The 110,111-nt window shown below is 68.2% G+C and carries 120 protein-coding genes, 1 tRNA gene and 1 pseudogene (2 of these 122 cut by a window edge); 63 read left to right on the top strand and 59 right to left on the bottom strand.

Features of this window, described 5'->3' with window-relative positions; genetic code table 11:
• The 5 genes from BN984_RS02900 to BN984_RS02880 all read right to left on the bottom strand — a co-directional run.
• Positions 1–21, bottom strand: partial view of a YqcI/YcgG family protein gene (locus tag BN984_RS02900; RefSeq protein ID WP_008095721.1) — the 5' portion only. 777 nt of this gene lie to the left of the window's left edge; 21 of the gene's 798 nt are visible here — the first part of the coding sequence; it begins with the start codon at positions 19–21; its stop codon lies off the left edge, out of view.
• Positions 22–137: 116 nt separating this feature from the next.
• Complete coding sequence (locus BN984_RS02895) at positions 138–635, bottom strand: GNAT family N-acetyltransferase (RefSeq protein WP_008095723.1); 498 nt, start codon at positions 633–635, stop codon at positions 138–140.
• A gap of 108 nt (positions 636–743) precedes the next feature.
• Positions 744–1,028, bottom strand: coding sequence for an amphi-Trp domain-containing protein (locus BN984_RS02890; protein WP_004975456.1), 285 nt, complete (start codon positions 1,026–1,028; stop codon positions 744–746).
• A 77-nt stretch (positions 1,029–1,105) separates the two neighbouring features.
• Positions 1,106–2,605: a sodium:solute symporter family protein gene (locus BN984_RS02885; RefSeq protein WP_008095724.1), complete on the bottom strand. Its 1,500-nt coding sequence runs from the start codon at positions 2,603–2,605 to the stop codon at positions 1,106–1,108.
• Positions 2,605–2,820, bottom strand: coding sequence for a DUF3311 domain-containing protein (locus BN984_RS02880; protein WP_004042215.1), 216 nt, complete (start codon positions 2,818–2,820; stop codon positions 2,605–2,607). Before BN984_RS02880 ends, BN984_RS02885 begins: the two co-directional genes overlap by 1 nt.
• Before the next feature lie 227 nt (positions 2,821–3,047).
• Between BN984_RS02880 and BN984_RS02875 the strand changes: the two genes are divergently transcribed.
• Both BN984_RS02875 and dnaG read left to right on the top strand, forming a co-directional pair.
• Positions 3,048–3,797 carry a sugar phosphate isomerase/epimerase family protein gene (locus BN984_RS02875; RefSeq protein ID WP_049967625.1) on the top strand — a complete coding sequence of 250 codons (750 nt, stop codon included), beginning with the start codon at positions 3,048–3,050 and terminating at the stop codon, positions 3,795–3,797.
• Between the two features lie 213 nt (positions 3,798–4,010).
• Complete coding sequence (gene dnaG, locus BN984_RS02870; RefSeq protein ID WP_008095726.1) at positions 4,011–5,414, top strand: DNA primase DnaG; 1,404 nt, start codon at positions 4,011–4,013, stop codon at positions 5,412–5,414.
• A gap of 34 nt (positions 5,415–5,448) precedes the next feature.
• On the opposite strand, the gene BN984_RS02865 is transcribed toward dnaG, so the two are convergent.
• Both BN984_RS02865 and BN984_RS02860 read right to left on the bottom strand, forming a co-directional pair.
• Entirely contained in the window at positions 5,449–5,865 is a 417-nt protein-coding gene (locus BN984_RS02865) for a GNAT family N-acetyltransferase (RefSeq protein ID WP_008095727.1), read from the bottom strand.
• Positions 5,866–5,881: 16 nt separating this feature from the next.
• Positions 5,882–7,195 carry a DUF92 domain-containing protein gene (locus BN984_RS02860; RefSeq protein ID WP_049913612.1) on the bottom strand — a complete coding sequence of 438 codons (1,314 nt, stop codon included), beginning with the start codon at positions 7,193–7,195 and terminating at the stop codon, positions 5,882–5,884.
• 150 nt (positions 7,196–7,345) lie between these two features.
• Here BN984_RS02860 and BN984_RS02855 point away from each other — a divergent pair, with 150 nt between their 5' ends.
• Positions 7,346–7,954, top strand: a complete 609-nt coding sequence (locus tag BN984_RS02855) for an undecaprenyl diphosphate synthase family protein (RefSeq protein ID WP_049967624.1) — start codon at positions 7,346–7,348, stop codon at positions 7,952–7,954.
• Positions 7,955–8,102: 148 nt separating this feature from the next.
• Here BN984_RS02855 and BN984_RS02850 read toward each other — a convergent pair whose 3' ends face one another.
• Both BN984_RS02850 and BN984_RS02845 read right to left on the bottom strand, forming a co-directional pair.
• Positions 8,103–8,834, bottom strand: a complete 732-nt coding sequence (locus BN984_RS02850; protein ID WP_233514220.1) for a hypothetical protein — start codon at positions 8,832–8,834, stop codon at positions 8,103–8,105.
• Positions 8,831–9,172 carry a hypothetical protein gene (locus BN984_RS02845; protein ID WP_008095734.1) on the bottom strand — a complete coding sequence of 114 codons (342 nt, stop codon included), beginning with the start codon at positions 9,170–9,172 and terminating at the stop codon, positions 8,831–8,833. The genes BN984_RS02850 and BN984_RS02845 overlap by 4 nt, the downstream gene beginning before the upstream one ends.
• Before the next feature lie 144 nt (positions 9,173–9,316).
• Here BN984_RS02845 and BN984_RS02840 point away from each other — a divergent pair, with 144 nt between their 5' ends.
• Both BN984_RS02840 and BN984_RS02835 read left to right on the top strand, forming a co-directional pair.
• Complete coding sequence (locus BN984_RS02840) at positions 9,317–9,679, top strand: hypothetical protein (protein WP_049967623.1); 363 nt, start codon at positions 9,317–9,319, stop codon at positions 9,677–9,679.
• 76 nt (positions 9,680–9,755) lie between these two features.
• Positions 9,756–11,117 carry a serpin family protein gene (locus BN984_RS02835; protein ID WP_049967622.1) on the top strand — a complete coding sequence of 454 codons (1,362 nt, stop codon included), beginning with the start codon at positions 9,756–9,758 and terminating at the stop codon, positions 11,115–11,117.
• A gap of 26 nt (positions 11,118–11,143) precedes the next feature.
• Here BN984_RS02835 and uppS read toward each other — a convergent pair whose 3' ends face one another.
• Positions 11,144–12,073, bottom strand: coding sequence for a polyprenyl diphosphate synthase (gene uppS / locus BN984_RS02830; protein ID WP_049967621.1), 930 nt, complete (start codon positions 12,071–12,073; stop codon positions 11,144–11,146).
• Between the two features lie 148 nt (positions 12,074–12,221).
• Between uppS and BN984_RS02825 the strand changes: the two genes are divergently transcribed.
• The 8 genes from BN984_RS02825 (at position 12,222) to BN984_RS02790 (ending at position 17,891) form a co-directional block, all read left to right on the top strand.
• Positions 12,222–12,620 (top strand): DUF5778 family protein, encoded by a 399-nt coding sequence (locus BN984_RS02825; protein ID WP_004975483.1) that lies wholly within the window; start codon positions 12,222–12,224, stop codon positions 12,618–12,620.
• Between the two features lie 164 nt (positions 12,621–12,784).
• Positions 12,785–13,846 carry a siroheme decarboxylase subunit beta gene (ahbB, locus tag BN984_RS02820; protein WP_049967620.1) on the top strand — a complete coding sequence of 354 codons (1,062 nt, stop codon included), beginning with the start codon at positions 12,785–12,787 and terminating at the stop codon, positions 13,844–13,846.
• A gap of 1 nt (position 13,847) precedes the next feature.
• Positions 13,848–14,495 carry a precorrin-2 dehydrogenase/sirohydrochlorin ferrochelatase family protein gene (locus BN984_RS02815; protein ID WP_004042204.1) on the top strand — a complete coding sequence of 216 codons (648 nt, stop codon included), beginning with the start codon at positions 13,848–13,850 and terminating at the stop codon, positions 14,493–14,495.
• The gene (hemA, locus tag BN984_RS02810; protein WP_049967618.1) at positions 14,492–15,877 is read left to right on the top strand and encodes a glutamyl-tRNA reductase; all 1,386 of its coding nucleotides are present in this window, start codon (positions 14,492–14,494) and stop codon (positions 15,875–15,877) included. The genes BN984_RS02815 and hemA overlap by 4 nt, the downstream gene beginning before the upstream one ends.
• 58 nt (positions 15,878–15,935) lie before the next feature.
• Entirely contained in the window at positions 15,936–16,463 is a 528-nt protein-coding gene (locus tag BN984_RS18980) for a hypothetical protein (RefSeq protein WP_233514221.1), read from the top strand.
• 45 nt (positions 16,464–16,508) lie between these two features.
• A complete protein-coding gene (locus BN984_RS02800) occupies positions 16,509–16,784 on the top strand; it encodes a 4a-hydroxytetrahydrobiopterin dehydratase (protein ID WP_004042202.1) in 276 nt (91 codons plus the stop codon).
• Entirely contained in the window at positions 16,781–17,176 is a 396-nt protein-coding gene (gene lwrS, locus BN984_RS02795) for an LWR-salt protein (RefSeq protein ID WP_049967617.1), read from the top strand. Before BN984_RS02800 ends, lwrS begins: the two co-directional genes overlap by 4 nt.
• A 46-nt stretch (positions 17,177–17,222) precedes the next feature.
• Positions 17,223–17,891 carry an HAD family hydrolase gene (locus BN984_RS02790; protein WP_049967616.1) on the top strand — a complete coding sequence of 223 codons (669 nt, stop codon included), beginning with the start codon at positions 17,223–17,225 and terminating at the stop codon, positions 17,889–17,891.
• A gap of 87 nt (positions 17,892–17,978) precedes the next feature.
• Here BN984_RS02790 and BN984_RS02785 read toward each other — a convergent pair whose 3' ends face one another.
• The 3 genes from BN984_RS02785 to BN984_RS02775 form a co-directional block, all read right to left on the bottom strand.
• Positions 17,979–18,725, bottom strand: a complete 747-nt coding sequence (locus tag BN984_RS02785) for a response regulator (protein ID WP_049967615.1) — start codon at positions 18,723–18,725, stop codon at positions 17,979–17,981.
• Positions 18,726–18,836: 111 nt separating this feature from the next.
• On the bottom strand, positions 18,837–20,729 hold the full coding sequence (locus BN984_RS02780) for a molybdopterin biosynthesis protein (RefSeq protein ID WP_049967614.1): 1,893 nt from the start codon (positions 20,727–20,729) through the stop codon (positions 18,837–18,839).
• Entirely contained in the window at positions 20,726–21,946 is a 1,221-nt protein-coding gene (locus BN984_RS02775; protein WP_008095764.1) for a molybdopterin molybdotransferase MoeA, read from the bottom strand. Before BN984_RS02775 ends, BN984_RS02780 begins: the two co-directional genes overlap by 4 nt.
• Positions 21,947–22,087: 141 nt before the next feature.
• Here BN984_RS02775 and BN984_RS02770 point away from each other — a divergent pair, with 141 nt between their 5' ends.
• The 18 genes from BN984_RS02770 to BN984_RS02685 all read left to right on the top strand — a co-directional run bounded on the left by BN984_RS02770 (position 22,088) and on the right by BN984_RS02685 (position 39,801).
• The gene (locus BN984_RS02770) at positions 22,088–22,456 is read left to right on the top strand and encodes an Hsp20/alpha crystallin family protein (protein ID WP_004975518.1); all 369 of its coding nucleotides are present in this window, start codon (positions 22,088–22,090) and stop codon (positions 22,454–22,456) included.
• 7 nt (positions 22,457–22,463) lie between these two features.
• A complete protein-coding gene (locus BN984_RS02765; protein ID WP_008095767.1) occupies positions 22,464–24,140 on the top strand; it encodes an ABC1 kinase family protein in 1,677 nt (558 codons plus the stop codon).
• Positions 24,141–24,197: 57 nt separating this feature from the next.
• Complete coding sequence (locus BN984_RS02760; RefSeq protein ID WP_004975521.1) at positions 24,198–24,626, top strand: DUF5518 domain-containing protein; 429 nt, start codon at positions 24,198–24,200, stop codon at positions 24,624–24,626.
• A 95-nt stretch (positions 24,627–24,721) separates the two neighbouring features.
• On the top strand, positions 24,722–25,096 hold the full coding sequence (locus tag BN984_RS02755; protein WP_004062652.1) for a translation initiation factor IF-5A: 375 nt from the start codon (positions 24,722–24,724) through the stop codon (positions 25,094–25,096).
• A 15-nt stretch (positions 25,097–25,111) separates the two neighbouring features.
• A complete protein-coding gene (speB, locus tag BN984_RS02750) occupies positions 25,112–25,933 on the top strand; it encodes an agmatinase (RefSeq protein ID WP_008095770.1) in 822 nt (273 codons plus the stop codon).
• A 55-nt stretch (positions 25,934–25,988) separates the two neighbouring features.
• On the top strand, positions 25,989–26,750 hold the full coding sequence (locus BN984_RS02745) for a Nif3-like dinuclear metal center hexameric protein (RefSeq protein WP_008095772.1): 762 nt from the start codon (positions 25,989–25,991) through the stop codon (positions 26,748–26,750).
• 81 nt (positions 26,751–26,831) lie between these two features.
• Positions 26,832–27,857: a deoxyhypusine synthase gene (locus BN984_RS02740; RefSeq protein WP_049967613.1), complete on the top strand. Its 1,026-nt coding sequence runs from the start codon at positions 26,832–26,834 to the stop codon at positions 27,855–27,857.
• A gap of 109 nt (positions 27,858–27,966) precedes the next feature.
• Positions 27,967–28,656: a helix-turn-helix domain-containing protein gene (locus BN984_RS02735; RefSeq protein WP_049967612.1), complete on the top strand. Its 690-nt coding sequence runs from the start codon at positions 27,967–27,969 to the stop codon at positions 28,654–28,656.
• A gap of 102 nt (positions 28,657–28,758) precedes the next feature.
• A complete protein-coding gene (locus BN984_RS02730; protein ID WP_008095785.1) occupies positions 28,759–30,159 on the top strand; it encodes an APC family permease in 1,401 nt (466 codons plus the stop codon).
• Positions 30,152–31,405: a M20 family metallopeptidase gene (locus BN984_RS02725; RefSeq protein ID WP_049967611.1), complete on the top strand. Its 1,254-nt coding sequence runs from the start codon at positions 30,152–30,154 to the stop codon at positions 31,403–31,405. Before BN984_RS02730 ends, BN984_RS02725 begins: the two co-directional genes overlap by 8 nt.
• A gap of 93 nt (positions 31,406–31,498) precedes the next feature.
• On the top strand, positions 31,499–32,599 hold the full coding sequence (locus tag BN984_RS02720) for a hypothetical protein (RefSeq protein ID WP_049967610.1): 1,101 nt from the start codon (positions 31,499–31,501) through the stop codon (positions 32,597–32,599).
• Positions 32,600–32,889: 290 nt separating this feature from the next.
• On the top strand, positions 32,890–34,584 hold the full coding sequence (locus tag BN984_RS02715; RefSeq protein WP_008095797.1) for an L-lactate permease: 1,695 nt from the start codon (positions 32,890–32,892) through the stop codon (positions 34,582–34,584).
• Positions 34,585–34,653: 69 nt separating this feature from the next.
• The gene (gene hpt, locus BN984_RS02710; RefSeq protein ID WP_049967609.1) at positions 34,654–35,199 is read left to right on the top strand and encodes a hypoxanthine/guanine phosphoribosyltransferase; all 546 of its coding nucleotides are present in this window, start codon (positions 34,654–34,656) and stop codon (positions 35,197–35,199) included.
• Between the two features lie 149 nt (positions 35,200–35,348).
• Complete coding sequence (locus BN984_RS02705) at positions 35,349–36,719, top strand: uracil-xanthine permease family protein (protein WP_008095805.1); 1,371 nt, start codon at positions 35,349–35,351, stop codon at positions 36,717–36,719.
• A 130-nt stretch (positions 36,720–36,849) separates the two neighbouring features.
• The gene (locus BN984_RS02700; protein WP_049967608.1) at positions 36,850–37,665 is read left to right on the top strand and encodes a hypothetical protein; all 816 of its coding nucleotides are present in this window, start codon (positions 36,850–36,852) and stop codon (positions 37,663–37,665) included.
• Between the two features lie 76 nt (positions 37,666–37,741).
• The gene (locus BN984_RS02695; protein WP_049967607.1) at positions 37,742–38,584 is read left to right on the top strand and encodes an ion transporter; all 843 of its coding nucleotides are present in this window, start codon (positions 37,742–37,744) and stop codon (positions 38,582–38,584) included.
• 180 nt (positions 38,585–38,764) lie between these two features.
• Positions 38,765–38,989: a hypothetical protein gene (locus tag BN984_RS02690; RefSeq protein ID WP_049967606.1), complete on the top strand. Its 225-nt coding sequence runs from the start codon at positions 38,765–38,767 to the stop codon at positions 38,987–38,989.
• Between the two features lie 92 nt (positions 38,990–39,081).
• A complete protein-coding gene (locus tag BN984_RS02685) occupies positions 39,082–39,801 on the top strand; it encodes a fumarylacetoacetate hydrolase family protein (protein WP_008095811.1) in 720 nt (239 codons plus the stop codon).
• Positions 39,802–39,863: 62 nt separating this feature from the next.
• Here the strand turns inward: BN984_RS02685 and BN984_RS02680 are convergent, their stop codons facing one another.
• Positions 39,864–40,082, bottom strand: coding sequence for a hypothetical protein (locus tag BN984_RS02680; protein WP_008095813.1), 219 nt, complete (start codon positions 40,080–40,082; stop codon positions 39,864–39,866).
• Positions 40,083–40,221: 139 nt separating this feature from the next.
• On the opposite strand from BN984_RS02680, the gene BN984_RS02675 reads away from it, so the two are divergent.
• Positions 40,222–40,830 (top strand): translation initiation factor IF-2 subunit beta, encoded by a 609-nt coding sequence (locus BN984_RS02675; RefSeq protein WP_004062666.1) that lies wholly within the window; start codon positions 40,222–40,224, stop codon positions 40,828–40,830.
• 141 nt (positions 40,831–40,971) lie between these two features.
• Here the strand turns inward: BN984_RS02675 and BN984_RS02670 are convergent, their stop codons facing one another.
• Positions 40,972–41,199, bottom strand: coding sequence for a hypothetical protein (locus BN984_RS02670; protein ID WP_049967605.1), 228 nt, complete (start codon positions 41,197–41,199; stop codon positions 40,972–40,974).
• A gap of 105 nt (positions 41,200–41,304) precedes the next feature.
• Entirely contained in the window at positions 41,305–42,324 is a 1,020-nt protein-coding gene (locus tag BN984_RS02665) for an NAD-dependent epimerase/dehydratase family protein (protein ID WP_049967604.1), read from the bottom strand.
• Between the two features lie 83 nt (positions 42,325–42,407).
• Here BN984_RS02665 and BN984_RS02660 point away from each other — a divergent pair, with 83 nt between their 5' ends.
• Together BN984_RS02660 and BN984_RS02655 are read left to right on the top strand one after the other, a co-directional pair.
• Complete coding sequence (locus BN984_RS02660) at positions 42,408–43,223, top strand: helix-hairpin-helix domain-containing protein (protein WP_049967603.1); 816 nt, start codon at positions 42,408–42,410, stop codon at positions 43,221–43,223.
• Positions 43,224–43,355: 132 nt separating this feature from the next.
• Positions 43,356–43,784 (top strand): universal stress protein, encoded by a 429-nt coding sequence (locus tag BN984_RS02655; RefSeq protein ID WP_008095820.1) that lies wholly within the window; start codon positions 43,356–43,358, stop codon positions 43,782–43,784.
• Between the two features lie 144 nt (positions 43,785–43,928).
• Here the strand turns inward: BN984_RS02655 and BN984_RS02650 are convergent, their stop codons facing one another.
• The 6 genes from BN984_RS02650 to BN984_RS02625 form a co-directional block, all read right to left on the bottom strand.
• Entirely contained in the window at positions 43,929–44,201 is a 273-nt protein-coding gene (locus BN984_RS02650) for a hypothetical protein (RefSeq protein ID WP_008095821.1), read from the bottom strand.
• Positions 44,202–44,534: 333 nt separating this feature from the next.
• Positions 44,535–44,936 carry a peptide-methionine (R)-S-oxide reductase MsrB gene (msrB, locus tag BN984_RS02645; protein ID WP_008095822.1) on the bottom strand — a complete coding sequence of 134 codons (402 nt, stop codon included), beginning with the start codon at positions 44,934–44,936 and terminating at the stop codon, positions 44,535–44,537.
• 62 nt (positions 44,937–44,998) lie between these two features.
• Positions 44,999–45,415, bottom strand: coding sequence for a hypothetical protein (locus BN984_RS02640; protein WP_004975580.1), 417 nt, complete (start codon positions 45,413–45,415; stop codon positions 44,999–45,001).
• A 13-nt stretch (positions 45,416–45,428) separates the two neighbouring features.
• Positions 45,429–46,133 carry an RAD55 family ATPase gene (locus tag BN984_RS02635; RefSeq protein ID WP_004975581.1) on the bottom strand — a complete coding sequence of 235 codons (705 nt, stop codon included), beginning with the start codon at positions 46,131–46,133 and terminating at the stop codon, positions 45,429–45,431.
• A gap of 86 nt (positions 46,134–46,219) precedes the next feature.
• Positions 46,220–46,996: an aldo/keto reductase gene (locus tag BN984_RS02630; protein ID WP_049967602.1), complete on the bottom strand. Its 777-nt coding sequence runs from the start codon at positions 46,994–46,996 to the stop codon at positions 46,220–46,222.
• Positions 46,993–47,742 carry an HAD family hydrolase gene (locus BN984_RS02625; protein ID WP_049967601.1) on the bottom strand — a complete coding sequence of 250 codons (750 nt, stop codon included), beginning with the start codon at positions 47,740–47,742 and terminating at the stop codon, positions 46,993–46,995. The genes BN984_RS02630 and BN984_RS02625 overlap by 4 nt, the downstream gene beginning before the upstream one ends.
• A 156-nt stretch (positions 47,743–47,898) precedes the next feature.
• Here BN984_RS02625 and BN984_RS02620 point away from each other — a divergent pair, with 156 nt between their 5' ends.
• Positions 47,899–48,933 carry an NAD(P)/FAD-dependent oxidoreductase gene (locus BN984_RS02620; RefSeq protein ID WP_049967600.1) on the top strand — a complete coding sequence of 345 codons (1,035 nt, stop codon included), beginning with the start codon at positions 47,899–47,901 and terminating at the stop codon, positions 48,931–48,933.
• Positions 48,934–48,990: 57 nt separating this feature from the next.
• Here BN984_RS02620 and BN984_RS02615 read toward each other — a convergent pair whose 3' ends face one another.
• Positions 48,991–50,736 (bottom strand): Rieske (2Fe-2S) protein, encoded by a 1,746-nt coding sequence (locus BN984_RS02615; RefSeq protein WP_049967599.1) that lies wholly within the window; start codon positions 50,734–50,736, stop codon positions 48,991–48,993.
• A gap of 206 nt (positions 50,737–50,942) precedes the next feature.
• On the opposite strand from BN984_RS02615, the gene BN984_RS02610 reads away from it, so the two are divergent.
• On the top strand, positions 50,943–51,812 hold the full coding sequence (locus BN984_RS02610) for a CehA/McbA family metallohydrolase (protein ID WP_049967598.1): 870 nt from the start codon (positions 50,943–50,945) through the stop codon (positions 51,810–51,812).
• A 56-nt stretch (positions 51,813–51,868) separates the two neighbouring features.
• On the opposite strand, the gene ahbB (BN984_RS02605) is transcribed toward BN984_RS02610, so the two are convergent.
• Positions 51,869–52,912, bottom strand: coding sequence for a siroheme decarboxylase subunit beta (ahbB, locus tag BN984_RS02605; protein ID WP_049967597.1), 1,044 nt, complete (start codon positions 52,910–52,912; stop codon positions 51,869–51,871).
• A 108-nt stretch (positions 52,913–53,020) separates the two neighbouring features.
• On the opposite strand from ahbB (BN984_RS02605), the gene BN984_RS02600 reads away from it, so the two are divergent.
• Positions 53,021–54,103, top strand: coding sequence for an anthranilate phosphoribosyltransferase (locus tag BN984_RS02600; protein WP_049967596.1), 1,083 nt, complete (start codon positions 53,021–53,023; stop codon positions 54,101–54,103).
• A gap of 34 nt (positions 54,104–54,137) precedes the next feature.
• Here BN984_RS02600 and BN984_RS02595 read toward each other — a convergent pair whose 3' ends face one another.
• The 4 genes and pseudogenes from BN984_RS02595 to BN984_RS02580 all read right to left on the bottom strand — a co-directional run bounded on the left by BN984_RS02595 (position 54,138) and on the right by BN984_RS02580 (position 56,949).
• Positions 54,138–54,494 carry a hypothetical protein gene (locus BN984_RS02595; protein ID WP_049967595.1) on the bottom strand — a complete coding sequence of 119 codons (357 nt, stop codon included), beginning with the start codon at positions 54,492–54,494 and terminating at the stop codon, positions 54,138–54,140.
• Positions 54,495–54,534: 40 nt separating this feature from the next.
• On the bottom strand, positions 54,535–55,566 hold the full coding sequence (locus BN984_RS02590; protein ID WP_049967594.1) for a succinylglutamate desuccinylase/aspartoacylase family protein: 1,032 nt from the start codon (positions 55,564–55,566) through the stop codon (positions 54,535–54,537).
• A 75-nt stretch (positions 55,567–55,641) separates the two neighbouring features.
• Positions 55,642–55,881, bottom strand: a complete 240-nt coding sequence (locus BN984_RS02585; protein WP_049967593.1) for a YgaP family membrane protein — start codon at positions 55,879–55,881, stop codon at positions 55,642–55,644.
• Positions 55,882–55,971: 90 nt separating this feature from the next.
• Positions 55,972–56,949: pseudogene (locus tag BN984_RS02580) on the bottom strand (bile acid:sodium symporter family protein).
• Between the two features lie 183 nt (positions 56,950–57,132).
• Here BN984_RS02580 and BN984_RS02575 point away from each other — a divergent pair.
• Positions 57,133–57,651 carry a peptidylprolyl isomerase gene (locus BN984_RS02575; protein WP_004975597.1) on the top strand — a complete coding sequence of 173 codons (519 nt, stop codon included), beginning with the start codon at positions 57,133–57,135 and terminating at the stop codon, positions 57,649–57,651.
• A gap of 50 nt (positions 57,652–57,701) precedes the next feature.
• Here the strand turns inward: BN984_RS02575 and BN984_RS02570 are convergent, their stop codons facing one another.
• The gene (locus BN984_RS02570; RefSeq protein ID WP_049967591.1) at positions 57,702–59,063 is read right to left on the bottom strand and encodes a hypothetical protein; all 1,362 of its coding nucleotides are present in this window, start codon (positions 59,061–59,063) and stop codon (positions 57,702–57,704) included.
• A gap of 116 nt (positions 59,064–59,179) precedes the next feature.
• Here BN984_RS02570 and BN984_RS02565 point away from each other — a divergent pair, with 116 nt between their 5' ends.
• The gene (locus BN984_RS02565) at positions 59,180–59,524 is read left to right on the top strand and encodes a ferredoxin (RefSeq protein ID WP_008095842.1); all 345 of its coding nucleotides are present in this window, start codon (positions 59,180–59,182) and stop codon (positions 59,522–59,524) included.
• A gap of 41 nt (positions 59,525–59,565) precedes the next feature.
• A tRNA-Leu gene (locus BN984_RS02560) sits at positions 59,566–59,650 on the top strand.
• 131 nt (positions 59,651–59,781) lie between these two features.
• On the opposite strand, the gene BN984_RS02555 is transcribed toward BN984_RS02560, so the two are convergent.
• Complete coding sequence (locus tag BN984_RS02555; RefSeq protein ID WP_049967590.1) at positions 59,782–60,222, bottom strand: ester cyclase; 441 nt, start codon at positions 60,220–60,222, stop codon at positions 59,782–59,784.
• A gap of 203 nt (positions 60,223–60,425) precedes the next feature.
• Here BN984_RS02555 and BN984_RS02550 point away from each other — a divergent pair, with 203 nt between their 5' ends.
• The 4 genes from BN984_RS02550 to BN984_RS02540 all read left to right on the top strand — a co-directional run bounded on the left by BN984_RS02550 (position 60,426) and on the right by BN984_RS02540 (position 64,809).
• Positions 60,426–61,226, top strand: coding sequence for a tetratricopeptide repeat protein (locus BN984_RS02550; protein WP_008095846.1), 801 nt, complete (start codon positions 60,426–60,428; stop codon positions 61,224–61,226).
• Between the two features lie 52 nt (positions 61,227–61,278).
• Complete coding sequence (locus BN984_RS19620; protein WP_008095848.1) at positions 61,279–61,455, top strand: hypothetical protein; 177 nt, start codon at positions 61,279–61,281, stop codon at positions 61,453–61,455.
• A 116-nt stretch (positions 61,456–61,571) separates the two neighbouring features.
• The gene (locus BN984_RS02545) at positions 61,572–63,983 is read left to right on the top strand and encodes a methyl-accepting chemotaxis protein (RefSeq protein WP_049967589.1); all 2,412 of its coding nucleotides are present in this window, start codon (positions 61,572–61,574) and stop codon (positions 63,981–63,983) included.
• A 328-nt stretch (positions 63,984–64,311) separates the two neighbouring features.
• A complete protein-coding gene (locus tag BN984_RS02540) occupies positions 64,312–64,809 on the top strand; it encodes a DUF5813 family protein (RefSeq protein ID WP_008095852.1) in 498 nt (165 codons plus the stop codon).
• Positions 64,810–64,876: 67 nt separating this feature from the next.
• Here BN984_RS02540 and BN984_RS02535 read toward each other — a convergent pair whose 3' ends face one another.
• Both BN984_RS02535 and BN984_RS02530 read right to left on the bottom strand, forming a co-directional pair.
• A complete protein-coding gene (locus tag BN984_RS02535; RefSeq protein ID WP_004975606.1) occupies positions 64,877–65,113 on the bottom strand; it encodes an Lrp/AsnC ligand binding domain-containing protein in 237 nt (78 codons plus the stop codon).
• Between the two features lie 2 nt (positions 65,114–65,115).
• Entirely contained in the window at positions 65,116–65,799 is a 684-nt protein-coding gene (locus BN984_RS02530; protein ID WP_008095855.1) for a potassium channel family protein, read from the bottom strand.
• A 108-nt stretch (positions 65,800–65,907) separates the two neighbouring features.
• Between BN984_RS02530 and BN984_RS02525 the strand changes: the two genes are divergently transcribed.
• On the top strand, positions 65,908–66,141 hold the full coding sequence (locus BN984_RS02525) for an Lrp/AsnC ligand binding domain-containing protein (protein ID WP_004975609.1): 234 nt from the start codon (positions 65,908–65,910) through the stop codon (positions 66,139–66,141).
• Between the two features lie 12 nt (positions 66,142–66,153).
• Here the strand turns inward: BN984_RS02525 and BN984_RS02520 are convergent, their stop codons facing one another.
• A complete protein-coding gene (locus BN984_RS02520) occupies positions 66,154–67,200 on the bottom strand; it encodes a thiamine pyrophosphate-dependent dehydrogenase E1 component subunit alpha (protein WP_049967588.1) in 1,047 nt (348 codons plus the stop codon).
• Positions 67,201–67,339: 139 nt separating this feature from the next.
• Between BN984_RS02520 and BN984_RS02515 the strand changes: the two genes are divergently transcribed.
• Positions 67,340–67,660, top strand: coding sequence for a hypothetical protein (locus tag BN984_RS02515; RefSeq protein WP_004975623.1), 321 nt, complete (start codon positions 67,340–67,342; stop codon positions 67,658–67,660).
• 24 nt (positions 67,661–67,684) lie between these two features.
• Here BN984_RS02515 and tmk read toward each other — a convergent pair whose 3' ends face one another.
• Positions 67,685–68,278 (bottom strand): dTMP kinase, encoded by a 594-nt coding sequence (tmk, locus tag BN984_RS02510; RefSeq protein WP_008095862.1) that lies wholly within the window; start codon positions 68,276–68,278, stop codon positions 67,685–67,687.
• 85 nt (positions 68,279–68,363) lie between these two features.
• Between tmk and BN984_RS02505 the strand changes: the two genes are divergently transcribed.
• The 6 genes from BN984_RS02505 to cofG all read left to right on the top strand — a co-directional run bounded on the left by BN984_RS02505 (position 68,364) and on the right by cofG (position 73,944).
• Positions 68,364–68,609, top strand: coding sequence for a hypothetical protein (locus BN984_RS02505; RefSeq protein WP_008095863.1), 246 nt, complete (start codon positions 68,364–68,366; stop codon positions 68,607–68,609).
• 143 nt (positions 68,610–68,752) lie between these two features.
• Positions 68,753–69,658 (top strand): complex I NDUFA9 subunit family protein, encoded by a 906-nt coding sequence (locus BN984_RS02500; RefSeq protein WP_049967587.1) that lies wholly within the window; start codon positions 68,753–68,755, stop codon positions 69,656–69,658.
• Positions 69,659–69,869: 211 nt separating this feature from the next.
• Positions 69,870–71,057, top strand: coding sequence for a tubulin/FtsZ family protein (locus tag BN984_RS02495; protein WP_004975628.1), 1,188 nt, complete (start codon positions 69,870–69,872; stop codon positions 71,055–71,057).
• Positions 71,026–71,820: a hypothetical protein gene (locus BN984_RS02490; RefSeq protein WP_008095864.1), complete on the top strand. Its 795-nt coding sequence runs from the start codon at positions 71,026–71,028 to the stop codon at positions 71,818–71,820. Before BN984_RS02495 ends, BN984_RS02490 begins: the two co-directional genes overlap by 32 nt.
• A 6-nt stretch (positions 71,821–71,826) precedes the next feature.
• Positions 71,827–72,441 carry a 2-phospho-L-lactate guanylyltransferase gene (gene cofC / locus BN984_RS02485; RefSeq protein WP_049967586.1) on the top strand — a complete coding sequence of 205 codons (615 nt, stop codon included), beginning with the start codon at positions 71,827–71,829 and terminating at the stop codon, positions 72,439–72,441.
• A gap of 330 nt (positions 72,442–72,771) precedes the next feature.
• Positions 72,772–73,944 (top strand): 7,8-didemethyl-8-hydroxy-5-deazariboflavin synthase subunit CofG, encoded by a 1,173-nt coding sequence (gene cofG, locus BN984_RS02480; protein ID WP_049967585.1) that lies wholly within the window; start codon positions 72,772–72,774, stop codon positions 73,942–73,944.
• Positions 73,945–73,980: 36 nt separating this feature from the next.
• Here cofG and BN984_RS02475 read toward each other — a convergent pair whose 3' ends face one another.
• The 3 genes from BN984_RS02475 to cofH all read right to left on the bottom strand — a co-directional run bounded on the left by BN984_RS02475 (position 73,981) and on the right by cofH (position 76,639).
• Complete coding sequence (locus BN984_RS02475; protein ID WP_081909172.1) at positions 73,981–74,583, bottom strand: hypothetical protein; 603 nt, start codon at positions 74,581–74,583, stop codon at positions 73,981–73,983.
• Positions 74,584–74,718: 135 nt separating this feature from the next.
• Positions 74,719–75,267: a hypothetical protein gene (locus BN984_RS02470; protein ID WP_049967584.1), complete on the bottom strand. Its 549-nt coding sequence runs from the start codon at positions 75,265–75,267 to the stop codon at positions 74,719–74,721.
• A gap of 1 nt (position 75,268) precedes the next feature.
• On the bottom strand, positions 75,269–76,639 hold the full coding sequence (gene cofH, locus BN984_RS02465) for a 7,8-didemethyl-8-hydroxy-5-deazariboflavin synthase subunit CofH (RefSeq protein ID WP_049967583.1): 1,371 nt from the start codon (positions 76,637–76,639) through the stop codon (positions 75,269–75,271).
• A 109-nt stretch (positions 76,640–76,748) separates the two neighbouring features.
• On the opposite strand from cofH, the gene BN984_RS02460 reads away from it, so the two are divergent.
• Positions 76,749–77,165, top strand: a complete 417-nt coding sequence (locus BN984_RS02460) for a DUF5518 domain-containing protein (protein WP_008095873.1) — start codon at positions 76,749–76,751, stop codon at positions 77,163–77,165.
• A 27-nt stretch (positions 77,166–77,192) separates the two neighbouring features.
• On the opposite strand, the gene BN984_RS02455 is transcribed toward BN984_RS02460, so the two are convergent.
• Positions 77,193–79,187, bottom strand: coding sequence for a hybrid sensor histidine kinase/response regulator (locus BN984_RS02455; protein WP_008095874.1), 1,995 nt, complete (start codon positions 79,185–79,187; stop codon positions 77,193–77,195).
• A gap of 111 nt (positions 79,188–79,298) precedes the next feature.
• On the opposite strand from BN984_RS02455, the gene BN984_RS02450 reads away from it, so the two are divergent.
• Positions 79,299–79,547 (top strand): hypothetical protein, encoded by a 249-nt coding sequence (locus tag BN984_RS02450; protein WP_049967582.1) that lies wholly within the window; start codon positions 79,299–79,301, stop codon positions 79,545–79,547.
• 22 nt (positions 79,548–79,569) lie between these two features.
• Here the strand turns inward: BN984_RS02450 and BN984_RS02445 are convergent, their stop codons facing one another.
• Complete coding sequence (locus BN984_RS02445; protein ID WP_049967581.1) at positions 79,570–80,337, bottom strand: SIR2 family NAD-dependent protein deacylase; 768 nt, start codon at positions 80,335–80,337, stop codon at positions 79,570–79,572.
• 138 nt (positions 80,338–80,475) lie between these two features.
• Between BN984_RS02445 and BN984_RS02440 the strand changes: the two genes are divergently transcribed.
• A complete protein-coding gene (locus BN984_RS02440) occupies positions 80,476–81,495 on the top strand; it encodes a phosphoribosylaminoimidazolesuccinocarboxamide synthase (RefSeq protein ID WP_008095879.1) in 1,020 nt (339 codons plus the stop codon).
• Between the two features lie 42 nt (positions 81,496–81,537).
• Here BN984_RS02440 and BN984_RS02435 read toward each other — a convergent pair whose 3' ends face one another.
• The 3 genes from BN984_RS02435 to BN984_RS02425 all read right to left on the bottom strand — a co-directional run bounded on the left by BN984_RS02435 (position 81,538) and on the right by BN984_RS02425 (position 84,365).
• The gene (locus BN984_RS02435; protein ID WP_049967580.1) at positions 81,538–81,753 is read right to left on the bottom strand and encodes a hypothetical protein; all 216 of its coding nucleotides are present in this window, start codon (positions 81,751–81,753) and stop codon (positions 81,538–81,540) included.
• A gap of 61 nt (positions 81,754–81,814) precedes the next feature.
• Positions 81,815–82,798, bottom strand: a complete 984-nt coding sequence (locus tag BN984_RS02430) for a formyltetrahydrofolate deformylase (protein ID WP_049967579.1) — start codon at positions 82,796–82,798, stop codon at positions 81,815–81,817.
• A gap of 145 nt (positions 82,799–82,943) precedes the next feature.
• Positions 82,944–84,365 (bottom strand): GntP family permease, encoded by a 1,422-nt coding sequence (locus BN984_RS02425; protein ID WP_049967578.1) that lies wholly within the window; start codon positions 84,363–84,365, stop codon positions 82,944–82,946.
• A gap of 283 nt (positions 84,366–84,648) precedes the next feature.
• On the opposite strand from BN984_RS02425, the gene purS reads away from it, so the two are divergent.
• Positions 84,649–84,900, top strand: a complete 252-nt coding sequence (purS, locus tag BN984_RS02420; RefSeq protein ID WP_004975657.1) for a phosphoribosylformylglycinamidine synthase subunit PurS — start codon at positions 84,649–84,651, stop codon at positions 84,898–84,900.
• Position 84,901: 1 nt separating this feature from the next.
• The gene (purQ, locus tag BN984_RS02415; protein ID WP_049967577.1) at positions 84,902–85,576 is read left to right on the top strand and encodes a phosphoribosylformylglycinamidine synthase I; all 675 of its coding nucleotides are present in this window, start codon (positions 84,902–84,904) and stop codon (positions 85,574–85,576) included.
• Positions 85,577–86,069: 493 nt separating this feature from the next.
• Here purQ and BN984_RS02410 read toward each other — a convergent pair whose 3' ends face one another.
• Positions 86,070–87,152, bottom strand: a complete 1,083-nt coding sequence (locus tag BN984_RS02410; RefSeq protein WP_008095889.1) for an archaeosine biosynthesis radical SAM protein RaSEA — start codon at positions 87,150–87,152, stop codon at positions 86,070–86,072.
• 75 nt (positions 87,153–87,227) lie between these two features.
• Positions 87,228–88,076, bottom strand: coding sequence for a histidine kinase (locus BN984_RS02405; protein ID WP_049967576.1), 849 nt, complete (start codon positions 88,074–88,076; stop codon positions 87,228–87,230).
• Between the two features lie 130 nt (positions 88,077–88,206).
• On the opposite strand from BN984_RS02405, the gene BN984_RS02400 reads away from it, so the two are divergent.
• Both BN984_RS02400 and BN984_RS02395 read left to right on the top strand, forming a co-directional pair.
• Entirely contained in the window at positions 88,207–89,286 is a 1,080-nt protein-coding gene (locus tag BN984_RS02400; protein WP_049967575.1) for a hypothetical protein, read from the top strand.
• Between the two features lie 126 nt (positions 89,287–89,412).
• A complete protein-coding gene (locus BN984_RS02395; protein WP_008095892.1) occupies positions 89,413–91,344 on the top strand; it encodes an aldehyde ferredoxin oxidoreductase family protein in 1,932 nt (643 codons plus the stop codon).
• A gap of 39 nt (positions 91,345–91,383) precedes the next feature.
• Here BN984_RS02395 and BN984_RS02390 read toward each other — a convergent pair whose 3' ends face one another.
• The 11 genes from BN984_RS02390 to BN984_RS02340 form a co-directional block, all read right to left on the bottom strand.
• Positions 91,384–92,106, bottom strand: coding sequence for a hypothetical protein (locus BN984_RS02390; RefSeq protein ID WP_049968573.1), 723 nt, complete (start codon positions 92,104–92,106; stop codon positions 91,384–91,386).
• A gap of 73 nt (positions 92,107–92,179) precedes the next feature.
• A complete protein-coding gene (locus BN984_RS02385; RefSeq protein ID WP_008095895.1) occupies positions 92,180–92,518 on the bottom strand; it encodes an AzlD domain-containing protein in 339 nt (112 codons plus the stop codon).
• On the bottom strand, positions 92,519–93,214 hold the full coding sequence (locus BN984_RS02380; protein ID WP_008095896.1) for an AzlC family ABC transporter permease: 696 nt from the start codon (positions 93,212–93,214) through the stop codon (positions 92,519–92,521). It lies immediately after the preceding gene.
• A 67-nt stretch (positions 93,215–93,281) separates the two neighbouring features.
• Positions 93,282–93,722: a hypothetical protein gene (locus tag BN984_RS02375; protein WP_049967574.1), complete on the bottom strand. Its 441-nt coding sequence runs from the start codon at positions 93,720–93,722 to the stop codon at positions 93,282–93,284.
• Positions 93,719–93,976 carry a hypothetical protein gene (locus BN984_RS02370; protein ID WP_004975681.1) on the bottom strand — a complete coding sequence of 86 codons (258 nt, stop codon included), beginning with the start codon at positions 93,974–93,976 and terminating at the stop codon, positions 93,719–93,721. Before BN984_RS02370 ends, BN984_RS02375 begins: the two co-directional genes overlap by 4 nt.
• Before the next feature lies 1 nt (position 93,977).
• Entirely contained in the window at positions 93,978–94,256 is a 279-nt protein-coding gene (samp3, locus tag BN984_RS02365; protein WP_004975684.1) for a ubiquitin-like modifier protein SAMP3, read from the bottom strand.
• Between the two features lie 276 nt (positions 94,257–94,532).
• Complete coding sequence (locus tag BN984_RS02360) at positions 94,533–94,835, bottom strand: HalOD1 output domain-containing protein (RefSeq protein ID WP_158544185.1); 303 nt, start codon at positions 94,833–94,835, stop codon at positions 94,533–94,535.
• Between the two features lie 265 nt (positions 94,836–95,100).
• On the bottom strand, positions 95,101–97,059 hold the full coding sequence (locus BN984_RS02355) for an archaea-specific SMC-related protein (protein ID WP_049967573.1): 1,959 nt from the start codon (positions 97,057–97,059) through the stop codon (positions 95,101–95,103).
• Between the two features lie 34 nt (positions 97,060–97,093).
• Positions 97,094–97,738 carry a rod-determining factor RdfA gene (gene rdfA, locus BN984_RS02350; RefSeq protein ID WP_008095906.1) on the bottom strand — a complete coding sequence of 215 codons (645 nt, stop codon included), beginning with the start codon at positions 97,736–97,738 and terminating at the stop codon, positions 97,094–97,096.
• Positions 97,739–97,907: 169 nt separating this feature from the next.
• Entirely contained in the window at positions 97,908–98,915 is a 1,008-nt protein-coding gene (locus tag BN984_RS02345) for a DUF1616 domain-containing protein (RefSeq protein ID WP_008095908.1), read from the bottom strand.
• 63 nt (positions 98,916–98,978) lie between these two features.
• Positions 98,979–101,162: a DUF4129 domain-containing protein gene (locus BN984_RS02340; RefSeq protein ID WP_049967572.1), complete on the bottom strand. Its 2,184-nt coding sequence runs from the start codon at positions 101,160–101,162 to the stop codon at positions 98,979–98,981.
• Between the two features lie 259 nt (positions 101,163–101,421).
• Here BN984_RS02340 and BN984_RS02335 point away from each other — a divergent pair, with 259 nt between their 5' ends.
• The 3 genes from BN984_RS02335 to BN984_RS02325 are packed head-to-tail and all read left to right on the top strand — an operon-like array spanning position 101,422 to position 104,408.
• The gene (locus BN984_RS02335) at positions 101,422–102,846 is read left to right on the top strand and encodes a DUF58 domain-containing protein (RefSeq protein WP_049967571.1); all 1,425 of its coding nucleotides are present in this window, start codon (positions 101,422–101,424) and stop codon (positions 102,844–102,846) included.
• 18 nt (positions 102,847–102,864) lie between these two features.
• Positions 102,865–103,365 carry a hypothetical protein gene (locus tag BN984_RS02330; RefSeq protein ID WP_049968572.1) on the top strand — a complete coding sequence of 167 codons (501 nt, stop codon included), beginning with the start codon at positions 102,865–102,867 and terminating at the stop codon, positions 103,363–103,365.
• A complete protein-coding gene (locus BN984_RS02325; protein WP_049967570.1) occupies positions 103,362–104,408 on the top strand; it encodes a hypothetical protein in 1,047 nt (348 codons plus the stop codon). Before BN984_RS02330 ends, BN984_RS02325 begins: the two co-directional genes overlap by 4 nt.
• 17 nt (positions 104,409–104,425) lie before the next feature.
• Here BN984_RS02325 and BN984_RS02320 read toward each other — a convergent pair whose 3' ends face one another.
• From BN984_RS02320 to BN984_RS02305, 4 genes are all read right to left on the bottom strand, one after another.
• Positions 104,426–105,415, bottom strand: coding sequence for an AAA family ATPase (locus BN984_RS02320; RefSeq protein ID WP_049913619.1), 990 nt, complete (start codon positions 105,413–105,415; stop codon positions 104,426–104,428).
• 114 nt (positions 105,416–105,529) lie between these two features.
• Positions 105,530–106,435, bottom strand: coding sequence for a DUF4350 domain-containing protein (locus tag BN984_RS02315; RefSeq protein WP_008095927.1), 906 nt, complete (start codon positions 106,433–106,435; stop codon positions 105,530–105,532).
• The gene (locus BN984_RS02310; RefSeq protein WP_004042058.1) at positions 106,436–106,711 is read right to left on the bottom strand and encodes a hypothetical protein; all 276 of its coding nucleotides are present in this window, start codon (positions 106,709–106,711) and stop codon (positions 106,436–106,438) included.
• Positions 106,712–106,831: 120 nt separating this feature from the next.
• Positions 106,832–107,680 (bottom strand): hypothetical protein, encoded by an 849-nt coding sequence (locus BN984_RS02305; protein WP_049967569.1) that lies wholly within the window; start codon positions 107,678–107,680, stop codon positions 106,832–106,834.
• Positions 107,681–107,922: 242 nt separating this feature from the next.
• Between BN984_RS02305 and BN984_RS02300 the strand changes: the two genes are divergently transcribed.
• A protein-coding gene (locus BN984_RS02300; protein ID WP_049967568.1) for a S8 family serine peptidase crosses the window boundary here: on the top strand, positions 107,923–110,111 show its 5' portion. 7 nt of this gene lie beyond the right edge of the window; only the first 2,189 of its 2,196 coding nucleotides appear in the window; it begins with the start codon at positions 107,923–107,925; its stop codon lies beyond the right edge, outside the window.

Genomic DNA, 110,111 nt, shown 5'->3' with positions numbered 1-110,111 from the left:
TTGGTGGCCCGACTCGTTCATGCGCGCCAATTGGATTCAGCGGCTTTGAGGGTTCGGGTTCGGGGGGCGAACACGACCCTCGAAACGGCGGGTGACGACCCTTGTCGCCATCCGCGAAGCCGCCGTCGTCTCCGCCCTCAGAGCGGGCGGTCGAGTTTCAGGTACCGCGTCTCGTATCCCATCGACTCGTAACACGACCGGGCGGCGTCGTTGTCGGCGTGGACGCTCAGCGCGGCCCGTTCGCACCCGCGGTCGCGGCCCCACTCGTGGGCCCGTTCGAGGAGTTCCGTGCCGACGCCCTCGCCCCGCGCCGCGGGCGCGACGTAGAGGTCTTTCACCTTGGCGACCGACCCGCGGGCGAACACCGGCGGGGAGTCGGCGTCCGCGACCGTGACGTAGCCCCGGAGCGACCGCTCGGCGGAGTCCGACTCCTCCGCGGCCGCGACGGCGACGAACGTCCGGGTGTTCTCGGCTTCCACCTGCTCGGACCGGTAGTCGAGCGCCTCGGCCCGCACGTCCACGTCCTCGGCCAGCGCGTCGTAGTCGTCGATGTCGCCCATCTCCTCGGCGAACGGGAGCCACAGGTCGTCAACCAGCGCGTCCACCTCGTCGGCCTGAAGCGGTCGAATCTGCATGAGTCACCGACGACTCGTGGGAATGTCAAAAGGGTAACTGTGTTGAGCGTTCGGGACGATTCGTCGCGCCGGCCACACTCGAATCAGTGCACGACCGGCGCGCCCGCCTCACTCGATTTCGAGGCCGCCGGCGTCGGCTCCGTCGTCCGCGCCCTCGTCCCACTCCAGTTCGAACTCGATGCTCAGTTCGTAGGGACCGCCAGCGGGGCCCTCGCGTTCCGCTTTCACCTCGAACGTCGGCGACGCGGGCGGCTCCATCGTGACAGTCTGGTCGCCGGACTTCAGCGTAATCGGCTCGCCCGCGTCGAGCTTGTCGGCGACGGTTCGGAGATACGACGCGATTTCCGCTCGCGCCTGTCGGTTCTCGGATTTGAAGAGCACTTCTTCGGGCATGGACCGTAGGTTACACCCGCAGGGGGTTAAGCTTCGTTGCGGTGACGAAAACCGATGGGGAGAGGTGCGCCGACGGGTCAGTCGGCCCGGAGGCCGTCGGTGAAGCGGGACTGGTTCTCCTCGGGCGCGGCAGCGGTCATCGCGGAGACGCCGACGGTCAGAAGCGCCGACAGCGCCATGCCCCAGAGGGCGTAGTCCCACGTGAGGTAGGTCGCGCCGAACAGCGTCATCGACCCGACCTCTACCGCGGGGACGAACACGTGGGCGAGGTAGAACGCCTGCGAGCCGAGGATGCCGGCGAACATACCCGTTCGGGTCGTCCTCGCCCAGTAGAGCGCGACGATGACCGGCAGGGCCATCTGGGCGAACCCGCCGAAGGCGGTGTCGCCGACCGAGACGAGCGTGCCGGGGCGGAACAGGCTGGCGACGAAGGTGAGCGTGGCGAACAGCGCGACGCCGATGCGGGCGAGCCACGCCTCGCGGGCTTCGCTCGCGTCGGGGTTGACGAAGGGGCGGTAGAGGTCGCGGGTGAAGTACGACGACCCGGAGAGGAGCATCGAGTCCGACGACGACATCATCGCGGCCATCGCGCCGGCGATGACGAGCGCGGCGAACCACACCGGCGTGTACTCGTTGAGGAGCACGGGGAGGACGTTCGCGCCCTCGGGCACGGAGATGCCGAGGCCGGCGGCCCACGTGCCGAGGATGAACGCGGGCACGAAAAGCAGGACGACGAGGACGGGCCACAGGGCGAACGAGCGCTTGAGGACGGCGCTCGACTTGGCGACGAAAAAGCGCTGGTTTATCTGCGGGAACATCGCCACGCCGAAGGCGATGGTGACGGCCGACGAGATGATGAACTGCGGCGAGTAGAGGCCGCCGCCGAGCGCGAGGAACTCGGGGTTGTTCGTCGCGAGGGCGTTCGAGAGCGCCGTGGGGCCGCCGGCCGCGGTGGCCACCCAGCCGACCGCGAGCCAGACGACGCCGAGCATGAACAGCCCTTGGAGGGTGTCGGTCCACGCGACGCCGCGGAGCCCCGCGATGACGACGTAGGCGATCATGAACACCGTGATACCGGCCGCGCCGGCCCAGTACGGGACTATCCCGTTCGTCAGACCGACGATGGCCTCGCCCGCGCCCATCTGCTGGAGCATCACGTACGGGAACAGCCAAAACAGGCTGATGCCGGCGACGACGGCACGCAGGCGGGTCGAGCCGAAGCGGTCGCCGAGCATCTCGCCGAGGGTGACGTAGCCGTGGGCGCGACCGACGAGCCACTGTTTGTAGCCGACGACGTACCAGAGGATGGCGAACAGCACGCCGTCCATGACGCCCATCACGAGAATCCACTCGGGGCCGGCACGGTAGGCGAGGTCGGGGCCGCCGAAGAACGTGAAGGCAGAGAGGAGCGTCGCGAAGGTGGTAAACAGGAGGACGACGGTCCCGATGGAGCGACCGGCGAGATAGTAGTCCTCGGCGTCGCGGCTGGTCAGGCGGTAGGCGAGTAAGCCGACCGCGAGCGCGACCACGAGGTACGCGCCGACGACGCCGAGTTGGATACCGAGCGCCGAGACCATCAGCGACCCTCCCCGACGATGCCGCGGTCCCACGCCGTCCGGGTGAACAGGTGGAAGACGACTGCGGTCAGCCCCATCCAGCCGATGTGCCACCAGAGCCACAGCGGCAGGCCGGCGAAGACCCTGCTGTCGCCCCAGAGGAACCACGGAACGGCGAACGTCACGAGGATTGCGAAGACGGCAACCCAGCGGTAGTCGATGCGCACTCGCGTCATTCGTAGGAACGATAATCGACAATGAGGCGTAAATCTTACTCTATCGACCTACGTTGCCCCACATTGAAGAACTATTTTCTTCAACAGGGACGGTCGAACGACGGGAACCATCCACGGACGCGCACGCGACAGAGCCGACGCGAAAGGCGGGGTCGTCCGCGGGCGAATCGGCCGCCGGAGAATCGGCCGCCGGAACAGTTTCCAGCGGCGCGTGCGACCGGAGACACATGGACTTCGGTATTCAGCTGTACTCGCTTCGCGAGCTCGACGAACCGACGTCGGCGCTCGTCCGACGCGCCGCGGACGCCGGCTTCGACGGCGTGGAGTTCGCGGGCATCGACGACGCGGCGGCGGTCCGCGCGGCCCTCGACGAGACCGGACTCGGCGTCCCCGCGGCCCACGTCCCCATCGAGGACCTCGAAGCCGACCTCGACGCGGTCTGCGAGCGATACGGCGCGCTCGGCGTCGAGACCCTCGTGGTTCCGTATCTCCCGCCCGAGGCGTTCGCCGACGCCGACGCGGTGGACGAGACCGCACACCGACTGGACGACCTGACCGCGAAGTGCGACGAGCGGGGCGTCAGACTGCTCTACCACAACCACGACCACGAACTCGCCGCGGTCGAGGGCGAACCCGCGCTCGACCGATTGGCCGAGGAGTCCGGCGTCGGTTTCGAACTCGACCTCGCGTGGATTCTCGCCGCCGGCTACGACCCCGTCGCGTACCTCGACCGCTACGCCGACCGGACCCCGGTCGTCCACCTGAAGGACGTCGTCCGCGACGCCGACGCGGAGCGCGGCGGTCGACCCGTGTCGCTCGGCGAGGGAGAACTCGATATGGACCGCTGTCTCGCGGCCGCGCGAGAGGGGTTCGTCGAGTGGGCCGTCGCCGAACACGACTTCCCCGAGGACCCGGCGGCGTTCTGCCGGGACGCGGGCGAGTTCGTCGGCGCGCACCGAACCGACGAGGAAGCGTGACAAATTACGTGGTCGGTCGAAACGGCGGGAGAGCGACGGTTCGCCGGCGTTTCGCGGGACACGGAGTCGGAGTCGAACGCCCCGCGAGCGTTCGAATCGTCGGCCACGATAGATATTTCCCTCGGGCGCAACTTATATAATGACGTTCGTGGGTCCGGCCCATGACATCATCACAATCATCACATCACCACCCCCAACGGGGTGACTTCACCAATGGACGACACTGCAAAATATCTCATTCACGCTTCCATCTCCGCCGACGGGGTCGTCGAACGGAGCGACGTCGTCGGGGCCGTCTTCGGCCAGACCGAGGGCCTCCTCGGCGACGAACTCGACCTCCGCGACCTCCAACAGTCCTCCAAGGTCGGTCGGATAGACGTACAGATAGACTCGGAAAACGGCCACTCGTTCGGCCAGATGACCATCGCCAGCAGCCTCGACAAGGTCGAGACGGCCATCCTCGCGGCCTCGCTGGAGACGCTGACCCGCGTCGGTCCCTGTCAGGCCGTCATCGAGGTCACGAACATCGAGGACGTGCGCGAGGCCAAGCGACGGATGGTCGTCGAGCGCGCCAAGGAACTCCTCTCGGAGTCGTTCGACGACACCGTGATGAGCTCGACCGAAATCCTCGAAGCGGTCAAAGAGAGCGTCCGCGTCGAGGACATCACCGAGTATCAGGGTCTCCCGGCCGGCCCCCGCGTCGCCGACTCGGACGCCATCATCGTCGTCGAGGGGCGCGCCGACGTGCTCACGCTCCTCCGCTACGGCATCAAAAACGCCGTCGCCGTCGAGGGGACGAACGTCCCCGACGCGGTCGCCGGACTGACCCAAGAGCGGACCGTCACGGCGTTCCTCGACGGCGACCGCGGCGGCGAACTCATCCTGCGCGAACTCTCGCAGGTCGGCGACGTGGACTACGTCGCCTTTGCGCCCGACGGCCGGTCGGTCGAGGACCTCGACCGCGCGTCGGTCGTCCGCGCCCTCAGGAACAAGGTCCCGCTCTCGTCGCTTCCGGACGACGGCGACGGTGACTTCCGGGCCGCCGTCGCCGCCGCCAACGGGACAGGAGACGTTCCGACGGACCCTCGCACGGAGTCGCCGACGACTGACGCGTCGTCGACTCCACCCGCAGACGGCCACGCGAACGGGCCCGCCGACGCGGTCAGCGAGCCACCCGCCGAGGCCGGCACCGGCGGTACCGTCACGGTCGGAAAGCCCACCGGCCCCGCGAGCACCGACGCCGACGCCGACGCAAACGGCGGGGTGGTCACCGAGTCCGAGGTCGAAGCCGTCGCCGAGGCGGTCGAACCGACCGACCAGCGTCCCTCGCTCGCCGACCACGTGCGCGAGGTCATCGCCGACGAGAGCGGCATGGCCCGGCTCCTGGACGACGACCTCGGCATCGACGACGAGGTCGCGGTCGAGAAGGTGTACGACGCCGTCGAGTACGCCGACCCCGCCCCGGCGCTCGTCGTCGTCGACGGCGAGGCGAGCCAGAAACTCGTCGACATCGCGGCCCAGCGCGGCGTCGAACACGTCGTGGCGCGCTCGGCCGGCGAGTACGTCAAAAAGCCCGTCAGCGTCCGCGTCAGAACCGCGGACCAGCTCCTCGACTGAGGACGGAACCGCGGCCCGACGCCGGCCGAGACGGTCAGCCCTCGCTCGATTCGAGGACGAACCGTAGCCCGTCGTCGCCGTCGAACGCGTCCGGAATGCGGGCGTCCCGTCGGAATCCGAGCGCCTCGTAACAGGCACGCGCGCCGTCGTTCTCCGGATGGACCAGCAACGTGAGCGGCGCGTCTGACGCTGGACGAGAGTCCCGGTACGCTTCCACGAGCGCGGTGGCGCGGCCCTCCCGGCGGTGGTCGGGGGAAACCGCGAGTTCGGTCAGATGCGCGCCGACGGCGAGAAGGTAGCCGACCGGCCGGTCGTCGGCGTCGACGGCGACGAGAAGCGTCCCGACGGCGGGCCACGCGCCCAAGAGGTCGGGCGAGGGATGCGAGACGAGCCGTTGGAGCGATTCGACGGCCGGCACGTCGGTGTCGCGGGCGGGGCGAACGCCCGTCACGGCCGAGTCACCCCCGTCACAGCGGAATCCAGACGAGGACCGCGCCCAGCGCGCCGGCGAACGTGGCGAGGAAGTTGACCGCCTGGTTGCCGAGGCCGGCTCCCTCGACCGTCGCACCGAGCAGACTGTCGACCGTCATTCCGACGAGTCCGCCGGCGAGAATGGCGATAGCGGCCGTCTGCGCCGGCAGGGGAAGCACCAGCACGCTCACGCCGGCCACGAAGGCCGCGCCCAGCGCGCCGGCGACTTCGCCTTGCCACGTGACCGCGCCGTCGGTCCCGGCGGGAACCGGTTTGAGCGAGGTGATGAGCCGCGGCTGGTCGAACAGCCCGCCGATTTCGCTGGAGAGCGTGTCGCTCATCGCGGCGGCGGCCGACCCGGCGAATGCGAGGACGAGTAGGTCGCTGACGAACGGGTAGCCGAGCGTTTGCGCCGCGGCGTAGCCGACGACGGCGACGAGCGAGACGCCCGAGTTGCCGAGGACGTTGCCGGTGCCGCGAGCGCCGTCGTTGTCCTCGGCGACGCCGCGTTCGGCCTTGCTGTCGTACCGGAACTTGGTGGCGAGCGCGCCGACGCCGAAGAAGGAGACGAGCACGAGCGCCCAGCCGAAGCCGCCGAAGACGACCGCGAAGAGGAGCAGGAGGACGCCGGTAATCATGCCGGCGACTGAGGCCGTGCCGAGGGCGTAGGCGGCGTAGCCGAGCGCGACCGTGAGGGCGAGCGCGACGCCGGTCTGCGTCGGCGACACCGGCCCCGCGAGCACCTCGACGCCCCACAGGACGAGGCCGATAGAGAGCATGACGAGCGGGTCGTCGCGCTCGTAGAGGGCCGTCCGGAGCACCGCGCCGACGAGACCGCCGACGGCCGCGAGGAGGGTGAATCGGGCGAGCAGCATCGCATCGCCGGTCAGCGACGCGATTGCCGCCTGTCCCGCGGTACCGGCGAGGACCGCGGCCACGACGAAGCCCGCCGCGCGAAGCGACTCGTCGGACGTTCTCGAATCCACCAGTCGCGCGCCGAGGTTGCCGTAGGCGAGTGTCAACACCGCGGCGGCGAACACCGAAAGCGGCATCGTGACGCGCGGGACCGTCGCCAAGAGGGCGAGGCCGGTCGCGGCCAGTGCGAACCCGGCGAGCCCGTTGAGCCGGCCGTCCTGCCGGTCGCCGGGCCGCGCGAACAGCTCGAAGAGGGGGCCGTCGTCGACGACGAAGGCCGCCAGGAGCGCGACTGCGGCGAAGGGCGCGAACGCGGCCGCGCCGAGACTGGGGGCCGCGAGGGCCAACGTCCCGACGACCGCGAATCCGCCCGCTCGCCGTACCGTGGAAGTCACACCATTCGGTATCCCCGACGCGCACTTAACCCTCCCGACATCACCGACGACCGCACAACCGCGGGTCTGCGGCCCGGTGTCGGACGGACCGAACCTCGGTGCCGACACCGAACCCGAAGCGTTAGGAGAATCGCCGCGAGAACGACTCCCGTGGGACTGTACGACTCCTATCTCGCCCTCCGATTCCGCCTCGACGACGCCGACGCCCCCGAGCACGTGGCGCTCGTCATCACCGAGCGCGACCTGCTGGAACAGGGCGCGTACGAGACGCTCGAAGCCTTCGTCGGCTGGGCGTTCGAGTTCGGAAGCGACCGCGTCACCATCTCCGTGAGCGTCCTCGACGAGGCGGTCGTCCCGACGCTCGCCCGCGAACTCCGCGACCTCGACGTCCCCCAGCGAGTGGAGGTCCGCGAACCCGGCGACACCGAGCGCGCCGACGCCCCGGTGCAGGTGAGCATCGGCCTCGGCGGGAAACGCGAGTTCGCATCGGTGGTCCAGTCGTTGGCCGCGGAGGTCGACGAAGGTGCGCTCGCCCCCGACGACATCGACGCCGCGGACATCGAACAGCGGCTCGTGTTCCCCGACGAGCCGGACTTCGTGGTCAAGACGGGCGCCGAGCGCCTGTCGGACTTCATGATTTGGCAGTCCGTGTACGCGGAACTCTACTTCACCGACGTGAACTGGCGGGACTTCAGGAAGCGCGATTATCTGCGGGCGTTGCGGGACTATCAGGACCGGCAGCGGAGATTTGGTCGATAGGCCAAATCCCGTGACAGCGTCGCTGGCACGGTGGATGGCCGATGAGCGTCAGCGAATCGTCCAAACGCTATCGCGCTCGGAGAGTGCGACAGAAGTTCGGCCGGTAGGGCGAATCACGCCGGTCCGCTTTCTCGGAGAGCGAACGCCGTTAGTCCCACGACCGGCGCCCGGTAGTTCGCTCCCGAGAGATTCGCTGTGCGCCTCGAATCAACAGCGCGACGCCGAACCAGAACCCGAGCGTGTAGGCGACGACCGTACCGACGTACAGCGTGAGTTCGGTCGTGAACCGGAGGTTGACGATTTCCGCGCCGGCGACGAGGAAGACGCCCCCGAACAGTATCGGCGTCGGGGTCCGCTCTTTCGTGCTCCAGAACTTGGTCGACATGCCGATGACGGTCACGATGACCGTGACGACCGTCCAGTAGAGGCGAACCGACTCGCCAACCCCGAGTTCGATGGGCCCCCAGACGACCGCCGCGACGAGGGCCCACCCGGAAAGTACGACCAGGAAGAACGCGAGGAGTCCACCGAGGAGCTTCCGTCTGAACGACCCGCCAGACGGGGCTGAACGCCGTAGGACCAGGTCGACGACCTTCTTGTATATACTAATCGCCGCTACCCCCTCAAGGAAGCCCGTCAGTAGGACGATGACGACGGCAATCGGAGCGAAGACAGAGATCGAACGCGTCCCCCAAACCGTGACGCCGACACCGATACCTAACAGTATCACACCGAGAACGTCCTGTCCGGTTTCGACGCTCAACTCGTCGTCGGCGTCGACGAAGGGGAGCCCCCACGTCACGAACGTCGAACCGACAGCCAGCAGCGCTATCGACAGCCACTCAGGAACGTACTCGAAGAGGAACGATATCTGCATCATGTCTTCCCCAAGTACCGGTCGACGAACGCGACCGTGAAGATGTAGAACGCCAGCGCCATGAACAAAAGCGGGAACGCTACCGTCGACTCCCGCAACGAGTAGCCGAACGCGAAGTCGCTCGTCACGTCGATTCGGTCGACGTACCAGACGAGGACGCCGGGATAGACCAGCGTAGTGAACAGCCACAGGCCGAGAAAGTCGTCCACGTCGTCGCTCAGAATGAGAAACAGTCCCGTATAGCTGAAGAAGGTTCCGAGCAGGACGAGTGGCGGGTACACATCAAGCGTCTTCGCGACCCCGTCGGGGAGTGAGGGTGCGGCGACGAGGAGCAAGTCCATCGCTTGCCACCAAGCAGACTACCGATAGTAAAGTTTGATACCTCAACATGTTTTGATACCCGTGAGAACCGCCGCTCTCGCGGCGTTACTACAGTCCACAAGAGCAGTCGAGGAGCACGTTCCCGACTCTCAGTTGCCGAACAGATGCCCTCCACCTCGCCCAACAGAACAGACCTCCTCCCGCCGCCACCGCCGGCCAGCGAGTGGCTCGAAGACGGGCACGTCCTCCTTGCGCTCTCGCTGTTGCTCATCCTCTGGCTCAATCAGCCCGCCCCCCCAGACTGGCCGTGGGCGCTCGTCGGCGTGGCTATCGTTCCGCCGTGGCTGTTCCTCGAATCGCGCTACGACGACTGGTGCTCGTGGGTTCCGACCGCCGCCTACGGCGGGGCAGTGCTGCTATTAGGGCCTCGGTACGAAGCCGAGTTCGTCGCCATTGTGCTCGGGCAGAGCGCCGCGTTGCTGGGATGGCTCTGCTGGCGGACGTTCCAGCGGCGGGTTCGCCGGTAGGGTGACCCGCCGCCGTCTCTCAAACGGCTGTTTGCGCTTACAGAAGACATATTGTTAGACCGCTGAACGTTCCGACATGAACCGCCGCGAGATGCTGGCGTTGTCGGGGGCGGTCGCCGCCGCGACGATTGCCGGCTGTACGGGCGACGGGCAGTCGGCCGCCGAGACCGAGACCGAGGCGACGACCACCGCAACCACGACCACGGACACGCCGACAGAGACCCCGAACGACGAACCGCCGACCGGCGAACCGAGCGTGGACGACGAGCAACTCGCCGCGCTCGCGGCCGGCAACGCCGAGTTCGCCCTCGACCTGCACCGACAGGTCGCGTCCGAACAGGGCGGCAACCAGTTCCTCTCTCCGTACAGCATCTCCGTCGCGTTGGCGATGACCTATGCGGGCGCTCGCGGAACGACCCGCGAACAGATGGAAGCGACGCTCCACTACACGCTCGGCGAGGACGTTCACCCGGCGTTCGCAGACCTACAGGCGGCGCTCGAAGCGCGGGAGACCGCTCGGGACCCGGTCGACGGCGACGAAGCCGACGCCTTCCGACTGGCCGTTGCGAACGCCCTGTGGGGCCGCGAGGGGTTCGCGTTCTCGGACGCGTTCCTCGACCGCCTCGAATCGAACTACGGGGCCGGACTCCGACGGGCTGACTTCGCCGGCGACCCGGACGGCGAGCGGGAGCGAATCAACGGGTGGGTAGCTGACCAGACCGAAGACCGAATCGAGGACTTGCTTCCCGCAGGCGCTCTCACGCCGAAGACGGCGCTTGTGCTCACCAACGCCATCTACTTCATGGCGCAGTGGGCGCACACGTTCGACCCCGAAGACACCGATGACGGGACGTTCACCGCGTTGGACGGGGGCGAATCGACCGTGCCGCTCATGCGGCAGGAACTCAAGGCGAACTACGCCGACCTCCCGAACGCGCAGGCCGTCGAACTGCCGTACGTCGGCCGGGACGTGTCGATGGTGCTTTTGCTCCCGGACGAAGGCGAGTTCGAGTCGTTCGAGCAAAGTCTGACCGCGAGCCGGCTGTTCGGCGTCTTCGAGGCGATGCAAAAGCGAATCGGCGATGTCGTGCTCCCGCGGTTCGAGTTCGAGACCGAGGTCCAACTCTCCGCGGCGCTGTCGAATCTCGGAATGCCCGCCGCGTTCGGCTCGGATGCTGACTTCGGCGGAATGGCCGAAGGTGACGGAGCGACCCTCGCCATCGACGAGGTGTTCCACAAATCGTTCGTCTCCGTGGACGAGGAGGGGACCGAGGCCGCGGCGGCCACGGGCGTCGTCGTCGAAAGTTCGCTGCCGCCGAGTTGGGGCGAACTCCGGTTCGACCGGCCGTTCCTGTTCTGCATCCGCGACAGGCCGACGGACGCGATACTGTTCTACGGTCGCGTCGTCGACGCCGGGGCTGCCCAGGGCGACGAATAACCGCAAAACAGCCCGGGGCAACCGACTCAGTCGGCCGTCTCGTCGGTCCGCTTGGCCAACTCCGCGGACACCTCGTCGGCCCCCGACGAGGGGAGTTGCTCGCGGAGGCGACCGGCGACGGTGCGGGCGTCCTCTAACTCCACTTCCGCGACGGCCCGGACGAGCGTGACGGCGCGCTCGGTCCGGGTGCGCTGCCACGACTGCTCTCTGGACTCGTAGGTTCGGATGCCGCGCAGGAAGTCGACTTTCGAGAACTCAGGCCAGTAGGGCGCACAGAAGTAGACGGCGGCCTCGTTGCCGTTGGCGTGCCACGGCAGGAAGTTCGAGGTGCGCTCGTCGCCGCCGGGACGGATGATGAGGTCCACGTCGCGGACGGGCTTTCTGGACAGGCGGCGGTCGACCGCCGACACGTCCACCTCGTCGGGCGAGAGGTCGCCGCGCTCGACCGCGCGACAGACGTCGCGTGCGGCCCCGAGGAGTTCGGCTCGGCCGCCGTACGCGAGGGCGATGTTGAGCGTGAAGCTGTCGTAGTCGGCGGTCCGAGTCTCCGCGTACTCGACAGCGTCGCGGACGCGGTCGGGGAGCATGTGGACCTCGCCGATGGCGCGCACGGCGACCTCGCGCTCGTGGACGCGGTCGGCGTCGGCGAACTCGTAGAGCTTGTCCTCGATGAGGTCGAAGAGGGGCTGGCGCTCGTGTTCCGGGCGGTCGAAGTTCTCGGTCGAAAAGGTGTACAGCGTCAGTTCCTCGATGCCGAGTTCCTCGCACCACGTCAGCACGTCCTCGGTCGTCTGCGCGCCCGCCTTGTGGCCGTCGGGGGCGTCGTCGCCGTTCTTCCGGGCGTACCGGCGGTTGCCGTCCTGGATGATGGCGACGTGGGTCGGCCCGTCGTCTATCTCTCGGTCGAGCACCCGCTCGTAGGCGCGCCGAAAGCCGCGTTGGACCCACCCGAACATGTACCGTCGGTTGCCTTCCGAGGCTATGTGTCTTGTGGGTTACACCGTCGCACGGTGTCCCGAGGTCGGGAGATCGCCACAAAATGGCGGGTCATCACGACGGGCGACGAATCGCCATCCGTTTGTACCTCCCCGAGAAGACTCGGATATGAGCGAGACCATCGACGAGGACCTCTACCAGCGGACCCTCGCGCTGCTCGAACCCGGCGATATCGAACTCGTCGGGGCCATCGTCCACACCGACCTCACCAGCCGCGAGGACCTGGAGATGCAGGAGCTGACCGTCGAAATCAACGAGATTATCGCCGAACACGCAGGGAAGGGCGACGCGTGGATTTACGCCGGCAACGACGACACCGACTTCTCGTCCAACCAGTTCCAGGGGCTCTCCGTCGAGGACGACGAGTTCGTCTGGGAGTGCCAACAGCTCGTCCGCGACGGGACGTTCGACCTCGTGTTCTACTACGAGGCCATCGCCGACCACGACGCCATCGTCGAGGGCCTCGAAGCGCTCGACGACGTCGACCGCGTCACGCCGGTCCCCTGAGCGCGGCGGCGACCCGACGACGAGACACCTCTTTTACTTCGTGAGCGAGGGCGCTCGCTCCGCCCGCGTCGGCCGTTCACCGGCGGCTCGCCGGGCGTTCGCTTGGGTTCATCGCAGTGAGAACAAGCGAGGCGTTTATCCGCCTCGCATTCCGAGTGACGCGCATGATACAGGCGGACGCGGACCTCTCTCGTCTCGACCGCGCCATCGTCAACGCCTTCCAGGGCGGCTTCCCCGTCGTCGAACGTCCCTTCGAGCCCGCGGCGGCCGCGCTGCGCGAGCGCGACGTGGACGTGACGGCGACCGACCTCTGCGAGCGGGTGCGGGCGCTCGACGAGGAAGGCGTCCTCTCGCGGTTCGGCGCGCTCGTCAACGCCGAGGAAATCGGCGGCACGGCGACGCTCGTCGCCATGCACGCGCCGCCGGAGCGGTTCGACGAGGTGGCCGAGCAGGTGAACGCCCACCGCGAGGTCGCGCACAACTACGAGCGCGAGCATCCCCACCTGAACATGTGGTTCGTCGTCTCGGTCGCCGAGGCGTCGCAGGTAGACGAGGTGCTCGGCGACATCGAGGACGAGACGGGCCAAGCGACGTACAACATGCCCAAGCGCCACGAGTTCCACGTCGGCGCGACGTTCCTCCTCGACGGACCCATCTCGGACGGCGACCTCGACCTCTCGCACCTCGGCCCCGACGTGGAGCCGACAGACGCGCGCACCCTGACGCCCGACGAGCGCGACCTCGTCATGGAGATTCAGGGCGGCCTGCCGATTACCGAGACGCCCTACGCCGACGTGGCAGAGGCAATCGGACAGGAGCCGGCGTGGGTGGTCGAGACGGTCAAGCGGTTCAATCTTGAGGGGAAGGTCCGCCGCGTCGGCGTCATTCCGAACCACTACGCGCTCGGCTACTCGGAAAACGGGATGACCGTCTGGAACGTCCCCGACGACCTCGTTGCGGAGGTCGGCCCCGAAATCGCCTCGCTGGACTTCGTCACCCACTGTTACCGCCGGCCGCGACACGAGGGCGTCTGGCCGTACAACTTCTTCGCGATGACCCACGGCCGCTCCGAAGAAGAGAGCGAGGCCCGCATCGAGCAGGTGCGCGAGGTCATGAGCGACTACTGGGACGTGGGCGACGACGACTGGGACACCCTGTTCTCGACGCGCATCCTGAAGAAGACGGGAATCAGGCTGGACGAACGAGCCGAGGCGAACACGGAGTGAGATGATTCCGCTTGTCCACGACCTCTCCGACGAGACGGTCGTCGTCTTCGGCGGGGGCCCCGTCGGCGCGCGGAAGGCCCACCGGTTCGCCCGCGAGGCGCGGACCGTCGTCGTCAGTCCCGAGTTCGCCGACCGCGACTTCGGCGACGCGGAGCGCGTTCGGGCGGCCCCCGCGCCCGACGAGGTTCCCGACTGGGTCGAACGGTTCGCCCCGGCGCTCGTCGTCGCGGCGACCGACGACGACGCGGTGAACGACGCCGTCGTCGCGGCGGCCCGAGACGCCGGCGCGCTGGTCAACCGAGCCGACCGGAGCGGCGAGCGCGACGCGGGGAGCGTGGTCGTCCCGGCGACCGTCGAGGACGGCGACGTCTCGGTCGCCATCACGACCGGCGGCGCGAGCCCCGCCCTCTCGAAGCACCTCCGAGAGCGCGTCGAAGCCGAGTTGGAGGGGGCAGGCGAGATGGCCGCGTTGACCGCGGAGCTTCGCGCGGAGCTCAAGGCGTCCGACCGGTCGCCAACAGAGCGCCGTGATGCGATTCGCGCGGTCGTGCGAAACCCGTCAGTTTGGAAGGCTTTACGTACCGGCGACGCAAACCCCCGCCAAGAGGCAGCGCGCGTGATACGAGACACACAGCGAGGTGATTCATGAGAGATTCGGGCGTCATCTCCGGTGTGAGCGTCGCCCACGACCGGGCCAGCGTTCGCGAGATAGAAGCCGCTTCGAGCGACGACGTTCAGACGGTCGTCGAGCGACTCCTCGCCCGCGACGGCGTCTCAGAGGCCTTTTCGCTTCAGACGTGTAACCGCGCCGAGGCGTACGTCGTCACCGACGACGCGACCGACGGCCGCCGCGCGCTCGACGACTTCGCTCCCGACGTCCGAGACGGGAGCGTCCGCTACATGGACCACGAAGAGACCCTGCGCCACCTCATGCGGGTGGCGTCGGGGCTCGAATCGCTCGTCCTCGGCGAGGACCAGATTCTCGGACAGGTCAAAGCCGGTATCGAGGCCGCCCGCGAGCAGGACGCCATCGGCCCGATGCTGGAAGACGCGCTCATGAAAGCCGTCCACGTCGGCGAACGCGCCCGCGAGGAGACGGCCATCAACGAGGGTGCCGTCTCGCTCGGGAGCGCCGCCGTCAGGCTCGCCCGGGCCGAGCTCGACGCCCCCATCGGCGAGGTCGACGCCCTCGTCGTCGGGGCCGGCGAGATGGGCACGCTCGCGACGAAGGCGCTCGCGTCGGTCGACGTGGGCGACCTCGTCGTCGCGAACCGGACGGTCGCGAACGCCCGCCACCTCGCCCGCGAGGTCCCGGGCGTCTCGAAGGCCGCCGGGCTGGGCGACCTCCGCGGTCGCCTCCGCGACGCCGACCTCGTCATCACGGCCACGAGCAGCCCCGAGTACGTCGTCACGCCGGAGGAGCTGTCGGACGGCTCCGAGACGATGCTCATCGACATCGCCCAGCCGCGGGACGTCGACCCCGCCGCCGCCGACCTCGACGGCGTTCGCGTCCGCGACATCGACGATTTGGAGACGGTGACCGACCGGACCGCGGAGCGCCGCGAGCGCGCCGCCCGCGAGGTCGAGGCGATGATTGACGACGAGTTCGACCGCCTGCTCGCCGCCTACAAGCGGAAACGCGCCGACGAGGCCATCAGTTCGATGTACGAGGCCGCAGAGCACGTCAAGCGTCGCGAGGTGTCGACGGCGCTGTCGAAGCTCGAAGCGCAGGGCGACCTCACCGACGAGCAGCGCGAGACGGTCGAGTCGCTCGCGGACGCGCTCATCGGCCAAATCCTCGCCGCGCCGACCAAGAGCCTCCGCGACGCCGCCGGCGACGACGACTGGACGACCATCCAGACCGCCATGCGGCTGTTCGACCCCGGCTTCGACGACCTCGGTGGATCAGACCCCGCCGAGCCGTCCGGGCCGTCCATCGAGTTCTCCGGCGAGCCGCCGGAGGACCTCGACCGCGAGGCGCTCGAAGGCGAGGTGCCCCGGCGCGTCCTCGAACAGCTCTCGGACGACTGACGGGCGAAGCGGCCGACCGGCGAACCTTCTTATCCGAACGCGGAGCCACTCCGCGACGATGTCACCGCCCAGACCGTCAGCGACGGGCTTCGTGCGTCGTTCCCGTACCGACGCCGCCACCCGAGAAGCCGCCGGCCGCGCGCCCCCGGCGCTCGGCCATCGCCTCGTGAACCGCCTCCGAGCGCGAGCGCGTCGCCGCCTCGTCGATGCGACCCCGGAGCGGCGGATTCGCGACCTCGACGGCGTCGCTCGGGCGACCGTCGTCGGCACGGTCGCGGGAGTCGCCGGCGACGGGCCGGCCGTCGAGGCCTGGAGGGGAGCCGAGCAAACAGACGACGACCAGCGAGGCGGGGGCGAGCGCACGGTCGTCGGCCGCGCGACGCGCCCGTTCGTCCTCCGGGACGCCACCGGCGAGATTCGGGTCCGCGTCCCGCCGGACGGACACGTGGTGTTCGGCGGCGACGGTGAGGGTGGCGTCGTCGCCCGCGGCGACGAGGTCGCGGTCACGGGGCGAGTCGCTCGCGGCCGCGGCGGGCGGCGACTCCTGACCGGGCCGCGGTTCGTCGTCCGCGCGGACGCGACCTGACAATCCGGCAGAATCCTTATCGGGATGCCACCCGACGGATTCGGCATGGCAGAGCTGCTCTCGGACGACGAAATCGACGCACAGCTCGGTTCGGACTGGGAACGCGACGGCGACGAAATCGTCCGCGTCTACGAGTTCGACGACTACCTCGACGGCGTGGCGTTCGCCGCCAGCGTGGGCGAGGTCGCAGAAGAGGAGTTCCACCACCCCGAGATAACGATTCGGTACCAGGAGGTCGAGGTCCGCCTCACGAGCCACGAGGAGGGCGGCATCACCGACAAGGACCTCCGGCTCGCCGACCTGTTCGACGACGAACTGTGAGCGGCGAGGGGACCGCGACGCTCACCTACGTCTTTCGGGTCCGCTTCCGCCTCGACTCGGCCGCCGGCGTCGAGACCGACCCGCGGGAGTTCGAGACGACGGTCCGCGTCACGCCGCCCCCGCCCGGCGAGGAGGGCTGGCTACTGTTCCGCGACGCGCTCTGGCGGGGAGCGGTGAACGACGAGCGCCACGCCCGCGACCTCGCGGCGTCGTGGCTCGACGTGCCCGTCGTCTCCTGCGAGTTCGCGGAACTCCGGGCCGACGAGGCGTCGCTGGACGCCTTCCGCGAGGCCGTAGCCGCGGATCTCGGCGCGTTCAACGCCGAGTCGGTCCGCGAGGTGCTCCACAAGTACTTCGGGAGCGCGATTCGCGTCGAATCCGCCGATTCGTGACGCAGGGCAAGACATTTATCCACGCCTGACGTACTCTGTTGTCCGAATGGTCGCCGATGACTACGATTTCTGGCTGTTCGACCTCGATGGGACCCTCGTCGACGCCGAGTGGTCGTACACGCGTGACGTGTTCGACCGGGTCGGCGACCGACTGGGTCGTCAGTTCACGGACCGCGAAGCCGAGACCATCTGGCACGGTCTCGGCGGCGCGCGCGACCCGATGCTCCGCGAGTGGGGCATCGACCCCGCCGAGTTCTGGCCCGCGTTCCACCGCGAGGAAGACCCCGCAAAGCGAGCAGAAGTGACGTACCTCCACGACGACGCCGAGCGCCTCATCGGAGAGATTCACGCCGCCGGCCGGCCGGTCGGCATCGTCACGCACTGCCAGCAGTTCCTGACCGACCCCGTGTTGGACCACCTCGACGTGCGCGACTGGTTCGACGCCGTCGTCTGCTGTACCGAGGAGACGGGGTGGAAACCCGACGCCGCGCCGGTGCGGCGCGCTATCGGCGAACTGGGACTCGACGACCGAGTCCTGACCGACGGCGGCACCGCGGGCGTCCTCGCAGGTGACGGCGAAAGCGACATCGGGGCCGCGTGGAACGCCGGCTTGGACGGCATCCACGTCGAACGGCACGGACCCGAACACCGCGGGCGCTGCGTGCTCGGCGAGTACCGCGTCGAGAGCTTCGACGACCTCGTTCGGTCCCGCTGAACGGGTCGGTTCCGACCAAAGCGGTGATTCACCGGTCGCGACAGTCCAGAGGGAAGAAAAGAGAAATCGACGCTCGGAGGAGGTCGCTCAGGACAGCGTCTGCTCGGGCGTCGGCCGGGCGAAGATGTCGCCGGTGCTCGTGACGGCGACCTGAATGTCCTCGTAGGGGAACCGGACTTCGATGCCGGGACGCTCTTCGGCCTCGACGACGGGCCGAAGCAGTTCTTCGAGCGCGTCGGTGTCGATGTACTCGTACAGCGGGGTTTCGATGGCCGAGAGCCCGCCGTAGGACTCGACGGCCTCGACGACGACGATGCCGAGTTCCTCGTCGCCGAGCCACTGCCCGACGAGTTCCCAGTTGTCGTCGAGGCTGAACGTGGCCTCGGCGGCCGCGTCGGCGTGTTCTTCGAGCGCCTGCGTGACCGCGGAGGCACCGACCGCGAGCGCGGAGTCGACGCTGTCGTCGTCGACGAGGCTCCGGACTCGCTGGAGGACCGTCGCGAGGTCGCCGGGGCCTGCTTTCTGGACGTACTCGGTGACGCCGGCGGTCGAGGCGACGTCGGCGACCTCGGGCCACGACTTCGCCGTGAACAGGAGGATGGGGATATCGGCGTGTTCTTGCCGAACGGCTTTGACGAGCGGCACCCCGTTCGGGAGCACGAGGGAGTCGCTCACGACGCAGTCGACCGACTCGGCCGAGATGGCGCCGAGCGCCTCGGTCGCCGACTCGGCGGTCAGAAGAGAGACGGCGTCGAGTTGGCGGAACGCGGCTTCCGAGAGGGCGAGCATCTCGGGGTCGTCGTCGACGTGAAGGACCTTCAGAGGGCGGTTCATATACCAGTTGTACACGCTACGCGGATAAAAACGTTCTACTTATTTTATACTTCAGCGGGAGATGAATATCTAAACGAGTCACGGCCGCTTTCTAAAGAGTTACGACGGCGTTCAGGTCCTCTCGAACCCTGCGAGGCCGGCAATCACGTCGTCGTTCGTCGCGAGTGCGTCGCGAAGCGAGGCGACGCCGGCTTTCTCGGTCCGGGCGGGGTTCGCGAGGACGACGACCCGCTGTTTCCCGAGCGAGACGAAATCAAGCCCGAGCGAGTCGGCGGTCGCCCGAAGGCCGAGACCGGCGTCGGCGCGGCCGGCGGCGACCGCTCGCGCCGGACTCTCGAACGCTTTCGTCCCGCGGTCGAACCCCTCGATGGCCTCGACGAGTTCGTGTCTGGTCGTCCCGCGCTCGTCGGCGAGGGCGGCGACGGCGTTCCCGAGGTCGGTCCGCAGCCCGGAGTTCGAATCGCGGTTGACGAACCTGAGGTCGTCGTCTACGAGGTCCGCGAGTCCGGACACCCCGTCGGGGTTGCCGGCGGGGACGACGAGGCCCCACTCGCGCGTCCACGAGCCGAGTTCGACCGCGTCGATTTCCTCGACTGCGCCGCCCCGATCGCCCGCGACGACGGCCACGTCGGCAATTTCGTCCCTGAGCCGTCGCAGGCCCTCGCGGGAGCCGAACGGGAGGTACCGCGGCGACGACACGCGGTCGAGCAGGCGCGAGAGCGCGGGGTCGTCCTCGCCGACGCCGAGCAGTTCCGGCGCGCGGACGTCGGGCGAGAACAGGTGGACCGTCACCGACTCGCCCTCCGCGAGGTACTCCACGTCGGCGGCGACCTCGACGACGCCGTCGGCCTCGACGAGGCTCGTCGTCGCGCCCGACCCCTTGTCGACGGGGTAGACGAGCGTCTCGCCGTCGCCGTCGGCGACCAGTCCGACTGGCATGAGCCGCGTCCGGCCCTCGGCGTACCGCTCGCGGGTGGCCATCGTTCCCTCGACCGTCGCGGTCCGAGGCTCCGGGAGGCCGGCGGCGTCGCGGATTGCCGGCGCGACGAACGTCCGGAAGATGGTGAGCGCGGAGACCGGGTAGCCGGGCAGACCGACGTAGGCGCTCCCCTCGCCGAGCGTACCGACGAGCATGGGTTTGCCGGGCTTGACGGAGACGCCGTGAAGCAGGAGTTCGCCGCGCTCTTCGACCACGCGATAGATGACGTCGACCGCGCTCGCGGACGTGGACCCGGACGAGAGCACGAGGTCGCACTCGTCGGCCGCCCGTCGGAGCAGGCGCTCCAACTCCCCGTAGTCGTCGCCCGCGTGGGGGTAGAGCTTCGGTACGCCGCCGGCCTCTTCGACCCCTGCGGCGATAGTGTAGGAGTTCACGTCGTAGATTTCGCCCGCCTCCGGGCGGAGTTCTTCGCCCGGTCGGACGAGTTCGTCGCCGGTCGAGACGATGCCCACGGTGGGCTTCCCGCGGACCGGCACCTCGTCGACGCCGAGCGCCGACAGCAGGCCGATTTCGCGGGGGGTCAGACGCGTTCCGGGGCCGAGGGCGCGAGCGCCGGCGGCGATGTCGGTCCCGGCGGGCATCACGCTATCACCGGGCGCGACCGCCGAGTAGACGACGAGCGAGCCGTCTCGCTCGTCGGTTCGCTCCACGATGACGACGGCGTCCGCGCCCGGCGGCATCACCGCGCCGGTGGAGATTTCGACGGCGGTTCCGGGGTCGACCGCCACGTCCGGTTCGCTGCCGGCGTGAACCGCCCCGGCGAGGTCGAGTTCGACCGGTTCGGCCTCGTCCGCGCCGAAGGTGTCGCGGGCGCGGACCGCGTAGCCGTCCATGCTCGCGCGGTCGAAGCCGGGCACGTCGAGTTCGGCGTCGATTCGCTCGGCGAGGACGCGGCCGCGGGCGTCTTCGAGCGCCACCGTCTCGGCGTCGGGCGTCAGGTCGAGCGACGCGATGGTCTCGCGCGCGTCCGCCGGGGAGGCGAGGTCGCGGAACTGCTTTCTCATGCGGACCACTCCCAGCCCTCGACGGCGACCGTGTCGCCCTCGTCGTAGCCCTCTATCTCCTCGGGGACGACGACCCAACCGTCCGCGAGCGCGACGCTGGAGAGGATGCCCGACCCGCTCGTCCGGGTCGGCTCGGCGGTCGCCTCGTCGCCCGACGTGTCGAGTCGGACGCGGGCGAACGTCCGCGTGCCGGGTGAACTCGGGATTTTTCTGGTGAGCGTCGCCTCCTGCGTCGGGAGCGGGCGCTCGGGGAGCGACCCGACGCGCTTCAGCACCGGCCGGAGGAACTGGAAGGCGTTGACGACGCAGGCGACCGGGTAGCCGGGAAGCATCACGACTGGCGTGTCCTCGACGACGCCGACCGCGACCGGGTGGCCGGGCTTGAGCGCGACGCCGTGGACCAGCACCTCGCCGATGTCGTCGACGACCTCGGGGATGAGGTCGCGCTCGCCGACCGACGACCCGCCCGTGGTGACGACCACGTCGTGGTCGAGGTCGGACTCGACGGCCTCGCGGAGCAGGTCGGCGTCGTCGACGACGATGTCGCGGTAGCTCGCCTCGCCGCCCCAGCGCTCGACCAGTCGGGAGACGGTCAGGCCGTTGGTCTCGATGACCTCGCCAGGACCGGGGTCGGCCTCGACGAGTTCCTCGCCGGTCGGGACGACCGCGACGCGGGGGCGTTCGAACACCGTCACCTCCTCGACGCCGACGGAGCGAAGCAGGCCGATGTCCGACGGGCGAAGCTCGTGGCCGGCCTCGAACAGCGGCGTTCCCTCGCGCACGTCCTCGCCGCGCTCGCCGACGTTCTCGCCCTCGGCGAGCGCGTCGAACACTTCGAGTTCGTCGCCGAGTCGTTCGGTGTGTTCGACCATCACGACGGCGTCGGCCCCGTCGGGTACGTCGCTGCCGGTGTGGACACGGGCCGCGGTCCCCGGTTCGACCGGGCCGTCGACGATTCGGAGGACGTTCGGTGAGCGACCGCTCGCGCCGAAGGTGTCCGACGCGCGAACGGCGTAACCGTCCATGGCGGCGCGGTCGTAGCCCGGCACGTCGGCGGGGGCGACCGCGTCCTCCGCGAGCGCCCGGCCGTCGGCCTCGGCGAGCGGTCGGCGCACGGTTCGGTCGTGCGGCGTCGCCGCCGCGAGAAGCGCCTCGCGGGCGTCCGACAGCCGCGTTCGTTGCTTGAACCCGGCCGTGCGTCGGTCGTCGTGGTTCATACCGACCCTTCGGTTCGGGGGGCAAAAAGCGTCGGCCTCGGGCGCGGCGGCGGTCGATTCCCGAGCCGTATCGGCGGCTTCGCGCTCGCGCGCTCGCGCGAGACCGCCGGGTTTTTCGACCCCGACTCCCTATGAGCGTTCATGTCAGCACTGCGCGACGCGCTGTCCGACCTCCCGGACGCGGTGTTCGCCGACCTGTTGGAGTCCGAGACGTCCTACCTCTTGGTCCTCGACCTCCCGGGCGTGACCGCCGAGACGGCGGAGCTCCGGGTCGAGAAGGGGCGATTGGTCGTCGAAGCGCGACGCGACAAACGCCTTCCAGCCGAGTTCGACTACGTCCGCGAGGAACGACCGCTGTTCCTCGACGCCGAAGTTCCCCTTCCGCCTGACGCCGTGGCCGACGAGGCCGAGGCGTCGATGGAACGCGGGACGCTGGAAATCCGGCTCCCCAAGCGCGAGGCCGCCTCCGAGCGGACCATCCCTATTACCACCGGCGACGAAGACGCCTGACGAGGCGGTGGTCACGCTGGTCAACCTCCGCGCCTATTGGCGGTTCCTCGTCGTCCTGTACCAGTTCTTCCCGCTCATCGTCGCGTACACCCGTGACACGCGGAAATACCTCCTGTTCGGCGGCGGCCGACGCGTCACGACCGAGATGCGCATCAAGCGCGCCGACGTCCTCTTGGAGTCGCTACTGACGCTCGGGCCGACGTTCATCAAGCTCGGACAGCTCCTGTCGACGCGCCCCGACATCCTCCCCCCGGAGTACATCGAAGTGCTCGGGAGCCTCCAAGACGACGTGCCACCCGCGCCGTGGGACGAGTCGAAAGCCGTCCTCGAAGCGGAACTCGGTCCCGTCGAGGAGGCGTTCGACGCGTTCGACACCGAGCCGATAAGCGGCGCGAGCCTCGGGCAGGTGTACGTCGCCGAGTACGAAGGCGAGAAGGTCGCCGTCAAGGTCCGCCGCCCCGGCATCGAGGACCTCGTCGAGGCCGACCTCCGGGTCATCCGGTGGTCGATGCCGCTTCTCATGCGCTTTATCGGCGAGGGCCGGGCGTTCTCGCTGGAGAACCTCGCCGACGAGTTCGCCAAGACCATCCGCGAGGAGATGGACTACGACGAGGAGGCCGAGACGCTCGTCGAGATTCAGGAGAACTTCGCGGACGACGACACGCTCGTCATCCCCGAGCCGATTCCCGAGCGCTCCGACGACCGGGTGCTCACGATGGAGTACCTCCCCGGGACCAAGATAAACAACATCGAGGCGCTGGACGACCTCGGCATCGACCGGACCGAACTGGCGACGAACCTCCAGCGAATCTACCTCCAGATGATCGTCGAGGACGGCGTCTTCCACGCCGACCCCCACCCGGGGAACCTCTCCGTGACCGACGACGGCCGCATCATCTTCTACGACTTCGGGATGCACGGCGAGGTCGACCCGTTCATCCAGGACAAAATCGTGGAGTTCTACATCGCCGTCGCCAACCAGGACGTCGACGGCATCCTCGACACGCTCATCGAGATGGGGACGCTCAGCCCGAACGTCGACCGGCAGGTGATGGGCGACGTGATGGAACTCGCCATCGCCGACGCTCGCGGCGACGACATCGAGCAGTACCGTGTCAACCAGATCCTCGAACAGGTCGAATCGACCATCTACGAGTTCCCGCTTCGGCTCCCGCGGAACCTCGCGCTCGTGCTCCGGGTCGCCGGCGTCGTCGAGGGAGTCTGCGTCACGCTCGACCCCGAGTTCGACTTCATCTCGGTGGCGACCGACTACCTGACGGAGGAGGGCTACCGCGAGGAGAGCGTCCAGAAAATCATCGAGGGCGTCGGCCAGCAGGGCCAAAAGACCGCCCAGTCGCTGTTCCGCGTGCCGCCCAAGCTCGAACGCGTCCTCGACCGGGCCGACCGCGACAACCTGACGCTCAACGTCCGACTGGAGGACAACCGCGGCATCCTCGACAAGCTGGCCAAGCGGCTCATCTACGGCATCTTCCTGTCGTTCGGCTTCGTCTCGACGGTCATCATCTACGCGCTGAACCCGGAGAACCTCGTCGCGGTCGGCGCGGCGGGCGCGCCGACGGGGGTCGTCGCCCTGCTGCTCTGGAAGTCGTTCCGCTCGCGGAAGGGAATCCGGGCGACGCCGCAGTTCACCCGACAGAACCTCAAAGAGCGCCGCAGAGAGTAATCAAAGCTGAGAATCGGGCGCGTAATTTTATCGGCTCCCGCCGATACACTCTCGCTCATGACGGAGTGGCGACCGGTGTTCGTGGGGGTGTGTCTCGCCGCGTGCACCGAATCGCTCGTCTACGCGATGACGGGCCAGTTCACCCTCGTCGGTGGGGTCACGGGGAGCGCGCTCGCCGGCTACGTCGTCGGCACCGACCCCGCCGACGGCGGCTGGCACGGCCTCATGGCCGGCGTCGTCTGGGGCTGTCTGCTCATGCCGGTCTCCGTGCTTCTCACCTTCCTCGAACGGACGCCGATTCTCTTTCCGTTCCAGTACCTCATCCCGATGTTCGAGACGGCGGGCGAGTTGACGACCGCCATCATGCTTGCGCTCTCGCTCCCGAACGTCGCGTCAGGGGCGCTCGGGAGCCTCGCCAGACGCGACGCCGCAGGGACGTGGTTCGACCCCGAGATGGCCGAGGTTGACCCGGTCGAAGACGCGTGACTGTCCGGGCCGCCCGCCCGCGATTTCCACGGCAAGGAGTCGCGTGCGAAGACGGTTCCAAACCGTTTATACCCTCCATCCGATAACGGAGAGACATGGCGAAAGAGCAGAAGCAGGTGCGCGAACTCCAAGAAGGGAGCTACGTCATGATGGAAGAAAAGCCGTGCAAAATCAACGCCTACAGTACCGCCAAGCCGGGCAAGCACGGCAGCGCGAAGGCGCGCGTCGAAGCCCGCGGTGTCTTCGACAGCAAGAAGCGCTCGCTCTCCCAGCCTGTCGACGCGAAGGTGTGGGTCCCCATCATCGAGCGGAAGCAGGGCCAGGTCGTCTCCGTCACCGGCGAGGACGCCCAGATCATGGACCTCGAGACCTACCAGACGTTCACGATGCGCATCCCCGAGGAGGAAGACCTCAACCCCGAAGACGAGATCGAGTACCTCGAGTACGAAGGCCAGCGAAAAATCGTCTAAACGGGGGTCACAGAGATGTTCCCCGGAGCAATCGCAGACCGCGAGGTCGCCGACTACGTCCTTCTCGGCGCTCCGCTCGACATCTCTACGTCTTTCCAACCCGGAACCCGTTTCGGACCGAATCGAATCCGTCGGTTCGCCGAGTCGTTCGACGACTACGACCGGCGGACCGACCAGTTTTTCACTGACTTACGCGTCCACGACGCGGGCGACGTCCGCGCGTGGGACGACGCACCTGAGTACGTCGAATGGCTCGCCGGGAGCGTCCGCGACGCCGTCTGGGACGACGCCGTCCCCGTCGTCCTCGGCGGCGAGCACACCGTCACCGCCGCCGGCGTCACCGGCGTCGACCCCGACGTGTTCGTCTGTCTCGACGCCCATCTCGACCTCCGGCGCGAGTACGACGGCAACGAGTGGAGCCACGCCACGGTCACCCGCCGCGTCCTCGACGAACTCGGCGTCGACGAGGCCGTGATTCTCGGTGCGCGAACCGGCTCGCCCGGCGAGTGGAAGCGCGCCGAGGCCGGCGACGTGACCGTGGTCGAACCCGAAGCCGTCCCCGACTGGGAGCCCGAGTTCGACGAGGACCAGTCCGTCTACCTGAGCGTCGACATCGACGCCGCGGACCCGGCGTTCGCGCCCGGCACGGGCACCAAAGAGCCGTTCGGCCTCACCTCCCGAGAGATGCGAGACGCCGTCCGGGCGGTCGCGCCCCGCGCCGACGGCTTCGACGTGGTCGAGGTCAACGACCGCGACGACGGACAGGCCGCGTCGCTGGCGGCGAAGCTCCTCCGGGAGTTCGTCTTCTCGCACGCCGCCAAGCAACCAGACGAGTAACCGACTCCGCGGCGAACCCCGTTCCTTACAAGTCCCCGAGTCACGACTCCCCGGTATGCAGCTCTCCGACATCGTCGCCCGACTCGACGAGACGCTCGCGACCGACGACTTCGCCGACGTGGACGCCAGCGCCAACGGCCTGCAAGTCGGCCCCGAGGAGAAATCGGTCGAGAAGGTCGCCTTCGCGGTCGACGCCGCGGAAGCGACTATCGACGCCGCGCTCGACGCCGACGCGGACCTTCTCGTCGTCCACCACGGCCTCGTCTGGGGCGGTCTCGACCGGGTGACCGACCGCGACTTCGACCGCATCGAGCCGCTGATTCGCGGCGACCTCGCGCTCTACGTCTCGCACCTCCCGCTCGACGGCCATCAAGAAGTCGGCAACGCCGCCGGCGTCGCCGACCACCTCGGCCTAACTGACACCGAGCCGTTCGGGTCGCTCGGACCGATTCACATCGGGCAAGCTGGGGAGCTCGCGTCGCCGAAGACGACCGACGAGGTCCGGGCGGCGCTCGACGAACTGGACGGGAGCGCGGGCACGACCGCCCTCGACTTCGGCCCCGACGAGATTTCGTCGGTTGCTATCGTCACCGGCTCCGGCGTCGACTGGCTGGACGAGGCCATCGACCGTGGCGTCGACGCGTTCGTCACCGGCGAGGGCAAACAGAAGGTGTACCACGAGGCGCGCGAGGCCGGAATCTCGGTGTTCCTCGCGGGGCACTACGCGACCGAGACGTTCGGGGTGCGGAGCCTGCGGGACCTCGCCGACGAGTGGGGACTGGAGACCGAGTACGTCAGCCACCCGACCGGGCTGTAGGCGCGACCGAGCGCCCGACACCCCATCGCACGGTCCCGTCGGACCGGGGCGTTCAAACGCTCGGCCGACGCACTCCCTCGCATGAGCGACCACGACGATGACGGCTACGAGATGCCGGACCGCGAGGAGTTCCAACACGACCCGCTGGGCCACGCCGAGGTCCGCGGGGGGATGACCGTCGGCGAGCTGGTCGAGCAGTACGGCCACGCGGGCATCGGCGCGGCCGACGTGCACGAGGCCGCCGACATCTACGCCGAGATGCTGGCCGACGACGACTGCACGGTGTTCATGTCGCTGGCCGGCGCGATGGTCCCGACCGGGATGCGCAAGGTCGTCTCCGACCTCATCCGCGACGGTTACGTGGACGCCCTCGTGACGACGGGCGCGAACCTCACCCACGACGCCATCGAGGCCATCGGCGGCAAGCACCATCACGGTGCTGAGCACCACGGCGAGAAGACCGAACGCGAGCACGACGAGACGCTCCGCGACGAGGAGGTCGACCGCATCTACAACGTCTACCTCCCGCAGGAACATTTCGCACTGTTCGAGTCGCACCTCCGAAGCGAGGTGTTCCCGGCGCTGGAGGAAGAGGGGACCGTCAGCATCGCGGACCTCTGCCGCGAACTCGGCCGCGCCAACAGCGAGGTCAACGACCGCGAGGGAATCGACGAGGACGCCGGCGTCGCCGCCGCGGCCTACGAGGCCGACGTGCCCATCTACTGCCCCGCGGTACAGGACTCCGTCCTCGGCCTGCAGGCGTGGATGTACTCGCAGACCTCGTCGTTCTCCCTGGACGCGCTGGCCGACATGACGCCGCTGACCGACCTCGCGTACGACGCCGACACGGCCGGCTGTCTCCTCGTCGGCGGCGGCGTCCCGAAGAACTTCACGCTCCAGACGATGCTCGTCACGCCCGGCGCGTACGACTACGGCGTCCAAATCACGATGGACCCGTCCGCGACCGGCGGTCTCTCGGGCGCGACGCTTGACGAGGCGCGCTCGTGGGGCAAACTGGAGAAGGACGCCCGCAACACGACGGTCCTCGGCGACGCGACCATCATGCTCCCGCTGCTCGTCGCCGCGGCGCGCGAGCGAATCGAGTAACGCGACGAGGCCCGCTGACGGCCGCGGCAGTCCGCACCACCGGCCGTCGCGTCACACCGCGTCAGGTGGGATACCTTTTTGCCCGGCGAGCACCCTTCCATGCCAACGAATGGCACGAGAGGGTGCACAGGGCGTTCGCGTCTGCCTCGACATCTGGCACCCGGACTGCTGGACGCTACAGGTGACGAGGGAGACGAGCGGCGGCTTGCTCGGCCACGGCGTCCACGAGATCGACGGCCTCGCCAACGGGCGTTTCACCGCCTACGCCGACACGGCCGAGGAGGTCGACGAACTGCTCGCGGCCATCCGCGCATCCCCGCTGACCGAGTCGGTGTGGGAGACCGACGAGCACGACGGCGACGTCGGGGTCCCGGGGAGCGCCGCCCGCGGCATCGTCGTTCGCTACGACCTCAAGAACTCAATCAACGACGCCCTCGTCTCCCGGGGGTTCATCCCCGACGAGCCGGTTCGGATGCAGGGCGGCCGCGAGCGCTGGACCGTGCTCGTCCACGAGACGCGACGGACCGTCCACGAGCGGTTAGCGGAGATTCGAGCGGAGCGAAACGCCGACATCGACGTGGAACTCATCACCGCCCCCGAAGACGGCGGCGGCATGTTCCGGACCGACGCGCTCTCCGAACGTCAGCGCGAGGTGTACGAACTGGCCCGCCGCCGCGACTACTACACGTGGCCCCGCGAGGTGAGCGCCGCGTCGCTGGCGGCCGAATTGGACATCTCGAAGGCGACCCTCCTCGAACACCTCCGGAAAGCCGAATCGAAACTGCTCGGCGACTACTGACTCCGTTCTTCGGGTTCTCGGGGTCGAAATCCGGCGGGTCGGCGCTCGGCCCACTCATGAGAGGGAGGGGTACTTTACCCGATACTCGAACCATGTGACAGTATGTCATCGGTAGACGTGAACGACGGGCGGAGCCTCTCGCGGGACATCGGACTGTTCGGCGCGGTGAGCACCGTGGTGGCAGGCACTCTCGGCGCGGGGCTGTTCGTCACCCTCGGCACGGCGAGTTCGACGACGGGGCCGAGCGTCATCCTCGTCGTCGTCCTCTCGGGGCTGCTCGCGATGAGTATCGCGCTCAACTACGGCTGGATGGCGACCATCTTCCCCGGCGCGGCGGGGTCGTACGCCTACGTCTCACGGACGTTCGACAGCCGTCTCCCCGGGTTCGTGGTGACGTGGTCGAAGTGGCTCGGCTACATGGCCGCCGACGCGGTCCTCGCCATCGGCTTCGGGAGCTACTTACAGGTGTTTTATCCCTCGGTCGACCCGACGCTGGCCGGATTCGGCCTGCTGACGGCTCTGTTTCTGGTCAACCTCGTCGGGTCAAAGAGTTACAGCGTCTCGCAGAACGCCATCTTCGGCTTCCTCATCCTGTCGATACTCGTGCTCGTCGGCCCCGGCCTGCTGAACGTCGACGCCGCGAACTACCAGCCGTTTTTCACCGGCGGCTTCGACGGCTTCGTCGCCGCCGCGGTCCCGCTGTTCTACGCCTACATCGGCATCGCCGTCGCCGGGCAGATGGGCGCGGAAGTGAAGAACCCCTCGCGGAACCTCCCGTTAGCGATGGCCGGCGGGACGGCCATCCTCATCTTCCTGTACGTGCTGACCGCCGCCGTCATCTACGGCGTCGTCGGCGACTACACGGTCCTCGCGAACTCGGCGCGTCCGCTGTCGACGGCCGCCGAAGTGTTCCTCGGCGACATCGGCACGGCCATCGTCGGCGTCGGCGGCCTGCTCGCGACGGCGTCGTCGGTCCACGCGGTCATGGCCGCGGGCATCAAGATGCCCTACTCGTGGGCGTGGGACGAGGTGTTCCCCAAGAAGTTCTCGGCGGTCTCCGACCGCTTCGGGACGCCCCACTGGTCGCTGTTGACGCTCTACGTCGTCGCCGCCGGGCTCACCTTCTGGAGCACCGGCCTCAGTCAGGCCATCGCTATCGCGACGTTCAGCTACCTCATCGCCTACGCCGCGGTGTCGATAACGGTGCTGTACGTGCTCTACAGCCGCACCGATCTCCGCGCGGAGGCGGGCTTTTCCCGCCCGTCGCTCCTCACGGTGACGGGACTCATCGGCTCGCTCGGCGCGGTCGGGCTCCTGACCGAGGCGTACAAGGGTTCGCTGTCGATTTACGTCCCGTGGGTCGCCGTCGGCCTCGTCGTCTTCGGCGTCTACTGGTACCGCGGCCAACAGAAGGACCACGACGTCGAGGCCATCCTCGGGACGCTCCCCGGCGTCCCCTCCGACGAGTACAACCCCTCGGTTCGCGGAGTGAGCGATGACTGACGACGCGACACCGCGCGGTGACCGCTCGGACGACTCCGACTTCGGCCTCGACTCAGCCCTCCGCGTCGACCCCGACGAGACCATCGACCTCTTGCAGGAACTCGTGCGGATTCCGAGTCCGTACTTCGAGGAGGCCGAGATAAGCGAGTTCGTCTACGGGTGGTTGGACGCCCGCGGGCACGACCCGGAGTACCACCACGTGAGCGAACCGGACATCACGGAGTACGAAGGCGACAACGTCGTCGCCCGACTGGCGGGGCCGGACCCGGACGCGCCGACGCTCCTGTTGAACGCCCACGTGGACACCGTGAAACTGGTCGAAGACTGGGACGAAGACCCGTGTTCGGGTCGCATCGAGGACGGCAAACTGTACGGGCAGGGCGCGTGCGACATGAAAGGCGGTCTCGCGGCCGTCATGACCGCCTTCGACGCCCTCGCGGACTGCGACCTCGCCGGCGACGTGCTCCTCACGGCCGTCGTGGACGAGGAGGGGCCCTACGGACTCGGCACCGACCGGCTCATCCGAGACGGCGTCGTCGACGACTGCGACGCCGCAATCGTCACCGAACCCGGACCGATTCTCGCGCAGGAGGACGTCGAGAACCCGGCGCTCCTGCTCGGTGCGCGCGGCCGCTACTTCTACGACATCGAAGTGCGCGGGGAGGCGGCCCACGGGTCGAAGCCGGACACCGGCGTCAACGCGGTCGTCGAGGCCGGCAGGCTCGCGGCCGCGCTCGACGACCTCGACGTGGGCGACCACCCGAAACTCGGCTCGGGGTCGACCTGCCCGCTGAAAATCGAAGGCGGAAGCCAGACGCTTTCTGTCCCCGAGCGCGCTCGCCTCATGGTCGACCGCCACGTCGTCGTCGGCGAGACCCTCGAAGACGCCCGCGCCGACGCCGAGCGCACCGTCGAGGAACTCGGGTTGGAGAGCGAGGTCGACGTCGGCTTCCGCGAAGCCCCCGACGAAGGCATCCGTTACGGCCCCTACGTGACTGACGAGGACCACCCGCTCGTGGGCGCGCTCGCGAACTCCACCCGCGCCGTCGCCGACACCGACCCCGCCTACGGCTACTTCTCCAGCGTCGGCGACTTCAACTACCTCGGCGACCGCGCCGCCCTCCCGACGGTCATCGTCGGTCCCGACGGCGAGAACATCCACGCCGCCGGTGAGTTCGTCTTCACCGACGACGTGGTCCAAGTGGCCGACATCGTCGCGGACGCCGCCGTTCGGTACCTCGGCTGACTCGGCGTTCGTGCCCGTTCCCGAGGCCGCGCGTTCTCAGCTCCGAGAATCGGGCGTAAACACCTAACAGCCCCGCCCGGTACCTCGGACGCAATGACAGCGCCCCCGCTCACGTCGGTCGTTTCGGACCGCACCGACGTCGAGCTCGCCGCCGTCTTCGAGCGCGTCTGGGAGGCGCGGGGCTACGAGACGCGCGTCCGGTTCCGCGGCCCGGACGTGCACGTCGAAGCCGCCGGGGAGACGCCCGAGGGCGCGACGCGCGAACTCCGAATCTGGATTACGACCACCGGAACCGTCACCGCGGACAAGACGAGTGCGTTCGTCCGACGGTGCGAGCGCGCCGGTATCGAACCCTACGTGGCGGCGGTCGGAGGCGGCCGCGTCGCCCCCGACGCCCACCGCCGCGGCCTCGTCGTTCTCGACGCGCCGGCGCTCGCCGTCGAAATCCGCGAGACCGGCGTCGAATCGTTCGTCCGCGACCTCGCTGCCCGAGAGGAACCGGCGGCGACGAACTGGCTGGGCGAGCGAATCGAAGGCCGCGGAGGCGATGGCGACGACGGCACAGAAGGCGAGCGTGACGAAGCCGAAGGCGACGGGGCCGACCGAATCACTCGACGCGAGGCGCTCAAAAAGGCCGGCACCTACGTCGCCGGCGGCCTCGTCACGTATCTCGCCGTCGAGCAAATCTCCGACGCCGTCCAGCGATCGCCGGAACTCCGCGCCGCGGTCGCCCGTCACGCGGCGTGGGTCGACGACCGCCTCCCCGACGTGGCGCTCCCGACCGTCGAGTGGTCACTCCCGACGCCGCAACCACTCTCCGCGGAATCGACGCTCCCGAATCGAACGACTGCGGTGGCGACGCCAACGAACGCGACGACGATTCCATACGGCGACCTCCGGACGAATCCCGAGTCGTACGCGGGAACGACCGTCACGTACACCGGTCGCGTCGAGGAGACGATGGAACGCGACGAGGTCCGACTGGCGCTCGTCGCCGTCGAGGACGACCGGGGGCGGCTGAGCGGCGACGTGGTCGCCCGCTGGCCCACCGGCCGCTTTTTCGACGGCGACATCGGCTTTCGACTGCTCGCCGACGAGCGCGTCCGACTCTGGGGCGTCGTCGCCGGCGAGGGCTCGATTTCGGGCGGCGTGCAGTACCCCCGCATCGACGTGTCCGTGTTGGAGAAGTCGTGAGCGAGTCGGTTGCGGGGCGAGCGAGACCGATGGTGATTACTCGGTCGCGAGGCGAGAGCGAGGTGGCCGATGACGACGGCACCGTTCCGAACCGAACTAGGCACTCGGTGATGCGGAGCCCTATGAGTGCCGAGGCCACTTTCTCACGCGAAGTCTCTCACCCCTCGGCCAGCGTCACGCGACCTAGTGAATTTGCCGCCCGAGCATATTAAACCCACTCTCGGTTCGAGTCGCGAGAGAACGGGGCGAGTAATACAACAAACTCAATCAAGAACACACAGAAAGAAACAATGGCATCAGTCGAGATACTAGCACTTGCGGCGAGCGTCCCGATAGTCGTCGCGTTCGTCCTCCTCGCCGGGCTTCGGTGGTCGGCGGCGCGGTCGATGGGCGTCGGCTGGGTACTGGCGACGGCGTTGGCGCTCACGGTCTGGCACATGGAGCCGACCGCGTGGGCGGGGGCCGCGATATACGGCGCGCTGGAGGGGCTCAACATCGTCCTCATCGTCTTCGGGGCGATTCTGCTCATGAACTATCTCGAGGTCAGCGGTTCCATCGAGACGATTCGGTGGTACTTCCGCCGACTGGAGCGCGACCGCCGCATCCAGTTGCTCCTCATCGGGCTCGGCTTCGAGACGATTATCGAGGGCGTCGCGGGGTTCGGGACGCCGGGAGCGCTGGCTGCGCCGCTTTTCATCGGGCTCGGCTTCCCGCCGCTGGCGGCGGCGGTCTTCGGCCTGTTTTTCAACGCGCCGAACCCGCAGTTCGGTGCCGCTGGGACGCCGATTATCGGCGGCGTCAGCCAAATCGAGTCGATTCTCCCGGCGGCGATGGCTGGGGGACCGTTCCGGCAGTTGGTCTCGGCATGGACCGGCGTCATGACCGGACTGACGTTCGCGTTCTGGGGCCTCCTCGGCGTGTTTCTGCTGGTCTACTGGTTCGGCGACGACGACGAGCGGTCGGTGCTGGGGGCCGCGCGTGCCGCCGCGCCCATCGCGCCGTTCGCGCTCGTCCTCGGGGCGTTGACCGGGGCGGTTCAGCTCGCGGTCGCGTGGTTCATCGGCCCGGCGCTCCCCGATATCGCCGCCGGCTTCGCCGTCCTCGCCGTCGGCGTCGTGATGGCCGACCGGGACGTGCTCGTCCCGTCCGAGCGGTGGACGTTCCCCGACCGCGAGGGCTGGCTCGACGAGTGGCTGGGCGGCCTCGACCCGTCCTCTCTCGACACCGACGAGCCGCGAAAGCGGATGCCGGTCTGGATGGCGTGGGCACCGTACGTCTCCGTCGCGCTCGTGCTGCTCGTCACGCGCTGGCCGACGTTCGACCTCGTGTCCGTCTTGCAGGGGTACACCGTCGGTCCCTACGAGATATTCGGGTACGAGACGATGTCGTGGTCGCTGGCGTATCTCTACCTGCCGGGGACGATGCCGTTTCTCCCCGTCGCTGTCCTGACCGGTGTGTTCTACCGGATGGACACCGGTGAGATGGCCGACGCGTGGACCGAATCCGGGAGACAGGTCGCGACGGCGGCGGTGACGCTCGTCGTCGCCGTCTCGCTCACGCAGGTCATGATTCAGTCGAGCATCAACCCCACCGACACCGTCGGGATGATGAACGTCCTCTCATTGGTGCTGGCCGAGGGTGCCGGGGCGGCGCTTCCCTTCGTCGCGCCGTGGATCGGCGCGCTCGGGACGTTCGTCACCGGGAGCAACACCACCTCGGACATCCTGTTCAACGCCCTGCAGTACAACGCGGCCGCCGACGTCGGACTCTCCCGCGCGCTCGTCGTCGCCATCCAGAACGTCGGCGGCGGCGTTGGGAACATGATTTCCGTCCTCAACATCGCCGCCATCTCCGGCGTCATCGGCATCGCGGGCCGCGAGGGCGACATCCTCCGGAAGGTGGTCGTGCCGACCGTCGTCTTCGCGCTGTTCGTCGGTGCCGTCGGGTCGCTTCTGGTCTACGTCGTCGCGCCCGGCGTGTTCTGAGCGACCGCCGGGGGACGCCGCCCTCGCAGAGAGCGAACCACTTTTGGGCCGATTCGTGAAACGGACCCCATGCAGCGACTCGAGGAGTCCCTACACGAAGCGCCCATCATCGACAAGGACGGCTACTCCTATCTCGTCCATCCCATCAGCAACGGCGTGCCGATGCTCGATCCGCAACTCCTGCGCGAGGTCGTCGTCGGCATCACCCGCGCGGCCGACCTCGACGTGGACAAAATCGTCGCGCCCGAGGCGATGGGCATCCACATCGCCACCGCGCTGTCCCTCCAGACGGACATCCCGCTCGTCGTCATCCGCAAACGCGAGTACGGCCTCGACGGGGAGGTCGCGCTCCACCAGACGACCGGCTACTCCGAGTCGGAGATGTTCATCAACGACATCGAAGATGGCGACCGCGTGCTCGTCGTGGACGACCTGCTTTCGACCGGCGGGACGCTCGCGGCCATCTGCGGCGCGCTCGACGACATCGGCGCGGACATCTCAGACATCATCGTCGCCATCCGGAAGGTCGGTGAGACCGCGCTCGACGACACCGACTACGAGGCGACGAGCCTCGTTGACATCAGCGTCGACGAGGACGGCGTCGAGATTCACTGAGCGGAGCCAGTTGCGGTCGATGCGACGTCAGTTTCCCCCTCTCGCTCACCGAGTATGCACGCTCGTGTTCAATACGGTGTGTCAGAGGCAGTGAAATACGCTCGAACGCGAAACTATTATTGAATGGGGGTCGCTCGTGGCGAGTACAGATGGCAGACGACAGCGGTGAACTCGGCCTCGAATACGAAATCGACGACCGGCCGCCGTTGCTGGAGTCGATTCTCCTCGGGATACAGCACGTCTCGGTGATGATCGTCCCGGCGACCGCCGTGGCGTTCATCGTCGCGGGCGCGGTCGGCCTCGGCGTCGCCGACACGGCCTACGTGGTCCAGATGGTGCTCCTGTTTTCGGGGCTCGCGACCGTGGTACAGGCGTACGCCGTCGGGCCGGTCGGCTCGCGGCTCCCCATCGTGATGGGGACGAGCTTCACCTTCGTCGGCGCGGCGACGACTATCGGCGTCGATTACGGCCTGAGCGCGGTGTTCGGCGCGATTCTCGTCACCGGCTTCGTCGTCGAGGGACTCATCGGCTGGCAGTTCGACCGCATCAAACCCTTCTTCCCGCCGCTCGTGACCGGACTCGTCGTCGTCATCATCGGGCTCTACCTCGTCCCGGTCGGCATGGACTACGCCGCCGGCGGGGTCGGAGCCGCCGACTACGGCGCGGCCCACAACATCGGTCTCGCGGCGCTCGTCCTCGGCGTCGCCATCGCACTCAACCTCTTTACCGACGGCATCACGCGACTCCTGAGCACGCTCGTCGGCATCGCCGTCGGCTACGCCGTCGCCGTCCCGCTCGGCGTGGTCGACTTCTCGCCCATCGCCGACGCGGCGTGGTTCGCGATTCCCCGCCCCGGCGCGTTCGGCGTCAGCTTCGAACCGGTCCCCATCGTCACCTTCGCGTTCCTGTTTCTCGTCTCCGCGATGGAGACCGTCGGCGACATGTCCGGCATCACCGCCGCCGAGGGCCGCAACCCGACCGACGAGGAGTTCCGCGGCGGCCTGTTCACCGACGGCTTCATGAGCTCTATCGCGTCGGTGTTCGGCGCGTTCCCGGTCACCTCGTTCTCGCAGAACGTGGGCATCGTCAACTTCACCGGCGTGATGAGCCGGTACGTCGTCGGCATCGCGGGCGTCGTTCTCGCCGTCCTCGGCCTCAGCCCGAAGGTCGGCGCGGCTGTCGCGACCATCCCGAGCGCCGTCTTCGGTGGCGCGGTCCTGCTCATGGCCGGGATGGTCGCCGCCAGCGGCGTCCGTCTCGTCTTCCTCCACACGAATCTCGACCGGCGGAACATGGTCGTCGTCGCCACCTCTCTCGGCCTCGGTCTGGGCGTCGCCACGCGTCCCGACGCGCTCTCGGGACTCCCGCAGGCCGCCGCGACGTTCTTCAGTCAGCCGGTCATCGTGACCGCGCTGACGGCGCTCGTGCTCAACACGCTCGCGCCGGGCGACCAGAGCCCGCTTTTCGACGCGGCAGACGAGTCGGTCGCCGCGGACGGCCGCGCGTCAACCGACGACTGACACGCACCGGATAGCTGATAACCGGTTCCGGTTTCAGTGGTCGGTTTATATTTCGTGTCTCGCGACTGTCGGGAAACCGTCCGGATTACCGACGAATTGATTTCTGTTCGCCGCATCATCACTTCACGAGATGAGCGAGCAGCGGGTCACATTCAACGGGGATACGCGGGTACTGTACCGGCAGGCGGTCAGAACGCCCCTGCCGGACGAGGACGCCGAGCGACTGTTCCACGAGAACATGATGAACATCGCTGACGCCCAAGAGCGGAAGGCGGACATGCTCGCCGACCCCGACATTCCTCTGCTCGAAGCCTACGAGACGCAACTCGAAGGCATTGCCAAGAGCTACAAGCGGCGCTGTCACCACATCGCCGGCGACGACTACGAGGAGATAGCGATGGCGTACAACCGCGGGGAGCGAGACGACCGCGTCGGCGCGCTCACGGCCTACTACTTCGAGGGGCTCTGGCGGATGCAACAGCGAATCACCGTCACCGACATGCTGTTTTTCCCCATCATCCTGCGGTATCCCGACTGCTTTACGGTCAACATCCGCTTCGCCAGCGGCCACACGACCACGGAGTCCGTCCTCTACGAGTCGCCCGAACACTCCACCGAGGAGCTCGACGACGAGTACGCAGAGCGCTACTACAACGAGAGCCTCTACTCGCAGAAGGAGGCCGCCGAGTACATCAGAGACACCGCACAGATAATTCGCGAGGAGTTCCCCAGCCCCGACGAGTCCACGTTCGAGGAGCGACAGTACGGCGGCATCACCTCCGCCGGCGGCCGCAAGGGACCGGTGTTCTCGTCGATGCTCAAACGGGTCGAACCGGACCCGAACCGGTTTTCAGAACCGGTCGACGAGCCGACGCTCGTCGAGGAGGGCGAGGAGGCGCGGCGCACCGAGCGTGAGCTACTCCCCGAGGGCGCTATCGTCCTCTGAGGCGGTCGCCGCCGAGTCGCCGCCGTCTGCCGCCCTGCGAGCAACGGTATAAGTATTTCACCGCCAAAGACGAGCCATGGACGATCACGCGCGGGGGTCGCGCCGCGAGACGCCGCGAGACGTGGTCAGATTCTATCTTCTCGACCACCGGACTGCGGTCGGCAAGACCATCGACATCGCGCTCCTCGCACTCAACCTGCTTTTCGTCGGGGTGTTCGTCGCCGAGACCTACCCGCTCTCGGCGTCGGTGCAGTCGATGCTCTGGTCCGTCGAAGCCGCCGTCTCTCTCGTGTTCCTCGCGGAGTACCTCCTCCGACTCTACGGCGCGCGGGACCGGACCGCCGAACTGTTCAACGTCTACTCGTTCGTCGACCTGCTGGCTATCTTACCGACGCTGGCGGTGCTCGCGCTTCCCATCTCGTCGGTCGCCGCCAACATCGGCTTCCTGCGGGCGATTCGTGTGGTCCGCGTTCTCCGGTTCTACCGCTTCACGCGCGACGAGGAGTTCTTCTTCGGCACCGTCTCGGTCGGCACGCTCCGCGTGATGAAACTGCTGTTGACGGTGCTCACCATCTTCTTCGTCGCCGCGGGGATGTTCTACTCGTTCGAACACCGAGTGAACCCCGGCATCGGGACGTTCGGCGACGCGTTCTACTTCATCGTCGTCGCGCTCTCGACGGTCGGTTTCGGCGACATCGTCCCGATGACCGAGGCGGGGCGGTGGGTGACGGTCGCCGCTATCCTCGCGGGCATCATCCTCATCCCGTGGCAGGCGAGCAAGATCGTCAAGGAGTGGGGCCACCGCGACAAGGTCGCCGTCACCTGCCAGAACTGCGGACTCGCATACCACGACGCCGACGCCTCTCACTGCAAGTCCTGTGGCCACGTCATCTATCAGGAGTACGACTCGCGGGAGTGAGAACGCACGCGGCCGCGACGCAGTCACAACCGCGGGTCGAACCGCCGTCGCTGTTCGAACATTAATGTTTATTATAGATTGGTCTGTACTGCCGGGTACAACAATGTCGGTCGTACGCGTACTTCGCTAACTCTTCTCGTCGCCGCATAGCCGTCCGACCGACCCGAACCATCCAAAATCGTGAGCACAAACGCCACCCCGACCTACGAACCGACCCTGCGAACAGACCGCGAGCAGACCGCCGAGACCGACGCCAGCGCAGACGCCGACCCCACCGACCCCGCGTCAGGCGTCGCCCGGTGTCAGCGCCAGTTCGAATCGACGCGCACCGAGCGCATCCACAACCTCGTCGACCGCGAGAACCGGTCGATGCCCCGGATGAACCGGGAGTCCGCATCCGACTGAGGTGCGTCGGCGGCGCATCTGTGACCGTTCCCGTCTACGTTCACTTGCGGAGACACGTCGCTTGAAGTGAGTGGCCGACCGACGGGAGAGCGATGCGATTGGCACGGATTCGAACCGACGACGGAGTGGTGTCGGGCCGGTACGACGACGGCGTCGTAACGGCCGACGGCGAGGAGTACGAAGTCGGCGTCGACGCCGAGTTGCTCGCGCCCTGCGAGCCGACCGCGCTCTACTGCGTGGGTCGGAACTACGCGGCGACGGTCGACCAGATGGACTACGATATTCCCGACCAGCCGGACTGGTTCATCAAGCCGCCGGTGTCGGTGCTCGACCCCGGTGCGGACATCGAGTACCCCGACTGGACCGACGAACTGACCTACGCCGGCGAACTGGCGGCCGTCATCGACCGCGAATGTTCGGACGTGGCCGAGGAAGACGTGTCCGATGTGGTCCGGGGCTACACGATTCTCAACGACCTCGACGCGCTCGACCAACCCGGCCGGACCGCCCGGAAGGCCTTCGACGGCTCCGGGCCGCTCGGCCCGTGGATAGAGACCGACGTGGAGCCCGCGAACATCGACATGACGACCCACGTCGGCGGCGAACTCCGGCAGGAAGCGAACACCGAGCGGATGCTCTTTTCGCCCGCCGAGGTCGTCTCGTTCCTCTCGGAGCGCTACACCTTCCGGCCGGGCGACGTGATTTCGTTCGGCAGCCCGGCGAACCCCGGACTGGTCGAGCCCGGCGACGACGTGGAAATCTGGTACGAAGGCGTCGGAACGCTCACGAACAGCGTCGTCGACGGCGAGTAAGGAGGCGCGCGGCGAGACGACGAGGTGTGAGCGGACGACCGACGGTCGTCAGACAGCCCGGCTCAGTTCAGCGCCTCGACCTCGTCCGTGAGGTCGGCCGGCTCGTCCACGGGACCGTTGACGAACAGACCGTGAGCCATCACGACGGCCGCGAGGGCGCTGAAGCCGACGAGCGTCGTCTGCGGCTCCATCGGGGTGAGTCGACCGGCGGCGACGCCGGCGACGAGGCTCCCGAGGATACCGAGGAGTACGAGGTCGTAGTACTGCCACGTGTAGCCCATGGAGAGGCGTTGGAGAGCCAGCGGCGAAGGCGTGGCGCTCGGTTCCGCCGTCGAGGACGGTGAAACGAACGCCGACGCGTCGGTGCCGCGGGGAGGACGGTCACGGAACGGCTATACGTCGCCAGACACTCGAACCCCTATGGAGTATCAGACTGCGCTCGACCGAGCGCTCAACGTCTTACCGGAACGAAACGTCGAACAGGAACGCCTCACAGTGCCGGACCCGTCCGGCGAGACCGACGGCGCGTTCACCCGCCTCACCAATCTCGGGGAGATCGCGGACGCGCTCTCGCGGACGCCCGCGCACCTCCACAGCGCCATCCAGCGCACGCTCGGGACGAGCGGCCAGCTGGAGGGCGACCGCGCCCGCTACAGCGGGTCGTTCTCCATCAACGACTTTGAGGAGGCCATCGACGGCTACGTCGAGGAGTACGTCATCTGCTCGGAGTGTGGCCTGCCGGACACCCGCCTCGTCACCGAGGACGGCGTCGACATGCTCCGCTGTGAGGCCTGTGGTGCGTTCCGCCCGGTCCAGAAGCGCTCCAGCGTGAGCAACAAGCGCCAGCGCGAGGCCGTCGAAGAGGGTCGCACCTACGAGGTCGAAATCACCGGGACCGGCCGCAAGGGCGACGGCGTCGCCCAGCGCGGGAAGTACACCATCTTCGTGCCCGGCGCGCAGGAAGGACAGACCGTCCGCGTCTACATCAAGAACACGAGCGGGTCGCTCGCGTTCGCGCGACTCGCCTGAGCCGGACGCACGCGTCCCACCGACGCGGCGGAACACGAGTCGCTCGGCGACCGAATTCCGCGCACAGTCTCATATTCTCTCGCCGCGGTCGCTTCTTTCGCGGGCCGGTTCACCGACGTCGGTGACGCCCGCGAGACGCAGTTATTCGTCTTCGTCTGGCTCACCGGTCTCACCGCCGCACCGACCGCGAAGGCCGAACAGCGCGACGAGGAGGAACACCGCTCCCTCGACGCGCGCCGCCGTCACCACCCACGGCTTCGCCGTCATCTCGCCGCCGTCCTCGTAAGCGAGGCGCGTCATCACGGCGACCAGTTTGTCCGGAACGAGCAGTTCAACCAGACCGAACGCCGCCAACAGAGCTCGGAGCATATCCACATATCGGGGCGGAATCGGTGAAAAGGCGACGCTCGTTCCTACGACGCGGGAGCGATGGCCTCCCCCGTTCTCGGCTTGCCGCTGCGACGACCGACGGACTCACTCGTCCGACTCGAACCCCGCGACGAACGCGTCGGTCGCGTCCCGCCACGCGGCCGCGAGGTCGTCGGAAAGCGGGTCTGCATCCCACGAGTCCACCGCGTCGTGGTCGTCCAGCCACGACACCACCCCGCGGGCACCGTCCTCGAACGCGACCGTGTAGCGGAACCCGAGGTCGGCTCTCGCCCGGCTGTTGTCGAAGACGGTGCTGTACTGGAAGTGGTCCCGGAGCATCCGTGTCCGGTCGGGCGCGACCGCGCGGAGCACCTCGGTCGGGACGTGGACGAGGTCGGGTTCAGGCGCGTCGAGCGCGGCCGCGACGCGCTCGTGGTACTGGTTCCACGTCATCGTCTCCTCGCTCGTGACGTTGTAGGCGCGGCCGCCGACTCCCGGACGCTCGACCGCGCCGACGAACGCCCGCGCCACGTCGTCGCGGTGACACGGCCCCCACAGCGAGGTGCCGTCGCCGTGGACGACGATGGGCTTGCCCTCGCGGATTCGATCGATGTACGACGAGTCCGTGCCGAGGGTGTGGACGAGCGTGCCGCCCTCGCCGTAGGTGTTCCACGGGCGGAGGACGATCACCTCGAACTCGTCGGGGTCGTGGGCGTCGAAGAACGCGTCTTCGGCGGCGATTTTTCCCGCCGCGTAGTCGCTGACCGGCGGGTTCCGCGGGCTCGATTCGGTGACGGGATTCATCGGCGGCGGCCGGTGGTACACGTCGATGGTGCTGCAGAAGACGTAGCGGTCGACGACGGTTCGGCAGATTTCGACCGCCTCGCGGGCGGTCTCGGCGTCGAAACACGCCATGTCGACGACGACCTCGGGGCTCGCGTCCCGAATCGCGCCGCGGAGTACCGACGGGTCGTCGCGGTCGCCGGCGACCCGTTCGACGCCCGACGGGAGGTCGTCGTCGGTCTCGCCCCGCTGGAGACTGGTCACGTCGTGGCCGGCGGCGACGAGCCGCCGAACGATTCCCGTGCCGAGCAGTCCGGTCCCGCCGATGACGAACACGTCCATGCGTCGTGAGCCGCGGCGAGCGGCCATAAACCCCCGACAGCGGAGCGACAACACTCATCCTGTCTCAAAGCCAATAATTGATTATGAAAGTATATCTCACGGACGGGACGAGCTTCGAGTGCGGCGGCTACAAGGCCCTCGACTCCGGCGGGGTCGTCCTCACCGCCGACAAGAAGCGAAAACAGGTCGTCGGCTACGTGCCGGCGGACGCGCTGGTGTACGTCCTCCCCGACGACGTGGAGCCGGGCGACTCGCTCGCCGAAGGTGGCGTCGGAGACCCAGACGCCGACACCGACGACGCGGACGACGCGTCCGGAGACGACGAGGGTGAAGGGGAAGCCGATTCCGACGGGGACGGACACGACACCAGAGACAGCGGGACGGCCGACCGCGACGACGACGCTGACCCGACCATCACCGAAGCTGGCGTCGACCCGGACGTCGCGGGCGTGACCGCCGCCGACGGGAAGAACGAACACACCCACGAAGACCTCGCGGCGCGCATCGACGAGGTCGAAGGCCGAGTAGACGGCCTCGACGGTCGCGTGGACGCGATGACCGAACAGTTGGCGACGGTCGTCTCGGCGGGTGGCGTCGATGCCGAGGCGGCCGCCGAAGCGGAGCGACACCCCGAGGACCCGCGGAACATCCGCGGTATCGGCGAGGCGTACGCGGCCCGGCTCCGGGCGGCGGGCATCGACACCGTGTCGGCGCTCCGTGGGGCGTCGGACGAGGAACTCGCCGCCGCCGCGGACGTGTCGGCCCGACGGGTCACCGACTGGAAGCGACGGGCCGAGCGGTACGCCGAGCGACTGGCGTCGGAACGCGACGCCGGGCCTGAGAGTGACGCGCGCACCGAAAACGAAACCGACGCCGACGACGCGACCGGTGACGAGTAGCCGCCCGTACCGCTTCCGTTTCCGGAATCGCGTCTCCTCGCGAGGTCGGTCCCGCGTCCCTCGTCCCGCGTAGTTCCCATCGCGCGGGAACTGGCGAAGAGGGTGATACTGTCCCCGCCTAACTCCCAGTTGATGTACGACACAATCCTCGTGCCGATAGACGGGAGCGACTCGATGCAGCCGGTCGTCGAAGACGCCGCGGAACTCGCCGCAGAGCGCGACGCCGCCGTCTCCCTGCTCTACGTCGTCGACGAACGCGCCTTCCTGACGCTCGCCGACGAGCGCGTCGACGAGGTGTACGAGGAACTCAGGTCGCAGGGCGAAGCCGCGCTCGCCGAGGCCGCCGAGACGATGGCCGAGTACGGCGTCGACGCCGCCACGGAACTCCGCCGCGGCGATCCGGCCGAGGAGATTCTCGCGTTCGCCGAGGAGACAGACGCGGCGCTCATCTCGATGGGCACCCACGCGCGCTTCGAGGACAACATCCTCGGAAGCGTCTCGCGGTCGGTCGTCGTCCAGTCGAAAATTCCCGTGCTGGCCACCCCCATCGAGCGACGATAACCCGCCCGCGCCGGGCGAGCGAGTGCGTCGCAACCGCAAATCGGGTTCCGAGGTCCCGTGTCTCGCGTCTGTTCCCGATTCTCGCCGGGGCCAGCCAGTCCGCGATTCTCGTCGCGCGTCCGACCCGGACCCGGACTCCTCGACTCAGAGTCGCAGGAGCAACAGGAGGACGCCGAAGAACGTCGAGGCGGCGCTGATGAGAAGCAGGCCGCCGCTGAGGACGAGCGTGCCGCCGTCGAACGCCGGGGCCGTTCCGCCGGCGGCGACGTTCATCACCGACATGCCCGCCGAGAGGTCGGCGACGGGGGCGAGGACGGCGATACAGAACGTTACGAGGCCGGCGACGACGAGGGCGTAGGGCGTGAACGGGGGAGTCCGCCGAGTCGGGTGGCGGCGGACCGGGTAGCTGCGAGACATACCTCTCGTACGTCGCCATGCTAATTTGGTACGTGTCGGCTACTCACGGGAAACGAGCGTTAGACCCGGCCTACCGCCGTGATACCGCGATTCTCGACGTGGCGCGCGCACCGTCGGGTCGCCCCCGACGGTCGGGCGGTTTTGGGCCTAGGTCGAGCCTAACGCCGAGCGAATGCACCGCGAAGTCGTGGTCGTGGTCGTGTTCGGGTTCGGAACCGGCTCTTTTGTCCCCGGGCGACGAGGAAAACAGAGAACAGGCCCCGACAGCCGCACATCGGCGGTCGGCGTGAGGGCGGCGGCGAGTGCGTCGGTCCGGCCTCCGAACTCCGGGTCCTACTCTTCGTCCGCCTCGAAATCGAGCGCGACCGAGTTGATACAGAAGCGCTTGCCGGTCGGCTCCGGGCCGTCGTCGAAGACGTGGCCGAGGTGGCCGTCGCAGGTCGAGCAGACGACCTCGGTGCGGTCCATGCCGTGGCTCAGGTCGCGTCGAAGCTCGATGTTCGAGTCCTCGGCGGCGTAGAAGCTCGGCCACCCGCAGTTGGAGTCGTACTTCGTCTCCGAGCCGAACAGCTCGGTCCCACAGCCGGCACACCGGTAGACGCCGTCGTCGCTCCGGTCGACGTGTTCGCCGGAAAACCGCGGCTCGGTCCCCTGTTCGCGGAGGACGCGGTAGGCGTCCTCCGAGAGTCGCTCGCGCCACTCTGACTCCGAGAGGCTGAATTCGCTATCGCTCATACGTCGAAAGAGGGTTCGGACGCCCAAAGGCTCGTCGGCTACTCGCGTCGGAGCTCGGCCGGCTACCCGCGTCGGAGGAACTCCGGCAGCCGAATCCGAGAGAAGTCGTCGCCGCCGCCGTCGAGGACGGACGCTCGGCCGACGGCTTTGGGAATGCCCTGTTTGTCCGTCGGCTTCTGCATCGTCACGTCGGCGCGCCCCGCCGTGGAGGGCGATGTCTCCTCGTCGACGAGCGCCTCCCACACGTCCTGTTTCGAGTCGTACTCCGACTCGTTTCGGGCGACCCGCTGTTTCCCCTCCTCGAAGGCGAGTTGGAGGACGCTCCGGCCGTAGGCCGTGCCGGCCTGCCGGCGGATGCGCTCGAACTCGCCGCGGTTCGGGTGGCCGAGCGCGCTGGAGACGCCGAGGGCGTACATCCGGCGGATGGCTTCCTCGTCCGAAATCGTCCGCCAGTCCGTTCCGAAGACCCGTTCGTACATTGTTGTGGTTACCTCAGAGGTCGACCTTCGACCGGGGGTCGACGACCAGTCCGTTGTCGGTGAAGTCGAGCGACCGGATGTCGCAGTCGATGTTCGTCCCGCGCATCTTGATGACCTGAATGCCGCGTGTCATGCCAGTCGCCTCCAGATAGTTGTGGAAGAACACCACGCCGTGGGCGAGGAAGTGCTCGTCGGAGTACGACGAGGGGTCGGTCATCTCGGAGATGAGAAGCGTCGTGGCGTCGCCCTGCTTGAGTGCCGTCAGAAACCGCGTCATCTCCTCGGAGCCGTTGGCGAAGAACAGCCGGAGCAACATCGTCGAGTCGATGACGAGGCGGTCGACCTGTCGGGAGTTGACGAACGCGACGATTTTGTCGGTGAGGCTCTGGACGCTCGACGACCCCCCGGTCTGGGAGAACTGGTTGAGGATGTGTTTCCCCTTCGGGCTCACGAGGTTGATAAAGCGAAAGCCCTCGGAACTGGCGAGCGTCTCGAAGCCGAAGTCGAAACTCGACATGTCGTTTATCAGCTCGTCTTCGGTCTCGTGCATAGTGATGTACATGCACTTCTCGCCGTTGCGTAGCCCCTCGGCCATGAACTGCGCCGTGAACGTCGTCTTCCCGCTCCCCGGCGGTCCGCTCAGTACGTACAGTCGGCGCGGGAGGAAACCACCCTGGATGAGCTCGTCGAACCCGCTTACCCCACTCGGAATCCGCATGGTCGGACACTCGCCCGTCTTATTATAATCGTTCCGGGACTAGTATCGAAATTGAGACTTCGAGACGGCGCCGAGCGGACGATTCATCACTCAGGAAACAGTTCGACTTCAGATTTGATACCATCGATGGCCGTCACGTCGCCCGCGTCGAGTTCCAGCGAGACGGCGTCGAGGTTCGCCCGGAGGTGGCGCTCGCTCGACGCCTTCGGAATGGGACGCAGCCCCTTTTCGGCCACCCACGCGAGGCTCACCGCCTCGGGCGTCGCGTCGTGTTTCTCCGCGACCGCGACGACTTCGTCCACGCCGCGGACGCGGCCTCCCGAAAGCGGCGAGTACGCGACCACGTCGTAACCGCGTTCCTCGGCGTGGTCGAGGAGTTCGGGGCGCTGGAACAGCGGATGATACTCCGTCTGATGGGCGACGAGCGGTGCGTCGAGCAGGGCGAGCGCCTCGTCTAGCTCGGCGACGGTGAAGTTGCTCACGCCGACCCCGCGGACGAGGCCGTCGTCGACGAGTTCGTCGAAGGCGGAAAGCGTCGCCTCGGCGTCGTAGGTGTCGACGGGGCGGTGGACGTACAGGAGGTCGACGTAGTCGACGCCGAGTCGGTCGAGGCTCTCGCGGGTCGTCCGGCGAACGTCGGCGGGCGCGAGGCTGTCCGCCCAGACCTTGGTGGCGAGCGTCACGTCCTCGCGGGGCACGTCGGCGGCCGCGAGCGCGTCGCCGACGACCGTCTCGTTGCCGTAAATCTGTGCGGTGTCGACGTGGCGATAACCCAACTCCAGCGCCGTCGTCACGGCGGCGGCCTCGTCGGGCGTGTCGAGGCCCATCGTCCCGAGACCGATGCGGGGGAGCGACCGAGTCATCGAGACGACTCACCGCCTTCGCGGCCGCCGTCGGCCGCGGGACCCGTTCCGTCCGGTGCGCGCGACGCGCCCGCCCCGCCGTGAACGACGGGCACGCCGTCGAGTTCGAGCAGGTCGTCGAGGCCGGCGATTTCGTGGGTCGGGTCGGGCGTCGGCGTGTGGTCGGCGCGGTGGCCCCGGCGGATGAACGCGGAGTCGACGCCCGCGGCCTCGGCGGCGGCGATGTCGCTGTCGCTGTCGCCGACGAACAGCGGCGAGTCGACGCCGAGGTCGGCCATGGCGCGTTCGAGGTAGTAGGGTTCGGGCTTCTTGCGGTGGAGACTCGTCATCGAGGGCTCGCGGCCGTAAGCGGTGCCGAACAGGTCCGCGGCGTCGAGGTGGTCGACGACGAAGTCGATGGTGGCCTGCTGGTTGCTGGAGACGATGCCCATCGGCGCGTCGATGCGGCGGAGCGCGTCGAAGTCGTCGTAGGGAACTTTCCGGCCGTCGGCGATGGCCCGCCGTTGGGCGGCCGACTGGCGTTCGTCGCGGACGCGAAACAGCGTCTCGGGGTCGAGGTCGTAAGGCTCGGCGGCGGCGCGCACGTCCTCGGGAGAGACGTGGATGACCACCTGTTCGACGTGGTCCGGGTCGGGGTCGGAAACGCCGAGTTCGGCGAAGGCGTCCCACGTCGCGTCGCGGAGGGGCGAGAGTTCGACGAGCGTTGTCAACACGCCGTCGTGGTCGAAGATGACCGAGTCGTACATACCCGGACTCCGGCGGCGCGACGTGAATCGTTTTCGCCTCCGGCCGCGGCCGCGAGCGCGAACACGGTCCCCAATCCCGCCGCGTTGCGAGTCTTTTAGCGCCTCGAAGCCGCAGGTCTATCCGATGCTGGCTGGACTCACACGCGGGGTGGCGAGATGACTCGCGACGTGTGCATCGTCGGAGCCGGGGCCGCTGGGGCTGGCGCGGCCTACGCGCTCCGCGACGCGAACGCGAACGTCACGATTCTCGAGAAGAGCCGCGGGGTGTGCGGTCGCGCCGCGACGCGCCGCCGACAGGGCTGTCGGTACGACCACGGCGCGAACTACGTGAAAGACTACGACCGCCGAACGGCGCAGCTCGTCCGCGGACTGGGCGCGGACGGGCTGGTCAACATCGACGAACCGGTCTGGACGTTCGACGGCGACGGCGTCATCTCGGAGGGTGACGCCCGCGACCAGCACAAGTGGACGTGGACCGAGGGCATCACCCAACTGGCGAAACGCCTGCTCGCGGAGACGGAGGCGACCGTCGAGCGCGAGACGCGCGTCGCCGCCATCGACCACAACCCCGACAGCGGCTACTGGTCCGTCGTCGACGAATCGGGGACGCGCCACGGCCCGTTCGACTCGGTGCTTCTGACACCGCCGGCCCCCCAGACGGCCGCGATTCTGACCGAGATGGGCTGGGGCGACCAGTGCATGGTCGCGCTCCGCGAGGCCATCGGGAGCGTCGAGTACCGAACGGTTCGGACCGTCGTCCTCCACTACCCCTTCGAGCGCGAGGAGCCGTGGTACGCGCTCGTCAACCCCGACAAGACCCACCCGGTCGGCTGGGTCGCCCGCGAGGAGTGCAAGGAGGGCCACGTCCCCGACGGCGAGAGCCTGCTCGTCGTCCAACCGAGCCCCGAGTGGTCCGAGGCGCACTACGACGACCCCCTCGACGACGCGGCCGACGAGGTCGCCGCGATGGTCGCCGAACTCCTCGACGACGAGCGCCTGCGCGACCCCGACTGGGTGGACGACCAGGGCTGGCGGTACGCCCTCCCCGACGGCGTCGCCGACCGCGAGATACTCCGCCGCGGGGAGTTTCACGGCCTCTACTTCGCTGGCGACTGGACGGTCGGCGAGGGCCGGGTCCACGCCGCCCTCTGGAGCGGCGTCGACGCGGGCGAGCGAATCGCCGAGCAGTAGTCGAAAAGAGCCGACGGCGACGACGTCAGAGGTCGACGCGACGACCCCGACGCGGCCTCAGATGTCGACGTCTTCGCCGTACACCGACTCGCCGCGCTGGAGCCGCGCGGCGATGCCGAACGTCTGTTCTCGCTCCCGGCGCGTCGGCGAGTGCGCCGCGAGGTAGCGCGCGACGCCGACGAGGAGCGTCCGCGCCTCCTCGGGCGGCCGCGTCGCCGCCTGCTCGAACCCGGCTTCGAGCGCCTGGTAGGTGTGGAAGCCGGCGTCCTCGCGGAGCAGCGCGCCCCCGAGTTCGCGGCGGAGCCTCGCCGGGTCACCGCCGCCGTCGAGGAACCCCGCGGTCGCCCGTCCGGCGTCGTTCACCCGCCCCTCGGCGTCGAAGGCCGCGGACAGCGTTTCGAGTGCTTCCGCCGGGTCGGCGTCGGGCGTCGGGTCGGGAAGCGGGGCCGGGGGCGTGTTCAGGAACCGGTCGAGGTAGACGTTGACGGCGGCGTCGAACGCGCCGCGGTAGAGTTCTCTCGCGCCCGTCCGCTCGGCGAGCCGGTGGACCGCGTTGGCGTAGGTGAACGTGTGGTGGACCGTGTTCCAGTCGCCGAACTCGTTGGTGGTCGAGAACCGCGCGACCCGCGTGCCGGCGGCGAAGGCGACGACAGCGGCGAGCTGGGCGGGCGTCGCGCCGCCTCGAATCGCCTCGGTCAGCGCGTCGACGACGGCGTGCGGGTCGTCGCCGAGGAGGGTGTCGAGCAGGCCGTCCGGTCGGGACCACGTCTCGCCCGCGCCGGCGTCGACGTGGTCGTCGAGGTCGGCGAACACGTCGTCGAGCGTTCCCGCGAGGTCGATTGGGCGACGCCACTCGGCGGACTCCTCGGCGCGGTCGGCGCGGGCGAGTCCGCGAACGAGGCTCGGGAGGACCTCGTCGGCGCGGTCCCAGCCGACGTGGTCGAGCGCCTCGCAGGCCTTGTTGACGAAGTCGAGGACGTGCCCCGTGTCGAGGTAGCGGTGGTCGGTGGCCGCGGCGGCGACCATGCCGGCGAGTTCGGCGTCGTCGCGGCCGGCCGCGATTGCGGTCCGGAGGACGCGCTCCGCCCCGTCGGGGTCGCGGACCTCGACGTTCTCGCGGAACCACGACCGCAGGCGGTCGAAATCGGTGTCGGTCGCGCCGAGGGCGTCCTGTTCGAACTGCGGCGGTTCGCCGGAGGCGTCGCCCGCGACGTGGACGAGTCCCTGATAGAGCGCGCGCTTTCGGTCGTCGGGGTCGAGGTCGGGGAGGACGTTCGCCATCGCGGTCAGGATAGTGAGACCCGACCCCCAACCGTCGCGCCGGTAGCGACAGCCGAACCGGACGCCGGTCGAAAGCGGCTCCGTCGGCTCGACGCCGGCGTCGAGGAGGCCGATGACGGACTTCGCGACGACCAGTCGGAGGTTCTGTTCGAGGCCGTCTTCCAGCCGATTCGACCAGCGGACCGCCGGCGGTTCGTCCGGGTCGGGGTTCGGGTCGACGTAGACCGTCCCGTCGCGCACCTCCACGGGGTAGGTCCGCACGTCGTCGGCCCACGGGTCGAAGGTGTCGCCGCAGGAGAGTTCGAAGCGGGCGTGGTGCCAATGACAGGTTAGAACGCCCTCGTCCACGGACCCGCGGACGAGCGGGAAACCCATGTGCGGGCAGGCGTTATCGACGGCTCTGACGGACCCCTCGTGGTCGAAGAGGGCGATAGAGCGTCCGTCCAGCGCGACCAGTTCGCGGCCGGACTCGCGGAGGTCCGCGAGGTCGACGGCGGGGTGAAAGCGGTCTTCGGATGCCATGTGCACACGTTCGACACGATAATTCCTAAAGATTCGCTGAAGCGAATTTACGTCGGCGACGTGATGTGTTCTCGAAGAGTCTGTGTCTGCGCGGTCCTCACGCCCTGTTTCGGGTGAATCCGGGGTTCAACGACCGATGAATCCCGTGCTGCGAGCTAGCACGATTCGGGCGTGTCTTTTTCGTCGCCGAGACCTAACGAGGAGTCGTGTCCGCGCTGACCGTCCGCATCGACCCCCACGTGCACTCGGAAGGCTCGTACGACGCGCACGACCCGGTGGAGCTCATCTTGGAGCAGGCCGCCGAAATCGGGTTGGACGCCGTCGTCGTCACCGACCACGACGTCATCGACGAGTCGCTCCGAGCGGCGCAACTCGCGCCGATGTACGGCCTCGTCGGCATCCCCGGCGTGGAAGTCTCGACGGCCGACGGCCACCTCCTCGCGCTCGGCGTGGAGGAGCTTCCGCCGCGGCGTCGCCCGCTGGACGAGACGGCCCGCTGGGTGCGCGAGCGCGGCGGCGTCGCCATCGTCCCGCACCCCTTCCAGCGGAGCCGACACGGCATCGGTCGCCGTCGGCTCGGCCGGTATCACGACGCCGCGGGCGGCGACGCCTTCGACGCCATCGAGACGTACAACTCGTGGCTCTTCACGGGCTACAAGAACCGCCGCGCCCGTCGGTTCGCCGCGAAGCGCCAGTACCCCGGCGTCGCCGGGAGCGACGCCCACAAGGTCGGGTACGTCGGCCGCGCCTACACGGAAATCGACATCCCCGACGTGTCGCGCGCCTCTCTCACCGCCGACGACATCTTGGACGCCGTCCGCAACGGCTCGACCGAGGTGCAGGGCCGGCGGACGCCGATTCCGACGAGCACGAAACACTACGCCGGCGCGGCCGGCCGGAAGTCCGCGTACTACGCCAAACGCGGGGCGCTCGGGAGCGCACTCCTCGCCAAGAAGGGCGCGTTCAAGTCCGGCTACTACGCGAAACTCGGCGCGCTCAAGAGCGGGTCGCTGGCGAAGACCGGCGTCGCGCAGGCCGTGCGGATGCTCTACCGGATGTCGCCGCTCTCGCGGTAGCGGGCAGTAACGCGGACGCCGGCGCGAGCGTCGAACAAACGAGTGCTGTTCTGTCCTCAGTCGTCAGAGCCCACGAGTTCCTCGTACTGCGCGCCGGTCTGTTTCAGTTTCGCCGTCGAGTAGAGTCGCTCGTGGTCGAACGGCAGGTGGTCGTCGGCCAGTTCGTCTATCTTCTCGTCGACGGCGTCGGCGTCCCGGCCGTGAATCATGGTAAAGAGGTTGTACTCCCAGCCCTGTCCGGGGCGGCGCGGGCGGTGGTAACAGAGCGTGACGTACGGGAGGCTCCCGACGGCCTCGCCGCGGGCGTCGAGTTCCTCGTCGGGGACGTTCCAGACGACCATGCAGTTGTTCCGAAAGCCCGTGACGATGTGGTTGACGACGCAGCCGATGCGCTTGATACAGCCGTCGGCGAGCAGGCGCTCGACGGCGACGAGCACGTCGTCGACCTCGGCGTCGAGGGCGTCTGCCACGTCGCGGTAGGGCGTCTTCGACAGCGGGAAGCCGCCCTGAATCTCCACGAGCAGGCGGGCTTCGAGAGACGAGAGGTCGCCGGTGGCGTCCTCGGAGATGCGGGTGGCGCTCACGTCGGTCTCCCCGAGGCTCTCGCGGGCGAAGCGGTCGTCGTTGACGATGGGGAACTCGAGGTCGATGTAGTAGTCGGTGAGCATCGGGAGGTTCAGCACCTCACAGCCGGTTCGCTCCTCGATTTCGTCGAGGATGCGGTCGCGCGTCTCGCGGGAACCGGCGGTGACGACGAACCACATGTTCCACTCGTGGGCGCGGCGGTAGTTGTGGTTGACTTGGCGGTAGCCGTTGATGAGTTCGGCAATCTCCTCGAAGCGCTCCTCGGGGGCCGAGACGGCCGCGAGCGTCGAACTGCCGATGACGGGCGGATTGAGAACCGGGCCGAACCGCCGGAAGATGCCGTCTTCGCGGAGCCGACGGACGCGGTCGAGGGCGTCGTCCTCGTCGATGCCTAACTCCGCGGCGACGACGCGAAACGGCCGCTGTTCGACCGGGAAGCCGCTTTGGTATTCGTCGATAAGCGCCGCATCGACCTCGTCGATGCCGTCCCGCCAATCGTCCGACAACGCGCTCATTACCCGGCGTTAGGAGTCGGGAAGCCTATCGCTTTCGGACGGCGTCGTCGGTCCCGGCCAGCGGGACCGAACGGGACGTTTTTTGACCGCTCGGCCGAACACAGAGGCATGGCAGTAGTCGAAAGCGAGTTCGGGGAATGGCCGCTGAAGCGTCTGATGACGGAAGTCGTCGGCACGGGCACGAAGTCCGCCGAGGACATGACCCGCGAGCAGGCGTCCGAGGCGATGCGCCGCATCCTCGCCGGCGAACCGGACCACACGACGCTCGGCGCGTTCTGGCTCGCCAACCGCTGGAAGCACAACAACGCGGAGGAACTCGCCGCCTACGCCGACGTGATGGCCGAACACGTCGAGTACGCCGAGCCCGAGGTCGACCCCGTCGACTGCGGCGCGAACTACGACGGCAAGGGCAAGACCGCCATCCTCGGCGTCGCCGCCGGCGTCGTCGCCGCCGCGGCCGGCACGCCCGTCGTCGTCCACTCCGGCGACCGCGTCCCGACCCAGAAGCAGGACGCCTACAAGCACGTCCTCGACGAACTCGGCGTCCGCACGGAACTCGACCCCGACGAGTCCGCCGACATGGTCGACGACACCGGCTTCGGCTTCTACTACCAGCCGCGGTTTAACCCCGCCATCCACGCCCTCTGGGAGCGCCGCGACAACATGGGCGTCCGGACGTTCGTCAACACCATCGAGACCATCGCCAACCCCGCGAACGCCTCGGTTCACCTCGGCTCGTTCTACCACCTCGCGTTCGCCAAGAAGATGGTCAACACCTTCGAGGCGAGCGAGCACCACGACCTCGACCGCGTGCTCATGTTCCAGGGCATGGAGGGCTACGACGACATCCGCCCCGGCTACACGAAGGTCGCCGAGTGGACCGCCGGCGACGACGGCGAGGCCACCTTCGACGACTTCGACATCGAGACCGCCGAGTACGGCATGGACTTCGAGTACGACGACCTCGGCGTCGACGAGGACGACGTGGCCGGCGACTCCGCCGAAATCACCGAAGCCGTGCTCGCCGGCGAGCGCGAGGACCGCTTCGCCGACGCCGTCGCCCTCAACGCGGCGCTCCGCATCTACGCCCGCGAGGACGCGGAAACCATCGACGAGGGACTCGAGATGGCCCGCGAGACCATCGCCTCCGGCGACGCGGAAGCCGTGCTCGAAGACCTGCGCGAGTTCTGAAGTCGCAGTCGCAGCCGACTCGAACGCTTGCCCTTCAACACGCCGGCCCCACCGGCTCGCCGCCCGCGTATTGGACCGACTCCACGTCCACGACGTAGACTGATTCTGACGACCCGTCGGCGTGCAACCGGTCGGTGCTGTACCAGTACGGGTGCGAGACGCGAACCGTCCAGCCGTCGAGGCTCCGAGCGACGACCGACGCCGATTCGCCGCTGACGGTCGCCGACGTGCCGTAGGTCGTGACGCACTCGCTGGCCGCCAGTTCGGTCTGGAGGCGCGTTTCTTCCGCCGCTATCGCCCGCCGCTGGGCCTCTCTGTCGAAGGCGAAGACGGTGCCCGTGGCGACGACGAGGAAAATCAAAAGAAGCGAGAACGCGGCGCGGCGGTCCATACCGCACCCGACCGCCGGCGCGAATAAGTGTTTTCTTCCCCTAGATGTCGAGGTCGCCACTCTCGTCGGCCTCGTCGAAGGGGTCGCCGCCCTCGGCGTCGCTCTCGCCGTCGTCCAGCGGGAGCGCGATGCCGACGAGCGTCTCGCCGGCGGTGACGGTCGCCTCGCGGGCGATGGAGTAGACGAGGCCCGCGCGCTCGGCTTCGACCTCTTGGAGCACCTCGTAGGTGGTCGGGTCGTACACCCATCCGAGGTGGTCGCCGGGGCGGACCTCGCGGGCGAGTTCCACGTCCTCGCGGGCGACGAACAGGCCCGAGGCGGCGGCCTGCACGCGGCCGAGGTGGTTGCGATAGGTGCGGCCGTCCCACGGTTCGACCGCGCCCGAGAGGATACCCATGTCGCGGCAGACGTTGAGGACGCCCTCGACGCCGGCGACGATGGCCGGCTCGACGAGCTGTTTGTTGTGGGCGAGTTCCGGGGTGATAGAGGGGATTCCCGCGTTCGTGGCCGCGACGCGGAGTTTGCCGTCGAAGCTCCGTTCGGTCCACTCGTCGTCGGCCTCGTCGCCCGCGGCCTCCGCGAGGAGGATGTCGACGCCGAACGCCCGCGCGAGGTCGCGGGAGGCCTCGTCGCCCCGGAGGTAGACCGTGTGGGTGAGCATGTCCGGGCTCCCGGTGTGAAGGTCGACGATGGCGTCGGCCTCGCCGATGTACTCCCAGAGCTTCGCGGCCATGCGCTGGTGGAGCGACCCGTCGGCGTCGCCCGGCCAGACGCGGTTCATGTTGGAGTTGACGGAGTCGAGCACCTCGGGCGTGACGTAAGAGACGCGGTCGAACGTCAGCGGGTCGGCGACGGGGACGGCGACGACGCGCCCCGAAAGCTCCGCGCGTTCGAGGCGGCCGTGCAGTCGGCGGAGCACTTCGGTGCCGTTGATTTCGCGCCCGTGCTGGGCGGCCTGCACGTAGAGCGTCGGGCCGTCTGACCCGTCGGCTGGTTCGTAGGTGTGAACCGTCGTCTGTACCGGGACGCCGGAGGGGAGGCGAGTGAGCGTCACGGTCTCCGCGGTATGCATATCCGACGCATCGCGGTGGGGTGTCTTGTAGTTAGGGGAGCGAGAAAAGCGGGCGGTGCGAGGCGATGCCGGGCGTCAGTTCCGGTCGTCCGAGGTGTCGATGCCGAACGGCAGATACAGCGGACACGTCCCGCGAAACCCGGTCACGAGCAGGATGACGCCGACGGCCGCGACGAACACGGCCCCGAGCGCCGCGGGCACCGAGCCGAACCCGAGCGAGAACAGCCCCGCGTAGCTTCCGACGCCGCCGACGACGAGGAGCGCGCCGAGCGCGAGGCGAACAGTCCGGTCGAGCGTGCCGACGTTTCGTACCATACAGTAGTGCTTATAATTTACAATACATCAATCTAGCGCAGATTCCCGACTGACGGGGCGTATCGAAAGAAGGTGGTCGCTCCGGGCGATTCAGTCGTCAGCGGGCGTTCCACCCGACGGTTCACTCGCGGTTCGGGAGAAGTAGCTCGCGAGGAGCGGGCCGGTGATGTTGTGCCAGACGCTGAACAGCGCGGGCGGGAGGGCGGCGGCGGGCGAGAAGAACGACAGCGCGAGGGCCGCGGCGAGCCCGCTGTTCTGGAGGCCGACTTCGAACGTCGTCGTCCGGACGCGGTCCTCGGACATGCCGGCGAGGCGGCCGGTGCCGTAGCCGGTTCCGAGGCCGATGGCGTTGTGGAGGACGACGGCCCCGATGGCGGCCGCACCCGCGCCGAGGATGGTGTCGACGTTGAGGCCGACGACGGCCGCGACGATGGCGACGATGCTCAGGACCGAGACGAGCGGGAACACGTCGAGGCCGACTTCGGCGACCTCGGGCGCGTTGCGGTCGAGCACGAGGCGGAGCGCGAAGCCGAGGACGACCGGGATGAAGACGATTTGCAGGATGTTGACGAACAGGTCCATGAAGCCGACCTGGAGCTGTTCGCCGGCGAGCGCGACGACCCACGCGGGCATGACCAGCGGCGCGGCCAGCGTGGTGACGGTCGTGATGGCGACCGAGAGCGCCACGTCCCCCTTGCCGAGGTAGGCCATGACGTTCGAGGCGGTGCCGCCGGGGGCCGCGCCGACGAGGATGACGCCGACCGCGAGCTCCGGCGGGAGCGAGAGAACCACCGTGAGCGCGTAGGCGGCGGTCGGCATGATGAGCCACTGGGCGAGCGCGCCGATGGCCACGTCTCGCGGGTGCTCCGCGAGTCGACGGAAGTCAACGGGCTAGAGTGTCAGCCCCATCCCGAGCATGATGAGCCCGAGCAGCGGCGAAATGTAGGGCGCAATCCACGTGAACAGGTCCGGTTGGACCAACGCGGCGGCCGACGCGAGGAGCACGAGGCCGACGAAGTAGGTGTTCGCGAGTTCCGACAGGCGTTCGAGGGTCGACCGAGCGTTCATTCGGAGTGTCCTCCGTCAACATGTGATGTCATCTCACGCCACTCGGTCGCGGGGGAGAAAAACGTCTGTCGGTGTGACAGTCCGCGGTGCCGACCGGAAGACGCGGGCCGAACGGAGTCGTGTCAGCGCCGCGGCCGACCCCGAGGCGGCACGGTTTTCACTCGCCCGCCCGACGGGTCGAGTATGAGCGACAACCCAACGGCCACGCTCCACACGAACAAGGGCGACATCACGGTCGAACTCTTCGAGGACAAGGTCCCGAACACGGTCGAGAACTTCGTCGGCCTCGCGACGGGCGAGAAGACGTGGGTCCACCCCGAGACGGACGAGACGATGGAGGGCGAACCCCTCTACGAGGACATCCTCTTTCACCGCATCATCTCGAACTTCATGATTCAGGGCGGCGACCCGACGGGAACCGGCCGCGGCGGCCCCGGCTACACCTTCGACGACGAGTTCCATTCGGACCTCAGCCACGACGGCCCCGGCGTGCTCTCGATGGCGAACCGCGGCCCCAACACGAACGGCTCGCAGTTCTTCATCACGCTCGACGCCCAGCCCCACCTCGACGGCAAGCACGCCGTCTTCGGAAAAGTCACCGACGGCATGGACGTCGTCGAAGACATCGGCTCGGTCCCGACCGACCGCAACGACAAGCCGGTGTCCGATGTGGTCCTCGAATCGGTCGACGTCGAGCAGTAAGCGCCGCGAACACCGAGACGCGACCGAGACGCGACCGAGCGCGACGGACGCTACCCGCTCGCGTTCGCTGGGACGACGGTCCGACCGCCGTTCGAACCGTCGGCGCGGTCGAGCCACGCCGGTCGCGTCACCGTCGTCTCGCCGACCGCGTCGTACGCGAACCAGACCTCGACGCCGAGGCCGTCGCGGGTCTCGTAGGTGACGCGCATCGAGCGGACGAACCCGCTTTCTTCGACGATCGCTTCGACCCGATAGCCGCGCGACCGCGGGAAGTCGGTGTCGCGGCCCTCGATTCGGTACAGCGGGGTCCCGTCTTCGACAGTCGCGTTCGTCACACTCTCTACGCGCGTCACCGTCGTCTCGTCCGCCGAGAGGTACCACTCGAGGTAGCGGGCGGCGCGCGAGGCCTGTCGCCCCGGACCGTCGCGCACGTCGGGGTCGAGGACGCGGGCGGCGACGCCGTCCGGCTCGGCGGGGCGGCGGGCGTAGCGCGTGGTCCCGTCGGCGTACGCGTCCTCCGAGGCGGTCGGGCGCGGGAACGCCCTGAGTCGCCCGGCGCGCTGGACCTCAGAAACGTAGACGTGCGGGGCCTCGACGTGAACGACCTCCACCTCGCGGCCCGTCTCGTCGCCGGCGATGGACTCGCGGTATCGGAGGGTCCACCGGTACGACCGGTTCGCCGCGGCCCTTCGGTGGGCCGCCGCGAGGAGCGTCGCGTTCTCGACGCCCGCGGTGGTCACGCCGGGGGCGACTGTCCGCGGTTCGGGCGTCGGCGTCGGCGTCGGCTCGGACGTCGTCGCTGCCGGCGTCGGAACCGACGGCTGTTGGCCGCCGAGCGCCTCGCCGAGCACCGGTACGCCGCCCGGCCCGGCGGTCACGGCGACCGCAGCGAGAAGGAGCGCGACGAAGAGAAGCGGCACGACCGGGAGCGACGAGAGCGCGGGAGGAAGCAGGGACGCGAATGGCCCGGTCCGCGCGCCGCCTGCGCCCTCGGTGCCCCCTGCACCCCCGCCCCCACCGTCGGCCGGCAGGTCGGCGAGGCGGACGCCGAAATGGTCGGCGACGACTTCGTCGCCGCGGCCGCCGAGGAGGCCGTATCGGACGAGTTCGTAGAGGTCGTCGACCGAGAGGACGCGGGCGTCGTCAGGGGCCACGCGTCGGGTCCGCTCGGGGTCGCCGAGCGCGACGACGACTGTCGCCTCGTCCGGGACCGGCGGCGACAAGAGACGTCGAGACCGAGCGGCGACCGCGATTCGGTCGATTCGGTCGCCGCGGCGGGCGACGACGAGGCGGTCTTCGACGGTCGTCTCCCACCCGCGGGCGGTCCAGAGGTCGGCGAGAAATCGGCGGCGGTCGCTGGGACTGGCGGCGCGAATCAGGTCGCCGAAGCGCGAGCGACGGGACTGCCGCATCGTCCGATAGTAGGGCTCGATAGCGAAAGAATCACCGGGCGCACACCGAGATTCGGTTTGGTTTCTCCCGCCGCGCGACCGACAGCGCAAAGACCACCGCGCCGCAAGGGCCGACGATGAGCGAGGAGTCCGAGCGTCCGAAGCCGAGCGACTTCGGAACCGACGAGAACGCCCCGCCGGTCGACGAAAAGCCCTACAAGATAATCTTCGAGGCGAACAAGTGCTTCGGGGCCGGTCGGTGCGCGGAGGTCGCCGACAACTGGGAGATGGACCTCGAAACCGGCCTCGCCCGCGCTAAATCGTACTTCGTCGGTGAGGACGAACTCGACGAGAACATCGAGGCGGCGGAGGTCTGCCCGGCGAAGAAGGGCCGCGGCGTCATCCACGTCATCGACCGCCGAACAGACGAGGAGCTATCGCCGAACCCCCACGGCGACGGAACCCTCTCGGTCGACTGGTAAAGCGAAAGCACTTTTCACCCCCTCGGAGAACGGGAGAGTGCGCGGGGGTGGCTGAGCTAGGCCAAAAGCGGCGGACTTAAGATCCGCTCCCGTAGGGGTTCGCGAGTTCAAATCTCGTCCCCCGCACTCGCTTCTGCGAACGGTAGTGGGCGGAGCGATGCGTCCAGCCGTCTCGCACTACTTCTCGACGAGACACCACGGACCCGGTCGCACAAACAGCAAAAAATCTGCGTCAGTGATGGCTCCCGCCGGCGCGTTCACGCCGGTAGTTCGACGCCGAGTTGCGAGAACAGCGTCGCCATGCTCGCGGCGTCTTTCACTTCGACGATGGTTCCTTCGTCGATGCGGCGGTAGCTGAACCCGTCGACGGCGATCTGCGAGCCCGTCGGTTCGATGCCGCGGAACGTCCCGAGATGCGTGCCGCGGAGGGTCCACCAGACCATCACGGCGTCGCCCTCGGCGACCATCGCGTTGATTTCGGTCGTCGCGTCCGGGAACGCGCCGTCCCACTCGCCGTGCAGTTCCTTGCTATCTTCGCGCGTGACGAGCGCCTCGTCGGACCCGCTTCGCGTCGTGGCGATGCGGACGGTGTCGGCGTACAGTTCGTTGAGCGCGTCGAGTTCGTCACGGTTCCACGCCCGGTCAAACTCGGTTCGAATCAGGGTGCGGTTCTCCTCTGTGGCCGTTCGTGTCGACATGCGTACCCACCCGGAGTCACCACGGCGACCCGCCCGACCGCGCGCCGACGCCGTCGTGAGGTACGACCCGCGAGGACATAGCGTAGTGCTACCAGATAGCACCCAGTAGAGGATATGAGTGACGTGCGGATTGGCGGGCGAGTCGGTGGGCAAACGCCACAACCGCCGACCACGTTATGTCGGTTCCCCGCCAACGTGTAGGAATGGCTTCGACGCGTAGACACCGCTACTCGGATGGACAGGGGTTCGGCGACCCCTACGAAGGGTTCGACCTCGACCCGCCGACGTACCGGGTGAACGGACGACTCGTCGACCCGGCGGACGACCACGTCCTCGCCGAGTTCGTGGACGAGGACGGAATCGACCCCGAGGCGGTCGACGCGGCGGCGCTCGTCGAGGTCGGACTGGCTTACGCCGCCATCGAGGAGTACGAACAGGCAGTCGACAGTTTCAGTCGGGCGGTCGCCTACGCCGACGAGGACTCGCCGACGGCGTGCGAGGCGTGGGTGAACAAGGGTGTCGCCCACGCGCAACTCGGCGAGTATGACGAGGCAATCGGCGCGTACCGCGAGGCGCTCCGCATCGACGACGACGGCGAACACGCCGCGGCCGCGGAGACGAACCTCGCGTACGCGCTGTGGGAACTCGGCGACTCGTCGGGGCCGCTCGACCGCGCCGAGCGCGCCGTCGAACTCGACCCGCGACTCCCGCAGGCGTGGTACAACCGCGGCTTCTTCCTCGCCGAACGCGGCCTCCACGAGGAAGCCCTCCGCTGTTTCGACACCGCTATCTCACTCGGACTGCGCGATAGCTCGGTCCGGGGCGAGCGCGACCGGTCCCTGGCGTTCCTCGAAGCGGACCTCGTCGAGGGCGAGACCGAGGCCGAACCCGAAGCGCGGGAGGAATCGGAACCGGACCGGGCCCGTGACGTGGAACCCGGAGCCCACGAAGTCGCCGACGCGGACGGGTCCGACGACCCGGCCGTCAGTGAGCGAGGCGAGTAGGGCCGCACCCACAAACATTTTGACAGTTCGGCTAATGACATGTAATTAGACCGTGTCACCCGGACTCCTCGTCACGCGATTCGACGCCACGCTCCTCGGGATGGCCGTCTTCATCCTCGTCGGGGCCGTCGTCGGCGTCGTGTCCGCCCTGCCGACGCCGCTCGCCGCGGGCGGTGGCGCAACCGGAGCCGCCGCCCTCGCGCTCGGCGTCACCGTGAGCGAACTGTAGTCGATTCTCGGAACTCGTAATTCCGTGAGGCTCAGGGACCCCGCTTCCCCCGGCTAATATCATTCCTGATATCTAGCGGGACAACGCTTTACGTCGCTCTCTTGCTACCAAGTGGCATGAAGCTCGCCACGCTGGTTCCGGCGGTGCTCAGGCGGAGCTACCTCCGGAAGTTTCTGTTCGTTATTCTCCTCGTGGCCGCGGTGATGGGCGGGTTCGGCCTGTACGTCTCAGACATGGTCGGGACCGAGGTCAGAGCCGACACCCACAGCGACTTGGAGATGGTCGCCGCGCTGGAGGCCGAGGGACTGTCGAGTTGGATGGACGGCTACGCACGGACCACCCGGATGCTCTCGGAGTACGAGACCGTCCAGACGGGCGACCCCGACACCATCGACGAGACGCTCGAACGCGAGAAGGACACGCTCCCCGACGAGGTGATGGCCATCCACTACGTGAAGCCGTCGAACCGCGACATCGTCCGCAGCACGAACGGCGTGATAGAGGCCAAGTCGGTCTCCGACCTCGGCCTGTCGTGGACGACCGGGTCGCTGACGATGTACGACCCCGACGCGGTCGCCATCTCCGAGGTCTACCGCTACGCCGGGAGCGAGCGCCTCGCCTTCCTCAGTCCCGTGGAGGGTCGAGACGGAGCGGTGATGGTCGTCGTCGACGCGACGAAACACGCCGAACTGCTGAGCGAACCGGTCGAGGGGTCGCAGACTCGCGTGGTGACTGAGGGTGGTGTCATCGCCTTCGACAAGTACGGCAAAAACGTCCTCACGACGTACCGTGAGGGCGCGGCGACGCCGGCGCTCGACGCCGCACTCGGCGGCGAGACCGGCGTCATCGAGCGCGAGGGCGAAGGCGACGCGGGCGACGAAGTCGTCGCCTACGCGCCCGTCTCGGGAACGAACTGGGCGGTTCTCGTGGAAGCGCCGCAGCGTAACGCCTACGCGGTCGCGCAGGTCGTCGAGCGCGACGTCGCCGTCCTCATCGGCGTGGGCCTCGCCGGCCTCGCGCTGGTCGGCGTCGTCATCGGTCGCAACACGGTGCTGTCGCTCCGGCGACTGCGGACCAAGGCGGCGGCGCTCGCCGGCGGCGACCTCGACGTGGACCTCGAAACCCGCAGAGTCGACGAGTTCGGGGCGCTGACGAACGCGTTCGCCGAGATGCGCGACGGCCTGCGCGAGCGCATCGAAGCGGCCGAAGACGCCCGACGCGACCTCGCTAGTGCCGCCGACGACTACCGCGAGACGATGGACGCCGCGGCGACGGGCGACCTGACGGTGCGCACGTCGGTCGAACCGGACGACGAGGCGATGGCGGCTGTCGGCGACGGCATCGACGCGATGCTCGCCGACCTCGAATCGACCATCGGACAGGTCGCGTCGTTCGCGGCGACGGTCGACGCGGCGGGCGAGCGCGTCACCGCCGGCACCGAGGAGGTCAGCGCCGCCTCCGAACGCGTCGAACTGGCGACCGCCGACATCTCCGACGGCGCGGCCGAGCAGGCGTCGCTCCTCTCGGAGGTCTCTTCAGAGATGCAGGACCTCTCCGCGACGGTCGAGGAGGTCGCCGCCTCCGCCGACGAACTCGCTGACCTCGCGGGTGACGCCGCGGACCGCGGCGAGGCCGGCCGAGACGCGAGCGCTGCCGTCCACGACGAGATGGCGAACATCGACGCACGCGTCGCGGCCGCGGCCGAGGGCGTCGAAGCCCTCCGCGACGAGGTGGCTGACATCGGCGAGGTGGTCGACCTCATCGAGGACATCGCCGACCAGACGAACCTGCTCGCGCTCAACGCCTCTATCGAGGCCGCCCGCGCCGGCGAGGCGGGCGCTGGCTTCGCGGTCGTCGCGGACAGCGTGAAATCGCTCGCGGGCGAGACCGCCGACGCGACGACCGAAATCGCGTCGTCAATCGAGTCAGTCGAAGAGACCGCCGACGAGACGGTCGATGCGGTCAAGGCCGCCCGAGAGCGCGTCTCGCAGGGCTCCGAGACGGTCGAAACCGGCGTCACCGCCATCGACGAGGCGGTCGACCGACTGGCGGAAGTCGACCACGGCGTCGCCGCCATCGACGAGGCGACCGCCTCGCAGGCGTCGGCCGCGCAGTCGGTCGCGCGCCTCGCGGACGAGGCCGCCGAAATCGCCGACGAGACGCGAACCGAGGCGGCCGACGTGGCCGGCGCGGCCCACGAGCAGAACGACGCGATGGTCACCGTCGCCGGGAAGATGCAGGAGCTTTCGTCGACGACCGACGAACTGCGGGCGCTCGCGGACCGGTTCGAAGTACGCGAAAAAGCGGAGCGAGACGGCGACGTCGACGCGGTAGAATCCGGAGTCGAGGCCGATGCGACCGCGGCGGCGGACGAGGCGAAGTCCGAGCCGATTTCGGCACCGACGATGTCCGATCTCGCGACCGACGGCTCGGGCGGAGACGAGTCGGACGGAGGCGGAACCGTGTCCGGAGACGGAACCGAGTCGAGAGAACGCAAACCTACCCGCGACGGACCGGACGAGAACTGACGCGGCCGCGTCGCTGGCGGGTTTTTACTGGGGAAGATATCACTCGACTCGGTTGTTCGATTCGAGCGCGCGAACGCGAGCCGTCGGCTCTTCGATGTGAGTTTCGTGAGAAAGGGATAGGCAGCCGCACGGGAGCGGCCCGCGCGGCAAATGCCGCCCTAGATTGGTCCCCGCTGACGCTTCGGCCCTCCAAAGCGAAGCGTCACCTGAATGGAGTGCGGCGAGATACTTAAACGTGCCGCCATTCGCCCAAATCCGGCGCAGGCGGGCGATTCGAGGGCGCTCGCGACGCAACGGGCTTTTCTCCTGTCGGGACCTTCGTCCGGGCATGAGCGAAGACGACATCCCCGGTCGGGTCCGCCGCGCGTTCGGCGACCACGGGTCGTTCGAGCGGGTCGACGACCGCACCTTCGAGTCCGTGACGACGCCGTTCGACGGCACCGTCAGCGTCGCGGCGCGGGACAACGGCCACGTCGAGTTCGGCGTGGAGGTCCGCGTCCCGATGCTCTCGGCGGTCGCCGACGACGTGGCACCCATCGTCGAAGACGGCTGGTACGACACCTTCGAACTCCGCCTCGAAGACGTGAACGGCGTCGTCGCCGGCGACCACGGCCTCGACCCCGACGTGACGCGGGCGGGCGACGAAGCGGTCGTCCGGGCGAGTTTCGCCGACGTCAACGAGCGCCGCGGCGTCGACGACGCCGGCGCGGTCATCGACTACGTCGAGGGCACGTTCGTCGAGGGCATCATCCCGGGCTACGACTACGAGGAACCGGTGACGAGCCTCATCCAGAACGCGCGAGACGCCGCCGGCGCGGGCTTCTGAAAACAGGCAACGAACGCGTCGGCTCGGTTCGAGCACGGGTCGGCGAACCCGCGCGGTCGCTTCCGACTCAGTCCATCGCGATGTACGTCTGGGTGTCCTCGATGCCCGGAACCGACTGGATGCCGCCGGCGATGTCCTTCACGTCGGCGGGGGTGTCCACCTCGACTTTCACGATGAAGTCCACGTCGCCGGCGACGATGTGGGCGCTGACGATGCCGTCCGAGACGGCCAACAGCTCCTGTTTCAGCTGGTCGATACCGTCGGAGACGGGCGCGGCCTTGACCATGATGTACGCGTAGACCATCGTCACGCACCTCCCGCCGTGGTGACGACCTCGTCGCCGACGAGCAGTTGTCGCACGTCGTTGAGCACGTCGAAGTCCGCGAGGACGGCCACGCGGTCACCCGTCTCCAGCGAGTCGTCGGAAAGCGGGATGCCCATCGGACCGTCTTTCTTCCCGAACGCGAGGACGCGGGCGTTCGCCGGGAGCGCAACCTCCTCGATACTGTAGCCGTTCATCGGCGACGCCTCCGTCACCGTCACGAGGATGACCTGCAGGTGTTGGGCGATGTCCGCGATGGCGCGGATGGACCCGCCGAGAAGCGCGTTCTTCGCGCCGATAGCGCCGAGGCGCTCGGGGTAGACGATTTCGTCCACTTCCTTCGCGTACTTCTGGTACACCTCCTCGCGGTAGTCCTCGTCGACCCGGAGCACCGTCCGACAGCCGAAGTGCTTGCCGATCATGCACGCCGCGAAGTTCACGTTGAGGTCGGCGGTGAGCGCGCCGAGGGCGTCGGCCGCCTCGATACCGGCGTCGACGAGCACCTCCTCGCGGGAGCCGTCGCCTTCGACCACCTCGAAGTCTGCTTCGCGGGCCCGCTTGACCCGGTCGCGGTCCAACTCCACCAGGACGATGTCGTGACCCTCCTCGCGGAGGACGCGAGCGGTGCGCAGCCCAACCCGTCCAGCACCAATGATAACGAACCGCATGATAAGACGGTATGTCGGCGGAGGCAAATAACCTTCCCCCGATTCGACCGAAGGGGCCGCGCTCGGTCGAAGCAAGGCTTTTGACGACCGTGGTAGAATATCTCACGCATGGTTCACGCGTTCATCATGGTGAAGACCGGAGCCGGCGAGTCGGAACAGCTTCTCGGTCCCATCCGCGACTTCGAGACGGTGACGGAGGCGCACATCGTCGCGGGCGCGTACGACATCATCGCCGAGGTCGACACCGACGCGGTCTACGAGGTGCTGAAGACGGCGTCGAGCCGCGTCCAGAGCTTAGAGGGCGTCGCCGACACGAAGACGTACATCTCGCTGGACGACTGAGGGACCGCGCGCTCAGCGCTCGATGTCGAACGGTCCGTTGCGCTCGACGAACGCGACGTGTTCCTCGCGCTGGCGGGCGAGCTCCGGCGGCAGTTCCTCGTAGACGTTGTCGAACAGCTCGTCGGTCCCCGGTTCGGGCGTTGCCTCGGCGCGCTCGACGGCCTCGCGCAGCTCCTCGTCGGCGTCGTCACGCATGGCGTCGAGCGCCGCGTCGTCGACGACCTCCTGCTCGCGGCAGAACGACTCGAAGCGGTCGAGGGGGTCGCGCGTCCGCCACTCAGGGAGCCCCGGATCGTCGTCGCGGTAGCGCGAGGGGTCGTCGGCGGTCGTGTGCGGCCCCTGTCGGTAGGTGAGGCTCTCGATGAGCACCGGTTCGCCGGCGCGGGCCTTCTCGAAGCCGCGCTCGACGGCCTCCCTGACCGCCAGCGGGTCGTTGCCGTCGACCTGCATGCCGTCCATCCCGTAGGCGTCGGCCTTCGCCGCGATTGACTCGCTCGCTGTCTGGCGCTCGCGGGGGAGCGAAATCGCCCAGCCGTTGTTCTCGCAGAAGAAGACGACCGGCGCGTCGAAGACGCCGGCGAAGTTCAGCCCCTCGTGGAAGTCGCCCTCGGAGGTCGCGCCGTCGCCGAAGCAGACCAGCGCCCCGTAGTCGTCGCCGTGGTAGTTCGCGGCCATGCCGACGCCGGCGGCGTGGGGAATCTGGCTCCCGATGGGGACCGCCTGCGGGAACACGGGCACGTCGTGGTCCGAGTCGTACTCGGCGTGGCCGCGCCGAAAGAGGAGGATGTCGCTCGGCGGCACGCCGCGGGCGAGTTGGAGGGCGTTCGACCGGTAGGTGGGCAGCAACACGTCGTCGTCGCGCATGGCGTGGGCGGCCCCGATTTGAGAGGCTTCCTGTCCGCGGAACGGCGGGTAGCCGCTCATCCACCCGCGTCGCTGGAGGGCGAGTGCACGCTCGTCGAACCGTCGCGCTCGAATCATGTCGCGGAGGGCGGCGCGGGCGTCGTCTGCGGTGAAGCCCGTGTCGTCCAGCCCGCGCTCTGCGATGAGTCGGTGCATGGCGGTGAGTCACGGTCCTTCGTGATAAACATCACCCGTCCGCGGGGCGGCCGCGGCGGGCGGTTCGACCGACGGCGGCACGGGACGAGCGGGCCACCGAGAGCGACAGGCCAAAGACCACCGCCTCCGTAGGTCGGCTATGGTCTCGGTGGTCAACCTCGTGCTCATGGGCGCGGTCATCGCCCTCCACACGCTCATCGCGGCGGTCATGACCCGCTTTTTCCGCCTTCGACTGAAGACGCAGTGGGGCTACATCCTGTACGCCGTGTTTCTCATCCCGCTCGTGCTGTTCGTCTCGACGCTGGTGTTCTCCGGCGTGTTCGGCATCGGCGTTGACCTCGGCAGCCCCACGGCCGCGCTCGGCGTGATGATAGGGATGCCACTCGCGCTCGGGTTCACCATCGACACGCTCTACGTCCCGCCGCCGGAGGAGTACGAGAACCTCCCGAACTCGCGGTGAGGCGTGAGCCGGTCGGTGACTAGTTTAGTTCTCCGCGAGAATCTCTTCGAGCGCCGCCTCGACGGCGTCGAGCACGTCCTCGGGCGACTGCGTCGCGTCGACGCGGACGAACCGCTCCGGTTCGGCCTCGATGAGTCGCTCGTAGTTGGCGCGCACGTCCGCGAGGTACGCCGCCTGTTCGAACTTGTTCGTCGCGCCGCTGCGCGCGGCGGCCGTCTCGGGGTCCACGTCGAGGTAGATGGTCTTGTCCGGCGGCCGAGTGAACGCCGTGTGGATACCCCTGATGTACTCCATCGGGCGGCGGAGGTCGCTGTCGCGGAGCGAGGCGGCCTGATAGGCGTACCGCGAGTCAGAGTAGCGGTCGGAGATGACGAGGTCGCCGTCGGCGAGGGCCGGACGGACGACCCGCGAGAGGTGGTCCGCGTGGTCGGCGGTAAAGAGGAACAGCGTGGCGAGCGGGTCGGCGTCGTCGTCGGCGATAGCGCGGTTGACGGCCTCTCCGTACCACGAGTCCGACGTGGGCTCGCGCGTGAAGACGGCGTCGGGGTACGCGTCGTGGAGCGCCTCCCAGACGGTCGTCTTCCCGCTCCCGTCGAGCCCTTCGAGCGTGACGAGCATACCCTACCAACTCGGCGCTCCGGAAAAAGCGCGCCGAAGCGAGCCGCCGCAATGATAATGTCAACGCAAGCCGATACGTGAGACAGTGACGGCCACCCGAGAGTGGTGGAACGACCTCCTACCGAGGGAAAAACCGTACAGCGTCGTCCGCTTCGACGAGAGCGTCCCCCCGACTGACACGTCGTTCGCGACGAAACAGTCCGAGGTCGACCACCCGAGCGACGCGCCCGACGAGTGTCCCGAGGCGACCGCGGAGATAGTCGTCTACGACCGAATCGGTCGGATGGTAAAGCGCACCGACGGCTCGGTCGCGCCTTCGGTTCTCTTCTGAGCGGGTCCGCGTGGAAACCGTCGCCGCGGGTCGGAGAGTCGAACACACCCGTTCGAGGAGCGTCGTTCCCATCGGAGCGTTCCCCGGCGAAATCGACCTCTATCCCCCGTTAGCTTTACCCTCATTCCGCCGAATATTACGCCATGAAAGTCCTTGTCGTCGGCGGAAGCGGATTCATCGGGAGCCATCTCTGCCGCGAACTGCAGTCGCGGGGACACAGCGTGACCGCGATGTCGCGGAGTCCGAACAGCGAGGACCTCCCCGACGGCGTCGAGAAGGCGATGGGGGACGTAACGGACTACGACTCCATCGCGGGCGCGTTCGAGGGGAAAGACGCTGTCGTGAACCTCGTCGCGCTCTCGCCGCTGTTCGAGCCGAAGGGCGGCAACCGGATGCACGACATCGTCCACTGGCAGGGGACCGAAAACGTCGTGAAGGCCGCGGAGGCCAACGACGTACCCCGACTCGTCCAGATGAGCGCGCTCGGGGCCGACACCGACGGCGACACCGCCTACATCCGCTCGAAGGGGAAAGCCGAGCAGGCGCTTAAGTCGTCGAGCCTCGACTGGGTCATCTTCCGGCCGTCGGTCGTCTTCGGCGACGGTGGCGAGTTCGTCTCCTTCACGAAGCGGCTCAAGGGGATGTTCGCCCCCGGCGTCCCGCTGTACCCGCTTCCGGGCAACGGGAAGACGCGCTTCCAGCCCATCTGGGTCGGCGATCTCGTCCCGATGCTCGCGGACGGCGTCGAGGACGACGACCACGTCGGCGAGACCTACCGCATCGGCGGCCCCGAAAAGCTCACGCTCCGGGAAATCACGGAGATGGTGTACGACGCCGAGAACAAGTCTATCACCATCGTCCCGCTGCCGATGAGTCTCGCGGGCGTCGGCCTGACCGTCCTCGGAGCGGTCCCCGGCTTCCCGATGGGGAAAGACCAGTACCGCTCGCTCCAGTTCGACAACACGACCAACCAGAACGACGTGGGCGTCTTCGGCATCGACACCTCGTCGATGAAGACACTCGGCGCGTACCTCGCCGAGCGAAACTGACGGTCGTCCGACGTTTGGCGGGAATTAATCGGTTGTGAACTCCGGCTCATTTCGCCGGTATTAGCCGTTCTTACGGGATAATGTCCGATTAACACCGGTTTCGTGTCGCCGTTTTTCGCCGATAATCTGACGATTGATATACACTTCCCCATCACAACGCTTATGTCTGCGTTCGTACTGCAATTCACGCAATGGCGAGGGGACCGAACCTATGAAGCTCGCAATGATCGGATTCGGGCAAGCCGGGGGAAAAGTAGTCGACAAGTTCGTCGAGTACGACCGGGAACGCAACGCCGGAATCGTCCGCGCTGCGGTCGCGGTGAACTCCGCGAAAGCTGACTTGCTCGGACTGAAGAACATACCGAAGGACCAGCGCGTCCTCATCGGCCAGTCCCGCGTGAAGGGACATGGCGTCGGTGCGGACAACGAACTCGGTGCCGAAATCGCCGAGGAGGACATCGACGAGGTACAGGGTGCCATCGACAGCATCCCTGTCCACGAAGTCGACGCCTTCCTCGTCGTGTCCGGGCTCGGTGGCGGCACCGGCTCCGGCGGCGCGCCGGTCCTCGCGAAACACCTCAAGCGCATCTACACCGAACCCGTCTACGGTATCGGCATCCTGCCGGGGTCCGACGAGGGTGGCATCTACACGCTCAACGCCGCGCGCTCCTTCCAGACGTTCGTCCGCGAGGTCGACAACCTCCTCGTGTTCGACAACGACGCCTGGCGGAAGACCGGCGAGTCGGTACAGGGGGGATACGACGAGATCAACGAGGAGATCGTCAACCGATTCGGCGTGCTCTTCGGCGCCGGCGAAGTCCAAGACGGACAGGAGGTCGCGGAGTCCGTCGTCGACTCGTCGGAGATTATCAACACGCTCGCCGGCGGCGGCGTCTCGACCGTCGGCTACGCCTCCGAGGGCGTCGAACCGCGGAAGAACAAGGGCGGCGGCCTCCTGTCCCGGCTGACGGGCGGCGACGAGCCCGACGACAACCTCGACACCGCGCACACGACCAACCGAATCACGAGCCTCGTTCGCAAGGCCGCGCTCGGTCGACTCACGCTCCCGTGTGAGATCGAAGGCGCGGAGCGCGCGCTGCTCGTACTCGCTGGTCCGCCGGAGCATCTGAACCGGAAAGGCATAGAGCGCGGGCGGAAATGGATCGAGGAGCAGACCGGTTCCATGGAAGTTCGCGGCGGCGACTACCCGATTCCGGGCGCGGGGAAGGTGGCGAGTGTCATCCTCCTGTCGGGCGTGACGAACGTCCCGCGCATCAAGGAACTGCAGCAGGTCGCCATCGAAGCGCAGGATAACATCGAAGAGATCCGCCAAGAGAGCGATTCGAATCTGGAGAACCTCATAAACGATGACGAAGACGAACTGGAGTCGCTTTTCTAAGCTGGCGCTCGCGCTCGTCGTGCTCCTGTCGGCCCTCGCGGGCCCGGTGGGGGCGGTGAGCGTCGCGTCCGAGAACGTTCCCAACGAGGCGCAGGTCGGTTCACAGGTGACCGCGACGGCCACCCTCGATGAACTGTACAGGAATCCGCAACTCGAATCGTGGACGCTCGCGGGCGAGACCGACCTGGAAGACGTGACGTGGACCGTCACGTACTACGACCAGACGGGTGCGAAAGTCGACCAGCAGTCCTTCGACGGGCAGAACTTCAGCGGCGCGCAAGTCGCCGCTGGCGACGGCACGAGCGAAGTGGAAATCTCCGTGACGGGGACCGTCCCCGAGGTCGAGGCGTACTCCTACGACCCCGCGCAGACGTTCACGCTTATCTCGCTCGACCAGACCCGCGAAGGTGGCTCCAGTAACGATATCGACACGTGGACCGCCCACCACTACACCGAAGACAGCGCCGCCGCGCGCGCCGAACTCGACAGCGCGCAGGCCGCGATTCAGAGTGCGAGTGGGGCCAACACGCAACAAGCCCAGCAGACGTTCAACAACGCTGTCGAAGCGTTCAACGGCGAAGAGTTCAACCTCGCGACGAACCTCGCCAACGAAGCCGAGACCAGCGCGAACCAGGCACAGCAGTCGAGTCAGACGACCCAACTGCTCATCTACGCCGCGGGCGGCCTGCTCGTCGTCGCGCTCATCGCCGGTGGGTTCCTCTACTGGCGGTCCCAGCAGACGACCTACGACAAACTGGGCTGATTCTCAGTGCGAGTCGTCGTTCCCTTCGGGGGACGAACGCCGAAGACCCGACTCGCCCCGTTTTTCGACGCCGACGAGCGACGCGAGTTCGCCGTCGCGATGCTCCGGGACGTGCTCGACGCCGTTCGCGCGGCCGACGGCGACCCGACAGTCGTCGCTGACGCGCCCGTTTCGGTCGATGCGCCTGTCACCGTGGACGACCGACCGCTCACCGAGGTCGTCGGCGACGAACTCGGCGGCGACGACCCGGTCGCGGTCGTCATGGCCGACCTCGCGCTCGCGACGCCTACGGCGCTCGCGCGGCTGTTCGAGACCGACGCCGACGTGGTCGCCGCGCCCGGCCTCGGTGGCGGCACGAACGCGCTCGTCGTCCGCCATTCCGACTTCTCCGTCGACTACCACGGCGCGTCCATCCTCGACCACCGGCGAATCGCCCGCGACGCCGGCTGTTCGTTCGCGGAGGTGGATTCGATGCGACTCGCCGTCGACGTGGACGAGCCGACCGACCTCGTCGAAGTGCTCGTCCACGGCGAGGGCCGCGCCCGCGAGTGGCTGGTCGACGCCGGCGTCCGCCTCGAAGGCGGGTCGGGCAGAGTTGAGGCCGTCCGCGAGCGCCGATAAGACCTTAACGGTCCACGATAAACATTGACTGGCGCGGTTGTCCGTCTGCCCGGCGGGAACTGAGGCAACGTGCGCCGCGCGCTTCCGCGTCGCGAAGACGACGTGGGAGTCGAAGTGGAGTCCGAACGTCGCGACGACGACGCGAGTCACACTCGCAACCAAATCGGGGCGAGCGCCTGACGGCGCCTCGGACGGGCCGGAGACGTGTCTGGCACCAACTATCCGGCCCCGAGCTCGACTTCCGTGTTACCGTCTCTCCGTGCGACCCCAATCGCCGCCGTATCGACCGCGAGTGACACGCTTTTAGTGGCTCGTCACGCACCGGGAGATATGTTCGCGGGTGCCGACGAGTACGGAGTCGACCTGACTATCGACGACGCCGACGTGGAGCGACTGCTCGCCGTCACCCCCGATGACGCCGACGCGCCGGCGGCGCTTTCGTTCTCGCGGAACGTGTTCATCCCGCTGACGACCGCCTGTCGGTACACCTGCACCTACTGCACCTACTACGACGTGCCCGGCGAGGCGACGCTCATGTCCCTCGACGAGGTCCGCGAGACGGTTCGCACGGGCGCTGACGCGGGCTGCACGGAGGCGCTGTTTACCTTCGGCGACGCCCCCGACGAGCGCTACACGGAGGTTCACCGCCAGCTCGACGAGTGGGGCTACGACGACATCCTCGACTACCTCGCGGCGGCCTGCGAAGTCGCCCTCGACGAGGGACTCCTTCCGCACTCGAACCCCGGCGACCTGACCCGCGAGGAGTTCGCCGACCTCGCGCCCCTGAACGCCAGCATGGGCGTGATGCTGGAGACGACCGCCGACGTGGCCGCCCACTCGGGCAACCGGCGGAAGACGCCGGGCCAGCGGCTCAACACCATCCGCGCCGCGGGCGAAGTGGGCGTCCCCTTCACGACGGGCATCCTCGTCGGCATCGGCGAGACCTGGCTCGACCGCGCCGAGAGTCTGCTCGCCATCCGCGCGCTCCACGAGCGCTACGGCCACGTTCAGGAGGTCATCGTCCAGAACGTCGTCCCCAACGAGCGGTCGGACTACGAGCGCCCGTCGCTCGACACGATGCGCCGGGTCGTCGCGATGGCGCGGGTCGCGCTCCCCGAGGAGGTGTCGGTGCAGGTGCCGCCGAACCTCTCGGCGGCGGCCGACCTCGTCCCCTGCGGTGTCGACGACCTCGGCGGCGTCTCGCCGGTCACGGACGACTACGTCAACCCCGACTACGAGTGGCCGGCGCTCCGGGAACTCGCCGACATCGCCGACGAGGCGGGCGTCCCGCTCCGCGAGCGACTGCCCGTCTACGAGCGGTTCCTCCCCGACGGCGATAGCGTCCGCGACCGGGACGAGAAGCCCGACGGTGCGCACGGAGCCGAGCGGGACCGCGAGTGGCTCCGCGAGCCGATTACCGACCGGCTCAGCGCCGACGACGTGCACGGACGACGGTTCCGGAACGTCGCTCGCGGCGACGGTCCGCTGTCGATTCCGCGGTGAGAGCGACGCGGCCGTCGGCCGGTTTGGGGTAGTTTTCTACCGACGGCGAACGAGAGCTGAGTAGAGCGCGACGACCGCGGCGGTCACCGCGGGCGCGCGGCCCGAGAGCTGCGGCACGCGTTTTCTGACGAGCGTGTAACCGACGCCGACGGCGAGGCTGGCGAGGAGAATCCCGCGCGGGCCGTCGCCGAGCGTCAGGAGGCCCGGAACCGAGAGCGCCGCGGCGAGCGCGAGGTCGCCGGGCGAGCCGTCGTAGGTGGCGAGTCGGCGGGGTTCGACCCAGCCGCCGAGACTGCGGACGTAGACGCCGCGGTCGGTCCGCGCCTCCCACGGGCGAGCCTCGCTGCTGCCGCCGAGGTAGTCGGCCGCGCAGTGGAGCGCCGCCGCGCCGAACCCCGTCGCCGCGGCCGCGGCCAGCGGGTCGCCCGTCAGGAGCGCGGCCGCGCCGAACCCGACCGAGCCGACGACGAACGCCTCGACCTGATGGAGCGTCCGGCGGTGGACGCCGACGACCATGTCGAGGTCGGGACAGACGCCGCCGACGAGCGCCGCCGCGACGACGAGCGGCGCGGCCGCGGGAGCGACGAACACGACGGCGGCGGCGAGCGCGAGGCTCATCGCCACGTGCGTCGGGGCCATCACGGGGCGAACACCCCCCGCGCCGGTCGGCGTCGTCGAGTCGTCATCGTTTCGCCTACTCGGCGACCGAGACGTATGAGTTTCGTGGTCAGAACGAGCGCCTGCGGGCGCGGTCGCCACCTCGGAGACTGCGTCTCAGATGCCGAACCACTCGGGCATCCGCTTTCTGAAGCCCGTGTAGAACAGCGCGACGGCGACGCCGACCGCGACGGCGACCCGGACGCCGCCGGAGAAGGCGAGGAAGCCGGGGACCGAAAACAGGAGCGTCAACGCGAGGTCCTCCGGCGCGCCGTCGTAGCGGACGAGGTAGCGGGGACGGAGCCACCGCCGCGCCGGGTGGACGTACACCGCTCGGTCGGAGGTGCGGTCCCACGGCCGGAGTTCGTCGCCCGCGCCGAACCAGTCGGACGCGGAGTGGAGCCCCGCCGAGAGGAAGAAAAAGGCGACCCCGACGGTGACCGTCGAGGGCGAGGCGACGGCGACAGCGCCGAAAACGGCGGCGGCGACGCTGTAGTAGACGGGAAAATGCAGGGTCTTGCGGTGGACGCCGACGAAGAGGTCCACGTCGGGGAAGACGCCGCCGGCGAGCGCGCCGACGGCCGCCGCGGTCGCGAGTTCGGGAGCGACCAAGACGAGCGGGGCCGCGAGGGTCAGCCCCACGGCCGCGTGGGTGGTCGCCATCATCTTAGTCGTCGGCGGTCGCCGGGTCGCGGCGGCCGTCGAGCAGGGGTGTCCCGTCCGCGCGGGGCCCGAGCATCGGGCCATGCGGGCCGTCGTCGGGGTCGATGGGGCGGCGAGTCCGGTAGTCGGTCGAGCGCTCGACCGGCCGGCGGCCGATGGCGGTTATCATGTCGACGTAGTCGTCGAACGAGCGGAACTCGCCGAAACCGCCGCCGGCGCGCTTCGTTATCTCCTCGGAGAGAATCGTGCCCATGAGGTCGTCAGCGCCGCAGTTGAGGAGCTTCAGCGCCTTCGCGTTCCCGAACTTCACCCACGACGACTGGATGTGCTCGACGTTGTCGAGATAGAGGCGCGAGACGGCGACCAGCAGTTCGTCCTCGTCGTCGGACGCGCCGCCGGTCACGAGGCCGCGGTCGTACAGCGGCGTGTTCTGGTGGATGAACGACAGCGGGACGAACTCGGTGATGCCGCCGTAGCGGTCTTGGAGGTCCCGAATCACGTCGAGGTGGAGCACGCGGTGTTTCTCGGTCTCGACGTGGCCGTACATGATGGTCGCCGTCACGTCGAGGCCGGCTTCCATCGCGCCCTCCATCCCGGCGACCCACTCGTCGGTCCCGATTTTGCCGGGGCAGATGACCTCGCGCACCTCGGGGACGAGAATCTCCGCGGCGGTGCCGGGCGCGCTGTCGAGGCCGGCGTCGGCGAGGCGGCGGTAGACCTCCTCGTAGCTCCAGTCGGTGCCGCGCTTGGCGTGGTGGGCCTCCTCGGGCGTCATCGAGTGGACGTGCGCGCCGTCGACCGACATCGCCGAGAGCTGTTCGGCGTAGCTCGCGGGGTCGGTGTCGTACGCCTCGGGCGGCTTGTAGTTCACCTCGGCGGCGGGGTTGTCGGAGGATTCGAGAATCTCGCGGTGTTCCTCGTCTAAGACGAGCGCGGGGTGGAGCCCGGAGACGGACGTGACCTCGTAGATGCCCATCTCGACCGCGTCGGCGACGATGTCGCGGGACTCGGCGGGCGTCTTCGTGAAGCCGCCGTGGTCGGCGTCGGAGTCGGACTCGAACAGGTGGGCGGTGTTCTTGAAGTTACAGAACAGACAGCCGGTGTTGCAGGCCGTCGTCACGTTGTTGTTGAGGTTGGCGACGAACGTCACGTCGTCGCCGACCATCTCGGCGCGCCGCCGGTCGGCGGCTTCGAGCACGAGTTCCTTGCGTTCGGGGTCGATTCCCTCGCGGTCGGTGCCCGTCGTGATGAGTTCGACGCCGTCGTCGACCGTGAGGCGCTCGCCCGCTCGCGCCTTCGCCAAGGCGTTCTCGAACGACTGGTCTGTCTCCGGGACGTGGTCGAACCCGAAGTCGTCGTGGGCGGCACCGGTCATGCTCGTTTGAAACGCGCCACGGTCCTAAAAACGGGGCGGTACCGGAACTCCGACCGCGGGACGCCGCGGCGGAGAAAGCGTTAGGCCGCCCCGCCGTGTTGTGTCGGGCATGGAACACTCCCCGTCTTCGACGACCGACTCGTCTCCCGGCGACGACCGCGAGAGCCTGCTGTTTTCGGCGCTCGTCGGCGCGGTCGCCAGCATCGTCCTCTCGCCGCTTCCGGGGTCGACCGTCCTCGGCGGCGCAATCTCCGGCTACCTGACCGGAAGCGACCGCGAACTCGGCGTGAAATCCGGCGCGGTCTCCGGGCTGTTCGTGAGTCTCGTCGGCGTGGTCCTCGGCGTCGTCGTCCTCGGCTTCTTCAGCATCTTCGCTATCGGCGTCAACCCGCGCGGGTTCGGCCTCGGCATCCTCGGCATCGCCATCGTCGCGCTGTTCGGCCTCGCCTTGCTGCTCGTCTACACCGTCGGCCTCGGCGCGCTCGGCGGCTACCTCGGCGCGTACCTCCACGAGGAGTTCGCCTGAACACGTCCACGCCCCTTCGACCCGGCTTCAGGACTCGGATTCCACACCGGTGAACTCGAAGCGAGCGCCGCCCGCGTCGCTCTCTCCGACCGAGACCGTCCAGCCGTGCGCGTCGGCGACGTTCGAGACGATTGTCAGTCCGAAGCCGATGCCGGCGGTGCCGGTCGAAAAGCCGCTGTCGAAGATGCGCGAGCGGAGTTCGGGCGGGACGCCAGCGCCGTCGTCCTCGACGTAGAAGCCGTCGTCGAGCGCGCCGACGGTGACGGTGAGGCGGTCCTCGGCTTCGTCGCCGCCGTCGGTAGCCCCGGAGTCACCCGACGGGCCGTGCTCGACAGCATTGCGAATCAGGTTCTCGAACAGTTGGTGAAGCCGGCCCGCGTCGGCGACGACGGTCCGGTCGGACGCGACGACGAGCGTCGCGTCCCCGGTTTCGACGTTCTCCCAGCACCGCTCTGCGGTCTCCGCGAGAGACGCGGGCGTCGTGGTGAACGCGTCGGTTCCCTGCCGCGCGAGGACGAGCAGTTCCTCGGTGAGTGCGTTCATCCGGTCGTGCGCCCGCGCCACCGCCGCGAGGTGGTCGTTGTCGACTTCCTCGCGAGCGATGTCGAGGTGACCCGTGGCGACCGAAAGCGGGTTGCGAAGGTCGTGGGAGACGACGCTCGTGAACTCGTCGAGCCGGCGGTTCTGGGCTTCGACCTCGCGTTCGACGTCCCGGCGAGCCGTGATGTCCGTGTAGACCGCGTAGATGGTGTTCTCGCCGACCGGAACCGACCGGAGGAGGAAGTCCCTCTCGCCGTTGGCGGTCCGCCTGCGCACCTCGGTCTGGACGAAGTCGCCGGCGCGGACCATCTCGGTGAGTTCCGCGGCCTCCTCGCGGCGGTCGTCCGGCGCGACCACGTCGTCGATGGCGCGGCCGACGACCTCGGATTCGTCGTAACCGAACGTCGCCTCGAACGCCGGGTTCACCGCGCGGATGACGGACTCGCCGTCGACGAACTCCGAGTCGATGATGCAGTCGGCGCTGTTCTCGAACAGGGCGGCGTACTGGTCGCGTTCGACCCGAAGCCGGCGCTCGAAGCTGAGCCGTTGGAGCGCCGCGTTCGTGTGGGCGACGAGCAGTTCCGCGAGTTCGAGGTCGATTTCGTCGAACGCGCCGGTCTGCTCGGAGACCGCCTGAAACACGCCGAAGGAGCCGATGGCGACGCTGAGCCCGGAGCGGTAGTCGCCGAACTCGGGGCGGCCGAACGCGTGGAGTTCCATGTCGACCGCGCGGTGGGACTCGCCGGTGCGGAACGTCTCGCCCATCGCGCCCGCGCCCTTCGGGACCGGCCGGAGTTCGCGGTCGGTCGGCGTCGAGGACTGCGCCCTCGGGACGAACCGGTCCGCCTCGGCCTCGAAGGCGAAACAGATGTCGAGGTTCAGGATGCGCTCCGCCGCCTCGACGGTCTCCTCGTAGATATCGTCGGCGTCGGAGGCCGACGCGAGCCGCATGGCGACGCCGTGGAGCGACGTTATCTTCCGCTCGGTGCGCTGAATGCGGCGTTCGAGTCGGGAGACGATGTCGCGTTCGGTGCGCTGGGCCTGCGAGCTTCGGTAGCGGGCGACCGCCGCCCGGACGCGGTCCGCGAGGCGGTCGTAGGAGATAGAGTCGACGTCGTCCGAAAAACGGTAGACGGCGGCGTCGGTCGCGAGCGGGTCGCCACCGCCACCACCACCACCACCGTCGTCGCCCGCCTTGTCGGGGCCGAGAAGAACGACCGGAACTTCGGGATGGCGGTCGCGGACGAGCGCGACGACGTCGGCGGCGGTGTGTTGACCGAACTGCCGCGGGACCAAGAGGCAGTCGACCGTCCGGTCGTCGATGCGGTCGAGCGCGGCACCGAGGTCGAACTCGACGGTGACGGACACGTCGTGGCGGTCGAGCGCGGCCGCGACGGCGTCCGCCCGTGTGCGGTCGGGTGCGACGAAGAGAACGGACGGTGCCGTCCCCGCCGACGCCCCCGGCGAGGGAGACCGAGTCATGCACCGACATGACGGGGAGAGAGCATCAATTGATTGGTGAGTGTAACCGGGTGGGCGTTCGTGCACTCGGCCACCACCTATTTGCCGCGGGCGACGTGAGCTAGCGCCCCGATGTCCGACGACACCGAAGCGGACGTGACCGACCGCGAACCGAGCGTCGAAGACGACGACGGCCACGGCGTCACGGTCGACGGCGGCGGCGACGCCGGCGCGTCGTCGCCCGAGGAGTCCGAGGAGGTCGATGCCGAGCGTCCGAGCGAAGGGGAAGAACCAGACGCCGAAGACGAGATGCGAGAACAGGAGGCGGCCGAGACGGAGAACGTCGATAACCACCGCGACGGCGAGCCGTTCGACTCCTGACGGGGCGGCTGCGCGGTCGCGCTCAGACTCGCTTGGCTCGTTTTTCGACTTCGGGGAGGAACGCCGCGAGGTCCCCGCGGACGACCCGGTCGGCGCGGTCGTCGTACTGCGTCGCGTCGAAGTTGACGACGACCAGCGAACCGCTCTCGGCGGCCCGGCCGGCGAGGCCAGCCGCGGGGTGGACCGTCAGCGACGACCCGAGCGACAGGAACACGTCGGCGTCGCCGGCGAGACGGTTCGCCTCGCTGTAGGCGACGCGGGGAAGGCGCTCGCCGAACAGGACGACGCCGGGCTTGAGCAGGCCGCCGCAGTCCTCGCAGGTCGGCGGCGCGTCGCCGGCTCGGACCGCCTCGAACGCGGGGTCGGCGTCGGTTCGCGCGCCGCAGTCCTCGCAGACGACCTCCGCGGCGTTCCCGTGGAGTTCGACGACGCGGTCCGAACCCGCCTCGCGGTGGAGACCGTCGGTGTTCTGGGTCACGACCGCGTCGAGGACGCCCCGCGATTCGAGGGCCGCCAGCGCGTCGTGACCGGGGTTCGGCTCGACGCCGTCGGGAAACATGCGCTCTTGGAGGCGGACGCGGTCCCGCCAGAACCCCGCGGGGTCGTTGACGAAGCGGTCGCGGTGGAACGACGCCGGGTCGAACTCGGTCTCCCAGATGCCGTCGTCGCCGCGGAAGTCGGGAATCCCCGAGGCCGTGCTCATCCCCGCGCCGGTGAAGGCGACGGCGGTGTCGGCCTCGCGGAGTCGCCGGGCGACCCACGCGGCGTCTGATTCGAGGGCAGCGTCCATAGCCGAACGGAGGGTACAGCCGCGAAAAAGCGATACGATTCGTTTGGTGAGCGCGTTCGTGTATATATTCCCTTGTTCGGGTGCCGAGATGCGCACGGAAGTGGAAGCTTCTTAGTGGGATGAGTCCAGAGGACGACCATGACCAGCGTGAAGGACTTCCGCGTCGAGGAGGAGCCGACGGCGACCGACCTCGGGCGGGGCCGCTTCGTCTTCTCGGACCGCTACTCGGTGTTCGACTGGGGCGAGATGCCCGACCACGTCCCGAACAAGGGCGCGAGCCTCTGTCTCATGGGCGCGTACAACTTCGAACTGCTCGACGTGAACCACGTCCCGACCCACTACCTCGGCGTCGTCGAAGACGGCGAGGTCAAGGAGCTCGGCGAGTGCGAGTCGCCGCCGACGGAGATGGCCATCGAACTCACGCAGGTTCCCGACCTCCCCCACGAGGACGGCGCGTACGACTACGACGCCTATCACGAGACTGCCGGCGACAACTACCTCATCCCGCTGGAAATCGTCTTCCGCAACACCGTCCCCGTGGGGTCGAGCCTCCGGCGGCGCGGCGAGCCCGCTGACTACGGCCTCGAACTGGACGAGTGGCCCGACGAGGCCGTCTCCCTCCCCGAGCCGGTCGTGGAGTTCTCCACGAAGTACGAAGAACAGGACCGCTATCTCTCCCGCGAGGAGGCCGACGACATCGCCGGGAAAGTCGACCTCGACCGCCTCGAAGAGCTGGCGCTCGCCGTGAACCACGTACTGACAGAGCGCGCCGAGAGGGCCGGCTTCGACCACGAGGACGGCAAAATCGAGTGTCTGTACCACGACGGCACCGTCAAGGTCGGCGACGTGGTCGGCACCTTCGACGAGAACCGGTTTTCCTACGGCGGCCAGCAGGTCTCGAAGGAGGTCGTCCGCCAGTACTACAAGCGCGTCCAGCCCGAGTGGGTCGAGGCCGTGAAAGACGCGAAGGCCGAGGCCATCGAGACGGGCGAGCCGAACTGGCGCGAGAACTGCGCGGTCGAACCCGAGCACCTCCCCGCCGACATCGTCGAGGCGCTGGCTGACCTCTACTGCGCCGGCACCAACGCCTACGTCGACCACGACTGGTTCGACGCGCCGGCCATCGAGGACGCCGTGGCGCGCGTTCGGGACCTGTAGTCGGTCGCGGAGCGAGAACCCCGTTTTTCGTCTGTTCCCCTCTCACGACGCGTCGTCACCGACGAGGAACCGCCAGCCTCGGCGGAGCATTCTCCCGAGACCGAGCGCGACGAACACCGCCGCGCCGGTCACGACGCCCGGTTCGACGCCGGGAAGCAGCGGGATGATGCCGAGTTCGTGCGCGACGAGGAGGACCGTCGCAACGAGCCACAGCGCGTAACAGCCGAGTGCGACGCGATACCGGCGGGAGACGGGCACGGCTCCGAGTCGCGTCGCCGGAAAAATAGGTCTGGCGGGGGTCGCCCCGCTCGGAGACGACTCAGTCCTCGGACGGTTCGGGCGCGAGCGCCTCGCGCTCGCCGAGGGCGTCGATGATGCCGTCGACCGGGCGGTCGGGGTTCGACGCCTGCGCCTCGCGGGTGAGGCCGAGTTGGTAGCGCTCGGGGTCGGCGCTCTCGCGGAGACTGGTGCGCCCGCGGTGGACCGAGATATCGTTGTTGAGATGGAGCTTCACGGCTTCGAGGAGCGCGTCGGCCTCCAGCGGCTGGCCGCGCTCTTTGATTTCGTCGATGGTGGCGTCGTCGGGCACGTCGAAGGCGCGCTGGGCGATGATGGGACCCTGGTCGAGGTCGGTCGTCACGTAGTGGGCGGTGACACCCGCGATGCGGACGCCCTCTTCTTTCGCCTGCCGGTAGGCCGCCGCGCCGGGGAACGACGGGAGGAGCGATGGATGGATGTTGATGATGCGGTCCTCGTAGCGGAAGACGACGTTCGGGCCGAGGATGCGCATGTAGCGCGCGAGGACGATGAGGTCCACGTCGTACTGTTCGAGGAGGTCGAGCATGCGCTCTTCGTTGGCGGTGCCCTTCTGGTCGCCGATGTCGTGGAAAGGCACGTCGTAGTGGCTCGCCAGCGGTTCGAGCGTGTCGTGGTTGCCGATGACGACCGAAATCTCCGCGCCGAGGTCGTCGTTCGCCCACGCCTCGAACAGCGCTTCGAGGCAGTGGGACTCCTTCGTCACGAGGACGGCGATTTCGCGGGTCTCGCGGTCCGAGGGGAACCGGACCTGCACGTCGACGCCGAGGTCGTCGCCGAGGTCCGAAAGCGCCTCCCGGAGTTCGTCGCGGGAGCAGGTCATCTCCGAGGTGTCGGCGTGGAGGGTCATCCGGAAGATTCCCTCGCGGACCGCCTGGTCTAAGTCCTCGACGTTGATTCCGCGCTCGAACAGCAGGGTGGTCACGTTCGCGATGAGTCCGGTCTTGTCTCCTCCGATGACCGTGATTTCGGTGAGTTCGCGAGTCATACCGTCACCTCCAGCTGTTCGAAGCTGAACATATAGCGTCCTGCGTCGGCGAGCGGTAAACCGCTGTCGTTCTCCGCAAGCGAATCCCTCCGGAACGACCGTGAATCACCCGCAAAAAGGAAAAGCCAGCGTGAGCGTGAGGCCGCTACGCCAGCGGGAGCACCGACGAGACGACGAGGACGACGACGAGCCCAGTCACGGAGATAATCGTCGTCAGCGCCGTCCACGTCTTCAGCGTCTCCGCCTGCGTGAGGCCGCCGATTTCCTTGACGAGCCAGAAGCCGGAATCGTTGTACCACGAGCAGATGTTGCCGCCCGCGCCGATGACCATCACCAGATACGCGGTGTGGACCGGGAGTTGGCCGGTGAGCGGGGCCATGATGCCGGCGGCCGTGAGCATCGCCGCGGTCGCGGAGCCCTGCGCGATGCGGACGATGGCAGCGATGAGCCACGCGGTCACGAGAAGCGGGATGCCGAAACCTTCGAGCCCGTTGGCGAGGTACGAGCCGATTCCGGAGGCCGCGAGGAGCGCGCCGAACGCGCCGCCCATCGAGGTGATAGCCGCGATGTTGCCGCCGCTTTTCAGCGCCTCGGTGAGTTCGTCTTCCCACTCGGACCGCGAGAGGTCGGACCAGCGGTAGTACGTGTAAGCCGCGGCGAGCGCGGCGACCGTGAGCGCGACGTTCTTGTCGCCGATGAACGCGACGAACGGGCGGTTGTCGACGACGAACCCGACGAACAGCCGGAGCGGTTCGGCCACCGTCACGCCTTCGAGGGCGTTGACGACGGTGAGCGAGCCGACGAGCGCGACGGCGATGACGATGGGAGCGGTGGCTTCGAGGAAGCTCGGAAGCGACGACACGTCGCGCTGGGCGCGCTCCTGCAGTTCGTCCGTGGTCGTCCCCATCGCGTCGCGGAGGGGGATGTCGATGCGGCGGTTAATCCAGCGGCCGTAGACGAGGCCGCCCATGGTGGCCGACGGGACGGCGACGGTGACGCCGATGAGCATCGTGATGCCGATGTCGGCCCCGATTTCGCTGGCGACCGCGAGCGGGCCGGGCGTCGGCGGGATGAACACGTGGGCCGTCGCCGCACCGGCCCCGACGACGACGAGATACAGCGCGTAGTTGTCGCCCATCCGCGCCCGCATCGACCGCGCGAGGGGGGCCATGAGGTAGAACACGCTGTCGAAGAACACGGGGATGGCGAGCACCGTACTGCTCCCCCACAGCGCGATGTCGCTGTTTTCTCTCCCGACGAGCGACTGGAAGGAGCGGACGATGCGCTGGGCGGAGCCGCTTTCGAGCATCGACTTCCCGATGATGGCGGCCATCAGGATGGGAATCCCGATACCGGCCATCCCGTTTCCGAACGCCGTCGCCGTTCTCGTCGCCGCATCGGCGAGCGCGAAGTCCGGGACGAACGCCGCGTTGACGAGGCCGACCGCGAACGCGGCTATCGCCAAGCCGACGAACGCCGGGAGGTCCAAGACGACCAGTAACAACACGACCAACGCGAGTCCGACGACGAACGTCAAGAGCGGACTCTGTGCGAATTCGATTGCCATGCGTGAGATGCCATCTCATTCGGAGTATAAAAATGATTATCATATATCATGTGTGTAATTATTTTTTATATATTTATATAAAGTAATAAACTATTGCGACGTGTAATCAAAAGAGTTGTCGAGATGCGTTCGCGGTGCGCCGTCAGCTAGTGAGTACTGTCGCATCTACGACGGAGCGTGGTCTCTGCCGGTGTCGTCGCCGGTTCGATAACCAGTAGTCACATTCGTGTATAACAAACACGACCCAAAACCGTTTTTGCACATCACCACGCATCGCCACCTGATGACCACCTACACCGCGACGGTGACGGTGCGCCTCAAGCGTGGCGTGCTCGACCCCGAGGCGGAGACCACGAAGCGCGCGCTGGAACGACTCGGGTTCGAACTCGACGCGCTGCGCTTTACCGAACGGTACGAAGTCGACCTCGACGCGGCCGACGCCGACGAGGCCGAGGCCCGCGCCGACGAGATGGCAGAACGCTTGCTGGCGAACCCGACCATCCACGACTACGAGGTCGCGGTCGTCGAGGCCTGAGATGATCGCAGTCGTGCAGTTCGGCGGCTCGAACTGCGACCGCGACGCCGTGCGCGCGCTGTCCGACCTCGGCTTCGAGGCCGAGCGCGTCTGGCACGAAGACCCCCTCCCCGAGGAGACGACGGGCATCGTCCTCCCCGGCGGCTTCTCGTACGGCGACTACCTGCGCGGCGGCGCGATGGCCGCCCGCTCGCCCATCATGAAGTCGGTCCGCGAGGCGGCCGCAGAGGGCGTCCCCGTCCTCGGCGTCTGCAACGGCGCGCAGATCGGTTGCGAGTCCGGGCTCACCCCCGGCGCGTTCACGACGAACGCGAGCGCCCGCTTCCAGTGCGAACACGTCTACCTCCGCGTCGAGAACGCGGACACCCGCTGGACCGCAGCGTACGAGGAAGGCGAGGTCATCGAACTCCCCATCGCCCACGGCGAGGGACGCTTCGAACTCGACGCCGACCGCTACGAGGAGCTCGAAGCCGACGACCGGATTCTCTTCCGCTACTGCGACGAGGACGGCACCGTCACCGACGAGGCGAACCCCAACGGCTCGCTCGGGAACGTCGCGGGTATCCTCGGCGACAGCGAGTCCATCGCGGTGCTGATGCCGCACCCCGAACGGGCGTCGCTACCGCAGCTCGGCAACACCGACGGTCGGGGTGTACTGGCGGGCTTCGAGGGATAGGGTATAAAAAGACCGTCCGCCGCGGTGGCGGGCGGCACGGGGTCGGTTGGCGAACGGAGCGGCGTACACGATGAGCGATGTTGGAGTGTCGAGGTTTCCGACCCGCGTACCGCGTGCTATGGGGCGAGAGCGCAGGGAGCGTCCGTGGCGATCCACGCCTCGGCGTTCTCCTCTTCGCGAATCTCGAACCACCCATCCGCGTAGTAGACGGTCTTGTACGTGTGTTTCGTCATGATGGCGGGCGGCTCGGATGGACACGTCCGAACCACCGAATATGACAACGACTCACACCCTCTTTGATACGAATATCCTATCCGACGGTTAGGGGGCAGTTACTCTCCGATAGCACTACCTAACGCGGTCGAATCGGAGAAAACGAGCCGGGATACTGGACGAACGGTCGGAGATGCAGGCGGGCGACGGCCCGGCCCGGGTCGAAGGGTCGTTCGCCCGCGCGAGCGGCGTGAGTCCGGGTGGCGCGGAACGCGCCGACCTACTTGACCAGCGGCATGTTGTAGCTCGTCTCGTTATCGAGGACGAACTCCCACGTCGCCTCGCAGTCGCAGGACACCTGGTCGAAGACGGTCGGGTCCTGCCGGAGGTTGAAGTCCTTGACCGCCTTGAACACGAGTTCGTCGCAGTCGCCGCAGTTGTGCGCGCCGCGCTCTTGGCCGCCGCCGACGGGGTCGGAGACGACGATGGCGTCCACGTCGGCCGTCTCTCGGAGCGCGTCGGCGACCGACCAGAGCCACGGCGGGCGGTAGCCGCCGTTGAAGAACAGCTCGTCGACCATCGTGTAGCGCTGGACGTTCGTCGGGTTCATCGAGACGGTGTGGCAGTTGTCGACCGCCGCACACCGGCGGATGGACGACTTCATGTCGTCGAGCGCCTCGGGCTCCGAGAGGAACGGCGGCTTCATCAGGAGGTACGCCTTGACGCCGCCGCCGGCCGCGGCGGCCTCCTCGCAGGCGTCCTCGAAGTCGGCGAAGTCGAAGTACTTGTTCACGCAGTCGTGGCGGACGCGGTCGGTGGCGGTTTCGAGACCGACTGCCACGTCGGTTTCGAGGCCGCGGTCGGTGAAGTCCGCGAGCTTCTCGCGCGTGACGAAGTCGGGGAGCGACTCGACGACCATGCGGTCGCGGTCGGCGAACGTCTCGGCGATGGCGTCGCGGGTCTCAGCGGGCACCTCGCGCTCGTCGAGGAACGAGCCGGAGGTGTAAATCTTGATCAGGCCCGCTTTCTCGCCGTCGTCCATCTCTTCGACCTCGTGGTCGAGACAGACCCGAATCTGGTCCATCAGCGCCTCGTGGGCGACGGTGCCGCCCTCGACGGACTCGGCGACGTAGCCGCACATGGTACAGCCGCCGGCGCGCGCCCACCGGCAGCCGCCGGTGTTGAGGATAATCGTCAGCGAGTCGTAGACGCCGTCGGGCGTGTTGTCCTCGTCTATCCACACCCGGGTGGGCTCGTGGGGGTCGTAGGTCTTCTGCTTCCGCGAACGGATGTCGCGCATCACCTTGTTGTGCGCGTCCATCCCGCGTCCCCGCTCGTAGACCTCGGGGCTCGGCTTACTCATTGGATACCCGTATCGGACGGGCGCGTAAAGCGGCTTCGTCTGGCTTCGGCGGCGGGCGGCAGCGGCCGCCGGCCCTCACATGTTCCGCGAGATGTACCGGTCGATGTCGGCGACGAGCGACGGGCGGAACGTCCAGTAGCCCTCCCAGCGCTTCGGTTCGGTCTCGAGCGCGAGGAGGGCGACGGGGTGGCCCGGGGCCACGCCGTCGATACTCCGCTCGTCACCCGCCTTCTCCCCGTCGGCCGCACCGCCGGTTCCGGTCGTTCCGTCCAACCCACCGTCCGGCGGCGTGTAGACCACGAACCACGAGTCGCAGAAGTCATCGGTGTAGCCGCCGTGGCTCATGAGTTTGGAGTTGAACGGCGGCGTCCAGTCCGGAATTCCGTAGATGTGCGTCTGCACGTCGGTCGACGCGACCTTCTGGTAGACTGCCCGCGTCCCCCGCTCGTCTTCGATTCGGGAGAGCCGCTGGAACGACGACCGGAGTCTCCCGTCGCCGGCGCGCCACGCGTGGCGCTCGATGTACCGCGAAATCGCCACGAGCAGCAGTTTCTCCTTGTCTGATTCGGGGTAGCCGCGGAGGGAAAACGGCACGTCGTCGAGTCGCGTGAGCACCGACGGGAGTTCGAACTCGGCGAGGTTCGCCTGTCCCGTCTTGTAGAGGTCCGAGTTCACGAGGAGGACGGCGTTCATCACTTCCTCCAGCGGCGAGGTCGCGACGACCTCTCGTCCCTCAGGCGTCTGCTCGGTGAGCACGACCACGTCGTCGCCGTGAGCGTCGTCGGACAGTTCGTCGACGCCGACCGGCTGGTCGGCGAACGTGGTTTCGAGCATCCGCTGGACGGGGTCGGGAGCCGAGCGATTGACCACCGAAAGCGACCGACTCGCGGTGTCAATCGCGCCGAGGAAACTGTCGAGTCCCATCTGGTTCGTGGAAACGACTGACCGCCGACGAAATAGCTGTTTTGGAGGTCGGGGGTGCGACCGTGCCGCCGCGGCCGAACACGGGACCGCAGCGACAGACGTTCATATGCGTCGCGCCCGTAGGTGGCCCATGGAGCGCCGCACGCTCCTCTCGCTTCTCGCGGGCGGCCTCGCCGGCCTCGCCGGGTGCGGGACGCCCGAGGGGGAGACGGAGACGCCGACCCCCGAGGAGGGGACGGACGCGCCGATCGAGACGCCGACGACCGAAGCGCGCGTGGAGCGGTCGCTGACGCTCTGGAACCCGACGCCGGACCCGATTTTCACGACCGTCGTCGGCGTCCGCGACGACCGCGACGTGTTCTTCGAGAACCGCGACCTGCTGCCCGGCGAGCGGGCCGGGCTATCGGTCGCGGTCCCGACCGGGGAGACGGCGGTGCTCGTCGAGACGGACACCGGCCTGCGGGCCCGCTCGACGTGGACCGTCGACGCGGCGTTCGAAGGGCTGGAGGTCGTCCTCGGCCGGGGGAGCGCGGAGTTCTGGCGGACCGTCTCGTGCGACGCCCGGGGAGAGTGCTCGCTCGCGGCGGCGACCCCCGACGACGGGCCGAGAATCGACCTCCCGCTCGTCGGCGACGGCTCCTCACGGTGGTACGCACCCGCTGGCGTCGTCGTGGAGAACCCCGGCCCCGAGACGACCGCTCGGCTCCGCATCGACCTCGGGAACACGGTGCTCGTCGACCAGGCGTACCGCGTCCCGTCGGGGGCGCGGCTGTCGATTCCGGTGACGTACCGAAGCGGGGACTACCGCGTCGCCGTCGAGACCGACGAGCGACGCGTCGAGACGGGGTGGCCAGTACCCGACGAGCCGACGAAGTACGTCGACGTGTCGAGCGGAGCGACGGGCTGTGGACCGTCGAACACGACGCTCACAATCGCCAACCGCGACGACGAACCCCACCGACTCTCGCTCCGGGTCGACGCCGCGAGCGGCGACGAGTCGTTCGACCGCGTGCTCGCCCTCGCCCCCGGCGAAGTCCGGGAACTCGTCCCCGTGACGACCTCCGGAGCGCACGCCGTGTCGGCGAGCCTCGAAACCGGGGCAGCGGTGTCGGGAACGTGGTGGTCGTGCCCGCCGCGCGGCCCCGCGAGCGTCGTCGTCGACGCCACCGGAACCGTCTCGTTGCGGGTCGCCGGCCCGCAACCGGGATAAGTCGCACGGATTGCCGCAATCCCCTGACGGTTCCGCGTCGGCTCGCGACGGGGTAACCTCGAACGGTTACATGGAGGTGGGAATCACTAACCCGACAGCGTCCGTATATAATCAACGAGGATTACAATGACTGAATTCGGTGGTTATCACGACAGGGTCGCTCGGGTGGACCTGTCATCCGGCGACATCGCGTACGAGGGAATCGACGACGAGGACGCGCGGAAGTACATCGGGGCCCGCGGCCTCGGCGTGAAGTACGTCTTCGACCAGGGACCGGACGTGGACCCGCTTGGACCGGACAACCTCCTCACGTTCATGACCGGCCCGCTCACCGGCACGCAGACGGTGATGAGCGGTCGCATCGCGGTCGTGACGAAATCCCCGCTCACGGGGACCGTCACCGACTCGCACCACGGCGGCTGGAGCGGGGCGCGACTCAAGTGGTCCGGCTTCGACGGCCTGCTGTTCGAAGGGAAAGCCGAACACCCGGTCTACGCGGTCGTCGAAGACGGCGAACTGACGCTCCACGACGCCGAGCACATCTGGGGCCGGGGCGTCCACGACACCATCGAGGAACTCGAAGGCGAGGTCGACGGGAGCCTCGGCAAGAACCTCTCGATAATGGCCATCGGCCCCGGCGGCGAAAACGAGGTCAAGTTCGGCTGCATCGTCAACGAAGACGACCGCGCGTCCGGCCGTGGCGGCACGGGCGCGGTCATGGGCTCGAAGAACCTCAAGGCAATCGTCGTGAAGTCCGGCACGCGGATGCCGAAGCCCGCCGACGCCGACACGTTCAAGCAGGGCTACCAGCAGGCGATGCAGCTCATCCGCGAGTCCGAGGTCACCGCGCCCAACGAGGGCGGCCTGTCGCTGTACGGGACGAACGTCCTGATGAACGCGGGCGAGGAGCTCGACGGTCTCCCGACGAAAAACGGGAAGTACACCTCGACCGCGGCGATGCGAGACGCCGAGGGCGTCGACATCGACTCCGAGCGCGTCTCCGGCGAGAACGTCCGCGAGAACATCCTCGTCGACGAGCCGACCTGTCACTCCTGTCCCGTCGCCTGTAAGAAGGAAGTCGAGGTGTCGGTGATGCACAAAGGCGAAGAGATGAACGTCCGCGGCGAGTCCTACGAGTACGAGTCAGCCTACGCGCTGGGCCCGAACTCCGGACACACCGAGCGCGACGAAATCGCTGTCATGATCGACCGGTGTAACGACATGGGCGTCGACACCATCGAGATGGGCAATATGATGGCGATGGCGATGGAGATGTCCGAGCAGGGCAAACTCGACGGACTGAGCGAACAGCTCGACTGGGGCGACACCGAGCGCATGATCGACCTCATCACCGAGGTCGCGAACCGCGACGGCGACCTCGCCGACGCGCTCGCGGAGGGCGCGAACGGCCTCGCCGAGCGCTTCGACGCCCACGACAACTCGCTTGCCGTCAAGGGTCAGACCATCCCGGCGTACGACCCCCGCTGCATGAAGGGCATGGGCATCGGCTACGCCACCTCGAACCGCGGCGCGTGTCACCTCCGCGGCTACACGCCGTCCGCCGAGATTCTCGGCATTCCGGAGAAACACGACCCCCACGAGTGGCGCGGGAAGGGCGAACTCGTGGCGCTGTTCCAGGACATGCACGCCATCTCGGACTCGTTCGACATCTGCAAGTTCAACGCGTTCGCGGAGGGCATCGAGGAGTACGTCCTGCAGTACAACGGCATGACCGGCCGCGACGTGAGCGAGGAGGAACTGCTCGAAACCGGCGACCGAATCTACACGTTAGAGCGGTACTACAACAACCTCGTCGGCTTCGACGGTGCCGACGACTCGCTGCCGGGACGCTTCGTCGAGGGCGACGAGGCGATGCCCGGACAGGGCGCGTCCGAGGGCCAGCTGTGCGAACTCGACGAGATGAAAGAAGAGTACTACGCCCGCCGCCAGTGGGTCGACGGCGTCGTCCCCGACGAGCGTCTCGACGAACTCGGCATCGACATCGGCCCCGGCACGGGCGTCTCCCGCGGCGACTCGCCCGCGCCCGCCGACGACTGAGGCGACCGCCCGAGTCGGTCGCACTCGACTCCCACCGATTCACGCGTTTTTCGACCGATTTCGAACCGTCGTGGCGACGAGTCTCTCGACGAGCGCCGCGGCGGCCCCGCCGAGGCCGCCGAAGCCGACGCCGAACACCAGTCCGGAGAACGCCCCCCAAAGCGGGAGTCCGACCGAGTCGCCGTCGAGGTCGGGCGGGCGGAACCCCGTCGAACCGACTCGGACGAACCCGTCCGCGTTCGGGGGCACGTCGCCGAGACCGACGCGGGCGACGACCGCAGCGACGGCGACTGCGGCGGCGAAGCCGAGCGCGACAGACGCCCCCGTGACGAATCCCTCGGCGGGGCGTCGGGACCACGCCGTGAGGCGCGCCGTGACGACCCCGGCGAGAAAGAGGCAGGCGGCCGGCAGCGCGCCCAGCCAGTACCACGAGTCGGCCGGGCCGTCGAGTCCATCGACGAGGTTGCGGAGGACGACCGCGCGACCGGGGCCGGTCGTCTCGACGAGTCGAACGGGCAGCCCCACCGCGCCGCCGAACGTCCAGACGGGGACGAAGGCTGACGGGACGGGCTTCCCGGCGGTCATCTCGGTCGCAGCATCGAGCGTAGAAAACGAGCCGTCGGTAGCGAGGGCGAGCCAGGCGGCGACCGCGAGCGTGCCGACGACGAACGCGGCGACGCCGGCGGCGAACCCGGTCGGCAGGAGGGCGCGACCCTCGTCGTCGCGGGGGAGCGAGTAGAGGCGCGGGGACGGGGAGGGCATGTGTGCGGTCGTGGTCGCCCATGAGACGAGTATCTTGGGGGAGGCGACGGACCGGACCATTGGGGGCGACGATTCAGACGACGAACCGGAGGACCCAGAGCGCACCCATGCCGACGAGGATGGTGACGAGCACGCGTTCTGTGTACCACGCGGCGAGCGCGGCCAGCGCGCCCGCGACGAGTTTGTCGTTGCCGACGGAGACCGCGAGGTCGCCGGAGGGGGCGAGGAGCGCGGGGAAGACGAGCGCCGCGAACACGGCCGCGGGGACGTACTCCAAGGCCGACTCGGCCGCCGGCGGCACGTCGTCGATGCGGCCGAACAGGTAGATGAACGACCCGCGGATGGCGAACGTGAGGACGCCCGCGAGGGCGATGACGAGCCAGACGGTCGCCGAGTCGTAGCCGGTCGGCATTCAGGCGTCGCCTCCGAGTGATTCGACGCCGAGGCCGGCGAGGACGCCGACGACGGCCGCGACGATGATGTCGAGGTGGAACGGGACGCCCGCGACGACGACGCCGGTGGCGACGAGGCCGCCGACCAGACACGACGCGCCGGACGCGCGGTCTTTCAGCGTGGGGACGAGCAGGGCGAGAAAGACCAGCGGCGCGGCGAAGTCGAAGCCCCACTCCGGCGGGAGGCCGGAGCCGAGGAGCGCGCCGGCGACGGTCGTCACCTGCCAGACGAGCCACAGCGACGCGCCCGCGCCGACGTAGTACGCGAAGCGGTCGGTCTCGCCGTCGCGGCCGTAGCGGGCGATGGAGACCGCGTAGGCCTGGTCGGTCAGGAGGTACGACGCGAGCGCCTTCGACCGGGCGGTCAGGTCGCGGAAGTAGGGCGCGATGGACGCCGAGTACATCATCGTCCGGAGGTTGATGACGACGGCCGTGCCGACGACGATGGCCAGCGGCGCGTCCGCGCCGAGGAGTTCTATCATCGCGAGTTGCGACGCGCCGGCGAAGACGAGACTGGAGAAGCCGAGGGCGTGCGCGACCGAAAGCCCCTGTTCGACGGCCGCGACGCCCGCGACGAGGCCGAACGGCGCGATGCCGAGTTGGAGCGGCCCCGCGGCCCGGACGCCGTCGAGGAGGTCGGAGGAAACGGTTGGCATCTGTCGGTAGCAGGTCGCCGCCCCCGAAATAGCCGTCTATCGTCGGGCGGTTTGCCGGCTCTTCGGCCTACCGCCTGACGACGGCGACCTCGCGGATTTCGAGCGCCGTCTCGAACTCGTCGCGGCGGTCGGCGTCCGCGCCGACGCGCCGGAGGTGTTCGGCGTGCGCCCGGCGGACCGCGTCGACCTCGCGATGCGAGAACTCGAGGTCGAGCCCCTTCGTGTCCCAGTGGCCCAGCGGGACGAGAAACACCGCCGTCTTGTCGTCCTCGTGGACGCATTCGAACCCCTGTGCGTACTCGCCCGCCCGACCGTCGAGGTACGCCTGCGCTCGGTCGAGCAACAGCGGGAGGCTGCTGGCGGGGACGCTCGCCTTCGCGGCCGCGAGCATGATGGCCGTGCCGTCGATGGCACCGCCGCGGGGCGAGCCGTCGTCGCCGTCCGGCGCGAGGCGCTCGCTGAGTCGTTCGCGCCCCGGCCGCCGGTCGCCGTCGGCACCCACGGTCATCCCCCCGCGCGCATCGCCTTGCGGGCGAACCGCTCGACAAGGTCGTCGAGCGTCTCCTCGTCGCCCTCGAACGCGAGTTGCACCTCGGTGAGTTGGATACTGCTCGTTATCGTGACCTCCTCGGTCTCGATGTCGACGGTCCAGTCGGGACCGACCACGCGGCCGTCGCCGTCGGCCTCGCCGCCGAGCCCTTCGAGGTACTGAATCGCGAGTCGGGGCGAGATGCCGCGGAACGCTCGCTGTCGGCGCGCCACGTCAGCCCCCCGCGACCGGTGGGAAGACGCTCACGGCGTCCCCGTCGTCGAGCGTCGTGGCCATCCCCTCGAGGTGGACCACCTCGCGCCCGTTTTTCAGCACGTTCACGTGCGGCTTGACCTCGCCGTCTTCGATGAGTCGGCCGGCGAGACCGTCGTACTCCGCTTCCAGCGACTCGAGGACGTCTCCGACGGTCGCGTCGTCGTCGACCCGCCAGTAGATGGACTTCTGGCCCACTACCTCCCGAAACGTCGCGAAGAAGCGCAATTCGAGTTCCATACCCCTTGTCGGCGTCCACGAGACAAAAAGGTACGTCGCGGGCGGCCACAGCGGACGGTTGGCTGGACTTATCGAGGTCAATAATTCAAATAAACTGCAAGATTATTGCCTGAAAGATCTCAACCAATTAAGTAGAATGAGCGTCGAAACGTCTCGCCCGAACGGACAGTCCAAGCGCCTTCGATACCGATCCGCGCGGGCCGGATAATTGCGGTCGGTGCGAACCGTTCGACAACGGTCGAAACATCCCCAATTAGTGTCGAACGGCCCGGCCGATTACCGTCCCGCGTCGCGGACTTCGATACGACCGACGGACTCGACGGTGACGACGAAGTCGGCGTAGTCGAACTCGAGCGATGCACCCGCCACGCGCGGGGCACCGGGCGTGTCGCGGCCGAACAGGGCGTCGAGGGCGTCGGTGTCTACGTGCTCTGTGAGCGGCGGTAGTTCCGTCGGGTCGCGGCGCGTGTGTTGGTTCACGGCCGCGGCAACCGCCTCAGAGACCGGCTCGGTACGCTCGCAGTCGTACCAAACTCGTGTCGGTTCGAATTCGTCTCGTAGCTGCGTGTCAGATGTGATGATGGTTTCGTCCCCCCAGTATCGTCCGTTCGATACGTTGGTTCGACGTGTTATATTTCTTGCGTACTAACGGTATGTCCCTTTGATAGTGTTATTATAATGCAATACTACGGTTGGGGGTTGACCGCTAAACAGCAGTGGGAGAGGCGAGTTATCGGACCATCGAGTCAATTCGAGAGGGGCAAAAGAGGTAGAGAACAGACCAGACGGGAACGGAGGAGACGGAAACGCGACCCTCGTCCCGACATCGCGCGGACTGGTCTGGTCAGGCCGCGGGTGCCACGTCGGTTCCCCACGTGACGCGCCGGTACGACTCGTCGAGGGCCTGCGCGTCCTCGGGGAGGAGGGCCGCGACGAGGAACGTCGGATACTGCTCGAAGTGGTCGACCAGCGCGGCGATGCGCTCGGCGTCGATGGCCTCGACAGAGTCGAGCAGCATGAACGGAACCTCCTCGTACACCTCGTGGACGAGATAGCCCGCGAGGGCGAACACGAGACCGACGACCTCGCGCTCGCTCTCGCTGAGGTGGTCGATGGAGTCCTCGTACACCGTCCCGGAGTCGGATTCGCGGACGATATGGAGTTCGAACTGGGTCTTTTCGACCTTGCGGCGACCCTCGCGGACCCGGCGTTCGACCTGCTCCAGCCAGACGCGCTCGATGTTGTCGTAACCGAGGAGGTCGAGAACCGTCTCCATCTCCTCGTTGAACGCCTCGACCGCCGCCGTCGTCAGCGACCGAATTCGGGTTCGCGCATCCTCGAGTTCCTCCGTTACCTGTTCGCGTTCGCGTTCGAGTTCTTCGCGCTCGTCGAACCGGTCGTCGAGCGCGTCGAGGTCGTCGTGGACCGACGCGAGGTCGTCGCGCGTCCGGTCGAGCGTGAACTCGACCTCGTTGAGCTCCTTGTGGAGTTCGATGAGGTCGCCTTCGGCCTGCCCGCGGAGGTCCGACGCGTCGGCTTCGAGCGCTTCGACCCGTTCGGCGAGCTCCTCGCGCTGGTCGGTCAGCGAGTCGATTTGTCCGGTCCGGCGGTCGAGTTCGTCTTCGAGGCGCTGGAGCTTATCCCGGAGCTTCCGGCGGTCGCGCTGGGCCTGTTCCGCCGCCCGCATCGAGCGTTCGAGTTCGTCGAGTTCGCGGCGGAGTTCGGCGCGTTCTTCGCGCTGTTCGTCTCTGACCTCGCGGAGGCGGTCGGTCGTCCCCCGAATCTGGTCGCGGTCGACCTCGGTGCCGCAGGTCCAGCACGTGATCGTCTCCGAGGAGACGAGTTGGTCCGTCACCGAGCCGCCGCCGACCGCGCCCAGCGAGTCCTCGACGAGGTCGGCCTTGCCTTCGAGCACGTCTTCCGTGTACTGGACGATGGTCTGAAGCTCCGAAATCGTCGAGTTGAGCGACTCGATGCGCGACCGAATCGACTCGATACGCTCGTTCACCTCGCCGCGGTCGACCTCGTCGGCCTCGAACGAATCGAGTTCCGACTGGAGTTCGGAGCGCTCCTCGCGGAGCGACTCGACGCTCTCGCGCTCGCTCTGGAGGCGGAAGCGGACCGTTTCGAGGTCCGACCGCGCCGACTGCAGGTCGGAAAGCACCTCGTCTAAGGCGGCTTGGTTCTCGCGTTGCGCCTCGACCGTCCGGTCTTCGGCCTCGATTTCGGCTTCGAGGTCGTCGCGCTTCGCTTCGAGGTCCTCGATTTCGGCTTCGAGGTCGTCGCGCTTCGCTTCGAGCGACCGGCGGTCGTCTTCGAGCGAGTCGAGCGAGTCGAGCTGTTGTTCGACCTGCGTTCGTCGGGTCTGTAGGCGCTCGATTTCGGCCTCGATGGCGTCGGTGTCGACCGGGGCCATGATGACGTCGTGAAGGTCGCGCTCCGCGACGACCGCCCGTCGCGCCTCGTTCGAGCCGAGGAGGAACGCAAAGCGGTCCGCGGTCGTCGTATCCCGGAGGTACGGCGTACCGTCGGTCGTGACACCGCCGTTTTCGCGGGAGAAGACGCGGGTGTAGGTCCGGCCGTCGAGTTCGAGTTCGACCGACCCCTCGTCGGCGTCGCCCTTGAGACTGGCCGCGTCGCTCCCGAACGCGCCCATAAGCGCGCGCAGGAATGACGTTCGGTTCGTCGCGTTGCGCCCGGTCAGAACGGTGACGCCGGGTTCGAGCCCGACGGTTCGTTCGTCGATACCACCGATGTTTCGTATACGGACAGTCGCCGTCTGAAGTGCCTCTGAATCGTTCATGTTTCGGATGTGGTGTGTTGGCGAGCCCGAGCCGCTACTCGTCTCTCTCGTGTCCGCAGTCGCAGTGCCCGGAGTTGAGGAGCGTCGTCGGGGTCATTCGAGTGTCACAGTCTGTGCAGGTGACGCGGATGTCTACTTCGACCTCGTACGTGCCGATGAAGACCGCTTCGGCCTTCACTAAACGGTCGATAACATCGATAGTCACCGTCCGAAGTCGGGACCGGAGCTTCCGAATCGTCGCGACTCCCGACTCGGTCGCGCTCTGCCCGTCTTCGTCGTCTTCGCGTTCGACGTTTCGGTGTCGCTTGAGGTAGTTATACACCGACTGGTAGGAGATGATGTCCGACTCCAACTGGTCGATGTCGACGCCGCGCTCGCGGAGCGTGTTCCGCGCGTCGGTGCGGCTCCCCGCGGTCACGTCGTCGCTGGTCAGGAGTCGGTAGAAGTTCTCCGCCTCCCCGTCGAGGACGTGCGCGCCGGCTTGGTCCAGCGCGGCCCGGATGAGTCGCTTGTTCACGTCGCCTTCGAGTTCACGGAGGCTCCGCCGCTCGCGACCCTCGCCGAGCCACGCGTCGACGAGGTCGTCACCGAGGCCATCGAGACCGTATCGGTCCGCGATACGCTCTATCTTCGGACCTCGGCCACCGCGGCGGGAAACCGTACTTCCAGAATCTGGCATTGTGACCTCGTTACTCGGACCTTAGCGCGGAGTACCCTAAACGTTACTTATGAATTATCAGAGGTGATAAAACTAGAACACGAACGAATTACACGATATACGCCGATTTTCTCACAGGATTCGGGCGACGACTGAGAGATATCGACGAATCATAATGCGTCACCCGACGTCACGCCTCGCGAACTGTCACCCAGAGGTGGACCTCGCGGTAGGCGTTGTCCACCGTCGGTGACGCCGGCGGCGCGCCCTCGTAGAGGAGGTACGTCAGCCGTAGGCGCTCGCCCGTCATCGTCGGGCGAACCTCGTGTGGCTCGTGCCACGTCTCGTTGTGTTCGAGCCGGGGCGTGAACGTCCGGACCCGCTCTGACTCCAACACGGTCGTCGAGTTGTTCGACACCTCGACGCGCTGGAGCACCGCGACGACGGTGTAGTTCACCGTCCGGTGTTCCTGGTTGCCGACGCCGAGGACGAGCGACGCCGGCTCGCCCCGGACGAGTTCTTCCGGGTAGTTGTCGGCGGTGAGTTCGTCGTTTCCGTCTTCGGTCAGAAGATACAGTTCGGTGAACGACTCGCCGTCTTTCGGCACCGCCACCGCGTAGCCGACGCTGGCGGTCGCGAGGACCACGCTCACGACGAGGACGACGTTCAGCATCGCGTCGGTCTGCGACGCCGGATTGAATAGCTCGTCGCGCGCGGCGGCGAACCAGCGCTTGTACGGGACCACCAGCCGTTCTTCTTCGGGAAGCGCGGACCGGCGGACCGCCGCGAACGTCGTCGCGACGAGCGTGAAGCCGCTCACGGCGACGAGGATGGGCACGAGGCGAATCCCCCAGGGCGTGAAGTTGAGGACGAGCCCGAGCAGGGGAACGACCGCGATGCTCGTCCCGAACGAGAGCGCGACCCGCTCGATACCGTCGATACCGCCCATCCTGTCGTGGTCCTCGGGGGCGTCTATCGGCGGGCCGCGCTCGGGAAACAGCGCCGCAATGAGGGCGTAGCCGGGGATGAAAAGCACGAACGGCAGGCCGACGACGACTCGCAGCGGTGTTCCCTCCAACCCGGGCGTGAGCGTCGCGACGAGCGTGAGCGCGACCCCCGCGACGACGACCGCGAGGTCGGCCGGGAGGGTGCGGAGGGGCTCGGGGAGGAACAACCGCCAGTCTTGGCGCTGCGACATCTACCCGAAGTGGGAAACACGAGCACAAAAATCATTTGTCAGCCGTCGGGGGTCGCGGCCGCACTACTCGACCGGGCCGACCGGCTCCGACGCGTCCACACCGTCGCCCGAATCGGACGACTCGGGCACGCCGGTCTCGTCTGGGGCGACGACAGAGCGGGCCGTCTCGACCAGCTCAGCGGCGTCCGCGTCGCTCACCGAGAGCCCGCTGTACGCCGCGCGCTCGTAGCCCGCGGTGAGCGATTCGAGCGCCTCCGCGGGCCCGACGCCGGCGTCGACACAGCGGTCGCAGAACTCCCAGTGGGTCGCGGCGTCGTCGATGCCGGCGGCGGCCCCGAGCGACCGGCGGACGCCCGCGTAGGCCACGACGACCGCGTCGTTGGGTCGGCCCGCGTCGAGCGCTTCGGTCGCCGAATTCAGCGCCGAAGCCTCGGTCGCCGCCTGCTCCGGCTCGGTCGGTTCGGCGCTCTCCGTCGCGGCCGACTCGGCGACGGTCGCCGCCGCGGCGTCGTCGGCGTCGTTCCGACGAAGGAGCACGGCGGCGACGAGGCCGACGACCGCAGTCCCGGCGACGACCCACGCGAGGTCGAGCGGGTCGAACGGGAGTCCGTCGGAAGCGCCGTTTCCGGCACTGGTCGCGCCGTTCGAGAGGCGAATACTCGCCGTCGCGTCGGACGGTTCGAGGTTCGTCCCCTCGCCGTCGAAGGCGACCGAGACGGTCGCGTTCTCGACGCTCGCATCGCTCGGGAGGTCGACCGCGGCCCGGTACGCGCCCGACGCGCCGGTCGTCGCCGCGGCGACCTCGCGCCCGTCGACGCTGACCGCGACCGACTGGCCGCTCACGGCCTCGCCCTCGTCGGTTTCGAGTCGGCCGTCGACGACGACGGTCCGGTCGGCGGTCTCGCGGGCGGTCACGCTGAGCGCCGTTCCCTCGGTTTCGAGCGGGACCGCGGCCGTCGCCGGGGCGAACGTGACCGCCCTCCCGTCGCCGTCGGGCGCGACACGAATCGATGCCGTGCCCGTCGCGGTCGCGGGGACGGTCGCCGAGACGGCCGACGCGCCGCTCGCGTTCGTCGCCGGCGCGGTCGCCGACGACCCGGCGAAGCTCGCGGCGACCGGGTAGTTCGACACCGGTGTCCCGTTCACCCGGACCGTCGCGCGAACCGAGACGGCGTCGGCGTAGCCGTAGGCCGACGCGGACGGCTCCGACAGGCCCGCGGTCGCGTTCACCTGCGAGACGGCGACGGGAACGACCCGCTCTGTCGCCTGATACATCGACGTGTCGTCCGGCAGGTACCGGACCGTGAGCGACGAAGTGCTGGCCGGAATCCGCGCCGGCCGGTAGGTCAGTTCGAACGAGCCGTCGGGGTCGACCGCCGACTGGACGGTCTGCCCGCCGACCGCGAAGCGGGCGCTCGTCGCCTCGACCGGCGTGCCGTTGTCGGTGACGAGCGACCCGGAGAGCACGAGCGGGTCGGTAAAGGAGATGTTCCGGTCGTAGTCGTCGACGGCGAGGCGGGTGGCGACGAACTCCCGGGAGACGATTTCGTCGCGCTGTTCCGAGACGTTCGCCTGTACGTCCGCGATTTGGGCGCTGCTCTCGGCTAAATCGCCGTCGGTCCGGTTCGAAATCGTGTCGAACGCCGCCAACAGCCGGTCTGACTGCGTCTCGCCGTCCTCGGCGAGCCGCGTCAGTTCGCGGGCGAGTTCGCGGGCGCGTTCGTCGTTGCCGGCCCGCCTCGCCGCCTCGTACTCGCGGCGCGTCTCGCGGAACTCGCTGACTGTGTCGACGTACTCCCGCTGGGTCTCGCTGACGGTCCGGTACTCCTCGCCCGCGCCGTCGCCGCCGACCTCGCCCTCGACGTCGACGTACTTGCCGAGCGAGTCGTCGTAGTCGTCGCCGAGGGCCGCTTTGGCGGCGGCGTACTCGCCCTGGCTGAGCTGCAGGGTGCTCGCCCCGATGTCGCCGTTGAGTTCGCCCGAGAGGTACGACAGCAATCGGTCGAGTTCGTTCTCGTCGTCGACCTCGTCGGGGTTCTCGTGGAGGACGCCAGTGCTGTTGTTCGTCGCGTTCGCGGTCTGTTGCAGCGGACCCGGAGCCGGCCCAAGCGCCGATACTCGGTCGGCACCCTCGAGAGACGCCGGCGCGTCCGCGTTCGGGGCGGGCGCGTCGGGCGCGTCGGCGACCGCTCCCGCAGAGACCGCCGCTACCGGCGCTGTCGCGACGAGACAGCCGACGACCAACATCGTCCAAAGCAACCGCGCCGGGCGGCCCGATTCACCACGCACTACCCGTAGCCAGACGGGGGGACCTAATGGGTTTTGGCATTCGGCTGACTCCCGGCGGGAGCAGGACGCCGGGATTCGCAGACTGCACCGAGTTAACGGCGGGTTTAACGCCCCGGTTGGCGCGCCGAGCGCACCGGGTTTCGACGGGACCCGCGCGGCCGACCGTCGCGCGCGCCAACACAAACATTCAACTTGGGCGGCACGAATCGAACCCACGATGCTTCCGACCCGTCGGTGGGCCGCGCTCGCAGGCGTCGCCTGCTTCTTCGCCGTCTACGCGGTCGTCCTCGACGAGCCGACGCCGCTTTTCGCAGCCTGCGGCCTCGCCGCGTGGCTCGTCGTCGCGCAGGTCGACGCCGTCGGGACGATGCGCGCGGTCGACCGCGACCTCTCGGCGAGCGTCTCGGTCGAGCCGACGTCCGTGTACGTCGACGACCGCGCCGCGGTGACGCTGACGGTGTCGCTGTCCGAGGCCGTCGACGCGCCCGTCGAGGTCGAACTCGTCGCGCCGCCGAGCGTGAACGCGCCAGAGCGCACGCGCCGGACGGTCGCGTTCGACCCCGGCGAGACCGCCGGGTCGGTCACGTGCAGTATCGAGTTCCCCGTCGCCGGGCGAATCGCGTTCGACGAGGTCGAAGTCGAGATCGAGGACCGTGCCGGCTTCTTCACCGAGACGCTGACGCTCGACGCCGACGCCCGCAGTCTGGTCGAATCGCCGGCCCCCGACGGCATCCACGTCGGCCGCGGCGGCGAACTGGTCGGCGCGTCCTTCGGCGACCACTCCAGCGACCAGACCGGACCGGGGCTCGTCCCCCACGAGACGCGACAGTACCTCCCCGGCGACACGCTGTCGCAGATCGACTGGAAGACCACCGCGCGCATGGACCACCCGTACATCCGCGCGTTCGAGTCCGAGTCCGACTACCTGCTGTCGCTCGTGGTCGACTGCGGTTCGAACATGAACCGCGGCCCGAACGGGCGAACGATGCTTTCGTACGCGCGCGAGGTCGCGCTCGGCCTCATCGACGCCGCCGACTCCCACGGCGACCCCGTCTCGGCGCAGTTCGTCGGCGACGCCGGGACGACCTGGGAGTTCGGCCCCTCGTCGTCCTCGAACGCCTACCAGACGATTCGGCGGCGGCTGCTCTCGATAGAGCCGACCGCGCGCTCGCGTCGTCCGGTCGGCACGTCTCGGCCGGTCGCCCCCGAAGAGGCCCGAAAGCGGAGTCGCCTCCTCGAAGGTGCCGACTCGGCGTTCGCGTCGACGCTCCGCCCGTACCTCAGCGACGGCGAGAGCTACGTCTCGCGGGTCAGCGACCGACCGGTTTTCGACGCGGTGAAGTCCGCGTGCTCGCGGTCCGACCGGCAGGACCACCTCGTGCTCATCACCGACGACTCGGCGAGAGTCGAGACCTACGAGGCGGTCGTCGTCGCGTCCAAGCGGAGCAGCCAGACGAGCGTCTTCCTCACGCCGACGACGTTCTTCGACGACGCCGCCGGGGGCGCGGGCGACACCGCCGGGGTCGTCGCCTTCGAGGAGTTCCGAAAGCGCCTCGAACGGCTCCCGAACGTCACCGCCTACGAAGTCGCCCCGAAGAGCGCGATGAACCTGGCTGCGGACCACGCCACCACAGCGGAGTGAACACCGATGGAGACACCTGTGAACCAGAGCGAACGGACGATTCGAACCGTGTTGGACGCGAACGAACTCACCCCGATGGACGTGGTCGGCGTCCTCTGTATCACGCTCGTGGCGGGGCTGACGAGCGGACTGTGGGGCGTCGCCGCCGGCGTCCTCGTCCTCGCCGTCGCGGCGGCGACGACGGGACCGCTCGCGTTCGTCGTCGCCCAACTGACCGCCGTCTCGTTCTTCGGAGACACGAGCCTCGTCGCGCTCGGTGGCGCGCAGCTCGCGGCGTTCCCACTCCTCGCGAGCGCGGCGTGCGCGTGGCCGCCGGACCGGTCGCGACTCGTTCGACTGGCGGCGGGGTACGTCCTCGCGCTCGGGGTGGCGTGGGCGCTCTGGACGTCGTTCCGGTGGGCGTGGCAGGCCGCGCTGGTCGCCGCCGTCCTCGCGGCGGCGGTCGCCTACGGGCTTCACCGCTACGAGCGCGTCGCCCTCGGCCTCGTGAGCGCGCCGGACGCGGGGGCGGAGCGATGAGCGCGGATAGCCCCTCGGACCGACCCGACCGCGAGTTGGCGAACGGCGAGACTCGCACCGTCGTTTCGGCCGCGGCTCGAGGCGACGGCGACGCCGGTCGGGGCGACACCGACGAGGCGACCCCCGACCGCGTCGAAGTCGCCGACCTCCGCCGCGAGAACGCCCGGCTCAGACAGCGCTACGAGGCGCTTCGAAGGGGTCGGTACCGACAGACCGCGACCGCGCTGGCCGCCCTGGGCGTCGCCGGCCTCCTCGGCGGTGCGGTCTTTCCGCCCGTCCGAGAGACGCTCGTCGTCCTCGGGGCTATCGGGCTGTTCGCCGCCGCGGTGACGCGGTATCTCAGCCCCGAGCGGTTCATCCCCGTCGGCGTCGGCTCGTCGGTGTTCGGCGCGCACGCGAGCAACCACGCCGCCGTCGTCGACGAACTCGGCCTGCAGGACACGATGGTCTACGTCCCCGACGCCGGCCGCGACGCCGTTCGGCTGTTCGTCCCGGAGCATCGCGGCTACGCGCTTCCCGACGCCGAGGCGCTCCGCGACACCTTCGTCGTCAGCGACGACGAACTGGCGCGCGGCGTCGCGTTCAACCCCAGCGGCGGCGGCCTGTTCGACGAGTTCGAGCGGAGCCTCGACGGCCCGCTCGGCGACGACCCCGAGACGCTCGCCCGACAGGCGACCGACGCCCTCGTGGAACTGTTCGAACTCGCCGAGACCGCGACCGCCGAGACGGACGCCGCGGACGGTCGCCTGACGGTCCGCGTCGAGGACTGCCGGTTCGGGTCGGCCGAGACGTTCGACACGCCCGTCGCGTCGTTCGTCGCCGTCGCCGTCGCCCGCGGTCTCGACGCGCCGGTCGTCGCCGAGGTCGCCGCCGGCGAGGAGATGGACTTCGCCGTCACCTGCCGGTGGGACGTCGAAGACGACGAAATTGAGTCGCCCGCGAGCGCGGCGTCGGAGGCCGAGAGTGAGGCCGAAGAATCTGTGACCGGTGAAACGGAAGCCGAAGACGCAGAAGCAGAGGCGGAAGCCGACGAGCGGCGATAGCCGTCGGCGGGTCGCGCTCAGTCGTCGTCGCCGGCGACGGAGGGCGTCGCCGACTCGTTGAGGTCGACTTCGGGCGTCGGAACAGTGTCGACGACCTCCTCGACGACCTCTCGCGGGTCGCGCCCGCTGATGTCCGCCTCGGTCCCGAGGACGAGGCGGTGCGACATGATGATTGGCGCGAGTCGCTTCACGTCGTCCGGAATCACGTAGTCGCGGCCGCGAATCGCCGCGGCGGCCTTGCCGGCCCGGAGGAACGCAAGCGAGGCGCGGGGCGACGCGCCGAAGTCGACCGCGGCGTGCGTCCGCGTCGCGCCGACGAGGTCGAGGATATAGTCGAACACTTTGTCGTCGACGTGCACGCCCGTGACGACCTGTCGGGCCTCCCCGATGTCGGCGTCGTCGATGACGTTCGAGATGTCCGAGGGCTTGAGCGACGGCGAGCGGTCGAAGCGTTCGAGAATCTCCCGCTCGTCGGCCCGCTCCGGGATTTCGACGACGACCTTGAACTGGAAGCGGTCGCGCTGGGCCTCCGGGAGGTTGAACGTCCCCTCGTACTCGATAGGGTTCTGCGTGGCGACGACCATGAACGGATAGGGGAGTTTGAGCGTCTCGCCCTCGATGGTCACCTGTCCCTCTTCCATCGCTTCGAGGAGGGCGGACTGCGTCTTCGGCGTCGCCCGGTTGATCTCGTCGGCGAGGACGACGTTCGAGAAGACCGGCCCCCGCTGGAGTTCGAACTCGCCGAGGTTCTCGCGGTAGATGTGGGTGCCCGTGATGTCCGCCGGCAGCACGTCGGGCGTCATCTGAATCCGCTGGTAGTCGAGGTTCGCGGCGTGGGCGAACAGGTTGGCGATGGTCGTCTTGGCCACGCCAGGAACCCCTTCGAGGAGGACGTGCCCGTTCGTCAGCAACGCGATGGTGAGCGCCTCTATCGCGTCTTCGTTCCCGACGAGGAGTTGTGACGTCTCGTCTAGGATGGCCTCGTAGACCTCTTCGGGAGCACTCATATACGAGACACTCAGAACGGCGACCACATATAACTGCGGTCTCGGTGCCCCGGCGAGCGAGCGGGCCAGACGAGCGGGTCGACGGAGCCGGACGGCCGCGGCCGCGACGACAGACTACGAGCGCCGGCCGCTGCGGGCGACGAGCGCGACCGCGCCGACGACGACCCCGCCGAACAGGAGTTGGAGTCCGCCGGAGCCCCGGAGCGCCCGGAGCGCGACCTGCAGCGGCGGGCGCTCCTCGGCGTGCGAGAAGTCCAACACGACGGTCGGCCGGTCGGCGACGAGCGCCTCGGCGAACGCCCGGTTGTCCGGCCGTTCGAGCATCGCGTTGATGAAGACGCTCGGGTCGCTCACGACGACCACGTCGCCCGCGCCGAGGCGCTCTGTGGTCACGACGGGGTGCGATTGGAGCGTCTCGCTCTCGTCGAGTTCGCCGTCGTCGTCGCGGTCGAGATACGAGAAGTTCGACGAGCGGACGAGGACGGTGCTTTCGTTTTCGGTCACCGTCGCCGGGTGGTTCAACGTGAGTTGCGTCACGTCGCGGGTCAGCGGGTCCGCGGCGACGCGCGTTGCCACCGGGAGCGCCCCGGATTTGTACTGGTGGCGGTCGTCGCGGAGCGGCGTCTGATTGATGCGCGCCGACGCGCCCAGTCGGCCGAGCAGGTCGTTGCCGTGGGGTCTGAAGTCGTCGGCGACGACGACGGTCCCGCCGGCCCGGACGAACGCCTCGATGCGGTCGGCCTCGGCGTCGGTGTAGCCCCGCTCCGGCGAGATGACGAACGCGACGGTTCCCGCGGGGTCGACCTCGCCGTACTCGGTGGTGTTGTAGACGACTTCGGTCTCGGCACCCGCGTCCGATGCGACCCCACGGATTCCGGAGCCGCCGTCCCACGCGGCGTTGAACGCGCCGTAGGTGGACGACGAGGTGCTCGCGCCGACGCCGACGCCGAGGAGCATCGTGACGAGGAGCGCCGCGGCCAAGAGGTGCGGGGAGCCGACCTCGCGTGAGCCGACGCGCACTCAGAACACCCCCGGCGGGAGGATGTCGAGGATGCGTCTGACCACGATGTAGCCGAAGGCGACGAGGCCGCCGCCGATGAGCCACAGGAGCCGTCGCCGCCACGCGGGCGTCACCGCGACCGGCGCGGTGAGTTCGACGACGACGAGGAACCCGATGAGAGACACGACGAAGACCAGCTCGTACGAAAGCGAGTCGAGGAGGACCAAGACGAGGGTCGCGCCGAGCATCCAGGCGAGCTGGGCGCGGATGAACCGCTCGCGTCGTGCCGTTGCCATGTACGGTCGTGGACGGGGCGGGATAACTAAACTATCGCTTGTGGGGTCCGGTCAGGACGGGGGCGGTGTGAGGTGCGACTCGTCGGTGACGCGCGTGGCGAACGACACCGCGGTTCCCATTCAATCGGAGCGGGTTCTCACCCAGAAGCACAGCACTGCGGCGAGGAGCGAGCAGGCGGTGAGGAGTATCGATGGGCCGGGAACGGCCGTCTCAGTCGATTCCGTCGAGCGCTCGGTGGTGGCTCGTGTGGTCTCGTCCTGTCCGTCCGTCGTTGCGCTCGCCGTCGATGACGACGACGTCGCGGGCGAACTCGTGTTGTTCGCGTCCGTCCCGGAACTACCCATCGCCGAGACGGTCAACCCCCCACCTGTAGCGTCCGAGTCAGCATCGGAACCGCCACCGCCGTCTTGGGACGACGAACTATCATCGACCGTATCTGCTTCCGCGGTCGTCGTGGCGTTCGAACTCACCTCGCCGACGGCGAGACTCCCGTTCTCGACGGCGTCGATTCGGTAGCTGACACCCGCTTCGCTCCCGACGTCGGTCACGTTCACGCCGATTGGGGACGTCCCGTTCGCGCTGCCTTCGACGGTGACGGTCGCGATAGTGACGGACCCGGACTGCGACGTGTCGATGAGCGCGCCGTAGAGCCGAACTCGCGAACGCCCGTCGTCGTACGTGACCTCGTTCAGGCCGGGGTCGGGAACGAACGACGCGTTAGCGACGGACGCAATCGAACCGTTGACGCGGACGGTCAGGTCGACCGCGCCAACCCCGCCGCCGTCGAGGCCGCGGACCACGAGGTCGTAGGTCGTCGTCGACCCGACGTCCGTCTCTTGGGACGCCGGCGTCACGACGACCGAAACGTCGTCCTGCGCTGCCGCCACCCCCACGGGGGCGACGGCGAGGCTGGAACCGACGAGCACAAGCAGTCCGAGCGGAACGACGAGAGCCTGTCGAGTCGACATTCGAATTCGGTACCGGCGTGTTGAGAGTCGGACTACTTTTCTGTTCCGGGACCGGCGGCGAGCGGGACGCCGGGGTGCAGCCGTCGGCACGGAGTGTAATGTGAGTATGCCTGTTACACTATTCGGTCGACGAGTCGGCACGACCGATGGATGTTTTAGGCTTGTAGCCGGGATGGACACTACCTATCGAGTAAGATGCTCGCCGTCACAGCCGTGTTCCCACCCAGACGACTCTCGAAGAGATGATTCGAACGCAACGAGGGACACGGGCCGTCGTCGTCGGCATCGTGTTCTGTCTCCTCCTGAGCGCGACGCTCGCGCCGGTCTCGAAAGCGGCGCTCCCCACAACTGACGTCGACTCAGTGGGACCCGAACGCAGTACGGCCGCGGCGACCGTCTCCGACTCCGCGAATAACACGACTGCATCCGACAACGGAACGACCGGGAGCGACGTTCTCTCGGGCGTCGCGGCGTATCGACTATCGCGCGCGGAGTCGGACGAACTCGTCCCGGTAATCCTCGTCTTCGACGACCAGTCGCGCGACGGGGGCGGTCGCAACGACACGACGACGCGCGCACAAATCAGAGCGACGACCAACCGGACGCAGTCCGACGTGCGCGAATTCCTCGACGCTCGGCGGGCGAACGGGACCGTTGCGGACGTGAAACCCTTCTGGACTCGAAACGCACTCGCCGTCGAGGCGACGCCCGCTGTCGTGCGGACGCTCGGCGGGATGCCGAACGTGTCCGCGATTCACTACGACAGGCCGATTTACGCGACCGGATCGGTGTCGCCGAGCGTCTCCGCGTATCTGGACTCGCTGTCCGCGTACGGTGAGACGGTCCGACCCGACAGCGTTCAGCGCGCGACGAGCGGAACGGAGTCGTGGAGCGTCAAATCCATCGGCGCCGACGCGGTACAGGAGCGCGGAATCACCGGTACGGGCGCGAACGTCAGCGTCATCGACAGCGGCATCGACGACAGCCACCCGGCGCTCCGCGGGCAGGTCGTTCGGTGGCAGGACTTCGTCGGCGACTCGTCGCAGCCGTTCGACCCGTGGGGCCACGGTACGCACGTCGCGGGGACGGTCGCCGGGAGGACAGACGCGAACAGATCGGTCGGTGTCGCACCCGGCGCACGGCTGTTCGGCGCGCGCGCTCTCGACGAGAACGGACAGGGCAGTATGTCGGACGTGATGGCGGCGATGGAGTGGAGCGCCGAGAACCACGCGGACGTCGTCTCCGCGAGTCTCGGTGCTAGTCCGTTCCCGCTCGAGTACCGCGGAGAACGGGGAGTCCGGCCGAACGAGACCGGAACCGCGGACATCGAACTCTACGCGAACGGCTCCGGCGTGTACCAGACCAACGCGAAGTACGACGGGTTCAAACCGGCGTACGTCTACGTGCTCGTCGAACCGACGCGGGTCGGCGGCGAGCAGATACAGAGCGACGAGCGGCGCGCCGAGGTCATGCGGAACCTCTCGGTGACGCTTCGAGACCCCGCGGGCGAAACCCCGCTCAGAGGCGTCGATGCGGGGTGGTGGTTCGCTGACGGGCGCGTGCCGGCACAAATCGCGTACCAGAGATTCACACCCCGGAACGGGACCGCAATCGAAACCCCCGGGAACTGGTCGCTCGACGTCGAGAACGGCCACCCCGAGTCGGTGTCGTATCGGTACCGAACGACGGCGTACTACCCGTCGAACGGGAGCGACCAGTTCTCTCGGTACGTCGACTCGCTCGTGACGACGACGGACACAGTCGCGGTCATCTCGGCCGGCAACGCCGGGTTGCTCGGGAACCGCTCCGTGGCGAGCCCCGGCGCTTCGGCGGGGGCGATTACCGTCGGTGCGTCACGGCAGACAGCGTCCGACGTGACCTCGTTTTCGAGCCGCGGCCCGGTCGGGTTCGGGGCTGACCGGCGACCCGGCATCGACCTCATCGCCCCCGGTGAGAACGTCACGTCCGCGTACTCGACGTCACAGACCGACGAGGCCGAACCGTACGTCACCCGCGACGGGACGTCGATGGCGGCCCCGCACGTGAGCGGCACGGTCGCGCTTCTTCTCGACGCGAACCCGAACGCGACTCGCTCCGACGTGACCCGGGTGCTCCGGTCGACGGCGCGACCGCTCCCGCAGACAGCGCCGACCGTCGGCGCGGGGATGCTCGACACGTGGAGCGCGGTCAACGAAACGGCCGAGCTGCCACCCTCCGTGACGACCGAAACAGCGCCACCGACCGACCCCGACGGTGACGGCCGCTACGAGGACGTCAACGGAGACGGCAACGTAACGCTCGCCGACGTGCAGACGCTGTTCGCCCACCGCAACGCTGGGGCGGTCGAAGACAGTCAGGAGGCGTTCGATTTCTCCGGGAACGGCCGCGTCAACGTCGTGGACGTGCAGGCGCTGTTCGCGGCCGTCCGAGA

Origin of the sequence: Haloferax prahovense (genome assembly GCF_000723845.1) — an archaeon.
Classification (GTDB): Archaea; Halobacteriota; Halobacteria; order Halobacteriales; family Haloferacaceae; genus Haloferax; species Haloferax prahovense.
Note: the sequence above shows the minus strand (reverse complement) of the source record. Positions and strands in the feature narration are given on the sequence as shown.

Coding starts and splice junctions, on each gene's coding strand:
- BN984_RS02895 (WP_008095723.1), bottom strand. CDS start 635: ATGCAGATTCGACCGCTTCAGGCCGACGAGGTGGACGCGCTGGTTGAC.
- BN984_RS02890 (WP_004975456.1), bottom strand. CDS start 1,028: ATGCCCGAAGAAGTGCTCTTCAAATCCGAGAACCGACAGGCGCGAGCG.
- BN984_RS02885 (WP_008095724.1), bottom strand. CDS start 2,605: ATGGTCTCGGCGCTCGGTATCCAACTCGGCGTCGTCGGCGCGTACCTC.
- BN984_RS02880 (WP_004042215.1), bottom strand. CDS start 2,820: ATGACGCGAGTGCGCATCGACTACCGCTGGGTTGCCGTCTTCGCAATC.
- BN984_RS02875 (WP_049967625.1), top strand. CDS start 3,048: ATGGACTTCGGTATTCAGCTGTACTCGCTTCGCGAGCTCGACGAACCG.
- dnaG (WP_008095726.1), top strand. CDS start 4,011: ATGGACGACACTGCAAAATATCTCATTCACGCTTCCATCTCCGCCGAC.
- BN984_RS02850 (WP_233514220.1), bottom strand. CDS start 8,834: ATGATGCAGATATCGTTCCTCTTCGAGTACGTTCCTGAGTGGCTGTCG.
- BN984_RS02845 (WP_008095734.1), bottom strand. CDS start 9,172: ATGGACTTGCTCCTCGTCGCCGCACCCTCACTCCCCGACGGGGTCGCG.
- BN984_RS02840 (WP_049967623.1), top strand. CDS start 9,317: ATGCCCTCCACCTCGCCCAACAGAACAGACCTCCTCCCGCCGCCACCG.
- BN984_RS02835 (WP_049967622.1), top strand. CDS start 9,756: ATGAACCGCCGCGAGATGCTGGCGTTGTCGGGGGCGGTCGCCGCCGCG.
- uppS (WP_049967621.1), bottom strand. CDS start 12,073: ATGTTCGGGTGGGTCCAACGCGGCTTTCGGCGCGCCTACGAGCGGGTG.
- BN984_RS02825 (WP_004975483.1), top strand. CDS start 12,222: ATGAGCGAGACCATCGACGAGGACCTCTACCAGCGGACCCTCGCGCTG.
- ahbB (WP_049967620.1), top strand. CDS start 12,785: ATGATACAGGCGGACGCGGACCTCTCTCGTCTCGACCGCGCCATCGTC.
- BN984_RS02815 (WP_004042204.1), top strand. CDS start 13,848: ATGATTCCGCTTGTCCACGACCTCTCCGACGAGACGGTCGTCGTCTTC.
- hemA (WP_049967618.1), top strand. CDS start 14,492: ATGAGAGATTCGGGCGTCATCTCCGGTGTGAGCGTCGCCCACGACCGG.
- BN984_RS18980 (WP_233514221.1), top strand. CDS start 15,936: ATGTCACCGCCCAGACCGTCAGCGACGGGCTTCGTGCGTCGTTCCCGT.
- BN984_RS02800 (WP_004042202.1), top strand. CDS start 16,509: ATGGCAGAGCTGCTCTCGGACGACGAAATCGACGCACAGCTCGGTTCG.
- BN984_RS02790 (WP_049967616.1), top strand. CDS start 17,223: ATGGTCGCCGATGACTACGATTTCTGGCTGTTCGACCTCGATGGGACC.
- BN984_RS02785 (WP_049967615.1), bottom strand. CDS start 18,725: ATGAACCGCCCTCTGAAGGTCCTTCACGTCGACGACGACCCCGAGATG.
- BN984_RS02780 (WP_049967614.1), bottom strand. CDS start 20,729: ATGAGAAAGCAGTTCCGCGACCTCGCCTCCCCGGCGGACGCGCGCGAG.
- BN984_RS02775 (WP_008095764.1), bottom strand. CDS start 21,946: ATGAACCACGACGACCGACGCACGGCCGGGTTCAAGCAACGAACGCGG.
- BN984_RS02770 (WP_004975518.1), top strand. CDS start 22,088: ATGTCAGCACTGCGCGACGCGCTGTCCGACCTCCCGGACGCGGTGTTC.
- BN984_RS02760 (WP_004975521.1), top strand. CDS start 24,198: ATGACGGAGTGGCGACCGGTGTTCGTGGGGGTGTGTCTCGCCGCGTGC.
- BN984_RS02755 (WP_004062652.1), top strand. CDS start 24,722: ATGGCGAAAGAGCAGAAGCAGGTGCGCGAACTCCAAGAAGGGAGCTAC.
- speB (WP_008095770.1), top strand. CDS start 25,112: ATGTTCCCCGGAGCAATCGCAGACCGCGAGGTCGCCGACTACGTCCTT.
- BN984_RS02745 (WP_008095772.1), top strand. CDS start 25,989: ATGCAGCTCTCCGACATCGTCGCCCGACTCGACGAGACGCTCGCGACC.
- BN984_RS02740 (WP_049967613.1), top strand. CDS start 26,832: ATGAGCGACCACGACGATGACGGCTACGAGATGCCGGACCGCGAGGAG.
- BN984_RS02735 (WP_049967612.1), top strand. CDS start 27,967: ATGGCACGAGAGGGTGCACAGGGCGTTCGCGTCTGCCTCGACATCTGG.
- BN984_RS02730 (WP_008095785.1), top strand. CDS start 28,759: ATGTCATCGGTAGACGTGAACGACGGGCGGAGCCTCTCGCGGGACATC.
- BN984_RS02725 (WP_049967611.1), top strand. CDS start 30,152: ATGACTGACGACGCGACACCGCGCGGTGACCGCTCGGACGACTCCGAC.
- BN984_RS02720 (WP_049967610.1), top strand. CDS start 31,499: ATGACAGCGCCCCCGCTCACGTCGGTCGTTTCGGACCGCACCGACGTC.
- BN984_RS02715 (WP_008095797.1), top strand. CDS start 32,890: ATGGCATCAGTCGAGATACTAGCACTTGCGGCGAGCGTCCCGATAGTC.
- hpt (WP_049967609.1), top strand. CDS start 34,654: ATGCAGCGACTCGAGGAGTCCCTACACGAAGCGCCCATCATCGACAAG.
- BN984_RS02705 (WP_008095805.1), top strand. CDS start 35,349: ATGGCAGACGACAGCGGTGAACTCGGCCTCGAATACGAAATCGACGAC.
- BN984_RS02700 (WP_049967608.1), top strand. CDS start 36,850: ATGAGCGAGCAGCGGGTCACATTCAACGGGGATACGCGGGTACTGTAC.
- BN984_RS02695 (WP_049967607.1), top strand. CDS start 37,742: ATGGACGATCACGCGCGGGGGTCGCGCCGCGAGACGCCGCGAGACGTG.
- BN984_RS02685 (WP_008095811.1), top strand. CDS start 39,082: ATGCGATTGGCACGGATTCGAACCGACGACGGAGTGGTGTCGGGCCGG.
- BN984_RS02680 (WP_008095813.1), bottom strand. CDS start 40,082: ATGGGCTACACGTGGCAGTACTACGACCTCGTACTCCTCGGTATCCTC.
- BN984_RS02675 (WP_004062666.1), top strand. CDS start 40,222: ATGGAGTATCAGACTGCGCTCGACCGAGCGCTCAACGTCTTACCGGAA.
- BN984_RS02670 (WP_049967605.1), bottom strand. CDS start 41,199: ATGCTCCGAGCTCTGTTGGCGGCGTTCGGTCTGGTTGAACTGCTCGTT.
- BN984_RS02665 (WP_049967604.1), bottom strand. CDS start 42,324: ATGGACGTGTTCGTCATCGGCGGGACCGGACTGCTCGGCACGGGAATC.
- BN984_RS02660 (WP_049967603.1), top strand. CDS start 42,408: ATGAAAGTATATCTCACGGACGGGACGAGCTTCGAGTGCGGCGGCTAC.
- BN984_RS02655 (WP_008095820.1), top strand. CDS start 43,356: ATGTACGACACAATCCTCGTGCCGATAGACGGGAGCGACTCGATGCAG.
- BN984_RS02650 (WP_008095821.1), bottom strand. CDS start 44,201: ATGTCTCGCAGCTACCCGGTCCGCCGCCACCCGACTCGGCGGACTCCC.
- msrB (WP_008095822.1), bottom strand. CDS start 44,936: ATGAGCGATAGCGAATTCAGCCTCTCGGAGTCAGAGTGGCGCGAGCGA.
- BN984_RS02640 (WP_004975580.1), bottom strand. CDS start 45,415: ATGTACGAACGGGTCTTCGGAACGGACTGGCGGACGATTTCGGACGAG.
- BN984_RS02635 (WP_004975581.1), bottom strand. CDS start 46,133: ATGCGGATTCCGAGTGGGGTAAGCGGGTTCGACGAGCTCATCCAGGGT.
- BN984_RS02630 (WP_049967602.1), bottom strand. CDS start 46,996: ATGACTCGGTCGCTCCCCCGCATCGGTCTCGGGACGATGGGCCTCGAC.
- BN984_RS02625 (WP_049967601.1), bottom strand. CDS start 47,742: ATGTACGACTCGGTCATCTTCGACCACGACGGCGTGTTGACAACGCTC.
- BN984_RS02620 (WP_049967600.1), top strand. CDS start 47,899: ATGACTCGCGACGTGTGCATCGTCGGAGCCGGGGCCGCTGGGGCTGGC.
- BN984_RS02615 (WP_049967599.1), bottom strand. CDS start 50,736: ATGGCATCCGAAGACCGCTTTCACCCCGCCGTCGACCTCGCGGACCTC.
- ahbB (WP_049967597.1), bottom strand. CDS start 52,912: ATGAGCGCGTTGTCGGACGATTGGCGGGACGGCATCGACGAGGTCGAT.
- BN984_RS02600 (WP_049967596.1), top strand. CDS start 53,021: ATGGCAGTAGTCGAAAGCGAGTTCGGGGAATGGCCGCTGAAGCGTCTG.
- BN984_RS02595 (WP_049967595.1), bottom strand. CDS start 54,494: ATGGACCGCCGCGCCGCGTTCTCGCTTCTTTTGATTTTCCTCGTCGTC.
- BN984_RS02590 (WP_049967594.1), bottom strand. CDS start 55,566: ATGCATACCGCGGAGACCGTGACGCTCACTCGCCTCCCCTCCGGCGTC.
- BN984_RS02585 (WP_049967593.1), bottom strand. CDS start 55,881: ATGGTACGAAACGTCGGCACGCTCGACCGGACTGTTCGCCTCGCGCTC.
- BN984_RS02575 (WP_004975597.1), top strand. CDS start 57,133: ATGAGCGACAACCCAACGGCCACGCTCCACACGAACAAGGGCGACATC.
- BN984_RS02570 (WP_049967591.1), bottom strand. CDS start 59,063: ATGCGGCAGTCCCGTCGCTCGCGCTTCGGCGACCTGATTCGCGCCGCC.
- BN984_RS02565 (WP_008095842.1), top strand. CDS start 59,180: ATGAGCGAGGAGTCCGAGCGTCCGAAGCCGAGCGACTTCGGAACCGAC.
- BN984_RS02555 (WP_049967590.1), bottom strand. CDS start 60,222: ATGTCGACACGAACGGCCACAGAGGAGAACCGCACCCTGATTCGAACC.
- BN984_RS02550 (WP_008095846.1), top strand. CDS start 60,426: ATGGCTTCGACGCGTAGACACCGCTACTCGGATGGACAGGGGTTCGGC.
- BN984_RS02545 (WP_049967589.1), top strand. CDS start 61,572: ATGAAGCTCGCCACGCTGGTTCCGGCGGTGCTCAGGCGGAGCTACCTC.
- BN984_RS02540 (WP_008095852.1), top strand. CDS start 64,312: ATGAGCGAAGACGACATCCCCGGTCGGGTCCGCCGCGCGTTCGGCGAC.
- BN984_RS02535 (WP_004975606.1), bottom strand. CDS start 65,113: ATGGTCTACGCGTACATCATGGTCAAGGCCGCGCCCGTCTCCGACGGT.
- BN984_RS02530 (WP_008095855.1), bottom strand. CDS start 65,799: ATGCGGTTCGTTATCATTGGTGCTGGACGGGTTGGGCTGCGCACCGCT.
- BN984_RS02525 (WP_004975609.1), top strand. CDS start 65,908: ATGGTTCACGCGTTCATCATGGTGAAGACCGGAGCCGGCGAGTCGGAA.
- BN984_RS02520 (WP_049967588.1), bottom strand. CDS start 67,200: ATGCACCGACTCATCGCAGAGCGCGGGCTGGACGACACGGGCTTCACC.
- BN984_RS02515 (WP_004975623.1), top strand. CDS start 67,340: ATGGTCTCGGTGGTCAACCTCGTGCTCATGGGCGCGGTCATCGCCCTC.
- tmk (WP_008095862.1), bottom strand. CDS start 68,278: ATGCTCGTCACGCTCGAAGGGCTCGACGGGAGCGGGAAGACGACCGTC.
- BN984_RS02500 (WP_049967587.1), top strand. CDS start 68,753: ATGAAAGTCCTTGTCGTCGGCGGAAGCGGATTCATCGGGAGCCATCTC.
- BN984_RS02495 (WP_004975628.1), top strand. CDS start 69,870: ATGAAGCTCGCAATGATCGGATTCGGGCAAGCCGGGGGAAAAGTAGTC.
- BN984_RS02490 (WP_008095864.1), top strand. CDS start 71,026: ATGACGAAGACGAACTGGAGTCGCTTTTCTAAGCTGGCGCTCGCGCTC.
- cofG (WP_049967585.1), top strand. CDS start 72,772: ATGTTCGCGGGTGCCGACGAGTACGGAGTCGACCTGACTATCGACGAC.
- BN984_RS02475 (WP_081909172.1), bottom strand. CDS start 74,583: ATGGCCCCGACGCACGTGGCGATGAGCCTCGCGCTCGCCGCCGCCGTC.
- BN984_RS02470 (WP_049967584.1), bottom strand. CDS start 75,267: ATGATGGCGACCACCCACGCGGCCGTGGGGCTGACCCTCGCGGCCCCG.
- cofH (WP_049967583.1), bottom strand. CDS start 76,639: ATGACCGGTGCCGCCCACGACGACTTCGGGTTCGACCACGTCCCGGAG.
- BN984_RS02460 (WP_008095873.1), top strand. CDS start 76,749: ATGGAACACTCCCCGTCTTCGACGACCGACTCGTCTCCCGGCGACGAC.
- BN984_RS02455 (WP_008095874.1), bottom strand. CDS start 79,187: ATGACTCGGTCTCCCTCGCCGGGGGCGTCGGCGGGGACGGCACCGTCC.
- BN984_RS02450 (WP_049967582.1), top strand. CDS start 79,299: ATGTCCGACGACACCGAAGCGGACGTGACCGACCGCGAACCGAGCGTC.
- BN984_RS02445 (WP_049967581.1), bottom strand. CDS start 80,337: ATGGACGCTGCCCTCGAATCAGACGCCGCGTGGGTCGCCCGGCGACTC.
- BN984_RS02440 (WP_008095879.1), top strand. CDS start 80,476: ATGACCAGCGTGAAGGACTTCCGCGTCGAGGAGGAGCCGACGGCGACC.
- BN984_RS02430 (WP_049967579.1), bottom strand. CDS start 82,798: ATGACTCGCGAACTCACCGAAATCACGGTCATCGGAGGAGACAAGACC.
- BN984_RS02425 (WP_049967578.1), bottom strand. CDS start 84,365: ATGGCAATCGAATTCGCACAGAGTCCGCTCTTGACGTTCGTCGTCGGA.
- purS (WP_004975657.1), top strand. CDS start 84,649: ATGACCACCTACACCGCGACGGTGACGGTGCGCCTCAAGCGTGGCGTG.
- purQ (WP_049967577.1), top strand. CDS start 84,902: ATGATCGCAGTCGTGCAGTTCGGCGGCTCGAACTGCGACCGCGACGCC.
- BN984_RS02410 (WP_008095889.1), bottom strand. CDS start 87,152: ATGAGTAAGCCGAGCCCCGAGGTCTACGAGCGGGGACGCGGGATGGAC.
- BN984_RS02405 (WP_049967576.1), bottom strand. CDS start 88,076: ATGGGACTCGACAGTTTCCTCGGCGCGATTGACACCGCGAGTCGGTCG.
- BN984_RS02400 (WP_049967575.1), top strand. CDS start 88,207: ATGGAGCGCCGCACGCTCCTCTCGCTTCTCGCGGGCGGCCTCGCCGGC.
- BN984_RS02395 (WP_008095892.1), top strand. CDS start 89,413: ATGACTGAATTCGGTGGTTATCACGACAGGGTCGCTCGGGTGGACCTG.
- BN984_RS02390 (WP_049968573.1), bottom strand. CDS start 92,106: ATGCCCTCCCCGTCCCCGCGCCTCTACTCGCTCCCCCGCGACGACGAG.
- BN984_RS02385 (WP_008095895.1), bottom strand. CDS start 92,518: ATGCCGACCGGCTACGACTCGGCGACCGTCTGGCTCGTCATCGCCCTC.
- BN984_RS02380 (WP_008095896.1), bottom strand. CDS start 93,214: ATGCCAACCGTTTCCTCCGACCTCCTCGACGGCGTCCGGGCCGCGGGG.
- BN984_RS02375 (WP_049967574.1), bottom strand. CDS start 93,722: ATGACCGTGGGTGCCGACGGCGACCGGCGGCCGGGGCGCGAACGACTC.
- samp3 (WP_004975684.1), bottom strand. CDS start 94,256: ATGGAACTCGAATTGCGCTTCTTCGCGACGTTTCGGGAGGTAGTGGGC.
- BN984_RS02355 (WP_049967573.1), bottom strand. CDS start 97,059: ATGAACGATTCAGAGGCACTTCAGACGGCGACTGTCCGTATACGAAAC.
- rdfA (WP_008095906.1), bottom strand. CDS start 97,738: ATGCCAGATTCTGGAAGTACGGTTTCCCGCCGCGGTGGCCGAGGTCCG.
- BN984_RS02345 (WP_008095908.1), bottom strand. CDS start 98,915: ATGTCGCAGCGCCAAGACTGGCGGTTGTTCCTCCCCGAGCCCCTCCGC.
- BN984_RS02340 (WP_049967572.1), bottom strand. CDS start 101,162: ATGTTGGTCGTCGGCTGTCTCGTCGCGACAGCGCCGGTAGCGGCGGTC.
- BN984_RS02335 (WP_049967571.1), top strand. CDS start 101,422: ATGCTTCCGACCCGTCGGTGGGCCGCGCTCGCAGGCGTCGCCTGCTTC.
- BN984_RS02325 (WP_049967570.1), top strand. CDS start 103,362: ATGAGCGCGGATAGCCCCTCGGACCGACCCGACCGCGAGTTGGCGAAC.
- BN984_RS02320 (WP_049913619.1), bottom strand. CDS start 105,415: ATGAGTGCTCCCGAAGAGGTCTACGAGGCCATCCTAGACGAGACGTCA.
- BN984_RS02310 (WP_004042058.1), bottom strand. CDS start 106,711: ATGGCAACGGCACGACGCGAGCGGTTCATCCGCGCCCAGCTCGCCTGG.
- BN984_RS02305 (WP_049967569.1), bottom strand. CDS start 107,680: ATGTCGACTCGACAGGCTCTCGTCGTTCCGCTCGGACTGCTTGTGCTC.